This window comes from Nocardia sp. NPDC056000 (assembly GCF_042269265.1).
In the GTDB taxonomy this organism is placed as follows: domain Bacteria; phylum Actinomycetota; class Actinomycetes; order Mycobacteriales; family Mycobacteriaceae; genus Nocardia.
This window is the reverse complement of sequence record NZ_JBHJXS010000008.1, coordinates 396412-485796: the sequence shown is the minus strand read 5'-3', so window position 1 is coordinate 485796 and position 89385 is coordinate 396412. Positions and strand designations below refer to the sequence as shown.

At 68.0% G+C, this 89385-nt stretch carries 78 protein-coding genes (1 of these 78 only partly in view); 38 read left to right on the top strand and 40 right to left on the bottom strand.

Features of this window, described 5'->3' with window-relative positions:
* Window positions 1–70: 70 nt before the first annotated feature.
* From ACFC4D_RS25245 to ACFC4D_RS25215, 7 genes are all read right to left on the bottom strand, one after another.
* Window positions 71–748, bottom strand: coding sequence for an MspA family porin (locus tag ACFC4D_RS25245; protein ID WP_364642358.1), 678 nt, complete (start codon window positions 746–748; stop codon window positions 71–73).
* Between the two features lie 61 nt (window positions 749–809).
* Complete coding sequence (locus ACFC4D_RS25240; protein WP_364642362.1) at window positions 810–1490, bottom strand: MspA family porin; 681 nt, start codon at window positions 1488–1490, stop codon at window positions 810–812.
* Between the two features lie 317 nt (window positions 1491–1807).
* Window positions 1808–2050 (bottom strand): hypothetical protein, encoded by a 243-nt coding sequence (locus tag ACFC4D_RS25235; protein WP_375964694.1) that lies wholly within the window; start codon window positions 2048–2050, stop codon window positions 1808–1810.
* On the bottom strand, window positions 2047–2541 hold the full coding sequence (locus tag ACFC4D_RS25230; RefSeq protein WP_364642969.1) for a MogA/MoaB family molybdenum cofactor biosynthesis protein: 495 nt from the start codon (window positions 2539–2541) through the stop codon (window positions 2047–2049). Before ACFC4D_RS25230 ends, ACFC4D_RS25235 begins: the two co-directional genes overlap by 4 nt.
* A 140-nt stretch (window positions 2542–2681) precedes the next feature.
* A complete protein-coding gene (locus ACFC4D_RS25225; protein ID WP_376066980.1) occupies window positions 2682–3911 on the bottom strand; it encodes a S1C family serine protease in 1230 nt (409 codons plus the stop codon).
* A gap of 721 nt (window positions 3912–4632) precedes the next feature.
* Window positions 4633–6018, bottom strand: coding sequence for a HAMP domain-containing sensor histidine kinase (locus ACFC4D_RS25220; protein ID WP_364642973.1), 1386 nt, complete (start codon window positions 6016–6018; stop codon window positions 4633–4635).
* Between the two features lie 74 nt (window positions 6019–6092).
* Window positions 6093–6785, bottom strand: a complete 693-nt coding sequence (locus tag ACFC4D_RS25215) for a response regulator transcription factor (protein WP_364642975.1) — start codon at window positions 6783–6785, stop codon at window positions 6093–6095.
* A 302-nt stretch (window positions 6786–7087) separates the two neighbouring features.
* On the opposite strand from ACFC4D_RS25215, the gene ACFC4D_RS25210 reads away from it, so the two are divergent.
* From ACFC4D_RS25210 to ACFC4D_RS25190, 5 genes are read left to right on the top strand one after another with little or no spacing between them, the layout of a single operon-like run.
* Window positions 7088–10108: an ATP-binding protein gene (locus ACFC4D_RS25210; protein ID WP_376066950.1), complete on the top strand. Its 3021-nt coding sequence runs from the start codon at window positions 7088–7090 to the stop codon at window positions 10106–10108.
* On the top strand, window positions 10105–10512 hold the full coding sequence (locus ACFC4D_RS25205; RefSeq protein ID WP_364642372.1) for a roadblock/LC7 domain-containing protein: 408 nt from the start codon (window positions 10105–10107) through the stop codon (window positions 10510–10512). Before ACFC4D_RS25210 ends, ACFC4D_RS25205 begins: the two co-directional genes overlap by 4 nt.
* Before the next feature lie 10 nt (window positions 10513–10522).
* Window positions 10523–10900 carry a DUF742 domain-containing protein gene (locus ACFC4D_RS25200; protein WP_364642375.1) on the top strand — a complete coding sequence of 126 codons (378 nt, stop codon included), beginning with the start codon at window positions 10523–10525 and terminating at the stop codon, window positions 10898–10900.
* Window positions 10881–11597, top strand: coding sequence for an ATP/GTP-binding protein (locus ACFC4D_RS25195; protein ID WP_364642378.1), 717 nt, complete (start codon window positions 10881–10883; stop codon window positions 11595–11597). The genes ACFC4D_RS25200 and ACFC4D_RS25195 overlap by 20 nt, the downstream gene beginning before the upstream one ends.
* Before the next feature lie 48 nt (window positions 11598–11645).
* Complete coding sequence (locus tag ACFC4D_RS25190; protein WP_364642381.1) at window positions 11646–12464, top strand: hypothetical protein; 819 nt, start codon at window positions 11646–11648, stop codon at window positions 12462–12464.
* Window positions 12465–12563: 99 nt separating this feature from the next.
* Here the strand turns inward: ACFC4D_RS25190 and ACFC4D_RS25185 are convergent, their stop codons facing one another.
* On the bottom strand, window positions 12564–13370 hold the full coding sequence (locus ACFC4D_RS25185; RefSeq protein WP_376066947.1) for a VOC family protein: 807 nt from the start codon (window positions 13368–13370) through the stop codon (window positions 12564–12566).
* A gap of 180 nt (window positions 13371–13550) precedes the next feature.
* Here ACFC4D_RS25185 and ACFC4D_RS25180 point away from each other — a divergent pair, with 180 nt between their 5' ends.
* Window positions 13551–14552, top strand: a complete 1002-nt coding sequence (locus ACFC4D_RS25180) for a DUF1906 domain-containing protein (RefSeq protein WP_364642387.1) — start codon at window positions 13551–13553, stop codon at window positions 14550–14552.
* 210 nt (window positions 14553–14762) lie between these two features.
* On the opposite strand, the gene rpmF is transcribed toward ACFC4D_RS25180, so the two are convergent.
* The 3 genes from rpmF to mrf are packed head-to-tail and all read right to left on the bottom strand — an operon-like array spanning window position 14763 to window position 16543.
* On the bottom strand, window positions 14763–14936 hold the full coding sequence (gene rpmF, locus ACFC4D_RS25175; RefSeq protein ID WP_364642390.1) for a 50S ribosomal protein L32: 174 nt from the start codon (window positions 14934–14936) through the stop codon (window positions 14763–14765).
* Between the two features lies 1 nt (window position 14937).
* A complete protein-coding gene (locus ACFC4D_RS25170) occupies window positions 14938–15216 on the bottom strand; it encodes a type B 50S ribosomal protein L31 (RefSeq protein WP_364642393.1) in 279 nt (92 codons plus the stop codon).
* Between the two features lie 4 nt (window positions 15217–15220).
* Window positions 15221–16543 (bottom strand): ribosome hibernation factor-recruiting GTPase MRF, encoded by a 1323-nt coding sequence (mrf, locus tag ACFC4D_RS25165; RefSeq protein ID WP_376066945.1) that lies wholly within the window; start codon window positions 16541–16543, stop codon window positions 15221–15223.
* A gap of 101 nt (window positions 16544–16644) precedes the next feature.
* Here mrf and rpmB point away from each other — a divergent pair, with 101 nt between their 5' ends.
* Genes rpmB through rpsR form a run of 4 tightly spaced genes read left to right on the top strand, consistent with a single transcriptional unit; the run spans window position 16645 to window position 17658 of the window.
* Window positions 16645–16881, top strand: a complete 237-nt coding sequence (rpmB, locus tag ACFC4D_RS25160; RefSeq protein ID WP_364642400.1) for a 50S ribosomal protein L28 — start codon at window positions 16645–16647, stop codon at window positions 16879–16881.
* 10 nt (window positions 16882–16891) lie between these two features.
* On the top strand, window positions 16892–17062 hold the full coding sequence (gene rpmG / locus ACFC4D_RS25155) for a 50S ribosomal protein L33 (protein WP_364642403.1): 171 nt from the start codon (window positions 16892–16894) through the stop codon (window positions 17060–17062).
* Window position 17063: 1 nt separating this feature from the next.
* Complete coding sequence (gene rpsN, locus ACFC4D_RS25150; RefSeq protein ID WP_375964677.1) at window positions 17064–17369, top strand: 30S ribosomal protein S14; 306 nt, start codon at window positions 17064–17066, stop codon at window positions 17367–17369.
* Window positions 17370–17403: 34 nt separating this feature from the next.
* On the top strand, window positions 17404–17658 hold the full coding sequence (gene rpsR / locus ACFC4D_RS25145) for a 30S ribosomal protein S18 (RefSeq protein WP_354985278.1): 255 nt from the start codon (window positions 17404–17406) through the stop codon (window positions 17656–17658).
* A 164-nt stretch (window positions 17659–17822) separates the two neighbouring features.
* Here the strand turns inward: rpsR and ACFC4D_RS25140 are convergent, their stop codons facing one another.
* On the bottom strand, window positions 17823–18386 hold the full coding sequence (locus tag ACFC4D_RS25140) for a LysM peptidoglycan-binding domain-containing protein (RefSeq protein ID WP_375964674.1): 564 nt from the start codon (window positions 18384–18386) through the stop codon (window positions 17823–17825).
* Window positions 18387–18591: 205 nt separating this feature from the next.
* Between ACFC4D_RS25140 and ACFC4D_RS25135 the strand changes: the two genes are divergently transcribed.
* Window positions 18592–19053 carry a hypothetical protein gene (locus ACFC4D_RS25135; RefSeq protein WP_375964671.1) on the top strand — a complete coding sequence of 154 codons (462 nt, stop codon included), beginning with the start codon at window positions 18592–18594 and terminating at the stop codon, window positions 19051–19053.
* 97 nt (window positions 19054–19150) lie between these two features.
* Here ACFC4D_RS25135 and purH read toward each other — a convergent pair whose 3' ends face one another.
* From purH to sucC, 6 genes are all read right to left on the bottom strand, one after another.
* Complete coding sequence (gene purH / locus ACFC4D_RS25130; RefSeq protein ID WP_376066942.1) at window positions 19151–20737, bottom strand: bifunctional phosphoribosylaminoimidazolecarboxamide formyltransferase/IMP cyclohydrolase; 1587 nt, start codon at window positions 20735–20737, stop codon at window positions 19151–19153.
* Window positions 20734–21387, bottom strand: coding sequence for a phosphoribosylglycinamide formyltransferase (gene purN, locus ACFC4D_RS25125; RefSeq protein ID WP_364642977.1), 654 nt, complete (start codon window positions 21385–21387; stop codon window positions 20734–20736). The genes purH and purN overlap by 4 nt, the downstream gene beginning before the upstream one ends.
* Before the next feature lie 64 nt (window positions 21388–21451).
* Window positions 21452–22933: a DUF6350 family protein gene (locus tag ACFC4D_RS25120; protein WP_376066939.1), complete on the bottom strand. Its 1482-nt coding sequence runs from the start codon at window positions 22931–22933 to the stop codon at window positions 21452–21454.
* A 213-nt stretch (window positions 22934–23146) separates the two neighbouring features.
* Entirely contained in the window at window positions 23147–24100 is a 954-nt protein-coding gene (locus ACFC4D_RS25115) for a DUF5336 domain-containing protein (protein WP_375964662.1), read from the bottom strand.
* Between the two features lie 195 nt (window positions 24101–24295).
* Window positions 24296–25210 carry a succinate--CoA ligase subunit alpha gene (gene sucD / locus ACFC4D_RS25110; protein ID WP_364642425.1) on the bottom strand — a complete coding sequence of 305 codons (915 nt, stop codon included), beginning with the start codon at window positions 25208–25210 and terminating at the stop codon, window positions 24296–24298.
* Window positions 25211–25224: 14 nt separating this feature from the next.
* Window positions 25225–26391: an ADP-forming succinate--CoA ligase subunit beta gene (gene sucC / locus ACFC4D_RS25105; RefSeq protein WP_364642428.1), complete on the bottom strand. Its 1167-nt coding sequence runs from the start codon at window positions 26389–26391 to the stop codon at window positions 25225–25227.
* Between the two features lie 1080 nt (window positions 26392–27471).
* Here sucC and ACFC4D_RS25100 point away from each other — a divergent pair.
* The gene (locus tag ACFC4D_RS25100; RefSeq protein ID WP_375966380.1) at window positions 27472–28260 is read left to right on the top strand and encodes a M23 family metallopeptidase; all 789 of its coding nucleotides are present in this window, start codon (window positions 27472–27474) and stop codon (window positions 28258–28260) included.
* Between the two features lie 66 nt (window positions 28261–28326).
* On the opposite strand, the gene pcrA is transcribed toward ACFC4D_RS25100, so the two are convergent.
* Window positions 28327–30801 (bottom strand): DNA helicase PcrA, encoded by a 2475-nt coding sequence (gene pcrA / locus ACFC4D_RS25095; RefSeq protein WP_376066937.1) that lies wholly within the window; start codon window positions 30799–30801, stop codon window positions 28327–28329.
* A gap of 323 nt (window positions 30802–31124) precedes the next feature.
* Between pcrA and ACFC4D_RS25090 the strand changes: the two genes are divergently transcribed.
* Window positions 31125–31451 (top strand): chorismate mutase, encoded by a 327-nt coding sequence (locus ACFC4D_RS25090; RefSeq protein ID WP_364642437.1) that lies wholly within the window; start codon window positions 31125–31127, stop codon window positions 31449–31451.
* A gap of 248 nt (window positions 31452–31699) precedes the next feature.
* Here the strand turns inward: ACFC4D_RS25090 and ACFC4D_RS25085 are convergent, their stop codons facing one another.
* A complete protein-coding gene (locus ACFC4D_RS25085) occupies window positions 31700–33151 on the bottom strand; it encodes an NAD-dependent succinate-semialdehyde dehydrogenase (RefSeq protein ID WP_376066934.1) in 1452 nt (483 codons plus the stop codon).
* 146 nt (window positions 33152–33297) lie between these two features.
* Between ACFC4D_RS25085 and pgi the strand changes: the two genes are divergently transcribed.
* Window positions 33298–34938, top strand: a complete 1641-nt coding sequence (gene pgi, locus ACFC4D_RS25080) for a glucose-6-phosphate isomerase (protein WP_376066931.1) — start codon at window positions 33298–33300, stop codon at window positions 34936–34938.
* On the opposite strand, the gene ACFC4D_RS25075 is transcribed toward pgi, so the two are convergent.
* Entirely contained in the window at window positions 34935–37631 is a 2697-nt protein-coding gene (locus ACFC4D_RS25075) for a LuxR C-terminal-related transcriptional regulator (RefSeq protein ID WP_375964647.1), read from the bottom strand. The two genes, pgi and ACFC4D_RS25075, sit on opposite strands and share 4 nt — an antisense overlap.
* A 549-nt stretch (window positions 37632–38180) precedes the next feature.
* Between ACFC4D_RS25075 and ACFC4D_RS25070 the strand changes: the two genes are divergently transcribed.
* Entirely contained in the window at window positions 38181–40859 is a 2679-nt protein-coding gene (locus tag ACFC4D_RS25070; protein ID WP_375964644.1) for a LuxR C-terminal-related transcriptional regulator, read from the top strand.
* Between the two features lie 8 nt (window positions 40860–40867).
* Here ACFC4D_RS25070 and ACFC4D_RS25065 read toward each other — a convergent pair whose 3' ends face one another.
* From ACFC4D_RS25065 to ACFC4D_RS25055, 3 genes are all read right to left on the bottom strand, one after another.
* On the bottom strand, window positions 40868–42076 hold the full coding sequence (locus ACFC4D_RS25065; protein WP_376066929.1) for an NAD(P)/FAD-dependent oxidoreductase: 1209 nt from the start codon (window positions 42074–42076) through the stop codon (window positions 40868–40870).
* Between the two features lie 33 nt (window positions 42077–42109).
* On the bottom strand, window positions 42110–43621 hold the full coding sequence (locus ACFC4D_RS25060; RefSeq protein ID WP_376066927.1) for an MFS transporter: 1512 nt from the start codon (window positions 43619–43621) through the stop codon (window positions 42110–42112).
* Window positions 43622–43932: 311 nt separating this feature from the next.
* Window positions 43933–45324, bottom strand: coding sequence for a DUF1731 domain-containing protein (locus tag ACFC4D_RS25055; protein WP_376066926.1), 1392 nt, complete (start codon window positions 45322–45324; stop codon window positions 43933–43935).
* 98 nt (window positions 45325–45422) lie between these two features.
* Here ACFC4D_RS25055 and ACFC4D_RS25050 point away from each other — a divergent pair, with 98 nt between their 5' ends.
* Entirely contained in the window at window positions 45423–45614 is a 192-nt protein-coding gene (locus tag ACFC4D_RS25050; RefSeq protein ID WP_375964634.1) for a DNA-binding protein, read from the top strand.
* Between the two features lie 9 nt (window positions 45615–45623).
* On the opposite strand, the gene ACFC4D_RS25045 is transcribed toward ACFC4D_RS25050, so the two are convergent.
* Window positions 45624–47249, bottom strand: a complete 1626-nt coding sequence (locus ACFC4D_RS25045) for an isovaleryl-CoA dehydrogenase (RefSeq protein ID WP_376066924.1) — start codon at window positions 47247–47249, stop codon at window positions 45624–45626.
* Between the two features lie 11 nt (window positions 47250–47260).
* Window positions 47261–47932, bottom strand: a complete 672-nt coding sequence (locus ACFC4D_RS25040; protein ID WP_376066921.1) for a TetR/AcrR family transcriptional regulator — start codon at window positions 47930–47932, stop codon at window positions 47261–47263.
* A 65-nt stretch (window positions 47933–47997) separates the two neighbouring features.
* Between ACFC4D_RS25040 and ACFC4D_RS25035 the strand changes: the two genes are divergently transcribed.
* Both ACFC4D_RS25035 and ACFC4D_RS25030 read left to right on the top strand, forming a co-directional pair.
* Window positions 47998–48771: a crotonase/enoyl-CoA hydratase family protein gene (locus ACFC4D_RS25035; RefSeq protein WP_376066920.1), complete on the top strand. Its 774-nt coding sequence runs from the start codon at window positions 47998–48000 to the stop codon at window positions 48769–48771.
* A 105-nt stretch (window positions 48772–48876) separates the two neighbouring features.
* Window positions 48877–50112 (top strand): hypothetical protein, encoded by a 1236-nt coding sequence (locus ACFC4D_RS25030; RefSeq protein WP_376066917.1) that lies wholly within the window; start codon window positions 48877–48879, stop codon window positions 50110–50112.
* Between the two features lie 80 nt (window positions 50113–50192).
* Here ACFC4D_RS25030 and ACFC4D_RS25025 read toward each other — a convergent pair whose 3' ends face one another.
* A complete protein-coding gene (locus ACFC4D_RS25025; protein ID WP_364642475.1) occupies window positions 50193–50882 on the bottom strand; it encodes a pyridoxamine 5'-phosphate oxidase family protein in 690 nt (229 codons plus the stop codon).
* Window positions 50883–50965: 83 nt separating this feature from the next.
* On the opposite strand from ACFC4D_RS25025, the gene ACFC4D_RS25020 reads away from it, so the two are divergent.
* From ACFC4D_RS25020 to ACFC4D_RS25005, 4 genes are all read left to right on the top strand, one after another.
* Entirely contained in the window at window positions 50966–51700 is a 735-nt protein-coding gene (locus tag ACFC4D_RS25020) for a DUF4184 family protein (protein ID WP_376066914.1), read from the top strand.
* A gap of 219 nt (window positions 51701–51919) precedes the next feature.
* Window positions 51920–53332 carry a PLP-dependent aminotransferase family protein gene (locus ACFC4D_RS25015; RefSeq protein WP_376066912.1) on the top strand — a complete coding sequence of 471 codons (1413 nt, stop codon included), beginning with the start codon at window positions 51920–51922 and terminating at the stop codon, window positions 53330–53332.
* Window positions 53329–53574 (top strand): DUF2630 family protein, encoded by a 246-nt coding sequence (locus ACFC4D_RS25010; RefSeq protein WP_364642484.1) that lies wholly within the window; start codon window positions 53329–53331, stop codon window positions 53572–53574. The genes ACFC4D_RS25015 and ACFC4D_RS25010 overlap by 4 nt, the downstream gene beginning before the upstream one ends.
* Before the next feature lie 65 nt (window positions 53575–53639).
* A complete protein-coding gene (locus ACFC4D_RS25005) occupies window positions 53640–55151 on the top strand; it encodes a carboxylesterase/lipase family protein (protein WP_375964616.1) in 1512 nt (503 codons plus the stop codon).
* Window positions 55152–55214: 63 nt separating this feature from the next.
* Here ACFC4D_RS25005 and ACFC4D_RS25000 read toward each other — a convergent pair whose 3' ends face one another.
* Window positions 55215–56081, bottom strand: a complete 867-nt coding sequence (locus ACFC4D_RS25000; protein WP_376066910.1) for an Fpg/Nei family DNA glycosylase — start codon at window positions 56079–56081, stop codon at window positions 55215–55217.
* A 101-nt stretch (window positions 56082–56182) separates the two neighbouring features.
* Between ACFC4D_RS25000 and ligA the strand changes: the two genes are divergently transcribed.
* A complete protein-coding gene (gene ligA, locus ACFC4D_RS24995; protein ID WP_375964613.1) occupies window positions 56183–58174 on the top strand; it encodes an NAD-dependent DNA ligase LigA in 1992 nt (663 codons plus the stop codon).
* Here ligA and ACFC4D_RS24990 read toward each other — a convergent pair.
* The 3 genes from ACFC4D_RS24990 to ACFC4D_RS24980 all read right to left on the bottom strand — a co-directional run bounded on the left by ACFC4D_RS24990 (window position 58171) and on the right by ACFC4D_RS24980 (window position 59882).
* Complete coding sequence (locus tag ACFC4D_RS24990) at window positions 58171–59064, bottom strand: RNA polymerase sigma-70 factor (protein ID WP_376066908.1); 894 nt, start codon at window positions 59062–59064, stop codon at window positions 58171–58173. The genes ligA and ACFC4D_RS24990 overlap by 4 nt on opposite strands.
* Before the next feature lie 24 nt (window positions 59065–59088).
* Window positions 59089–59466 carry a DoxX family protein gene (locus ACFC4D_RS24985; RefSeq protein WP_375964609.1) on the bottom strand — a complete coding sequence of 126 codons (378 nt, stop codon included), beginning with the start codon at window positions 59464–59466 and terminating at the stop codon, window positions 59089–59091.
* A 101-nt stretch (window positions 59467–59567) separates the two neighbouring features.
* Entirely contained in the window at window positions 59568–59882 is a 315-nt protein-coding gene (locus ACFC4D_RS24980; protein ID WP_364642502.1) for a helix-turn-helix transcriptional regulator, read from the bottom strand.
* An 81-nt stretch (window positions 59883–59963) separates the two neighbouring features.
* Here ACFC4D_RS24980 and ACFC4D_RS24975 point away from each other — a divergent pair, with 81 nt between their 5' ends.
* Window positions 59964–60734, top strand: coding sequence for a glucose 1-dehydrogenase (locus tag ACFC4D_RS24975; RefSeq protein WP_376066906.1), 771 nt, complete (start codon window positions 59964–59966; stop codon window positions 60732–60734).
* Between the two features lie 45 nt (window positions 60735–60779).
* Here ACFC4D_RS24975 and cobF read toward each other — a convergent pair whose 3' ends face one another.
* On the bottom strand, window positions 60780–61544 hold the full coding sequence (cobF, locus tag ACFC4D_RS24970; protein ID WP_376066904.1) for a precorrin-6A synthase (deacetylating): 765 nt from the start codon (window positions 61542–61544) through the stop codon (window positions 60780–60782).
* Between the two features lie 98 nt (window positions 61545–61642).
* Here cobF and ACFC4D_RS24965 point away from each other — a divergent pair, with 98 nt between their 5' ends.
* The 7 genes from ACFC4D_RS24965 (at window position 61643) to ACFC4D_RS24935 (ending at window position 66384) form a co-directional block, all read left to right on the top strand.
* Complete coding sequence (locus ACFC4D_RS24965) at window positions 61643–62446, top strand: thymidylate synthase (protein WP_364642979.1); 804 nt, start codon at window positions 61643–61645, stop codon at window positions 62444–62446.
* A complete protein-coding gene (locus ACFC4D_RS24960; RefSeq protein ID WP_376066901.1) occupies window positions 62443–62928 on the top strand; it encodes a dihydrofolate reductase in 486 nt (161 codons plus the stop codon). Before ACFC4D_RS24965 ends, ACFC4D_RS24960 begins: the two co-directional genes overlap by 4 nt.
* 105 nt (window positions 62929–63033) lie before the next feature.
* The gene (locus ACFC4D_RS24955; protein ID WP_364642514.1) at window positions 63034–63360 is read left to right on the top strand and encodes a cupin domain-containing protein; all 327 of its coding nucleotides are present in this window, start codon (window positions 63034–63036) and stop codon (window positions 63358–63360) included.
* Between the two features lie 125 nt (window positions 63361–63485).
* Window positions 63486–64496, top strand: coding sequence for a Dyp-type peroxidase (locus ACFC4D_RS24950; protein ID WP_376066899.1), 1011 nt, complete (start codon window positions 63486–63488; stop codon window positions 64494–64496).
* A gap of 3 nt (window positions 64497–64499) precedes the next feature.
* The gene (locus ACFC4D_RS24945) at window positions 64500–65297 is read left to right on the top strand and encodes a family 1 encapsulin nanocompartment shell protein (protein ID WP_375964596.1); all 798 of its coding nucleotides are present in this window, start codon (window positions 64500–64502) and stop codon (window positions 65295–65297) included.
* A 132-nt stretch (window positions 65298–65429) separates the two neighbouring features.
* Window positions 65430–65960, top strand: coding sequence for a hypothetical protein (locus tag ACFC4D_RS24940; protein WP_364642522.1), 531 nt, complete (start codon window positions 65430–65432; stop codon window positions 65958–65960).
* Window positions 65961–65985: 25 nt separating this feature from the next.
* Window positions 65986–66384, top strand: a complete 399-nt coding sequence (locus ACFC4D_RS24935) for an NUDIX domain-containing protein (RefSeq protein WP_376066897.1) — start codon at window positions 65986–65988, stop codon at window positions 66382–66384.
* Here the strand turns inward: ACFC4D_RS24935 and ACFC4D_RS24930 are convergent.
* The gene (locus ACFC4D_RS24930; RefSeq protein ID WP_376066895.1) at window positions 66334–68010 is read right to left on the bottom strand and encodes an MFS transporter; all 1677 of its coding nucleotides are present in this window, start codon (window positions 68008–68010) and stop codon (window positions 66334–66336) included. The two genes, ACFC4D_RS24935 and ACFC4D_RS24930, sit on opposite strands and share 51 nt — an antisense overlap.
* Window positions 68011–68361: 351 nt before the next feature.
* Here ACFC4D_RS24930 and ACFC4D_RS24925 point away from each other — a divergent pair, with 351 nt between their 5' ends.
* Entirely contained in the window at window positions 68362–70182 is a 1821-nt protein-coding gene (locus ACFC4D_RS24925; protein ID WP_376066977.1) for a TerD family protein, read from the top strand.
* A gap of 97 nt (window positions 70183–70279) precedes the next feature.
* Here the strand turns inward: ACFC4D_RS24925 and ACFC4D_RS24920 are convergent, their stop codons facing one another.
* Window positions 70280–70930: a TetR/AcrR family transcriptional regulator gene (locus ACFC4D_RS24920; protein WP_376066894.1), complete on the bottom strand. Its 651-nt coding sequence runs from the start codon at window positions 70928–70930 to the stop codon at window positions 70280–70282.
* 171 nt (window positions 70931–71101) lie between these two features.
* Here ACFC4D_RS24920 and ACFC4D_RS24915 point away from each other — a divergent pair, with 171 nt between their 5' ends.
* The 5 genes from ACFC4D_RS24915 (at window position 71102) to atzF (ending at window position 77798) form a co-directional block, all read left to right on the top strand.
* Window positions 71102–72664: an amino acid permease gene (locus tag ACFC4D_RS24915; protein WP_376066893.1), complete on the top strand. Its 1563-nt coding sequence runs from the start codon at window positions 71102–71104 to the stop codon at window positions 72662–72664.
* A 58-nt stretch (window positions 72665–72722) separates the two neighbouring features.
* The gene (locus ACFC4D_RS24910; protein WP_376066891.1) at window positions 72723–73472 is read left to right on the top strand and encodes a DUF1989 domain-containing protein; all 750 of its coding nucleotides are present in this window, start codon (window positions 72723–72725) and stop codon (window positions 73470–73472) included.
* Window positions 73469–74104 (top strand): urea amidolyase associated protein UAAP2, encoded by a 636-nt coding sequence (locus ACFC4D_RS24905; protein ID WP_376066888.1) that lies wholly within the window; start codon window positions 73469–73471, stop codon window positions 74102–74104. Before ACFC4D_RS24910 ends, ACFC4D_RS24905 begins: the two co-directional genes overlap by 4 nt.
* 68 nt (window positions 74105–74172) lie before the next feature.
* Complete coding sequence (locus ACFC4D_RS24900; protein WP_376066974.1) at window positions 74173–76152, top strand: 5-oxoprolinase/urea amidolyase family protein; 1980 nt, start codon at window positions 74173–74175, stop codon at window positions 76150–76152.
* Window positions 76153–76178: 26 nt separating this feature from the next.
* Window positions 76179–77798 carry an allophanate hydrolase gene (atzF, locus tag ACFC4D_RS24895; RefSeq protein ID WP_376066886.1) on the top strand — a complete coding sequence of 540 codons (1620 nt, stop codon included), beginning with the start codon at window positions 76179–76181 and terminating at the stop codon, window positions 77796–77798.
* Between the two features lie 19 nt (window positions 77799–77817).
* Here atzF and ACFC4D_RS24890 read toward each other — a convergent pair whose 3' ends face one another.
* Complete coding sequence (locus ACFC4D_RS24890; RefSeq protein ID WP_376066885.1) at window positions 77818–78432, bottom strand: class I SAM-dependent methyltransferase; 615 nt, start codon at window positions 78430–78432, stop codon at window positions 77818–77820.
* Between the two features lie 36 nt (window positions 78433–78468).
* Window positions 78469–78942 (bottom strand): MarR family transcriptional regulator, encoded by a 474-nt coding sequence (locus tag ACFC4D_RS24885; protein WP_364642547.1) that lies wholly within the window; start codon window positions 78940–78942, stop codon window positions 78469–78471.
* 110 nt (window positions 78943–79052) lie between these two features.
* Between ACFC4D_RS24885 and ACFC4D_RS24880 the strand changes: the two genes are divergently transcribed.
* Window positions 79053–80180, top strand: coding sequence for a GDSL-type esterase/lipase family protein (locus tag ACFC4D_RS24880; RefSeq protein WP_376066883.1), 1128 nt, complete (start codon window positions 79053–79055; stop codon window positions 80178–80180).
* A gap of 62 nt (window positions 80181–80242) precedes the next feature.
* Here ACFC4D_RS24880 and ACFC4D_RS24875 read toward each other — a convergent pair whose 3' ends face one another.
* The 4 genes from ACFC4D_RS24875 to ACFC4D_RS24860 form a co-directional block, all read right to left on the bottom strand.
* Window positions 80243–81661: a hypothetical protein gene (locus tag ACFC4D_RS24875; RefSeq protein ID WP_376066880.1), complete on the bottom strand. Its 1419-nt coding sequence runs from the start codon at window positions 81659–81661 to the stop codon at window positions 80243–80245.
* Window positions 81662–81837: 176 nt separating this feature from the next.
* Window positions 81838–83406 (bottom strand): hypothetical protein, encoded by a 1569-nt coding sequence (locus ACFC4D_RS24870; protein WP_376066877.1) that lies wholly within the window; start codon window positions 83404–83406, stop codon window positions 81838–81840.
* Window positions 83391–84161 carry an ABC transporter ATP-binding protein gene (locus ACFC4D_RS24865; protein WP_364642559.1) on the bottom strand — a complete coding sequence of 257 codons (771 nt, stop codon included), beginning with the start codon at window positions 84159–84161 and terminating at the stop codon, window positions 83391–83393. Before ACFC4D_RS24865 ends, ACFC4D_RS24870 begins: the two co-directional genes overlap by 16 nt.
* Before the next feature lie 157 nt (window positions 84162–84318).
* On the bottom strand, window positions 84319–89385 hold the 3' end of the coding sequence (locus ACFC4D_RS24860; RefSeq protein WP_376066874.1) for a non-ribosomal peptide synthase/polyketide synthase. It continues 39399 nt past the right edge of the window; only the last 5067 of its 44466 coding nucleotides appear in the window; its start codon lies beyond the right edge, outside the window; it ends in the stop codon at window positions 84319–84321.

The window sequence follows — 89385 nt, the reverse complement described above, 5'->3', positions numbered from 1 at the left end:
GCTAGGGATAGCAAAAGGGGCCCGGCGCTAAAAGCGCCGGGCCCCTTAGGTTTCCGCAGGGCGGAACGAATCAGCCGAGGCTGAAGGGCTGACCCCACAGGGTCACCCAGGTGATCACATTGTCGGTCTCGACCTCGACGCTCACGAAGGAGCGGGCCTGGGCGTAACCGCCGCAACCGGTCAGGCCGATGGTCTCGTCGGCCCAGGTGACCGAACCGTTGGAACCCTTGAACGCATTGCGAACCTTGTGCTGTTCGCTGCCGAAATCATCGGCCTGCTCCAGGTCCAGCACGTAGAACGACCGGGTCTGGCCGGGGCCGAGGGTCAGGTTGCCGCCGCTGGTGACGCCGGTGCCGCCCTGGTCGATATTGCCGGAGAAGTCGGCGCCGCCGGTCGCGCCACCGGTGGCGCCGCCACCGGAGATGTCGACCTGGCAACCCACCACGTAACCGGGGAAGATCTTGCCGCCGACGGCGGTGGTGTCACCCGACAGCTGCACCTGCGCACTGCCCGAAACCCAGGCGTTGCGGTGCACCGGGGTGCTGCCCATGGACGGGCTGATATTGGCCGATTCGCCGACCATGCGCACGGTCACGACAGTGCCATCGGACAGGGTCTTGGTGAGTTCGCCACCCGGCAGCGGAACGAAGGTGTCGGCATTGGCCGCGCCGGTGGAGAACAGGCCGAGCGCGGCGGTGGCGACGGCGCCGATACCGGCCGCCCGTGCCAAAGTCTTGCGGATGTTCATCGCATTATCCCTCTAGGGTCGAATTCGCTTACGCGAGTAATGAATTGGATGTCCGGGCGGCTCAGCCGAGGCTGAACGGCTGCCCGTAGAGGGTGGTCTTGGAGTAGTGGTCACCGATGACCTCGACCACGGTGTACGCCCGCGCCTGGGCATAGCCCGCGCAGCCGTTGACCTGGATCTGGGCGTCCTGGTACTCGACCGAGTAGTGGCCGGCCTTCAGGATGTCCTTGCTGTCGATCTCGACGAACTTGACCTCGCCGGGGCCGAGGTTCAGGCCGACCGAGGCGCCGAGGCTGCCACCGCTGAGGTTGACCCCGCCCGAAACGCCCGCGGAGATCGCATTGCTCGCGATATCGACCTGGCAGCCGACGATGTAGCCGGTGGCCAGGTGCGAGGCACCATGGGTGGAGGAGTTGTTCGAGCCCGGCAGATTGGCCGCGCCGTTGTTCGGGCCGACGGTGCCTTCCGGCGTCTCGGCCACATCGGCGACGGCATTGCCCGACACCCAGACCACGCGGCCCGCGCCATTGGCGGCCAGCGACGGTGAGATGACGGCATGCTCACCCGTGCGGGTGATGGTGACTGCTCCACCGGGAGCGACCTTCTGACCGTCCGGCAACGGTACGAAGGTATCGGCATTGGCGGCGCCGGTCGACATCAGACCGAGCGCCACCGAGGCGGCTGCGCCGATGCCCGCGAAGCGGACGGCGCGACGGATACCGCTGGTGCGGTTCTCGCTCATTCGTTCCCTCATCAGGTTGTCTCGCGTTCAGCTCCGACCACCGGAGCCGATGTGGTCGCCGCCGCATCCAACTCCCAGTGAGCAAATTTCAAGCAGTCTGCTCAAACCCTTTGGACACGTATCGATATCGACCCGAGCGAGACGATAGCCACATCTGCAACTATTTGGCAACAGTGTGATGAACATGCGAATACAGCGATGAATAGGCATGAATGTGAGATCCGCCGCCGAGCGGGGGGAATGCCGCGAACCTGACACGCGGCTGCGATGGTGACCACACTCGAGAGTGAGCGCGCTCAGTGAATTCGGCCGGGAATTCAGCCGTGATGCGGAGGCACCTGGGAACGCAACCAGTCATCGCCGGACCGATTCGAATCCGGTTCGGGGGTGCGCTCATCGGAGGTGGTGGCGGGCAATGTCTCGCCGAAGATGGCCGCGAGTTTGGCCGCGTCCGCGGCCGATAAACGGCGAGACCCCGCCCGGCGCGCGGCCGGGCGGGGTTCGTCCGAGGAATCCTGTGTGGAATCCGAAGGGGTGGAATCCGGGGATTCGGAAATCATTCCGACAGACCGGACAATTCATCGATAACCCGGCTCGCGAGCGGACCGAGCGTGGCCATACCGTCGCGAATCGCGGCCCGCGAACCCGGCAGATTCACCACCAGGGTCGAACCCGAAACGCCCGCCAGCCCGCGGGACAGGCCCGCGTCCAGTGAACCCGAGGCCAGACCGGACGCGCGCAGCGCCTCGCTGATACCGGGGAGCACCCGGTCCAGCACCTCCTCGGTGGCCTCGGGGGTGACATCGCGCGGGGACATACCGGTGCCGCCGACCGAGATCACCAGATCGACGCCGCCGATGACCGCGGTATTGAGCGCATTGCGGATCTCGACCTCATCGGCCTGCACCGAGATCGAGGCGTCCACCAGGAAGCCCGCCTCGGTGAGCAGTTCGGTGACCAGCGGCCCGAAGGAGTCCACGCCGCCATGAGCGGTTCGGTCGTCGACGACCACGACAAGAGCACGGCCCGCCACAGCGGCATCGATTTCCATGGTGCTAACCGTAGCGCCTGGACCCGACAGCCCGGCGGCTGCGCCCGGGAACACAGTGCCGTTGTCCGACAACAGCTCCCAGCCGCCGTCCGCGGTCACCCGGATCTCCGGCATCGGAGTTCCGCTACTGTCCTGTCGCATCATCGACCGCCTTCCGCCGCCGCCTCGCCGAGGGTCACCTCGACGGTTTTCGCATTGTTGCCCTGGTCATCGGTGAAGGTCACCTTGACCTTGTCGCCCGGACGGTGCGAGCGCACCGCGGCGATCAGGGCGTTGCCCGAATCGATCACCTGGTCATCGAGTTTGGTGACGACCGCGTTGTTCGGCAGTCCCGCCTTGGCGGCCGGGCCGTCCGGGGTCACCTCCAGTACGCGCGCCCCGTTGACGTCGTCCTGTGCGCGCACCTTCACGCCGATCTGGGCGTAGGTGGCCTTGCCGTTCTTGATCAGCTCATCGGCCACCCGGCGGGCCTGATCCACCGGAATCGCGAAACCGAGCCCGATGGAACCGCTCTGCCCACCCGCGGCCTCGGACACCCCGAGCGTGGCGATGGCGGTGTTGATGCCGATCAGCTTGCCGTTCATATCCACCAGCGCACCACCGGAATTGCCCGGGTTGATGGCCGCATCGGTCTGAATGGCGTCGATGACGGTGCCCTGCGAATTGGCCTCACCGCTGGTCGACACCGGCCGGTTCAGCGAGGAGACGATGCCGGTGGTCACCGTGCCCGCCAGGCCGAGCGGTGAACCGATCGCCACCACCGACTCACCGACCTGCAGATTGCCCGAGGCGCCGAGTTCGATCGGCTTGAGCCCCTGCTTGTTCGGCACCCGGACGACCGCGAGATCCGAGACCGGATCCGCGCCCACCAGCTGCGCCGGGGCGGTGCTGCCGTCGCTGAACGCCACATCCATCTTGGCGTTCGGGCCCGCACCGCTGACCACGTGATTGTTGGTGAGGATCAAACCGTCGGTGGATAGCACCACGCCGGAGCCCTCGCCCTCGGCCTTGGCGCCCGCGACCCGGATCATGACCACGCTAGGCAGCACCTTCTGCGCCACCGCCTGCACCGAACCGGCCGGGGCGTTGGCCACCGTGCTCACATTCGGCTTGGGTGCGTCCAGCGCGTTGGTGAGCGAGGTACCGCCATTGTTGTCGCGGGTGGCCAGCGCGCCGACCGTACCGCCGATACCGCCGCTCACCAGTGCGAGCACCACCGCGCCCGCCACCAGTCCGGCGCGACCGGACCGCTTGGGCGCGGGCGCGCCCGGATCACCCGGGTAGCCCGGGCCGTGCGGCGGCTGGCCCGGACCACCGGGACCGCCGGGGCCACCGAACATCGGCTCGGTGTGCTGCGGCGCGCCGCTCATGCCCTGGGCGTACCCGGCCCCCGACGCCGCGTACGCCCGGCCGTACGGCCCGACCGGCAACTGCTCGGTCCCGGCGGCCGGAAGCTGTTCCGTCGCGCCGTACGAATGCGCGCCGGTGCCCGGGCCGGACTGTCCGGGAGCCGAACCCTGCTGTCCCGCAGGACCGTAGCCCGCGGGAGCGCCGTACGGATTGCTCTGACCCTGGCCGTGCTGCCACGAACCCTGCTGTGCCGCATTGCCTTCCAGGATCTGCCCGGTCGGACCACCGCCGCCGAAGCCGTCGAACGCCTCGGTGCGCGGGCCCTGCGGCGGCGTGCCGCCGGACGCGGGAGTCGCTGCGGCACCGGCGGATTGGCTCCACGGGCTCGAATAGCCGGGCGCGGGTTGTGCGGGACGATCGGTCCCCGCGGCGGGCGCGCTACCGCCCGCGGGCGTCGAATCGACACCGAAGTCGGGATGGGCGCCGGGAGCGGCGCCGGGTGTTGCACCATGAGCCGGGGTCGCGGGGACGCCGGAGGTGGCGGGCGACTGCGCGGCAGCGCCGGTATCGGGCTGCGCGGCTGCGGGGCCGGAAGTGGCTTCGGGCTCCCGCTTCGAATCCTCGGTCATGTTTCTCGTTTCTCCTCGAGTCTCGTAGCCAAGCGTGGCGGTGACGACTGAGAGCGGACTGAGATCGCGCTGGCTTTTTCCGGAGCTTTCGGTGCGAAGTAGCTCGAGACGGTCAGGTGCCCGCGAAGGGCGTGCCCTCACCGGGTAGAACGATACGGATCAACGCGCCGCCGCGGTCGGAACTGTCGATCGTGATGGTGCCGCCGTGCTTGGTCACCACCTGTTTCACGATGGCCAGGCCCAGGCCGGAGCCGGGCATGGACCGCGAGGCGGTGGTGCGGTAGAAGCGCTCGAACACCAGATCGCGTTCATTGGGCGGAATGCCCGGTCCGGCGTCGTCCACGGTGAGTTCGAGCAGTCCGCGCCCGTTCTCGTGCATGGACACCCGCACCGCACCGCCCGCCGGACTCCATTTGGCCGCATTGTCGAGCACATTGAGAATGGCGCGTTCGAGTCCGGCCTCATAGCCGTAGACGAACCAGGGGCGCAGCGACGCCTCGAATTCGATACCGCTGCGGCGGCGGCGCACCCGTTCCAGCGCGCGGCCCACCACATCGCCGATATCGACCTGTTCGTAGACCGTTTCCGGGGCGTCCTCGCGAGCGAGATCGACCAGATCGCCGACCAGCGTGGACAATTCCTCGATCTGCGCCATCACATCCGAGCGCAACTCGGCCATGTCCTCATCCGGAATGCGCGGTGCGCCCGGACGCGAGGAGGCGATCAGCAATTCCATATTGGTGCGCAAAGACGTCAGTGGCGTTTTCAGCTCATGTCCGGCGTCGGCCACCAATCTGCGCTGCCGTTCCCGGGATTCGGTGAGTGCGCGCAGCATTGTGTTGAAACTCTCGGTGAGCCTGGCGAGTTCATCATCACCGGTTACCGGAATCGGCGTGAGATCGTCGGTTCTGGCGACGCGTTCGGTGGCCGCGGTCAAACGCGCGATGGGCCGCAAACCGGTGCGCCCCACCGCGGTTCCGGCCGCCGCCGCCAGCATGACGCCGCAGCCGCCGACCACGAACAGCAGCCAGGCCAGTCGATCGAGCACCTCGCGGGTCGGTTGCAGGCGCTGCGAAACCACCAGCGTGGAACCGGAATGCGTGCGCCGCGCCAGTACCCGCTGATTGTCGACGGTGCGCAGCGAGAAGGCGATCTCCCCGCGCGCGACGGCCAATTCCTGTTTGCCCACAGGCGGATTGGTGGTCTGCGGCGGCACGTACGGCGACAGATCCGGGAAGATCAGCGCCACCCCGACGTCGTTGGAGTACAGCCCGGCCAGCACGATCGACTGGAATCCGAGCGAATCGAAGTTGTTGTCGATCATCAGCGAGGCGCGCGCCTTGAGCTGCGAATCCACATCCGCGTACAGCGAACGGGCCACCATGGCGTAGGCCGCGATGGAGGTGAAGGCCACCGCGACCGCCACCACCGAGGCGGCCAGCAGCGTCACCCGCCAGCGCAGTGACACCGAACGCGTGAGCGGCATCGGCGGACGCATATCGGGTTCCGGCGACTTCGCGAGCCCGGCGACCACCGGCCGCCTGGGAACAGTTCTACCCACGACCCGATCCCCTACGGCGGGGTCTCGCGCAGTACGTAGCCGACGCCACGCACGGTGTGGATGAGTCGCGGCTCACCTTCGGCCTCGGTTTTACGGCGCAGATATCCGATGTACACCTCGAGCGCGTTCCCGGAGGTGGGAAAGTCGTAACCCCATACCTCTTCGAGAATGCGACTGCGGGTGAGCACCCGGCGCGGATTCGCCATCAACATTTCCAGCAGTGAGAATTCGGTGCGGGTCAGGCTGATAGGGCGTTCTCCGCGCAGTACTTCGCGGGTGACCGGATCCAGCGACAGATCGGCGAAGGTCATGGTCTCGGAGACCTCGCCCTGATCGACCGTGGTGCGCCGCAGCAGTGCGCGTAGTCGCGCCAGCAACTCTTCCAGCGCGAACGGTTTGGGCAGATAGTCGTCGGCGCCCGCGTCCAGTCCGGCCACCCGCTCGGAGACCGAATCCCGTGCCGTGAGTACCAGAATGGGCAGATCGTCGCCGGTGCTGCGCAGTCGGCGGCAGACCTCGAGCCCGTCCATGCGGGGCATCATCACGTCCAGGACCAGGGCGTCCGGCCGCTGGCTGGTGGTCTTCTCCAGTGCGTCGAGACCGTCGACGGCGAGGTCGACGGTGTACCCGTTGAAGGTCAGCGAGCGGCGCAGCGATTCCCGGACCGCGCGGTCGTCGTCGACTACCAGAATGCGCATGAACACCAGTCTGCCCACAGCGACTGAGAGGCGACTGAGAAGGGCCACTTCGACACGCCGGGCGGGATCGCCTGGTGACCAGCGCGTTTTAATTGCCTCGGGGTAAAGGTATTCGAAAGGCGTTGCGCGCGGCTGTATTCGGAGTCGTGTATGGCGAGTTCCTCGAATTGCCGTTACACAGCCCGCGCGGTATGTTGCAGGCCGGAAAAGAAGACCTCTAGTTGGTTCCGCGCGGGGTTCGACCCCTACGCCATACAACCGCATACGACCTGGGGGTCACTCGTGAAAGCGGAGGCGACGGAAGCGGGATGGAAGCGACACCCCGGTCCTGGCAATTGAGCCTGTCCAACTGGCCCGTCACACGCAAGGTCGGCATCGTTCTGGTGCTCCCGGTGTTGCTCGCGTCGACCTTCGCGGTCCTGCGCATCAACTCCGAGCTGCAAACGATCAACAACCTCAGCGCCGGTACGGAACAGGCCGCCGTAATGGGCCCATCAACCAAATTCGAGTCCGCCACACAGGAACTCGCCGTCCAGGCCATCGCGGGCTGGGGCAACCCCGACGCGAACCCGGTGCTGGACAATGCCATCGGCCGGTTCGATCAGGCGGTCGCCGATCTGGAGACACTGCTCCGCTCCTCGAAGGTGGAGGCCAATGTCACCCAGGGGCTGACCGATTCGATCAGCGCCGCCAAGAATATGCGCAACAGCCTGCACACCAGCTCGCCACAGTCGGTGGCGGATCAGTCGCAGGCCGTCTCCAACAAGGTGCAGGCCGCGCTCACCACCTCGCAGACGCTCTCGGATCTGCGTGTGCAGCAACTCTTCCTGATGCAGGGCACGGTCATGACCGCCAGCCGCCTGCTCACCCAGGAACGCCTCATGCTGGCCACGCCGGGTATCGGCACCAATGAGGCCATGAAGGTCCGGCTGCTCACCGCGATCGGCGCCGAGATCACCATGGTCGAGGTCTACAAGGGCCTGGTCCCGGACGCGGCGGAGAACTACAACGGGCTCAAGGACGCCGCCGGTATGCGTATCGGCATCCTGTCCTCGGGGGCGCCCGATCCGGCCGCCATCCCGGCCATGGTCGACTCCATCAAGACCAGCCAGGACCTGTACACCCGTGAGGGCCAGGGCATCGGCGCGAAGCTGGACGCCAAGCTGGGCCAGCTCACCACCGACGCGCGCAATACCGTGCTCCGCGATACCTCGATCGTTATCGGCATGCTGCTGGCGGGCCTCGCGCTCGCGCTGATCGTGGCGCGCTCGCTGGTCGTGCCGGTCCGCCGCCTGCGGCGAGACGCGTTGCAGGTGGCGCACATCGACCTGCCGCAGGAACTCGAGGTGGTGCGCGCCGGTGGCGTCACCCCCGAGATCACCCCGGTCGATGTCAACACCACCGAGGAGATCGGACAGCTCGCCCGAGCCGTCGACGATATCCACACCCAGGCGCTGCACCTGGCCGCCGAACAGGCGCGTTTGCGCCTGCAGATCGGCAATATGTTCGAGACCCTGTCCCGCCGTAGCCAATCCCTCGTGGAACAGCAGCTCACGCTGATCGAGGAATTGGAACGCGACGAGGACGACTCCGAACGCCTGCAATCGCTGTTCCGCCTCGATCACCTCGCCACCCGCATGCGCCGTAACGGCGACAACCTGCTGGTGCTGGCCGGAACCGCGCTGCGCCGTGGCCATCTCGCGCCGGTGCCGCTGTCCGACATGCTGTGGTCCTCGGTCTCGCAGGTGGAGGATTACCAGCGCGCCGAGATCGGCACCGTGCCCGACGGCATCGTCGCCGGTGAGCCCGCGGTCGATATCGAGCATCTGCTGGCCGAGTTGATCGACAACGCGCTGCGCTATTCACCGCCGTCCACTCCGGTGGCGGTGTCGGTGGCGCGCGCCGTGGACGGGGGCTACCTCATCGAGATCACCGACCGGGGCCTGGGCATGAATGCCGAGGACCTGCAGTCCATCAACGACCGGCTCGCCTCCGGTGGTGAGGTCAATGTCGAGACCGCGCGCCGCATGGGCCTGTTCGTCGTCGGCCGACTGGCCAAGCGGCACAACATCACCGTGAGCCTGCGCCGCACCTCGGCCATGGTGCAGCAGCCGGGCATCACCGCCAGCGTGCACCTGCCGGGCACGCTGGTCTCGCCCGCGCCCGAACGCAATGACAACAGCACCGGGCAGTTCCCGGCGACCGGCGCGATGCCGGTGGCTCCGGCCGCGATCGCCGCGGTACCCCCGCTGGCGCACGCACCCGCGTCCGCGCCGCAACCGGTGGTCACCCCGCCGCGGCTGATGCCGGTGCCCAATCCGCCGGAGGTCGTCACCACCGGCCGCTTCGGGGTCACCAGTTCCGGTCTGCCGCAACGCAAGACACCGGGTTCCGATACCGGTGAACAGCCCGTTTACACCGGCGATCAGCCGTTCACCGATAACTTCGTCGACGCGTTCGCCGATGCCGCCGGTGCGCCGACCGCCGCCTACAGCGTCGTGGGGCCGAACACCCCGCCGCCGGTGGACTTCTGGGGCGATACCGGACAGCACGAGATACAGCGGCCGCAGGAACAGCGGTCACCCGAACCGCTCCCGCCGGTCAGCGCGGGCAACGGGTACGGGTACGGCGCGGACAACAGCGGCGATACCGGGAGTTTCTTCGCGAACGGTTACAGCGCCTTCGGGAACGACGAGGGCGCATCCGGTGACAACGCGCCGAGCACACCCGCGAACGGCTTCCCGAATCCGGTCGGTGCCAATGGCCTGACCGGCGACGACGCTCGCGGTAACAGCGGTAACGGAAACGGCAACGCCGCCAACGGCAATGGCGGAGCACCCGCCGACGGCGACGGTAACGGCCCGGGCGACAACGGTTTCGGCACCGGCGATACCGGCTTCAACGGCGGATTCGGCAGCGGCAACGGCGCCGCTCCCGCTTCGCTGCCGCAGCGTGGTGCCGCACCCGCGCCCGCACCCCAGCAGCGCGAGAACGCCATGTCCGGTAGCCCGATCTACCAGCGCATGGTGTCCGAGTGGCTGGTGGAACCGGCGGGCGGCGGCCAGGATGCGGCCGCGGAATGGTCCTCCAGTTCGGACGCAGGCTGGGCCGCGGCCGAGGAGGCCGCCAATCCGACCAGCAGCTCCCGCACCCAGGGCGGACTGCCCATCCGCCGGCCCGGCGCACAACTGGTGCCCGGTGCGGTGGCGCAGGAGGACGAGGCGGGCGCGCGCAATCCGGAGGAGATCCGTTCCAGCTTGACCCGGCACCTCAGCGGCGTCCGTTCGGGACGCGCAGACTCGCAGTACACAGACGGAGGGCATGTATGACCGACTCCCAGCGCACCACCACCGATGAGAACCTGAACTGGTTGGTCACCCGTTTCACCCGGGAGGTGCCGGGCGTCTCGCACGCCGTCCTGGTCTCCGCCGACGGCCTGCTGCAGGCGACCAGCCCGCACCTGCCGAGCGATCGGGGCGAACAGCTGGCCGCGGTCACCGCCGGTCTGGCGAGCCTGTCGGCCGGTGCCGCACAGCTTTTCGACGGCGGCAAGGTGATGCAGTCCATCGTGGAGATGCAACGCGGCTATCTACTCGTGATGAGCGTCGGCAATGGTTCGCACCTGGCGGTGCTGGCCAATAAGCAGCACGACATCGGCCGCATCGGCTACGAGATGGCGCTGCTGGTCGACCGGGTCGGGTCGGTGGTGCAGGCCACTGCCCGAACTGCCTGATGAGCCGCCGATGACAACTTCAAACGGGGGCGTGGGCGGGTCTCGTCCGACCAGCAGGGTCCGCCCGTACGCGCTGACCTCCGGCCGCACCGAACCGGCAGTGGACCTGCCGCTCGAGGCGGTCGTCGAAACACTTTCCTACACCGCCCATTTCGACTGGCCCGCCGGTGACATCCGCACCGAGATCCTGCGTATGGGTACCGCACGCCTGTCGGTCGCCGAGATCGCGGCGCACCTGCAGCGGCCACTGGGCATGATCCGGGTCGTGATCGGTGATCTCGTCGTCGCCGGGACCCTGCGCGTGCATTCGACCCTGAGCGACCAGGCGACCTACGACGAGCGCCGTTCTTTGATGGAGAGGACACTGCATGGACTCCGCGCCCTTTGACGGCGGGAGCTACAACGGGGGCGCACCGCAGTACCCCAGCGGTGGGCCCCAGTATCCGGGTCAGCAGTACGCGAATCCGGCTGTAGCGCAGCAGTACCCGCCTCGCCCGGGCGAGGAGTACCGGACCGTGGCCTCCACCAAGATCGTGGTGGCCGGCGGCTTCGGCGCGGGCAAGACCACCTTCGTCGGCGCGGTCTCGGAAATCGTTCCGCTCCGCACCGAGGCGATGGTGACCGGCATGTCCGACGGGGTCGACGACCTCGCCGCCACGCCCGGTAAGGAAACCACCACGGTGGCCATGGATTTCGGGCGCATCATCCTGCCCGGCAATCTGGTGCTGTACCTGTTCGGTACGCCCGGCCAGCGCCGCTTCTGGTTCATGTGGGACGACCTCATCAAGGGCGCCATCGGCGCGGTGGTGCTGGTCGACACCCGCCGCATCGAGGACAGTTTCGCCGCCGTCGACTTCTTCGAGGCCAAGAAGCTGCCCTTCCTGATCGCCGTCAACCGCTTCCCGGACGCACCGCGCTTCCCGGTCGCCGAATTGCGCGAGGCGCTCAGCGTGCGCGAGGGCGTGCCGATCGTCGATATCGACGCCCGCGATCCGGGCGAGGTGCGGCGGTCGCTGGCGGCGGTCACCGAGTACGCCATCGAACGACTCATGAACGCACAGCGCGAAACCGCCCGGCGCGGCTAGACATTCGCCGCACGCACGGGAGATACGAAGGCAGGCAGGGGTTTCTGGGTGATCTACTTCTCGATGGGCTACTGGGTGATCGGCCTGGCGCTGATCGTGTCTCTTGCCGGGGTGTCATGCGGTCTCGCGTGCATCCGGCAATCCACCAAATCGGTGACGACCCGCTTCCGGCTGCTCTGGCTGTTCGTGGCCGCCAGCTCCATCGGCGGTGTCGGCGTTGCCCTTTCGGTCTTCGTCTCGATGCTCGGGTTCGGGGTCAAGGGCACCACGCTGCGCTACGACACCACCATGACCACGCTGTTCTCGGCGCTGTCCGGGCTGACCGTCTTCGTCGGCCTGGTGGTCGCCGGTAAGAACCTGAACTGGCTGCGGCTGGTGGCCGGCGCGCTGATCATGGCGGGCGGGCTCGGCACCGTGCACCTGCTGCTGCTCTCGGCCATCCGGGTGCAGGGCACCACCGAGCGCAGCCTGGTGTCGGTCGTCGCGGTGTACGTGATCGCCGGGGTGCTGTCCGCGCTGATGATGTGGTTCAGCCTGTGGGCCCGCACGGTTCCGGTGCTGATGGCCGGATCGCTGGCCTACGCGGTCATGGTGACCGGTATGCACTACGCCGGGCTCACCGGACTCCAGGTGCACGTGGACCCCACGGCGGCGATTCCCGAGGGTGACGAGCTGTTCAACTTCTTCGTGCCGTTCTTCATCATCGGCTCACTGTCCCTGGCGATTCCGATCACCGCGATCCTGGTCGCGCCCGATCGCCGCGAGGCCCGGCAGGCGCCCGCACCGGCCGAACCCGACCTCACGCACAGCGCGTCGCTGGCGGTGTCGTCACGGAAGTCCGGGCGCGTCAAGACATCCGTGCGCTGATTCACCGAAAACGTCTCGGGGCCGGTACCGCAGTCGCGGTACCGGCCCCGATGTCTTTCGGACCGTTGCCGATTCGGCTCGGCTATCGGCCGGTTCGGCTCAGTTCTTGATCGCGGGCGGTTCCCCCGTCATCCGGCTCGGATCGAGCAGGGCGAACAGCTCGCCCTGCGGTGCGGCCAGCACCGCCATGCGGCCGAACGGGCCGTCCTGGGCGGGCATCAGCACCGTCGCGCCCAATTCCGCAGCACGCCGCAGGCCGTCGTCCAGGCCGTCGAACTGGAACCAGGTGAGCCAGTAGGGCTGTTCGGGCGCGGCGCCGTTGGCGGTGTCGTCGTTGATGCCGCCCACCGGATCGGTGCGGCCCGGCGGCACCAGCGTCGCGTAACGCATGGTGGCATCGTCGAATTCGGCGCAGGTGAATCCGAAGACGCTGGCGTAGAACGCCTTCGCCGCGTCGTAGTCGCCGGTGTGCAGATCGTTCCAGGTGTACGCACCGTGTTCGCTGTGCACGGCCGCGCCGTTGTGCGCCCGCGCCTCCCACACCGCGAACGGTGCGCCCGCGTTATCCGCGGCGACGAACATGCGGCCGAACTCCATCACATCGAAGGGCGGCACCAGCATGCGCCCGCCCGCCGCGGTGACCGCCTCGGCACTGGCATCGGCGTCCAGTACCGCGAAATAGGTGGTCCACACCGAGGGCACGCCCGCTTCGGGTTTGGGTCCGATGCCCGTGACGGGCTGCCCGTCGCGGAATGCCATCAGATATCCCCCGGTGTCCTCCCCGCCGCCCTGAACGTCCCAGTCGAACAGCGCCGCGTAGAACTCACCGGCCTTGGCCGGATCGTCGACCTGGCAGTCGACCCAGCACGGCGTGCCCGGGGGCCACGCCTCCTCGCGTACAGGCATCGGTCATCTCCGTTTCTGAAGTACTGCAAAGTAATCAATAGCGGTTGTAGTGACGCCGATCACACAGCCGGGTCCAGTCAACCACCGCAGGGCGACAAATTCACGGAGTTCACCAGGTCGGACAGATCGACTTCGGGAATGCCGCGCGGTCCGCGCGCACGGCGAATTACAGTGGGTGTCATGCGTTTCGGGCTGGATTACGCCGCAGGCCGCCCCGCCGCGAGCGCGATCCGGGCGGCCGGTTTCGACTTCGTGGTCCGCTACCTCTCCGAGGGCGGGCCATCCCTGCCCGGCAAGATCCTCACCCCCGCCGAAGCGGACGATCTACGCGCGCACGGTGTTTCGATCGTGTCCAACTGGGAGACCACGGCGGCCCGCATGCTGGACGGCTACGGCGCGGGCGTCACCGACGCGCGCGCGGCGCTGGCGCGGGTGCTGCGCTGCGGCGGGCGGCCGGACCGGCCCATCTACTTCTCCGCAGATTTCGACGCCACGCCGCCGCAGCAGGAGCCGATCAACGCCTATCTCGACGGCGCGGCCTCGGTGCTCGGGCGCGCGAATGTCGGTATCTACGGCGGCTATTGGCCGGTGAGCCGGGCGCTGGACGCGGGCATCGCGACCTGGGCCTGGCAGACCATCGCCTGGTCCGGAAGCAATCGCGAGCCGCGCGCCCAGCTGTTCCAGACCGGCAGGCAGGTCGTGGTGGACGGCGTCGAATGCGATGTGAACGAAACCGACTACGCGGATTTCGGCCAATGGGATTTCGAATCGGAGGAACAGGACTTGACTCCCGAACAGGACGAAATACTCCGGGACATCCAGACCCAGCTGCGCGGTCCGGGTCTCGCGGGCTGGCCGCAGCTCGGCGACGATGCCGCGGGCAACCATCGCACCGTGGTGGACGGACTCGCCGCCGCGCTGACGAAGATCGACGAACTGCGCACGGAGGTCAGCGATCTGGAGGCCACCACCGCGGAGCTGGCCGCCGAGGTGGCCCGGCTCTCCGGACATCACTGGCCGTTCCCGTTCTCGCTCATCGAAGGACCCGCGACGGTACTGGCCGACGGACTGGGGCGGCTCGAGCAGTTACTGCCGGATCTGCCGCTACCCGGATGGGGCGATTCGCCCAAGAACGGACAATCCACCGAATCGGCGAGTCCCATTGCCGCAGTGGACAAGTGAATTGGCTGATTTGTCGGAATTTATCCGGTGCGCAATGCGGGTAAACACCCCCGAAAGTGGCGATGAGCGGGTTCTTCTGTAGTCAGAAGAACCCGCCCTCGGCCCCGAGAATACCGTCGCCAGGCCACGGATTCACAACTTTGAGAAGACTTTTTGGAACACGCCGATAAGGTCCGGCGTCGGCGACACCGCCCCGATCCGCAACCTCGATCAGAGATCGGCCGGATCCAGCAGGCCGAGCTGCACCGCACGCGCCAGCCTGCGCGGAATCCGATACTCCACACCGCCCACCGTGACCGGAATCAGATCCGGCGCGGTCGCTTTCCACTGCGAACGCCGACTGCGGGTATTCGATCGCGACATCCGCCGCTTCGGAACCGCCATGTCAATTCTCCTCTTGCACGATGGAATTGCCGCGCACGCGTTTGCCATAGCGGCGTTCGAACTTCTCCACGCGGCCCGCGGTATCGAGGACTCGATGTGAACCCGTCCAGAACGGATGCGAATCCGAGGTCACGTCGACCACCATGAGCGGATAGGAATTGCCGTCCTCCCATTCGATGGTGCGTGCCGACGTCGCGGTCGAGCGGGTCAGGAAACGCTTTCCGGTACCGGCGTCCTCGAAGACCACCGGATGGTAATCGGGATGGATTCCCGCTTTCATCGCCTCACCTTTCGTTCGTGCGGGAACCGGCGTCACCGGTGCCCGGCGTGGATACGGTTGTGTCGCAGGGATCCTCGTGCTGATCACCGAACGGGTCGTGCCACAGCGCCACCCGCTCGGGAGCGAAACGCACCTGCCGCAGTTCGTCCTCGTCGACCAGCGCCCAGTGCAGTGCATGCCGGATCTCCTCGGCATCGGCGTCGTGCACCAGGATCACCAGCGACGAATGCCGATCGCCGAAATGCTCGTCCCAGCGCAGCGAGGCCATCATGTGCCGCTCCGGATCGGCCTGCGCGAGCTCGTCCAACTCCGCGGAAGTCATTGCGGCCAGCCATTTTCCGGCCCCGCCGATGCGCAGGCCGCCACCGGCGGACTCCAGCCACACCACCTCGTCGGGCTGGGTGGCGAGCCACACCCGGCCGCGCGCGCTCACCACTCCCTCGAGCAGTGCGTCGATCGCCGAATGCAGGCGGTCCGGATGGAAGGGGCGGTCGGTGTCGAATTCCAGCAGTGCCACACCGCAATCCGGCTCCAGCGGAGGTTCACCACGCAGCAGGCTCGCGTGCGGATCGAAGGGCGCGCCGCGCCGGGCATCGGATGGAATCCGGTCCAGCAGGCCGAAAAGCGCGTCGGCGCGCAGCATTTCGGACGGCGCGTGCTGCCCGAGCGAGGCGGGTTCGTCCAGCCAGGCGATCGGCGCGCGCGGGGCCAGCCGGGCCAGCACCGCGGCGGTGCGCATGCGCTCGTCCGGATCCGCGCCGCCGTCGAAACCCAGTAGCGCGTCGGCGAATTCGACCTGGCCCACGGCCAGCTGGGCCATGGTGCGATCGTCCTCGGCGGTGGCGTGACCGCGTTCGGCGAGGGTGTCGTCACCGGTGGCATCGGTCAGCCAGTCGCGGGCGTCCAGGCAGGTGAGCACCGCCTCGATGCGCACGCTGTGCCCCGCCGGACCGTCCACCCGGCCCGGCACTCCGCTCACCACCACATCGCGAATGGCCTGGCAGACCGCCTCCGCCTCGAAGGCCGGATCCAGGGCGAGCACGATGCGGCGCACCGAATCCCGTTGTGCCAGTAGGCACAGATACGGCAGCAGATCCGCGCGCAGCGTGCAGGAGACGCAGCCGTGCGCGAGTTCGAGCACGGTCGCGTCCACGCGGCCGTTCAGATACGCGGTGCGGCGCACCACGCCCTCGTGGAGTTCGGACAGGTCGTGCCGGACCACGACGGTGCCGGGTTCGGCGCCCAGCCGCCGCGCGGCGCGCTGTACGCCCTCGGCCGCGCGGCCGGGCAGGCCCGCAATGACCAGCACGGGTGTTCGGTCGTCCACCGGAACCCCTTTCGACAACGATTTTCATTTACAGATGCCTCAGCGTACATTGGAATAAACCCGTTGTCGAAAACGATTGTCATCTGCAGGAAGGGGTGCTCATGTCGGCAATCTGCCAGGTCACCGGACGCAAGCCCGGATTCGGCAAGTCCGTATCGCACTCGCACACCCGGACCAACCGGCGCTGGAACCCCAATATCCAGCGCAAGACCTACTACCTGCCCAGCGAGGACCGGCGCATCACGCTGAACGTCTCCGCCAAGGGCATCAAGACCATCGACCGCGACGGCATCGAAGCGGTCGTCGCCCGGCTGCGCGCCGGCGGCCAGAAGATCTGAGGAGCAGCAGATGGCATCGAAATCGACCGAACTCCGGCCGATCATCAAACTCGTATCCACCGCCGGAACCGGGTACACCTACGTCACCCGCAAGAACCGGCGCAATAACCCGGACCGCATGACCCTGCGCAAATACGATCCCGTCGTACGCAGGCACGTCGACTTCAAGGAAGGCCGCTGATATGGCCAAGAAGTCGAAAATCATGAAAAACGAAGAGCGCAAACGGATTGTCGCGCGCTACGCGGAACGGCGCGCGGAACTCAAGGAGCTCATCCGCAAACCCACCACGTCAGCGGAGAATCGGGCCGCCGCGCAGACCGCCCTCGCGCGGCTGCCCCGCGATGCCAGTCCGGTACGATTGCGCAATCGGGACGCCGCGGACGGACGCCCGCGTGGTCATCTTCGAAAGTTCGGCCTCTCGCGAATACGTGTCCGCGAGATGGCTCACCGCGGAGAATTACCCGGTGTACACAAATCGAGCTGGTAGGCACCCACAGATCTCGTGAGAAGGAACCGCTGACATGGCAGTGAAGCGAGCACCGTCGAAGAAGGTCCGCGCCGAGCAGGGCCGCAAGCCCAAGAAGAACCCACTCATCGCAGCCGGCGTCGAATACGTCGACTACAAGGACGTGAACCTGCTCCGCACCTTCATCTCCGACCGCGGCAAGATCCGCAGCCGCCGCGTAACCGGCCTGACCCCGCAACAGCAGCGCCAGGTCGCCATCGCCGTGAAGAACGCCCGCGAAATGGCCCTGCTGCCTTTCACGAGCCGCTGACGCAGCTCGCACCGAGGGACGAAAACTCCTGTGCCCCCGATGCTTACGCATCGGGGGCACATTTGTCTCGGAACGGCTCGGAACGGCTCAGAATGGCTCGGAGAATGACGAGGCCCCCGAGTGCAAGCACTCGGGGGCCTCTGACAGTTCTGGGTGTCCCGGAGTTACGGGATGGTCAGGACCTGGCCGACGTTGATGGCGTCGGGGTTGGGGATGCCGTTGGCGTCGGCGATCTGCTGGTAGCGGTTGCCGTCGCCGTAGAAGCGCTCGGCGATCGCCCACAGGGTGTCACCGGACTCGACCGTGTAGGTCTGGGCGGCCGGCGGCGGCGGGGGCACCTCTTCGACGGCCGCGGCCTGGGTGACGACCTCTTCGACCGGAGCGGCGATCGGGTTGTCGGTGTTGGTCTCGGTGGACCACACGGGGCCGCCGTCGCCGTAGATGACCACGTTGCGGTCCGGCTGAACCACGAGACGGTCCACGGACTTGCCGTTGGTCTCGGTGGACCAGGCGGCGCTGCCGTCACCCTTGTAGAGCACGAAATTGCCGTCCGCCTGCAGCGCCGCGCGCGTGACGTCCTGGCCATTGGTGGCGGAGGCCCATTCGACCTTGCCGCTCGGATCGGTCAACACGAGGTTGCCGTCATTCTGCAGAGTCAGAGAATATGCGCCGCCCTTGAGCGAGTCTCCGAGACCAAGTTCTTCGCCAACCTTCAATGCGTCGCCCACGGTGCGTCCTTTCCGGAGGGGGAGAGCTACAGATAATTCGATGGCGCGTAAGTGCATTCGCACATCTCCTACCGAGGTTACTGCTCCCGCCCCGGTCCGGGTGCGGATTACGCGCCGAGTCCCCGGATAATTTGGCTCACTGTCGCTAGGAGTTCGCTATGGCGTCATATCCGCCCCGACCGGTCGGACCGTTAGGGTGGTCCGCATGTACGGGACCCGAGGCCGCCGCCTCACCGCCACCGCTCTCGCCGCGCTGCTCAGCCTGGCCGTCGCCGCCTGCGGCGATACCGAAAAGACCGGCGACCGAACGCAAGTCAGCAGCACCACCACCAGTGCGGATCCCGCCCCCACCGAAGCGCCGCAGGGTCAACTAGGCCGTGCCTTCACCGCCGATCCCGGCATCGTGAACCCGCATCCGCTGTCCTTCGACAGCTGGACCCGCGTCGCCCCCGACCGGATCGCGGTCAACTTCACCACCGGCTCCCCCGAATGCTACGGCGTCGACGCCACCGTCACCGAGACGGATAAGACGGTGAGCATCGCGCTGCGTTCGGGCACCCGGCCGGACGCGGTGGGCCGCATGTGCACCATGATCGCCGTCTTCGGCAGCCTGGAACTTCCGTTGAAGTCCCCGATCGGTGATCGAAACGTGGTCAGCGCCAAGTAGTTACACACCGATACCGCCAAAAGTACGGAGCCGGTTGCGAATCGCTCTCACGATCCGCAACCGGCTCCGAAATTCCTTACTCCCGCAGGGCTTTCGCTCAGTGCGCGAAGTGACGCGAACCCGTGAGGTACAGCGTGACACCGGCCTCGCGGCACAGCTCGATGGTGTCCTTGTCGCGGATGGACCCACCCGGGTGCACGATGGCGCGCACGCCCGCCTCCACCAGGATCTGCGGACCGTCCGAGAACGGGAAGAACGCGTCGGACGCGGCCACCGCACCCTGCGCGCGCTCACCGGCACGATCCACGGCCAGCTTGCAGGAGTCGACCCGGTTGACCTGACCCATGCCCACACCGACGGCCGCACCGTCGTGCGCCAGCAGGATCGCGTTCGACTTCACCGAACGGCAAGCCCGCCAAGCGAATTCGAGATCGGCGAGGGTCGCGGCATCGGCGGCCTCACCGGCGGCGAGCGTCCAGTTGGCCGCGCTGTCGCCCTCGGCGTCGAGGATATCGCGGTCCTGCAGCAGCAGTCCGCCGCTGACCGGACGCAATTCCACACCCTTGCGCTGGGCGGGGGTGGCGACGAGCACGCGCACATTCTTCTTGCGCTGCAACACTTCCACCGCGCCGTTGGCGTACCCGGGCGCGACGATGACCTCGGTGAAGATCTCCGCGACCTGCTCGGCCATCTCCACGCTCACCTCGCGGTTGGCCGCGATGACGCCGCCGTACGCGCTGACCGGATCGGTGGCATGTGCCTTGCGATGCGCCTCGGCGATATCCGAAGCCACCGCCACGCCACAGGGATTGGCGTGCTTGATGACCGCGACCGCGGGCAGTTCGAAGTCGTACGCGGCCCGCCAGGCGGCATCGGCATCGGTGTAGTTGTTGTACGACATCTCCTTGCCGTGCAACTGCGTCGCCTGCGCCAGCCCCCGCGCACCGGCTTCGCTGGTGTACAGCGCGGCACCCTGATGCGGGTTCTCGCCGTAACGCAGCACCGAATCACGAGTCCAGGTCGCGCCGACCCAGGCCGGGAAGCGCTGCGACGCATCGGTTTCCACGCCGTCGGCGGCCTCGGCGGCCGGAACCGCGACGCTGGTCATCCAGCCGGCCACGGCCACATCGTAGGTGGCGGTGTGCTGGAAAGCCTTGGCGGCCAGCGCGGTTCGCTCGGCGAAGGTGAAACCGCCGCCCTGCACGGCCTTGAGCACGCTGTCGTACTCGCCGGTGTCCACGACCACCGCGACGGACGGATGGTTCTTGGCGGCGGCGCGCACCATGGACGGCCCGCCGATATCGATCTGCTCGACCGATTCGTCGATGCTCGCGCCACTGGCCACGGTCTGAGTGAACGGGTACAGGTTCACCACGACCAGCTGGAACGCCTCGACACCGAGTTCGACGAGCTGATCGAGGTGCTCATCCTTGCGGGTGTCGGCCAGGATGCCCGCGTGCACGCGCGGGTGCAGGGTCTTGACGCGACCGTCCAGGGTCTCCGGAAAACCGGTCAGGTCTTCGACTTTGGTGACCGGGATGCCCGCGTCGGCGATCTTGCTCGCGGTCGAACCGGTCGACACCAGCTCCACGCCCGCGGCGTGCAGGCCGGTGGCCAGTTCGATCAGGCCGGTCTTGTCGTAGACGCTGACCAGGGCCCGCTGAATCGGCTTACGTTCACTCACCGGAGAACCTCATCTGGGATAACTGCCTTTCGTCCATCGGAGACAATGCCTCGGATCGCGACGGCGGCGACGGTCTCCGCCAGCAGCCGTCGCTCCACAACCTTGATGCGCTCGTGCAGGGTCGCCTCATCGTCATCCGGCAGCACCGCGACCGCCTCCTGCGCGAGAATCGGCCCGGTGTCCACACCCGAATCGACCAGGTGCACGGTCGAACCGGTGACCTTGACCCCGTAGGCCAGCGCGTCCCGCACCCCGTGCGCGCCCGGGAAAGCGGGCAGCAGCGCGGGATGGGTATTGATGATCCGGCCGGCGAAGCGCGCCATGAACTGCGGGCCCAGGATCTTCATGAACCCCGCGGACACCACCAGATCCGGCTGGAACGCGTCGACGATCTGGGTCAGCGCGAAATCCCAGGCGGCACGATCGGGAAAATCGGCGAGCTCCACCGCGAAGGCCGAGATGTCGAACTCCTCGGCGTGGTCGGTGGCGGCGCAATCGCGATCCACGCCGACGGCCACGACCCGGGCCGGATAGCCCGGCTCCCGAGTGGCTTCGAGCAGCGAACGCAGCAGTGAACCGGTGCCGGAGGCGAGCACGACGACGGTCGCGGGCGCGGTCGGCGGTAGCAGCTGGGCGGGCGTGGAACTCAGCGCACTACTCCCTGGGGTATCGGGCGGAAAGGGAAAGGCGGAATGCGCTCCGCCGCCTTAGAGCCTAACGACCGTCCACTCCCGGGTGGTCCGGCAGGTCTCCCTCTACCACTTCGGCGTCGACGATGTCGGAGTTCTCGTCCGATTCGCGCGGCGATTCCTCGTCGAGCGCGAAGGGTTCGTCGAGCAGTTCGCCGTCGACCTCGACCACGTGACCCGGATCGTCATCGTCGTAGTAGTCGTCCTCGTACTCGTCGTCCGCGTAGTAGTCGTCGGCGTAGCCGTAGTCCGCGTCCTCGTATCGGACGTCGTATTCCGTATCGTCGTAGTCGTATTCGACCGCCGGGGCGGGCGCGAACCAGCGCGCCGCGAGCATGCCGATATACCCGGCGAGGGCGAACCAGACGAAGGCCAGGATCGCCGCGATCCACACATTGGGGCCGATCCAGCCGAAGGTGCCCAGCTCACCGCCCGCGATACCGCCGAGCAGCGTGAGCAGCAGCGCCGCCACACCCGCGGAGGTGAGGGTCGCCCAGGGCGCGGTGGGGCGATCACCGGTGGTGCGGCCGCAATCCAGGCCACCGAGCACGCCGACGGCGGCCGGAGCGATGAGGAAGACCAGCCACCAGGCCGCCACCGGACCCGACGGCACGGCCGCCATCAGCGGCACCGCCGGAACCGGCGCGCCCTCGATGCCGAACAGGCTCAGCGAACCCGCACCGATGTGCACCTCACCGCCGAGCAGCACGCTCACCGCGTCCACCAGCGCGTTCGGCAGATACGCCAGCGATACCAGCGTCAAACCCAGTGCGCCCGCGATATTTCCGGCCGTGTGATAGGTATCGCCGATCCGCGACCAGTGCAGCAGGAACGACAGCACCGTGAGCGCGGCGGCCACCAGCAGCAGCCGCCAGACCGCGCGCATTCCGGCCCGCACGCCCGGAACCAGCCACTGCGGCAGGGGAATCGGCAGCAGTTCGGCGAAATCACGCCAGTGCCGCACCCCCACTCCGGCGACCGCGGCCAGCAGGTGCAGGGCGATCACCCAGGCGAACGCGACCAGCGTATGCGGCGGCTGCAATGCCACCACCGCGGACGCGTCATCGGCGACCGCCAGACAGACCGCGGTCACCAGCAGCGGCCCGCCCACCGCTGCACCCGCGATCCAGGCCAGATCCACCGGCGTGCAATCCCCCTCGGCCGCACAGTGATCGGCCGCCTTCGCGCAATCGCGGGCCACCAGCCACAGGATCAGCCCGGTCGGCAGCAGCGGCCACAGTCCGATCGTGGTGCGGCCGATGGTCAGCGGAACCTGATGCACCGCAAGCCAGCTCGCCGAAATCGCCCCCGAAGCCCCCGACAGCCCGCTCCCCGCGGCCAGCAGCGTCCCGAACACCAGCGCGAAAATAATCAGCAGTGTGATGCCGGACGCGCGCGCCGCCACCATGAACAACACCCGGGCCCGCTCCGGTGTGAGCGACCCGAATCCGCCCCCGCCCACCGAGACCGGACCCCGCGGCATTTTCCGCACATCCTCATCGGTCACCCGAGCCAGGGTAGTTCTCGGCGCACTCATGGAAAACCAGCCTGTCAGTTCGCTCCGGCCGGAAGGGACAGGCGCGCCGGACAATTCCCGGCGTAATGCCAGGTAGAGCCCTCGTCAACCCCGGCGCGCTGCCGGCCGGGATGGCGGGAGTGGGCCCGAATAGCGAACGGCCCCCGGTGAATACCGGGGGCCGTTCCTTCGAACTGGGTGTCGCTACTGCTTGTCGTCCTGGCCCGGACGGAACGCGCGGGTCGCGTCGGCGGCCGGATCGGCGGCCTGTTCGCCACCGAACGGCTGGGCCGGGCGCGGCGGCTGCGCGCCGAAGTGCTGGGTGGCGTTCTCATTACCGGCGGGCTGGCCGTAGGACGGCTGCTGCTGGCTGTATCCACCCGGCTGCGGCTGACCGTACGACTGCTGACCGTAACTCGGCTGCGGCTGCGACCCGGTGCCGTATCCCGCGGGCTGCTGACCGTAGGACGGCTGCTGCGGGTACTGACCACCGGTGCCGTACCCGGACGGCTGGCCCTGCTGCTGCGGCGGCTGCCCGAAGGACGGCTGCTGCTGCCCGAAACCACCCTGCTGACCGAAGCCCGGCTGCTGGTAACCGCCGCTGCTCTGACCGAACGGCTGCTGCTGTCCGAAGCCCTGCGGCGCGGCCGGTTTCGGAGCGGGCGGCTTGACGATGCCCACCTCGAACAGCACCGCGATCACCGCGACCGCGGCCTGCACCAGCGACAGGAACACCAGCACCCAGCCGCCCCACTTGGTGGCGAGGTCACCGGTGAACGAGTTGAACAGGATCGACAGGAAACCCGTCACCGCGGCGGCCGCCGCCACCCCGGTCCAATTCTGCTTGGGCAGCAACGAAAGTCCGGCGAGCAGACCCGAGAAGAGCAGAATCCCGACCAGCGACGGATTCGACTCGAAGAGGTTGTACGTGAGGCTGAGTTCCTTGCTGCCCTTGTACGGCGCGAAACCCAGCAGGAAGTTGATCACACCGAGCGCGGCGACGCCCACGGTGAGAAGGAACGGAAGGCCCTTGCCCGCCACGCCCGTCGTACTCGACCCTGCTGCGGGAGCACCCGCGGGCTGCGAGCCATAGCCAGGTGCGTTGGAAGGCGTCGGCGCGGGCCCGTTGTATCCCGAGCCCCCGGTCGGGTATGACATGTCGTCGTCTCCTATCGAGTCGTTCACGAACTCCCACCGACGCTACTGCACGAATCCCCCAGCGGCACCACCTACCACCCGCCGTGCCCATTCCGCAATAGGGCCAATTCGCCACGCCGCCAGCCCAAATCAACCCCCCGAAACGACGAGGGCCGCCTCCCACGAGTGGGAGGCGGCCCTGCGTGTTCTCGCGTATCAGGCGGTGATGCTGGCCTTTTCGAGGATTTCGCGCGCCAGGGCGGCGGTCTCGGACGGGGTCTTGCCGACCTTCACGCCCGCGGCCTCGAGGGCCTCCTTCTTGCCCTGCGCGGTGCCCGCACCGTCGGAGACGATGGCGCCGGCGTGGCCCATGGTCTTGCCCTCGGGGGCGGTGAAGCCCGCGACGTAGCCGACGACCGGCTTGGTGACGTTGGCCTTGATGTAGGCCGCGGCCCGCTCCTCGGCGTCGCCGCCGATCTCACCGATCATGACGATGAGCTTGGTCTCGGGATCCTTCTCGAACGCCTCGATGGCGTCGATGTGGGTGGTGCCGATGACCGGGTCGCCGCCGATGCCGATGGCGGTCGAGAAGCCGAAGTCGCGCAGCTCGAACATCATCTGGTAGGTCAGGGTGCCCGACTTGGAGACCAGGCCGATCGGGCCCTTGCCCGCGATGGTGGCCGGGGTGATGCCGACCAGCGACTCACCCGGGGTGATGATGCCGGGGCAGTTCGGGCCGATGATCCGGGTCTTGTTGCCCTTCTCCACGTTGTAGGCCCACGCGTACGCGGTGTCCTGCACCGGGATGCCCTCGGTGATGACCACGAGCAGCGGGATCTCCGCGTCGATGGCCTCGATGATGGCGTCCTTGGAGAACGCCGGCGGCACGAACGCGATCGAGGTGTCGGCCCCGGTCTTCTCGATGGCCTCGGCGACCGAAGCGAACACCGGCAGCTCGACGGTGTTGCCGTCCTTGTCGGTGTGGGTCACGGTGGTGCCCGCCTTGCGAGCGTTCACACCGCCGACCACATTGGTGCCCGCCTTCAGCATCAGCGCGGTGTGCTTGGTGCCCTCGCCGCCGGTGATGCCCTGGACGATGACCTTGTTGTCCTTGTTCAGGAAGATAGACATATTGGTTCGTGTCCTTACTTGGCCGCAGCCAGCTCGGCGGCCTTGTCGGCGCCTTCGTCCATGGTCTGGGCGAGAGTCACCAGCGGGTGGTTGAAGTCGGCGAGGATCTTGCGACCCTCCTCGACCTTGTTGCCGTCGAGGCGCACGACCAGCGGCTTGTTGGCCTCGGCGCCCAGGGTCTCCAGCGCGCCGACAATGCCGTTCGCGACCGCGTCACAGGCGGTGATGCCGCCGAAGACGTTCACGAACACACTCTTGACCTGGGCATCACCCAGGATGACATCCAGGCCCGCGGCCATGACGGCCGCCGAGGCGCCGCCACCGATGTCGAGGAAGTTGGCCGGCTTCACGCCGTTGTGGTTCTCACCGGCGTACGCGACCACGTCCAGGGTCGACATGACCAGACCGGCGCCGTTGCCGATGATGCCGACCTCACCGTCGAGCTTGACGTAGTTGAGGTCGTTCTCCTTGGCCTTGAGCTCCAGCGGATCGGTCGCGTCGATATCCGCGAACTCCGCGTGGTCGGGGTGGCGGAACTCGGCGTTCGCGTCCAGGGTGACCTTGCCGTCGAGGGCGAGGATTTCGTCATTGGGGGTGCGAACCAGCGGGTTGACCTCGACCAGGGTGGCGTCCTCCTTGACGAACACCTCCCACAGCTTCTGGATGGTCACGGCCGCGGCGTCGAGCACCTCGGCGGGCAGGTGGCCCTGCTCGGCGATGGAACGGGCGAAGGCCAGGTCGACACCCTTGACCGCGTCGACCGGAACCTTGGCCAGACGCTCGGGGGACTTGACCGCGACTTCCTCGATCTCCATACCGCCCTCGACCGAGCACATCGCCAGGTAGGTGCGGTTGGAGCGGTCCAGCAGGAAGGAGATGTAGTACTCCTCGGCGATGTCCTTCGCCTCGGCGACCAGGATCTTCTTGGTGATGTGGCCCTTGATGTCCAGGCCCAGGATGTTCTGGGCGTGGGTGAAGGCGTCGTCCGGGGTGGCGGCGTACTTCACGCCACCGGCCTTGCCGCGGCCACCGACCTTGACCTGCGACTTGATCATTACCGGCTTGCCGATTTCTTCGGCGATCGCCCGCGCGTCCTCGGCCGTGTCGGTGACGCGACCCTCCGACGAAGGCACTCCGTGCTTCACGAAGAGTTCCTTCGCCTGATATTCGAAGAGATCCATGTACTCACCGTCTCGTCTGCGTTGTTGTGACAACGTCTGGGTTGGCGGCCCGTTGTCGGCCCCGTAGCGACTGCGTGCAGATCGCTCGAAAGCCAGCGGGTCGGGTCGGACTCTAATCAGTCACATGGAGCCGAAATCAGCCGCATACAGCCTAAGTGGCGCAGGTCACGGTACTGTCTCTACGCTTGCAAAACGCATGGTCAATGCTACTCGCGAGTAGCTTGTTGACGGCGCGCCAGGTGGGACACACGAATCCCGGAGAGTGACACGGGGTACTACGTGTCGTCGTTGACAATGCTCACTCGGTTACCCAAAGCACAGTGAGGAAATGTTGGCTCGCAACGTGATGAATGTCACACGTGCGCGTCGAACCACTCCCATCGCTTGCTGACCCGCAATCGTTTCGTTACCGTCGATGCGGTCGATGTCACAACCCGGTCACGACAGGAGGACGGCAGGCTTGACGCAGCACAGCGCTCCGCAGGTAGAGCTCCGCTCCGCAGGCACTCCGTCAGCACCGCGGCAGTCTCCGGACCAGCTCCGATGAGCGAAGGTCCGTTCCCAGCTCGCAGTCGCGCCAAACACGGCCATCGCTATCGCGATGAGGCCGGAAACGGTGGCGGCGCAACTCACTTCGATGCCCACGCGCCGCGTTCGCAGGTGTCGCACGGTGATTGGTCCGGTTCGCAGAACTGGGACGCACCGGCACCCGCCGCGCCCAACTGGGTGGCCGCCCCCACACAGCAGTGGGAGGCTCCGGCCGAGAACTGGCAGAGCGCCCCGGCCGACAGCTGGCCGGCATCCGCCACCGAATGGCAGCCCGAACCCCGCTGGGAAGCGCAGCCGCAGTGGGAGAACACCGCGAACTGGAATGACCAGGGCGCGTGGAACTCTCCCGCGACGCAGGTCGCACCCGCCGCCGACGGCTGGGCCGCGCCGAGCTCCGACGAATGGGCCGGGCAGTCACACGCCGATTGGGACGGGCCCGCCGATCCCGAACCCTCGGGCGAGTACCGCCCGGTCTACAGCTTCCGCACCGCCTCCGGCGCGAGTCTCCAGTTCTCCGGTGACGGCGCCCGCGTGGATCAGCATGCGGACGACGCGGATTCGGCCGCGGACCGTCCCACGCGTGCCGGCGGACGCCGCCGCGCCGGTGGCACGCACCGCATTCCGACCCCGCCGAACTCGCTCAAAGGCCGCGCCGCCGTGGTGGCCGTGGCCGCGGGTGCGGTGGTCGCCGCCGGGCAGACCGGTATGGAAACCAGTACGCACACCGACAACGTCGAGTACCAGGCCGCCGCCCAGGTGCGCGAGGTGTCCGCCAACGAGACCATCGGCGATACCTCCGGTTCCCCGCAGGTATTGAATTCCGGTGCCCCCGTTGATCTGACCCAGTTCAACGACATCCTGCAGAAGGGCCAGAAGTACGCGTCGGATCTGGCTGCCGCCGAGGCCGCCAAACTGCGCCCGCTCTTCACCAAGTTCGCCGCCGGAAACTTCACCTCGGGTTTCGGCATCCGCTGGGGCGTCCAGCATCTCGGCGTGGACGTGGCAGCCCCCATCGGCACCCCCATTTACGCCGTAGCCGACGCAACGGTCCTCGAGGCCGGTCCCGCTTCGGGTTTCGGTATGTGGGTCCGTCTGCTGCACGATGACGGCACCGTCACCATCTACGGCCACATCGACACCGCGACCGTCTCCGCGGGCCAGCGCGTCCTCGCGGGCGATCAGATCGCCACCGTCGGCAACCGCGGCTTCTCCACCGGCCCGCACTGCCATTTCGAAGTCTGGCTCAACGGCGTCGACAAGATCGACCCGCTGCCCTGGCTCGCCTCCCGAGGCATCTCGCTCGGCATCCAGCGCGACTGAGCGATAAGCGAATACCTTCGAAGTGCCCACCCGATCGACAATCGGGTGGGCACTTCGCTTTTCAGGTCAGAGTTTGACGAGGGTGCGGCTGTAGGACGGGATGAGGCGGATCTTGCCCGCGGTGCCGAAGTCGATGGTGACCGTGGCGAGGGTGCCGAAGCCCTCGGCGGCGACCACCCGGCCGAGGCCGTATTTGTCATCGCTGACGCGGTCGCCCACGGCGAGGACCAGGCCGGTGTTGTTGCGTTTGCCCGCACCGCTGCCGGAGGAGGCGGACGGGGAGGGACGGCGCTCACCACCGCCGCGCAGACCCGGCCGGGTTTCGGACCAGCCGTCGCCGCGGGTCCAATCGCGTTCGAAGCCATCGTCTTCGCCGCGGCGGCGCATGCTCCGGCCGGTTTGCGAGACGGTGGGTTCGAGGCGGCGCCAGTCCATCAGGTGGCCCGGGATTTCCTGCAGGAAGCGGGATTCGGGGTTGGAGACGGGCTGACCCCAGCCGGAGCGCACCACCGCGCGGGTGAGGTAGAGGCGCTGGCGGGCGCGGGTGATGCCGACGTAGGCGAGGCGGCGTTCCTCGGCCAGTTCGGTGGGATCGCCAAGGGCGCGCATATGCGGGAACTGCCCGTCCTCCCAGCCGGTGACGAAGACGACCGGGAATTCCAGGCCCTTGGCGGTGTGCAGGGTCATCATGGTGACCACGCCGGTGCCCTCATCGGGAATCTGATCGCTGTCCGCCACCAGCGACACGCGTTCCAGGAACGCGGCGAGCGATCCGGGTTCGGGTTCGCCCTCGGCCTGTTCGGGCAGCAGGCCCTCGGCGCGGGCGGCTTCGACATTGTTGCGCGCCTCGGAACTGAATTCGCGGGCGACGCTGACCAATTCGTTGAGGTTGTCCAGCCGCGCACCGTCCTGCGGATCGTCCGACGCCTCGAGTTCGCGGCGGTAGCCGGTGCGGTCGAGCACCGCCTCGACCACATTGCCGACATCCGGGAAGTCCTGATCCTCCTGTACGCCCGCCGCGCGGATCTCGCCGAGCAGTTCCACGAATCCGGCGATGGCGCGCACGGCACGGGTGTTCAGCAGCGCCACCTTGCCGTCGGCGGCATCCCGGAGCGCCTGTGCGAAGCCGATATTGCGCTGTTCGGCGTGCACGGCCACGCAGGCTTCGGCGCGATCGCCGATACCGCGGCGCGGGGTGTTGAGGATCCGGCGCAGGCTCACCGCGTCATCCGGGTTCTCCAGCACGCGCAGGTACGCGACGATATCGCGGACCTCCTTGCGCTCGTAGAAGCGCACGCCGCCGACGACCTTGTACGGCAACCCCATTCGAATGAAGATCTCTTCGAGGGCGCGCGAATTGTTGTTGGTGCGGTAGAAGACCGCGACGTCGTTGTAGTTGGCATCGCCCTGATCGACCAGTTTGTCGATCTCCTTCGCCACGAAGGAGGCCTCGTCGTGTTCGTTGTCCGCGACGTAGCCGACGATCAGTTCACCGTCGCCGGAGTCGGTCCACAGCTTCTTCTCGCGCCGGTTCTCATTGCGCGCGATGACGGCGTTGGCGGCGGCCAGGATGTGCTGGGTGGAACGGTAATTCTGTTCCAGCAGAATGGTTTCCGCATCGGGGAAGTCGCGCTCGAACTCTTCGATATTGCGGATGGTCGCGCCGCGGAAGGCATAGATGGACTGGTCCGCGTCACCGACGACGCAGAGTTCGCTGGGCGGTACCCGATCATCGGAGGCCGGTTCCAGCGTGTCGTCGTCACCCCACGAACTCCGATGATGCCCGACCAATTCGCGCACCAGCGTGTACTGCGCGTGGTTGGTGTCCTGGTATTCGTCGACCAGCACGTGCCGGAAGCGCCGCCGGTAGTACTCGGCCACCTGCGGATGCCGCTGCAGCATGGCGACCGTCTCGCCGATGAGGTCGTCGAAGTCCATGGCGTTGGCCGCGCGCAGCCGCCGCTGGTACTCGTCGTAGACCTTGGCGACCAGGCGCGGCAGTTCGGCCTCTTCGGTCTCGGCGTCGGCGGCGGCCTGGGCCGGATCGATGAGTTCGTTCTTGAGGTTGGAGATGGCGGTGGCGAGCAGGCGCGGCGTGTACTTCTTGGCGTCGATGTCGAAATCGCGGCTCACCATGGCGAGCAGGCGGCGTGAGTCGTCGGCGTCGTAGATGGAGAAGTTGGAGTTGAGCCCGGCCACCAGATTGGCCTGGGTGCGAAGAATGCGAACACAGCTGGAGTGGAAGGTGGAGACCCACATGCCCGCCGCGCGCGGGCCGACCAGTCCGGCCACCCGCTCGCGCATTTCGGCGGCGGCCTTATTGGTGAAGGTGATGGCCAGGATCTCGCCGGGGCGGACCCCGCGCGCGTCCAATAGATAGGCGATGCGCCGGGTGAGCACGGCGGTCTTTCCCGACCCCGCGCCCGCCACGATCAGCAGCGGAGTCCCGGTGTGCACCACCGCCGCGCGCTGTTGCGGATTCAACCCCTCGAGCAGTGTCTGCCCGGCCTTGTGCTCATCCTGTGCCACCGTCGTCTTCATCGCCCATCCACGCTACCGGCGGCCACCGACAGGTGTGCAGTCCGGCGGCAGAAGGTGTCCGATAAGTGCCGGTCTCGCGAACCGGGAGTGAACGCCGCGGCACGACAAACTCAGCAGATTCACAAACGAAGACGTTTTGGTTTGCCTACCCCGCATGGCACACTTGGCCCCATGACCGGCGCTTTGGCTACTGAATACACCTGAGCGCTCCGTACGGGGGACAATGTAGGGCGCAAGAGGTCTGATTCTTGGTGAAGAACCGATCGGTAACGGGTCGGGACCGCCTGCCGATCGACGTTCTGGGACCACGAGGAGTTGAAAGTATGAGCATCTCGACGACGGGGCAATCCGAGCCTGCTACCGGAGCGGACTCCGCCATGCCCGCCGAGGCGGCGCCGCTGCCCTCGGAGGCGGAGATCGACAAGCTGCGCAAGGAAATCGACAAGCTCGACGCCGAGATTCTGGCGGCCATCAAGCGCCGGACCGAAGTATCGCGCATTATCGGCCGCACCCGAATGGCCAATGGCGGCACCAAGCTCGTGCACTCGCGCGAGATGAAGGTGCTGGAGCGTTTCAGCGAGCTGGGCCAGGAGGGTCACACCCTCGCCATGCTGTTGCTGCGCCTGGGCCGTGGCCGCCTCGGCCACTGATAAAGGACTAATCGGGCACGAGCAGTACCGCAGATCGATTCATCGGCACCGAGTGTTCGCCGGTCATCCACCTCTTTGAGGAAAGTTGATAACGCGGGAGACCGTTCCCGCCGATACAACGTGCGGTGTGCCGAGAGGCTGCCACACAGACCACGCGACACTCGTGCGAGCGAGTAGCGCTTTCCAGAGGCCGCCCCGGGTGTCTTACCCCGGGGCGGTTCTTCATTTCCGGAGGAGCCGAGCCCGGATCAGGGCAGGGCGATGTACTTGGTGTTGAGGTATTCCTCGATGCCCTCGAAACCGCCCTCGCGGCCGAAGCCGGATTCCTTGACGCCACCGAAGGGCGCGGCGGGATCGGAGATGACGCCGCGATTGACGCCGACCATGCCGGTTTCCAAGCCTTCGGCGATACGTAGCGCGCGGTCCAGATTCTGCGTGTAAACGTATGCGACCAGGCCGAATTCGGTGTTGTTGGCGGCGGCCAGGCCCTCCTCCTCGGTCTCGAAACCGACAATCGGGGCAACCGGGCCGAAGACCTCCTCGCGCAGGATGCGGGACTGCGGGGGCAGATCGGTGAGCACGGTGGCCGGGTAGAACCAGCCGGGTCCGCCGGGCGCTTTACCGCCCAATTCGACTCGGGCACCGGCGGATACGGCGTCTTCCACCAGTTCGGTGACGGTGTCCAGCTGGTCCTCGTTGATGAGCGGGCCGAGCGTGGAGTCGGGATCGGTGCCCGGGCCGAGCTTGTATTCGGCCATGGCGGACACCAGTTTCCGGGTGAACTCCTCCCGGACCGAGTTCTGGACGTGGAAGCGATTGGCAGCCGTGCACGCTTCGCCGCCATTGCGAAGTTTCGCGAGCACCGCGCCCTGGACCGCCGCGTCGATATCGGCATCGTCGAACACCACGAAGGGCGCGTTGCCGCCGAGTTCCATGGAGGTGCGCAGCAGACCGTGCGCGGACGCCTCGACGAGCTTCTTACCGACCGGGGTGGATCCGGTGAAGGTGAGCTTGCGCAGGCGCGGATCGTTCAGCAGCGGGGCCGTGACGGCACCGGAATGACTGGTGGTGATCACCGACAGCACACCGTCCGGCAGTCCGGCGTCGCGGCAGAGCTGTGCCAGCAGCAGCATGGTCAGCGGCGTCTCGCTGGCGGGCTTGACGATCATGGTGCAACCGGCGGCCAGCGCGGGGCCGATCTTGCGGGTGCCCATGGCGAGCGGGAAGTTCCACGGGGTGATGGCCAGGCACGGCCCGACCGGCTGTTTGTGCACGAGAATGCGGCCGACACCGGCGGGCGCGGGCTGATACCGGCCGTGCACCCGGACAGCTTCCTCGCTGAACCACCGGAAGAACTCCGCCCCGTAGCGGACCTCATTGCGGCTCTCGGGCAGCGCCTTGCCCATTTCCAGGGTCATGAGGAGGGCGAATTCCTCGGACCGCGCGGTGATCGCCTCGAACACCGCGCGCAGGATCTCCCCGCGCTGCCGGGCCGGGGTGGCAGCCCATTCGGCCTGCACCGCGACGGCCGCGTCGAGCGCGCGGACGGCGTCTTCCGGAGTGGCATCGGCGATTTCGACCAGGGTCTCCCCCGTCGCCGGATTGCGCACCGGGAAGGTGCCTCCCCCGGTGGCATCGACGGGTCCGCCGATCCACAACTTCGTAGGTACGGATTCCAGTAGTTCGCGTTCCGAAGCCATGCGATCCACCCTAGGCTGTGCGATTTTGCCTACGCTGCGCTTCGGCGGGTTCGCGGCCCTGTCAGGCTCGTACTCTTCGCTTGGTTTGGCCACTTGTTGCCGGTGTTACCTGCGCGTAGCGAAGGGTGGTTGTAACCTCGGCGAGCGTGAGCAGCGACATCACCGCATCGGCGGCCTGGCGGAAACTGCACGACCATCATGCGTCCCTGGCCGGACGTCACCTGCGCGAGTTCTTCGCGGAGGATCCGGGCCGCGGGCGTGAGTTGACCGTGGGTGTCGCGGACCTGCACATCGACTACTCCAAGCATCGCGTGACCCGCGAAACCCTGGATCTGCTGGTCGAATTGGCGGAAACCGCGGGGGTCGCGGCGCGTCGTGACGCCATGTTCGCGGGTGAGCACATCAATACCTCGGAGGATCGCGCGGTAGAGCATGTGGCGCTGCGGGTTCCGGCCGGGCAGGTCGTCATGGTCGACGGGGTCGACGCGGGCGAGCAGGTGCACGAAGTGCTGCGCCGCATGGGCGATTTCACCGATGCGGTGCGTTCGGGCGAGTGGCGCGGCGCGACCGGGGAACGCATCACCGCGGTGGTGAACATCGGTATCGGCGGTTCGGATCTGGGTCCGGCCATGGTGTATCTGGCGCTGCGGCACTACGCCGATGCGGGCATTTCGGCGCGGTTCGTCTCGAATGTCGATCCGGCGGACCTGATTTCGAAGCTGGACGGCCTCGATCCGGCGACGACGCTGTTCATCGTGGCGTCCAAGACCTTCTCCACGCTGGAGACGCTCACCAACGCCACCGCCGCCCGGCGCTGGCTGGTGGCCGCGCTCGGCGAGGACGCGGTGGCCAAGCATTTCGTCGCGGTGTCCACGCATGCGCAGCGGGTCGCCGATTTCGGTATCGACACCGCGAATATGTTCGGCTTCTGGGATTGGGTGGGCGGCCGCTATTCGGTGGATTCGGCCATCGGCCTGTCGGTGATGACGGTCATCGGTAAGGAGGGGTTCGCCGAATTCCTCGATGGCATGCACCGGGTGGACGAGCATTTCCGCACCGCGCCGCTGAGCGAGAATGCGCCGGTGCTGTTGGGCCTGCTCGGGGTCTGGTACTCGAACTTCTTCGGCGCGCAATCGCGTGCGGTGCTGCCGTATTCGAATGATCTGGCGCGTTTCCCGGCGTATCTGCAGCAGTTGACCATGGAGTCGAACGGTAAATCGGTGCGCTCGGACGGCACGCCGGTGACCACCTCGACCGGTGAGATCTTCTGGGGCGAACCGGGAACCAATGGCCAGCACGCGTTCTATCAACTGCTGCACCAGGGTACGCGGCTGGTACCGGCTGATTTCATCGGATTCGCCCGTCCCACCGACGATCTGCCGACCCTCGACGGCACCGGCAGCATGCACGACATCCTGATGAGCAATCTGTTCGCGCAGACCAAGGTGCTGGCGTTCGGCAAGACCGCCGAGGAGATCACCGCCGAGGGCACCGATCCGAATCTGGTGCCGCACAAGGTGATGCCGGGCAATCGCCCGTCCACGGCGATTCTCGCGCCGAAGCTGACGCCGTCGGTGCTGGGTCAGCTCATCGCACTGTACGAGCACCAGGTGTTCGTGGAGGGCGCGATCTGGGGTATCGACAGCTTCGATCAGTGGGGCGTCGAACTCGGCAAGCAGCAGGCCCTCGCATTGGAGCCGCTGCTCACTTCCGCCGAAGATCCCGCACCGCAGTCCGATTCATCCACCGACGCGCTCATCCGCTGGTACCGGGAGCGCCGCGCCTAGCCGATGGGCAGGCGGGCAAGTTCCACCCGGTTGCTGACGCCGAGCTTGGGGAAAGCTCGGTAGAGGTGGTGGCCAACGGTTTTGGGGCTGAGGAACAGTTGGGCGGCGATCTCCTTGTTGGTGGCGCCGCCCGCGGCGAGCCGGACCACCTGGAGTTCCTGCGGGGTGAGCCGGGCGGCCATATCGTTCTCCGGTTCGGGCACCGAACCCTCTCCGGCGGCACGCAATTCGATGCGCGCGTGCTCGGCCCACGGTGCCGCGCCGAGCCGGTCGAAGGTTTCCAGGGCCTGCCGCAGGTGGATGCGGGCCTCGTTCATGCGCCGCTCACGGCGCAGCCATTCGCCGTAGACCAGGGCGGTGCGCGCGTGGTCGTAGCGCCGGTCGGCGGCCAGATGCAATTCCAATGCCTGTGCGAGTAATTCGCCGTCGCCGCGCAGCATGCCCTGGCAGCTGAGCATGATCCCGGATGCCCACGGGGTGTCCAATGCCGCTGCCCAGGCTTCGATTTCGGCCATGGCGGCCGCGCCGCGTTCGGGTCTGCGCAGTCGCACGGCGGCCTCGATCAGATCCCGCAGCAGGTCGGTCCAGTGGCCGCGAGCCTGCGCGGGTGCGCGGTGCAGGGCATCCAGTCGACCGAGCGCCTGTTCGTACCGTCCCTGGCCCAGATCCAGTAGGGCGAGCGCCCATTCGCAGTGCGTGGCGTCGACGGCATTGTGGTCGCCGGGCGCGTTGCGCAGATTGCGGTCGGCGAGTTCGCGGCAGCGGTCGGCGTCGCCCTGGATGGCGGCGATCATGGCGAGCACCGATTCGGCGCCCGCGACGCGGGAGGGCTGGCCGATATCGGCGGCGATGCGGGCGGTGGCGGTGGCCATGAGCTCGGCTTCGCGCAGTCGCCCGAGAATGAGTTCGGAGGTGGCCAGGGTGGTGCCGATGGCCGGGAACCAGCCGATCATGCCGCGCGCGCGGGCGAGGTCGGCGAGTTCGGTCAATTGTTCGCGCGCGACCTGCATATCGCCGATGAGGGCGGCCTGCAGCGCGAAAGCCAGTCGCAGCGAGGTCATTTCGAGTGGCACGCTGCGGCTGAAGGCGACATTGGCGCGGATCAGGGAAATGCCCTCCGCCAGTTCACCTTCCAGGATGGCGAGCCCGCCGCGCAGTGCGGCCTGCAGCGGTGCGCTCACTTCCTCCGGCAGCGCGGTGAGTCGTTTGTGTCCGGCGTACACGCCGTCGATATCGCCTGCGGTCCAGGCGATTCGACCCGCTTCGACCAGTAGCCAGGCGGCCCGTTCGGGTTCGATGTCGGCGACTTCGACGGCGGCGGCGATCATCAGCTGATGTGCCCGGTGCAGTGAGCCGTGCTCGAATTCCAGTAGCGCCCTGGTACTTCCGACGCGGGCGCGTTCGACGGCGTCGAGCGGCAGTTGTTCGGCGTCGTCGGCGAGTTGCCGGGCGCGTTCGGTATGCCCGGCGTCGGCGGCGGTTTCCACGGCCAGCACCAGTCGCCGGGCCCGGGTGGCCGGGTCGGGGGTGAGGTTGGCGGCGCGTTCGAGGGCGACGGCGGCCGAGGCGTGCCCGGTGCGTTCGCGGGCGCGTTCGGCGGCGGATTCCAGTGCGGCGGCGACGTTTTCGTCGGGTCCGGTGCTGGCGGCGGCGAGATGCCAGGCGCTGCGGCTGGGATCGTCGGCGAGTGCCTCGGCGATGGCGGCGTGCACGGCGAGCCGCTGGGTGAACGACGCGCCGTGGTAGGCGGCCGAGCGTTTGAGCGGATGCCGGAAGCTCACCGTGTGTTCGGTGACGGCGACCATGCCGGACTGTTCCGCCTCGTCCAGCGCGGCGGGTGGGTGGCCGAGCAGCTCCAGCGCACGCAGTACGACGCCGAGGTCACCGGTTTCCTCGGCGGCCACGACGAGCAGTGCGGTGCGCGCGCCGATGGTCCATTCGGCGATCTGGCGTTCGTAGCCGCTGCGCAGTCGCAGCGGCAGCGGCAGGGGCGCGGCGGGTGAGGCGTCGCGGTTCATGCGCGGGAATTCGAGCAGGGCGAGCGGGTTTCCGGCGGCCTCGGCCAGTACGCGGTCGCGCTGGTCGGGGCTGAGTCCGGGACTGCATTCGGCGAGCATGGCGGCCGCGGAGGCGGCGTCGAGCGGTCCGAGCCGCAGTGCGGGCAGACCGCTGAGCTCGAATTCCTTGCGTCCGGCGAAGAGCATGACGATGCCTTCGGCGCCGAGTCGCCGGGCGGCGAAGCGCAGCACGTCGGCCGACGGCCGGTCCAGCCAGTGCGCGTCGTCGATGAGGCAGAGCACGGGTCCGTCGGCCGAGAGTTCGGCGAGCAGGGTCAGGGTGGCGACGCCGATGAGGAAGCGGTCGGCGCCGTCGGAGGGGCCGAGTCCGAGTGCGCCGCCGAGTGCCTTGCGCTGTGGTTCGGGCAGCGTATCGAGGCGATCGAGGGCGGTGCCGAGCAGTAGGTGCAGTCCGGCAAAGGGCAGTTCGGATTCGCTCTCGATGCCGGAGCAGCGCAGGATTCGCCACTCGGCGGCCTGCGCGGCGGCGTACTGCAGCAGGGCGGATTTGCCTTCGCCCGCCTCGGCGGACAGGGCCAGCGCGCCGCTGCGGCCCTTTCGCGCGGCGGCGAGCAGCGTTCCGATCTGCTGCACTTCGGGGAAGCGACCGTACAGCACATGCGACAACCTATGCATCGTGTGACGATTCGGCAAACCCGATACGTCCGGAAATCGGACGGTTGCGCTGCGGTTCGCGGCGACCGCGACCCGGCCGAATACCCGCCTGACCCGCTGCGCGCGGCGCGGCGCGCACTGGATGACGACCGGCACAACGGCTTTCACCCCCGGGCCGCGAGTCGGATCCGACTCGCCGGGGCGACCCGCTCGGGGGTCACCGGCGTCGCACATCACACGGGTGCCGTGGCACCCCGTCCACGGCCGATATGAGAGACCGGACACTCTCCCGCCGCACGGTCATCACCTCGCGAGGTCCTGAGCTGGACGCGCACCGGACGGCCCCGCGACCAGGGCGCGATAACTGCTCGCGCCGAATCGTGAACGGCGTTAACGAGTTACCGCGCCGACCGCGATAACCGAGGGGCCCCGTGGTCGCGAATACGGCCACATCGGGCCGCGATGAGAGTGCTTCGAGACTTCGGTGATCGACCGGCGCGGTAGGCAGCCGCGGCGGCCGGCCGGAGCCTCGCGGCGAATGGTGTCGGGCCGAGCGGATAGGTTTTCTGGGTGCTGTACGGCCGGATGGGGGAAGAACAGCGGATCGGAGCGGTGCTTTCGGAGGCCGGGCGGGGGCGGAGCGGGGTGCTGGCGTTGATCGCCGGTCCCGGGGAAGGTAAGTCGGCGCTGCTGGCGCGGGCGCGGGAGCTGGTGGACCCGCAGTGGCGGATTCTGCGCTGCACCGGGATGGAGACCGAGGCGGAATTGGCGTTCTCGGGCTTGCGGCAGTTGCTCGAGCCCGCGCTGCATCTGCGGGATCTGCTGCCGGAGCCGCAGCGGCTGGCGCTGGGCGGTGCGCTGGGTCTGGAGGACGCGGCGCATCCGGAGCGGTTCCTGGTCGGTCTGGCGACGCTGTCGCTGCTGGCGGAGTTGTCGGCGCTGGGACCGGTGCTGGTGCTGGTGGATGACGCGCAGTGGGTGGATCAGCCATCCATCGACGCGCTGATGTTCACCGCGCGGCGGCTCGGAAACGAGGGTGTGGCCATACTTTTCGCGGGTCGCCCGGATTTCTCCGCGCCCGCGCTGCCGCTGTTGACGCTCTCGCCCCTGGACACCGAGGCGGCCCGGGCGCTGCTGGCGGATCGAATGCCGCAGTTGCCCATGGAGATTCGGGATCGGGTGGTGGAGGAGTCGGCGGGTAATCCGCTGGCGCTGCTGGAATTGCCCGGTATGAACCTGGATTCGGTGCCGGTGGGTCCGCCTGCGCTGTCCGAACGGCTGCTGTCCGGCTATCAGGGTCATATCGCGCATCTGTCGGCGCGGGCACGGCTGGCGCTGCTGGTGGCGGCCGCCGATGCCGGGGGTGAACTCGGCGTGGTGCTGCGCGTGCTTTCCGCCCTGGGTATCGGCCCGGAGCCGCTGGCCGAGGCGGAGCACAGCACCATGCTGACGGTGACCGGGCAGTCCGTGGCCTTCCGGCATCCGCTGTTGCGGGCCGCGGCCTATCGCTCGGCGACCGAATCCGATCGGGTCACCGTGCACGCGGCCCTGGCCGTCGCGCTGGCGGCGGATCCGGATCGGCATGCCTGGCATCTGGCCGCCGCGACCACCGGACCGGTGGAATCCGTTGCGGCGCTGTTGGAAGCCGCTGCCGAGCGGGCCTGTGTGCGGACCGGGCACGGTGCGGCGGCGACCGCGTGGGAGCGGGCGGCGCGGCTCACCCCCGATCCGGCCGATCGCGCCCGCAGATTGGTGCGGGCGGTGGAGACCGCCGCGGATGCCGGGCAGTTCGCCCGGGCGCGGCGGCTGGCCGGGCAGGCCCGGGAGCTGACCGGGGATCCGGTGCATCACGCCCGGCTGTACTCGGTGCTCGCGCATATCGAATTCGAGCACGGCTCCCCCGCCACCGCGCTGCGGCTGTTGCAGGAGGGTGCGGCGGAAACCGCTGTGGCCGAACCATTGCGGGCCGCGGCCATGCTGTTGGACGCGGGCCGGGTGGCCTGGACGAACGGTGATATCGCGGGGATGCGGGTGTCGCGGGGCATGCTCGCGGGTTTGCCGCCGAGTCCGGACCGGGACAAGTTCCTGGGCGCCTATGACGGCACGCTGGCCCTGCTGGAACCCGATCCGTCGGCGGGTATCGCCCTGCTGCGCGGCAATAGCCTGCTGCCGGAGCAGATTCGGCATCATGAACCGGCGGTGCGTTTCGTGCTGGCCACCCAGGCGATCGTGATCGGCGACGTCGAGGTCGCGCGCGGGATTCTGGTGGAGTTGAGCGAATTGTGCCGTGCGCAGGGCAGATTGGGCTGGCTGGCCCCGGTCGAATTGATGCTGGGGCAGGTGGAATTCCTGGCGGGCCGGTTCCGCGATTCGGAATTGCTCTCCGCGGAGGGCAGGCGGATCGCCGAGAACACCGATCAGCCCATTCGAATGGTGCACGCCGATATGAACCTGGCCATGCTCGCGGCGGTGTCCGGTGCCGAGCAGCGCTGCCGGGAGCTGGCCGATTCGGCGTTCGCGCGCACCGATCTGGCCTCCACCCATCGCGCCCACTTCGATTGGGCGCTGGCGCTTTCGGATATGGGCGCGGGCCGCTGGGCCGAGGCGCTGGACCGGCTGGACGCACTGCTCGAGGTGCCCACCAGTCAGCCCGCGCAGTGGCTGGTGGTGCGGGCCGATCGCATCGAATGCGCGGTTCGCCTCAATCAGCCGGAGCGAGTGACGGATTCGCTCGATGAGCTGCGGCTGTGGGCGAAGGCGCTGGAGGCGCCGTGGGCGGAGGCGCTGCTGCGGCGCAGTATCGGGCTGCTGCACAATGACGCCGAATCCTTCGCGCGCGCAATGGATCTGCACGATATCGGCACCCGATGGTTCGATCGCGCGCGCTCGGGTCTGCTCTACGGTGAATGGCTGCGGCGGGAACGGCGCAATGACGCCGCGCGCACCGAACTCCGCGAGGCGCTCGATATCTTCGAGCGGCTGGGGACGCAGCCGTGGGCGCAGCGGGCCCGGCAGGAATTGCGGGCCGCGGGCGCGAGCGCGATTCCGGAGGGTTCGCGCGGTCCGGTCGCCGATCTGACCCCGCAGGAGTTGCAGGTGGCGCGGTTGGCGGCCACCGGCGCGACCAATAAGGAAATCGGCGCGGGACTGTTCCTGTCGCCCAAGACCGTCGGTCATCATCTGTCCAGGACGTTCCGCAAGCTCGGCGTCACCAGCCGGGTGGAATTGGCCCGGTTGCGCCTGGACTGAATATTGCATCACCGGCCGCCGGCGGGCTTGCGGGTGGCCCGGCCGCCCTTGGTCGCCCCCGTGGGTCGGAGCAGGCCGAAAAGCCCCGTGGTGTGCGCGAACACCCGGGGCGGCCGGGCGCTGACCAGCTCCTTGTAGCGCACCCCCGACTCACCGGTGAGCACCCGGCGGCGGGGTGCGCCGTCGGCGCGCACGAATCCGACGACGCCGTCGCCGCGGCCGAGGCTGACCGCTCGATACCGGTAGCCGAAGCGAAACGGCTTGGGCTCCTTGCCATTCAGTTGCCGGGCGATCGAATCCGCCACGTGCGCACCGGAAGGCACCGCACTCTGCGCGGTCGCGTGCACCTGCCCCCAGTTCTGCCGGATGGCGGCGGCATCGCCCGCGGCGTAGATATCGGGATGCGTCCGCGCGCGCAGACTGGGATCGGTGACGATGAGTCCCGCCGCGTCCGTGCCGATTCCGGACTCCGCCGCGAGCGCGTGCGCGCGCACCCCGGTGGTCCAGAGCGTGAGGTCCGAGGACAGCAGGTCGGTCGTTTCCCCCGCGCTCAGTTCGACGGCGTCGGGCAGCACCTTGGTCACCATGCCGCGCCGCACCCGTACGCCGAGCCGGTCGAAGCGGTCGTACACGTGCGCGCGGGCCGCGGGGCTCAGCGCGGCGGCGGGCTCGCCATTGCTGATCAGTGAAACCCGCAGTCCGGGATGGGCTTCCGCGATCTCGGCGGCGGTCTCGACACCGGTGAGCCCGCCGCCGCAGACGGTGACCGCGGCATCGGCGGGCAGGTCGGCGAGCCGCCGAGCCACCGTAGCGGCCTGTCGCACCGTATCGAGCGGATAGGCGTGCTGATCGGCGCCGGGCACCGCGTTCACCTCGGTGATGCCGCCGAGCGCGTAGACCAGGGTGTCGTAGTCGAGCACGCGCACCCGGCCGAGGGTTTCCACGCGCACCTGCCGGATCTCGGTGTCGATGACCGTCGCGGTGCCGCAGATGAATTCGATGCCGGTGCCGTCGACGAGGTGTTCGATCCGCAGGTCGTACAGGGTGTGCCCGGCGGCGAGCTGATGCAGGCGCAGGCGTTCGGTGAAGCGCGGGGACGGGTTGACCAGCGTGATGTGCACATCGCCGCGATGCCGCATCCGGCGGGACAGCCGCAGCGCGCTCATCATGCCCGCGTATCCGGCGCCCAGCACCACGACGTGGTGGTTGATGCTCATGGTCTCTCCCCTCTCGGCGGTCGTGTGTGCGGTTCAGCCCGCTAGGTGCGCCGCCCGTGGCACGCCGGCGTTCTCGAAATCGCACTGGCTCTGCGGTTTCCGTTCGCGCAGCACGGTGAGCACGACGATGGCGGCGACCGCGATTCCGGCGGCGGCGGTCAGGAAGGTGCTGTGCACGGCCGCGCCGTAGGCCCGGTGCGCGAGGGCGGTCAGGCCGGTGTCCTCGGTGCGCGCGGCCTCGGAGAGTGCGCCGATGAGCGAGTGCCGCACGGCTTCCGGGGCGTTCTCGGGCATGCGCGCGCTGAAGCGGTCGGCGAGCAGGCTGCCGAGCAGGGCCACGCCGAGGGCCGCGCCCGCCTGCTGCACGCTGTCGTTGAGCGTGGCGTCGGCGGGCGGGAGGGTGCCCGCGAGCATGGCGACCGCCGCCGGTACGGCCAGTCCGCTGCCCGCGCCGAGTACGCACAGCGCCAGCACGGTGAAGCCGGGTCCGTGTTCGGGGAGTTCGGCCAGCAGCGCCGATCCGGCCGCCATGGCCAGCATTCCGGCGCCGATGAGCGTGCCGCCGCCGATCCGCGCGCCCAGCCGGACCGCGATGCCGTTGCACAGCAGGGAGGCCAGGGCCATGGGCAGGAAGGTCAGCCCGACCTCGGCGGGCGAGTAGTTCCGCACGAATTGCAGATATTGGGTGAGCACCAGCAGCAGTCCGCCATTGCCGAGCTGCACCAGCAGCAGCGAGATCCCGCCGCCGGTGAAGTTCCGCTCGTGGAACAGGCGCGGCGAGATCATGGGCGCGGTGGTGTGCTGCTCCCAGGCGATGAAGCCGATCGCACCGGCGAACGCGGTGACCAGCAGCAGTGCGGTGTGGCCGTCGAAACCGTGCCGCGGCCAGGCGATGACGGCGGCGACGAAGGTGACGGTGGTGAGCACGGACAGCACCGCGCCGATCGGATCGGGCGTACGCCACGGCCCCCGGGATTCGGGCAGCAGCGCCAGCGCCCCGATGCCCGCCACCACGGTGATCGGCACATTGATCAGAAAGACCGCGCCCCATCCGAATTGCGTGATGAGCGCACCCGCCAGGATGGGTCCGCCGATGAGCCCGAGCATCGAGACACCGCCCCAGACCGCCATGGCGCGACAGCGTTCGTCCGCGGCGAAGACGGTGGTCAGGATGGATACCGTGCCCGGCATGATGATCGCCGCGCCGATGCCCATGCCGACCCGCGCCGCGATCAGCTGTTCCGGATTCGCGGCCAGGGCGGCGGCCAGTGAGGCCGCGCCGAACAGCAGCAGGCCGATGATCATGACCCGGCGCCGCCCGTAGCGATCGCCCAGGCTGCCCGCTGTGAGCAGTAGACCCGCGAAGACCAGCGTGTACGCGTCCAGCACCCACTGGATCAGCGCCGCGTCCGCGTCCAGCTCGCGCGCGATGGCCGGGACCGCCACGGTTAGCGACATGGTGTCGATGACCAGCACCATGGTGCTCAGGCACAGCACGATCAGGATGAGCCAGCGGCGCGGATCACGCTGGGCGGCGATGTCCATCGGCCAAACCCTTTCTCTCACAACAGCGGCACGATGGGCCCGATCGGGGCGGTGTACCGCACCGTGAACGCTAGGGGCGCGCGGGCCGGGGCGGTATCGGACGAATGCCTTAATCTGGCAGGTCACTGCCCTCGGAAGCAGTCCGATCGGGTGTCAATCCCGGCGAAACCCTCCGATCCGGTTCGCCATAGCCGATAGTTATGGAGGCGGCAGCGGTCGAATCCCGCTCGGGTGCCTGGGATTCCGGCCGCCTTCCCCGAAACCGGAACGCCCCCGGACATCTCGATGTCCGGGGGCGTTCTGGTTCGCCGCTATTTCGTGCGGGCGGGCAGCAGATCGCTCAGCGCTTCGTCCAGGGTCGGATAGCGGAAGCGGAATCCGCTGTGCCGCAGCACCTCCGAGGTGGCGTGCCGTCCGGTCAGGCCCAGCGCCGGATCGGTGCGCAGGAAGATCGCGCCGATGGTGAGCGCCGCCGCCGGGGTGGGCGGTGACCAGGGGCGGCGCAATTGCCGCCGCAGCGCTGTCATCAGCTCTTTATTGCGCACCGGGAAGTCGGTGGCGGCCACCACGATTCCATCGGGCAGGGTCACGGTCGGATCCAGGCCCAGGGCGGCGCGCACGATGCCCAGCCAATCGTCGAGGTGGATCCAGCTGAACCACTGGGTGCCGGGGCCGACGCTGCCGCCGAGTCCGGCCTTGGTGAGGGCCACCAGTCGCTTCATGGCGGGTGCGTCCGGATCGAGCACGATGGAGGTGCGCAGGACGGTGCGGTGTTCGGCGTTCGCGCCTTCGAAGGCTTCCTCCCACGGTTGTGCGACGCCGGTCATCTGCGGCAGTCCCGGGTCCGGCAGCGGAGTGCTTTCGGTGCAGCGGATTTCACCGGCATCGGACCAGATGGCGGTGGTGCTCGCCTGCACCCAGTAGGCGATCGGCCGTTCCAGGGTTTTCGACGCCTCCACCAGTACCGCGGTGGAATCGACTCGGCTGCGCCGCAATTCGGCGATATTGCGTTCGGTGGGACGGCAGTCCACCAGCTTGCCCGCCAGGTTGATGATCGCGGTCGGCCCCGGATTGCGCAGTGCCGCAGCCCATTCCCCGATCGAGCGGCCATCCCATTCGAACTGCGCGTACGGCAGTTCGGCGACCGCGCGCCGGGTCAGGATGCGCACCCGCTGGCCACGGCAGGTGAGGTCGGCGGCCAGGGTGCGGCCGAGCGCGCCGGTGCCGCCCGCGATCACCACGGTGAGCGCGTCCGCGGCGGGGCGCAATCCGGCCAGGCGGGCCAGCCGGGCGAAACAGGTGTGCGCGTCGGTCTCGAGTAGCCCGCCGACCACCTTCCGTGCGACCGCCGCCGACGCTCCGCTGAACGTGAGCTGCTGCGTGACCTCGGTGCCGCCGTCGCGCGGGGTCAGCGTCCAGCGCAATCGCATGGTGCCCGCGGGTTCGGGCTGTTCCAGCGTCAGTTCCCGCTCGGGCACGAAGGTGGCGATGGTGAACGGTTTGGCGAATCGGCCGTGCACCGCCTCGTTCGCACGACCCCGCGGCAGATAGTCGCCCGTACTCCCGGCACCCGGCGCGGCGTGCAGGGTCACCGAGGTGACGGCCGGATTCCATTCGGGCCAGCGAGCCGGATCACCCAGTACGGCCCAGATCCGCTCGGGCGGAAGGGCGACCCACTGGCTGTACATCGTTGTACGAGGCATACACCGACGCTATAACCGCTGGGGCCGGGCCGGAAGCGTGGGCTTGGTCGCATTGGGAACCGAACGCGTATCGGGTCCCCCGGCCTACACTGCGGGCCATGAGCGATTCGCCCCTGCCGCGCGGCATCGGTGCGCCGGCGACCCGAGCCCTCACCGCCGCGGGCTATTCGCGGCTCGAACAACTCGCGGGAGTGCCCGAGGCCGAACTGCTGGCCCTGCACGGCGTCGGACCCAAGGCGATTCGCCTGCTGGGTGCGGCGCTCGCGGAGCAGGGCCTGGCATTCGGCTGATCCCGCGAATCAGGCGACGAAGCCGCGTTCGATAATGGCCGCGGTGTCCACGCCGGTGGGCAGGGTGCCGAAGGCGATGCCCCAGTCGCCGCCGAATCGGGTGGCGCAGAAGGCATCCGCCACGGCGGGGTTGCCGTGCCGGACGAGCTGGGAGCCCTGCAGCACCAGCGCCATCTGCTCGACGACGCGGCGCGCGCGGTATTCGATATCGGCGAGATCGGTGAGTTCCTTGCCGATGCGGTCGATGGCGGTATCCAGGGCGGCGTTCGCACCGCGCGCCAGCGACACCTCGTCGAAGTACGCCTGCACGCTCTCGGGCTGACGGGCCATGGCGCGCAACGCGTCCAGGGCCGCAACATTGCCCGAACCCTCCCAGATGGACATGAGCGGGGCTTCGCGGTAGAGGCGGGGCAGGCCCGACTCCTCCACATATCCATTGCCGCCCAGGCATTCCAGCGCTTCGGCGGCGTGCGCGGGGGCGCGCTTGCACACCCAGTACTTGGTGATGGCCAAGGCGATGCGCCGGAACGCGGCCTCGGACTCGTCACCGGCGGCGGCGCGATCGGTGGCACCGGCTAGCCGCATCATGACGGTGGTGGCGGCATCGGATTCGATCACCAGATCGGACAGCACATTACGCATGGCGGGCTGATCGATCAGGTTGGCCCCGAACGCCTTTCGATGCCGGGCATGGTGCACCGCGAAAGCCACGCCCGCGCGCATACCGGTGGCGGAGCCGATCACGCAGTCCAGGCGCGTCATATTGACCATTTCGATAATGGTCTTCACGCCCGCGCCCTCCGCGCCGACCAGCCAGCCGATGGCGTTCTCGTATTCGATCTCCGAGGACGCGTTGGACTTATTGCCCAGCTTGTCCTTGAGGCGTTGCAGCCGAAGGGTATTGCGCGAACCGTCCGGCAGCACGCGCGGCAGCAGGAAACAGGAGAGCCCGCCCGGCGCCTGCGCGAGGGTCAGGAACATATCCGACATGGGCGCGGAGGTGAACCACTTGTGGCCCACGATGCGGTACGTGCCGTCGGAAAGCGGTGTGGCCGTGGTGGTATTGGCGCGGACGTCGGAGCCGCCCTGCTTCTCGGTCATCGACATACCGGCGATCAGACCGGCTTTCGAGGACGGCTCACGCAGCCCGTAGTCGTATTCGCGCGAAGCCAGCAGCGGTTCGAAGCGCGCGGACAATTCCGGATTGTGCCGCAGCGCGGGCACCACCGCGTAGGTCATGGAGATCGGGCACATATGCCCGGCGTCGGCCACACCCCAGGTGTAGAACTTGGCCGCGCGCGCCACATGCGCGCCGGACCGCTCGTCCTGCCACGGTGAGCCGTGCAGGCCATGCGCCACAGCGACTTTCATCAGATCGTGCCAGTGCGGGTGGAATTCCACCTCGTCCACGCGATTGCCGAACCGGTCGTGGGTGTGCAGCACGGGCGGGTACGCGTTGGCGAGCCGTCCCCACTCCTGCGCCTCGACACCGCCTGCGAGCGCGCCGAGTTCGCGCACTTCGGCCTCGGCCCAGCCCGCGCCCTCGCGATGCAGCCCCTCGATGAGCGCGGGGTTGCGCGAATTGTCGAACGGCACGATGTCCGGGGCCTGGTTGAACACATCATGCGTATGCATGCGAGGACTCCTTATTCCTGGGGCACGCCGAGCGCGCGCAGCGCGAAGGCGACGAGTTCGGGCACCACCGATTCACTCTCCAACTGTTCGGCGAGCGGTCCGACCAGCACTTCACCGATCGCGCCGACCAGCGCGGTGGCGCTGGTGCGCGGATCCTGCGGCGGCAGTTGACCACTGGCCACGCCCTCGGCCACTGCGGCTTCGAAGGTCTCCGCGAAGGCACGGCGGAAGCGCAACCGCTCCGCGTCGACGGCGGCGTCCACCGGCTCCGCGAGGAGTACGTAGGCCAATTTGGGGTTCTTCAGCGCGCGTCCGGCGAAGGTTTCGACGGCGGCGATGACCCGCTGCCGAGCCGACCTGAGGTCGGGATCAGCGGCGACGGTGGTGATCGACCCGCCGTCCGCGCTATCGGCATCGGCTCGGGTGCTGCTCGCACCACCCGCCGCGGCCACTTCCGCGACCTCCCGGGTGACCACCTCGCGGAAGACGGCGGTGACCAATTCGGCTTTGCCGCTGAAGGTTTTGTAGACGGTGCCGGTGGCGACACCCGCTTCGCCGGCGACCGCCGCCATGGACAGTCCGGCGAAGCCGTCGCGGGAGAGCACCGTCATGGCGGCCCGCACGATCGATCCGGCCTGGGCATCGAGGCGGGCCTGTACGGCGGGGGTTCTGCGGTAGGCCACGCAAGAAGTGAACCACTGATTCATTTCTTTGCGCAAGACCTGTTCGCCGCCCGTATTTACGGCGTATGGTCGAGCCCGTGAGCGTACGAGTCGAACGCAATGGCCCCGTGACCACCGTGATCCTGCACCGCCCCGAGGCCCGCAATGCCGTCGACGGACCCACCGCCCGGGCGCTGGCCGACGCCTTCCGCGACTTCGACGCCGATCCCGACGCGGCCGTCGCGGTGCTCTGGGGCGACGGCGGCACCTTCTGCGCCGGAGCCGACCTGAAGGGGCTCGGCACCGAACGCTCCAATGTCGTCACCGAGGACGGCGACGGCCCCATGGGCCCCACCCGCATGATCCTGTCCAAGCCGGTCATCGCCGCCGTCTCCGGCTACGCGGTCGCGGGCGGACTGGAACTCGCGCTCTGGTGCGATCTGCGAATCGCGGAGCAGGACAGTACTTTCGGCGTTTTCTGCCGACGCTGGGGCGTCCCGCTCATCGACGGCGGCACTGTCCGGCTGCCCCGCATCATCGGCCACGGCCGCGCCATGGACCTGATCCTCACCGGCCGCGCCGTCTCCGCCACCGAGGCGCTGCAGATCGGCCTGGCCACCCGGGTCGTCCCGAACGGCGAATCCCGCCGCGCCGCAGAGGAACTCGCCCTGCAACTCGCCGCCCTCCCGCAAACCTGCCTCCGCTCGGACCGCATGTCCGCGCTGGAACAGGACGGCCTGGACGAGCCGACCGCCATCACCAACGAACTCCGCCACGGCCTCAAAGCCCTGGCCGACGGCGCGCTGGAGGGTGCGCAGCGCTTCGCCTCCGGCGCGGGACGGCACGGTCAGCCCAGCTGACTTCCCGGCGCGCGAAGCGCGTCCGAATCGGCTCACCGATACCGGCGAGCCGCCGATGGCCGCGGGCGGGCGGATCCGCGGCCCGGACCGGTACGCTGCGCTGCGATGGATCGGCTGAGCGTGGTGGACGAGATGTTCCTGCGCGCGCATCGGGGCATGGGTACCCCGATCGCGTTGCAGGGCCTTTGGCGTACCGCCGATCCGGTCGATCGGGAATTGCTGGAGCGGATTCACGCGGCCCTGCGGACCGGACCGCTGGGGCGGCGGGTGATCCGATCCCGGGTGCCGGGGGCGCGGCCGCGCTGGCAGACCACCGAGTGGGCGCATCCGCCCGCACTCACGGAGACTGCGATTCCCGCTGCGGCACTGCTGGATTGGGCCGACGCACAGGGCGACGACCTCGATCCGGAGATAGGTCCGGGCTGGCGGGTGTCCGCGACCGAACTGCTCGAGGGCGGCTGCGTGATGTCGCTGACCTGCTCGCACGCCCTCGCCGACGGCCGCGCACTGACCCTGGCCATCGACCACGCACTGGCGGGCACCCCGCTGGCCGCACCCGTTGCGGGACATACGGATTGGGCCGACGCCCGCCGACAGTGGACCACCGTCATCGGCGGCACCGCCCGCGCCCTGCGCCGCGGTTTGCCGAAACGCCCGGAGCCGCCGCGCGATCGGACCGCACCGTGGTCCGATGGTCGTTCCGTGCCGGTCACCCGCAGTGCGATCACGCAGGTATCCGCGCGCGACTGGAATCGGGTCGCGGTCGCCCATGACGGCACCGCGAATAGCCTCTTCGTACACGTCATCGCGAATATGCTGTGGGACAGCGGTTTCCAGGAATCCACCATCACCGCCAGCCTCCCCGTCGACACCCGTGACGAACCGCGCGTCGACAATGACATGGCCATGACGGAAATCGTCATCACCCGCGATGACACCCCCGCCACCCTGCGCCACAAGGCCCGCACCGCCTACGAGCACCGCATGACCAGCCCCGGCGGCATCCCCGAGGAACTCCTCCAGGTAATCCCCGACCGCTGGGCCTACGCCCTGGCCAAGGGCGCGGGCGAACGAGACATCCTGTGCTCCAACATCGGAACCCTCCCCGACTCACTGCTGTCCCTCGGCCCGCACCCCTGCACCGGCGTCGCCGCCCGCGCCATCCACCCCGGCCTGCGCCCAGACCGCCTCCCCCGCACCCGCCTCTCCGGCTACCTCACCCGCATAGCCGACAGCTACACCCTCTCGGTCGTAAGCCTCGACCCCGACGCCGCCCACTCCCCCGCCGCCCTGGCGGACAAGGCTTTGGCAGACCTCGGCCTCACCGGAACTCGCTGGTAGCTCCCCAAATCCACCGACCCCCCCGTCATCCCGGCATGCTTTTGGCCGGGATCCACACCCGCGAATGACGCCCGCTCGCGTCAGAATCCCGCGCTCACGCTCTCCGCCGAACGCGCCCGAACATATTCCGGCACTTCGATTCCCGCCGCGAGATCGGCCGAATCGACCGGCGCATCCCACACCTGACGCAGCGGCAGCACACCCGCCCAGGCCGCACCCGCGGCGATATCGGATTCCTCATCGCGCGGTCCGCCGGTGCGCATTTTCACCGACGCCTCGGTGAGGTCGAGGGCGAGCACCATGGTGGCGGCCATTTCCTTCTTGTTGGGTGAGCGCACCGCATCCCACGCGCCGGGAGCCACGTGTTCCACGATCACCCGTAGTCCGTGCATGCGCTCCTCCGGATCGGTGAGTTCGACCGGGCGGGCGTGGATTACGGCCGACCGGTAGTTCATCGAGAAGTGCATGGCCGACCGCGCGTAGACCACGCCGTCGAGGTGCGTGACGGCCACGGATACGTCCCCGGTCATGGCGGCGCGCAGGTTGCCCGCACCGGTGGAGCCGTGCAGATACAGCGTGTCCCCTTCGCGCCCATAGGTAGTGGGAATCACGACGGGGCTGCCGCCCAGTACCACGCCGAGGTGGCAGAGCAGTCCGGCGTCGAGCACCGCGTCGAGTTCGGCGCGGTCGGTGGCTCCGCGCTCCCTGGAGCGGTTGAGCGCACTGCGCGGGGTGGGTGACAATGGCGTCCGGGTGGCTGGCTCGGTCATACGTCCAGCATCGCGCGCGCATTGGCATTACTGAATAGCCAATTCGAAGCAAGAATGAAAGACCACTTTTCGGGGGAGCACTCGTGCCGTTCACACTCGCGCATCCGGCCGCGGTGCTGCCGCTGGCCCGCAGGCTCTGGCTCCCAGGCCTGGTGGCGGGCAGTCTCGCTCCCGATATGCCGTATTACCTCCCGATCGGCGTGGATGGCGAGCTGACCCATTCACCCGTCGGGCTCCCGATCGATCTGCTGCTCGGAGTGGCCCTGCTCGCACTGGGCCGGATACTCCGCCGCCCGGTCCTGTCCCTGCTCGGCCGGTCGGCCGCGCCGAGCCGAACCAGCTGGTGGCGCGCCTGCGCCGCGATCTTGGTCGGCGCGCTGACTCATCTCGCCTGGGACGCGTTCACCCATACGGACGGTGTGGTGGTCCAGCACTGGGAGCCGATGCGCGAGTCCGTTATCGGCCCGCATCGCGTGTACAACGTCTTCGGCTACCTGTCCTCCGTCGGCGGACTGCTCATACTCACCTGGTTCACCCTGCGCTGGTTCCGCCGCGCCGAGCCCGGACCGACAGCAGCGCAACGGAAGTGGGTAGTCACGGGAATCGCGACGGCCGCGGCGATAGGTGCCGCCATCGCCGCCACCGACCCGGTCGTGGACATCAGCCTCTACGACTGCGTCCGGCACCTGCTGGTCGGCGCAATGCAAGGCGCGGCAATGCTTTTCATCTCCTTGGTAGCGCTTGTCACCGTAAGCGACTGGCGCAAGCGGCGTTTCGCGACTCGGCCCGATCGAAACACCGTCACCGCGCCGGAGTGAACCAACTCGGTTCCGTAAACACCTGCACACCAGAAGATTCCACAGTTATCCACAGCCGCCGTTCGGCACCCCAATGGATTTCGTTGTACACACCCGCTGTGGATCGCGCGGCGGCACCGCGCTCGAACCGCGAAACACCACCCCGCGCTCGAACCAGACCACCCTCGGCAGTGGCAAGCTGAACCCGACTGGATTCCGGACAACGGGGAGACCACTTTCATGACGGAGGCGGGCAAAAACCGTGCGGTGGTGGTCGACGACCTACCGCTGGTTGTCGACCGCGATTCGAGCGTGCCGCTCGCGGTGCAGGTCGCGGACGGTTTACGCGGTGCGGCGACCACCGGTGCGCTGCGCGGCGGAGATCGGCTGCCGTCCTCACGCGAGCTGGCCGCCCGCCTGGGCGTGAGCCGAACCGTGGTCACCGCCGCCTACGACCAGTTGCACGCCGAGGGCTGGCTGAGCGGCCGGCACGGCTCCGGGACATATCTGACGGCCGCACCGGAACCGGTGGCGGCGCAGGCCGCCACCGCCGAGCGGGCCGATCCGACCGTCGGACTCCTCGATCTGGGCGCTGGCGCACCCTGCGTGGAGGTGATCGATCCGGCTGCCTGGCGACGGGCCTGGCGCGCGGTCGCGGATCGAAATCCCTTGGTGCGCAGGGACCGTGCCGGGGAACCGGACTACCTCGCGGCGGTCGCGGAGCATCTGCTCCGGCATCGCGGACTGGTGGCCGGGAGCGGCAGCGTGGTACTGGCGACGGCCGGAACCAGTACGGCGGTGGGCGAACTGGCGGCCGCCCTGCTGCGTCCCGGCGATGTGGCCGCCATCGAGGATCCCGGATATTCGCGGGCCGCGGGGGCCTTCCAGGCCGCGGGCATTCGCCTGGTACCGGTCCCGGTGGATGCCGACGGATTGCGGGTCGATCAACTGCCGCTGGATGCCAAAATGGTGTATTGCACTCCGGCACACCAGTTTCCGATGGGCGCGCGCATGCCCGCAGCCCGCCGCATCGAACTCGTCGAATTCGCCCGGCGCACCGGCGCTCTCATTATCGAGGACGACTACGACGGCGAATTGCGCTATGACACCTCACCTTTGCCGCTGCTGGCGGCCCTGGCCCCGGAACTGGTCGTACACCTGGGCACCACCAGCAAGATCCTCACCCCGACCCTCGGCGTGGGCTGGCTGGTGGCGGCCCCGGCCGTGACCGACGCGATCCGCGCGCATCGCGAACTCACCGGCACCGGCCCCTCCCCCGCCGGTCAGCAGGTGGTGGCGGAATTCGCCCGAAATGGCGACCTGGCCCGGCATCTGCGCCGGTTGCGCCGCGAGATGCCGCCGCGCCGCGCACTCGTCGCCGAGGAATTGCGCCGCCGCGGCCTGGAGGTGCGCGGTGACGACGCGGGCTCCCATCTGCTGGTGCCGCTGGCTACGGCCGCCCAGGAGGAGGCCGTCGTGGCCGCGGCGGCGCAGGCGGGGGTCTACCTCGACGGGCTGGGCCGCTACACCCGCGGCCCGCGCCAGAACTTCGGCATCGCGCTCGGCTATGCCGCCCTGTCCCGGGCCGAACTCCCGGTCGCGGTGCGGTTGGCCGGGGATGCGCTGGCGCACGTCGTACAGTGGAGCCCATGAGCGAACAGGACATCCTCGCGCGCATCAAAACCCTGGTTGACCAGGAACACGAGCTCCGCACCAAGAACACGCAGGGCGAGATCGACCCGGAGACCGAACGCCGTCAGCTCGCCGAGCTCGAAGTCGCCCTCGATCAGTGCTGGGACCTGCTGCGGCAGCGCCGCGCCCGCCTCGACCAGGGCCGCAATCCGGAGGAGGCGCAGTCCAACTCCGCCCGCCAGGTAGAGGGCTATCTGCAGTAGCCCCGAGGGTGGAGCTGGCCGAATTTCGCGGTCGGCGCACCCGCGCACCCCGCTACCATCGGTTGATGGTGGCAACAGTCGATATCAAGACCGCGGACGGCGTCGTGCGCGGTTCCCAGGGCCGCCGCGTGTCACGCTGGCGGTCCATTCCTTTCGCGGCTCCCCCGGTGGGCGAACTCCGTTTCCGGGCGCCGCAGCCCGTGCAACCGTGGAGCGGGGTGCGGGACGCCACCCAATTCGGTTTCGCCGCAATGCAACACCGGCGCGGTGCGCAGATCGGGGCGCGGCAGCAGCAGCCGACGGGTGAGGACTGCCTGACGCTCAATGTCACCGCGCCCAACGCGCCTTCGTCCACACCGCGCCCGGTCATGGTGTTCATTCACGGCGGCGGCTATTTCATCGGCACCTCCGCGCTGGGCCTGTATTCGGGTGCGCGGCTGGCGGTGCGCGGTGATGTGATCGTGGTGTCGATGAACTATCGGCTGGGCGCGTTCGGGTATGTCGATTTCAGCGAATACTCCACTGCCACCGCACAATTCGACACCAACCTGGGCCTGCGGGATCAGGTGGCGGCGCTGGAATGGGTGCGGCGCAATATCGCCGCGTTCGGCGGCGATCCGGGCAATGTCACCATTTTCGGTGAATCCGCCGGGGCGCACGCGGTGCTCGCACTGATGGCCGCGCCCGCCGCCGCGGGACTGTTCCATCGGGGCATCGCGCAGAGTCCGCCCGCGGACTGGGGGCCGTCGCAGGCCGATGCCAAGCTGTTCGCACAGCGCTGTCTGGCCAAACTCGGCGCTGATTCCGGCACGGCCGCCGAAGCGCTGCTCAGCGCGCGGCCCAATGACATTCGCCGCGCGGTGGATCGCGCGGTCAACGAGGTGATGCGGAATCAGCCCGGCATCTTCCCGGCCGCACCCGAGATCGACGGCGATTTCCTCCCGCAATCCATTCCGGATGCTTTCACCAGCGGAAACGCGCATCGGGTGCCGCTGATCATCGGCACCAACCGCGATGAGGGCACGCTCTTCGTACGCTTCGACGACACCCTGCCCACCACGCCCGAACGCCTGCACTGGGTGCTGAAGCAGGTGGGCGGCGATGCCGAATCCCGGGTCACCGCGGCCTATCCGGGCTTCCCGGACCGCAAGACGACGGTGCGCATGGGCGGCGATTTCACCTTCTGGCGGCCGTCGCTCGAGGTCATGGCGGGTCACAGCCGATTCGCGCCGACGTACGCCTATCGCTACGACTTCGCCCCGCGCACCATGCAACTCGCGGGTTTCGGCGCGACGCACGCGCTGGATCTGATCCCGGTCTTCGGTGCGACGACCACGCCGGTCGGCCGGGCGCTCACCGCCGCCGGTGGCGGCCGCGGCTTCCGCGCGGTTTCCCGTCAGTTCCAAGACAATTGGCTGTCCTTCGCCCGCACCGGCGCACCCCTGCCGAACTGGCCCGCCTATACCGAGGACCGTCGCGCCACCATGATCATCGACTACCCGTCGCGAGTCGAGAACGACCCCGAACGCGCGAAACGCCTTGCCTGGCAGGGAGTTCACCTGCCCGCGCTGGTTTAGCCGACCTTCGATACCGCCGAATCATCCGGGTGATTCGGCGGTGTCACTCGACCGGCCGCGAATCTACTTGAGCAGCCGTGACATTCGCCGGTCGGCGAGAATCTTGCCGCCGGTCTGACAGGTGGCACAGTACTGAAAAGACTTGTCCGCGAACGCGACTTCGCGCACGATATCGCCGCAGACCGGACAGGGCAGACCGGTGCGCCCGTGCACCTGCATCCCGGATCGCTTCTCCCCCTTGAGGCGTGCGGCATCCTGCCCAACCGAGCGTGCGATGGCATCGGCCAGAATCTCGCGCATGGTGGCGTACAACCGCGCCACCTGCTCCTGATCCAGCGTCGACGAATTGGCGAACGGCGAGAGCTTGGCGGTGTGCAGGATCTCGTCCGAATAGGCATTGCCGATTCCGGCGATCAGGGTCTGATCGGTGAGCGCGTTCTTGATCCGCTGCGTCGTGCTCTTCAGGATCTCCGCGAATTCCGGCTCCCCCACCACCATGGCATCGGGTCCGAGCCGGGCGATACTCGGCACCAGCAGCGGATCCGGCACGATCCACACCGCCAGCCGCTTCTTGGTCCCCGCCTCGGTGAGATCGAACGCGGGCGTATCCCCCTCCGGAGTGAAGAAATGCACCCGCAGCGCGAGCGGCCCTTTCCCCGGTTTGGGCGGTGTCGCGGACGGATCGTCGAGCCACCGCAACCAACCCCCGCGCGACAGATGCGTGATCAACCACAGCCCATCGCAGTCGAGCCCGAGATGTTTGCCCCAGTGTCCCGCCCCGGTGACATCCCGCCCCGATAGCGCGGTCGCCGGTGGATCGAAGGTCTTCAGCACGCTCAGCGCCGCGATATCGACCCGTCCCACGACCGCACCCACCGCATGCGCGCTCAAAAACTGCTCGAGCGCCACAATCTCTGGTAGCTCAGGCACCCCCGCAGCCTACCGACCTCCACCGACACCCGCAGTGGTCACACGCGCGACCGCAGCGATGCGGCGGCGAAACGTCGGTGGGTATCGGTAACGTCCGGTCTGTGGAAATTGGGGAACGTATCGAAGAGCTCGCGGGCCGGATTGTGGCGCTGCGCGATTCCTACTATCAGGGCTCGCCGCTGGTCGCGGACGCCGAATACGACGCGATCGAGGATGAGCTACGGGGGCTGATCGCGGCGCATCCGGAGCTGACGCCCGATCCGAATCCGCTGGATCAGGTGGGCGCGCCGTCGGTGCTGCACGCCCCGGTACGGCATGCGCGGCCGATGCTGTCGCTGGAGAAGGCGACCAAGCCGGAGCAGGTGGTGGCGTTCTTCGATCGCTTCCCCGGGCAGTCCGTGGTGGTGATGCCCAAGCTCGACGGGCTGTCGCTGTCCCTGGTTTACGAAGACGGCCGGCTGGCGCGGGCGGTGACCCGCGGTGACGGCACCACCGGTGACGATGTGACCCCGCTGGTGCGCGCCCTGGTCGACGGCGTTCCCGAGAAGATCGACGCGCAGGGACGGGTGGAGGTGCGCGGTGAGGCGGTCATGCTGCGTTCGACCTTCACCGCCTACAACGTGGCGCATCCGGACAAGCCGCTGATCAATCCGCGCAACGCCGCCGCCGGCACGCTGCGGGCGAAGGACCCCGCGACCGTGGCCGAGCGACGCCTGCAATTCTTCGGCTTCGACCTCGATACCGAAACCGATGACGCCGCGGTCGATCTGGAGGAGGGCCTGCGCGCGCTCGGCATCGCCGGTGCGCAGATGCGGCATTGCGATGACGCCGAACAGGCGCAGGCCGCGATCACCGCGATCGAGCAGGGCCGCAATGATCTGGACTACGACCTGGACGGCGCGGTGCTGCGACTGGCCGATCGAGATGCTTACGCGGCGGCCGGAACCCGATCGAATTCGCCGCGCGGCGCGCTCGCGTTCAAGTTCGCCGCCGAGGAGAAGACCACCCTGCTGCGCGAGGTCATCTGGGATGTCGGCAAGACCGGCAAGATCGTCCCGGTGGCCTGGCTGGAGCCGGTTTTCGTGGGTGGCACCACGGTCACCAAAGCGACGCTCGCCAATCAGGAGGTGATCCGCGCCCGCGATATCAAGGTCGGTGACACGGTGCTGGTGCGCCGCGCGGGCGATGTCATCCCGTTCGTCGCGGGCGTGCTCGACGCCGCCAAGCGCACGGGTGCGGAGATCGAGATCGTTCCCCCGACCGTCTGCCCGTCCTGCGGGCAACCGGTCACCGAACAGGGCAATAGCCGAGAACTGTTCTGCACCAACGTTTCCTGCCCCGCGCAGACCGTGCGGCGACTCATCCACTGGGCCTCGCGCGCGGCCGCGGATATCGATGCCATCGGCGGGGTGTGGATCGAACGCCTCGCGGAGGCGGGCGATCTGGAGAACCCGTCGGATTTCTACACCCTGACCAAGGAGCGCCTGCTCGAATTCGACCGCGTCGGTGAGGTTTCCGCGCAGCGCATGATCGATTCCATCGATGCCAGCCGCGAGGTCGGCCTGCGCCGCGCCCTGATCGGCCTGGCCATTCCCATGGCCTCGGACGGCACCGCCGCCCGCCTGGCCCGATCCGGATTCGGCTCCCTGGAGGAGGTCGCCGACTCCGATGAGGAACGCCTGGTGGCGGTCGAGGATATCGGCCCCAAGGTCGCGGCCTCGCTGGTCGCCCACCTCACCCGACTGCGCCCGGAACTGGATCGCCTGCGCGGACTCGGCGTCAATCTCGATGTGCGCGAAGAGGATCTGCCCCCGGTCGTCGCCGCGGGCGCACCCCTGGCGGGCAAGACCGTGGTGATCACCGGCGCGATCGCCGACCCCCGCTCCGGCGAGAAGGTCGCCCGCCCGACCTTCCAGCGCCTCTGCGAAAAGGCCGGTGCCACAGCCGCTTCCTCGGTCTCGGCGAACACCGACATGCTCATCACCGGCGCGGGCGTCGGTGACAGCAAACTGGCCAAGGCCGAGAAACTCGGCGTGGAAGTCGTCGACCAGGGCGAGATCTGGAACCTGCTGATCGAGGCCAAGGTCGTCTAGCGGCGCAGCGTGGTCGCATGCCGCATGCCGGAAAGCTTCTCCGGATTGCGCATGTAGTAGAGGCCGACCACGCGGTCACCGTCGACGCGCAGTGACATGACACCGTCGAGCTCACCGTCCAGGTGCAATGCCAGCGCCGGATTGCCATTGGCCACAATGGGTTCGACGGTGAGCACGGCGGTGGATTTGCCGATACCGCCGACGATGAACCGGGACACGTTCTCGAAGCCGATGACGGGCCGCAGCGCCGCCTGCTTGAAGCCGCCGCCATCGCTCAACAGCACCACGTCCGGTGCGAGCACCTCGAGCAGACCCTGCGGGTTCCCGGTTTCCAGCGCCTGACGGAACGATTCCAGCGCCGCCCGGGTCTGACTCGGGGACGCGACAGCCCGCGGGCGGCGGGCCTGCACATGTTCCCGGGCGCGATGCGCGATCTGCCGCACGGCGGCGGGGGTCTTGCCGACCGCCTCCGCGATTTCGTCATGCCCGATATCGAAGACCTCGCGCAGTACGAAGACCACGCGCTCGGTGGGCGACAGGGTTTCCAGAACCAGCAGCAGCGCGGTCGAAACACTCTCGGCGAGTTCGACATCCAGCGCCACATCCGGTGTGGTCAACAGTGGCTCGGGCAGCCACGGCCCGACATAGGACTCCCGGCGGCGGCTCAGGGTGCGCAGCCGGTTGAGCGCCTGCCTGGTGGTGATGCGCACCAGGTAGGCGCGTTGATCGAGCACCTGCCCCAGATCCACCTCGGCCCAGCGGAGCCAGGTCTCCTGCACGATGTCCTCGGCGTCGGCGGCCGAACCGAGCATTTCGTAGGCGACGGTGAAGAGCAGATTGCGGTGCGCGACGAAGGCCGCGGTGGCCGGATCGGTGACGGGGTCGCGCACAGCGGAGTCCTTCTTCGAGGTCGATCAGAAGGGCGCGATACCGAAGCGCCCCACCACAATGAACACGGCGAGCGCGAGGTAGATCAAGTTCAGCACCACCACGGGCCCGTCGTGGTGCCGCTGGTGGGTGATGATCGCGCCGATCATGAGCGCGATCCAGCAGACCGCGGTCACCGGCACCATTACCGGTGCGATATCGAGCACCGCGGGCAGGATCAGTCCGACGGCGGCGAGAATCTCGACCAGTCCGAGCGCCTTGACCGCCCCGGCGCTGACGCCCGCGGTCCATTCCCCGCCCGGGGCTTCGGCCAGTTTCGCCTGCGGCATGACGGTTTTGATCGTGCCGCTCATCAGGGCGACGAAGGCCAGCAGGCCGGTGGCGATCCACAGTGCGACGTTCATGGCGTTTCTCCTCTTTCGGGGTGTTCGGGCACAAGACACCGCGTCGCTGAGCGCTGTGACAGCGGGTGAGCCAGATCACTCGGATCGGGAGAAACGGCAGTTCAGACCTCGGCGTCGCGGCGGGCGGCGTCCAGGAGGGTGTCGAGCAGCCCGGGGAAGCGGGCGTCGAGGTCGTCGCGGCGCAGGGATTGGAAGGTTTCGCGGCCGCACGGGCGTTGCCAGATGAGACCAGCATCGCGCAGCACGCGGTAGTGGTGGGTCAGATTGGACTTGGGAACCCCGTCGATGATCGAACCGCAGGTGTGTTCGCCGCCGTCCTGCAACGCCTGCACGATTTGCAGCCGGAGCGGATTCCCCACGGCGGCAAGGACGTTCGCGAGTTGGATCTGCGATCGTTCCGGATGTGCCGTCATCATGGCCCCAGAATACCTCCACTGTTGACAAACAGTTGAACTGTACGTAAGTCTTTGAACAATTCAACAGTAGGAGGATTCGCCATGTCAGCCAACGGTTCCCGGTTCGACGGCAAGATCGCGCTCATTACCGGCGGCAGCAGCGGAATGGGCCTGGCCACCGCGCGGCGGCTACTGGACGAGGGCGCGAGCGTGGTCGTCACGGGGCGGGACAAGGCGCGGCTCGATGCCGCCGTCGAGCAGTTGAATGCCGGGGATCGAGTGCTGGCGGTACCGGGTGACGCCGCGAACATCGCCGATCTGGAGCTGCTCGCCGATGCGATCGCCGACCGCTTCGGCCACCTCGACGTGGTCTTCGCGAACGCGGGAATCGGTGCGTTCCAAGCGTTCGCCGATGTCACCGAGGCCGAATACCACCGCGTGCTGGACATCAATTTCAAGAGCGTCTTCTTCACCATTCAGAAGACGCTGCCGCTGCTCGCCGACAACGCCTCGATCGTGATCAACGCGTCCTTCGCACTGCACCGCGGCAGTCCGGGCGCGGCGCTCTACTCGGCGACCAAGGCCGCCGTGCACAATCTGGCCCGGACCCTGGCATCGGAGCTGTCCCCGCGCGGTATCCGGGTCAATTCGGTGAGCCCCGGCTACACCGCCACCCCGGCCTTCTTCGCCGAGGCGTCGCCCGAGATCCAGGCATCGGTCACGGTGGGAGTGCCCGCCGCGCGCCTGGGCACCTCCGAGGATGTCGCGGCGGCGGTCGCCTTCCTGGCCTCGGCGGAAGCCTCCTACATCACCGCGCAGGATCTGCTCGTCGACGGCGGCCTGATCACCGCGACCTCGGCGGCGCAGATCTAGCCGCGAGACACAGCCTCGGTCGCGCCGCTCAACCGTCGCATCCGCTCAGCCGTTGCGCCGCAGTGCGTAGATATCCATGATCCAGCCCTTGGATTCGCGCAGCGCGGCGCGGCGGCGGGTGATGCGGCTCTCCACGATGCGCAGCGGGCCCTCGATGATCGCCTCATCCGGCATGCCCAGGTACGCGCCCCACCAGATGTAGATGTCATCACCGGGAATCTGCGTGAACGAGCAATCCCCGTCCAGCATCACCAGCGTGGATTGCCCTGCGGCCAAACCCTCTTCGCGCAATCGCCGCCCGGTGGTGATGTGCAGCGGTTCCCCGATCTCGTGCAACACCATGCGATGCGCGGCGGCCAGCGCCTGCACGCTGGTGATGCCCGGAATCACCTCGTAGTCGAAGCCGATCCGCCCGCGCTCGAGCACCCGTTCGACCACGCGCAGCGTGCTGTCGTACAGCGAGGGATCGCCCCACACCAGAATCGCGCCCACGCCTTCGGTTTCCGCGAAGGCCTGTTCCAGCAGTCCGGCTCGCGCCTCGTGCCAGTCCTCGACGACCCCGCGGTACGCGCTGTCCGCGCCGACCCCGGGCACGCTGCGATCGCGCGGCGGATCGAGCACCTGCACCACCCGGTGCGGCTGATCCGCGTATTCGGCCAGGATGGTCGCCCGGACATCCTCGAGTTCCCGCTTCTCGGCCCCTTTGCCGATCACGAAGAACACGTCCGTGCGGCGCATGGCCTTGACGGCCTGCACCGTCACCTGGTCCGGATCACCGGCGCCGATTCCGATCACATAGAGCTTGCGCACAGCGCCACAGCATGCCAGGCGGGAAGGGTGTCATACGCGAGGGCGGGGCGTGCGTAAGGTTGGCAAGCGTGGACAGCGCCTCTCGAGACCCCCAGAGCATCGCCCCGCATGACACCCAATACGAGGATCTGCTGCGGCTGGTGCTGGATTCCGGCACCCCGAAAGCGGATCGCACGGGTACCGGTACCCGCAGTATTTTCGGGCATCAGCTGCGCTATGACCTGTCCGAAAGCTTTCCGCTGATCACCACCAAGAAGGTGCATCTCAAATCCATCGTGTACGAGTTGCTGTGGTTCCTGCGCGGCGATTCGAATGTGAAGTGGTTGCAGGACCACGGGGTCAGCATCTGGGACGAATGGGCCGACGCCGATGGCGATCTGGGCCCGGTCTACGGCGTGCAGTGGCGGTCCTGGCCGACGCCGGACGGCACCCATATCGATCAGATCTCGCAGGTGCTGCAAACCCTGCGCACCGATCCGGATTCGCGGCGGATGATCGTATCGGCGTGGAACGTGGCCGATTTGGACAAAATGGCGCTGGCCCCGTGCCACGCGTTCTTCCAGTTCTACGTGGCCGACGGCAAACTCTCCTGCCAGCTCTATCAGCGCAGCGCGGACCTGTTCCTGGGTGTGCCGTTCAATATCGCGAGTTATGCGCTGCTGACCCTGATGGTGGCGCAGCAGACCGAATTGCAGCCCGGCGAATTCATCTGGACCGGCGGCGATGTGCACATCTACGACAATCACCTCACGCAGGTGCGGGAACAGCTGACCCGCGAACCGTATCCGTTCCCGGCCCTGCGTCTGCGCCCCGCGCCGACGCTGTTCGACTACGCCTACGAGGATGTGGAAATCCAGGGCTACCAACACCATCCGGCCATCAAGGCCGCGGTGGCGGTGTGAGCAGACGGGTCGGGCTGATCTGGGCCCAAACCCCGGACGGGGTAATCGGTTTGGACAACGCCATTCCCTGGCGGGTGCCCGAGGATATGGCGCATTTCAAGGAAGTCACCTGGGGTCATCCCGTGGTGATGGGGCGGCGCACCTGGGATTCGCTGCCCGAGCGTTTCCGCCCCCTGGACGGTCGCCGCAATATCGTGGTGACCCGGCAAACGGATTGGGCCGCATCGGGAGCCGAGCGCGCGGGTTCCCTCGAGGAGGCCCTGGAAGCGAGCGGCGACGGTCCGGTGTGGGTGATGGGCGGCGGCGAGATCTACCGTGCCGCAATGCCTTTCGCCACCGAACTGATGGTCACCGAGGTGGACGCGACGATCGAGGGCGATTGCTACGCCCCCGCCATCGGCCCGGAATGGTCCGCAGCACCGGAGCCGTGGCGCGAATCGGCGAAGGGTCCACGTTTCCGCTTCCGGCGGTATCACCGATAACGCACGCATTCCACCTCTGCCAATTCCTGCAACGAACGGCCCAATCTGCCGGTCGCTCCGGAAGTAGTCCGGCATACTCACGGATACTCCGGCGAAAGGCAGTCCATGGACAAGAAGTCGCTGACCGCGGTGGCACGTCAGCAGCTCAAGCTGGCCGCGACCGCATCGAGCGGACGCAGTTCGCTCACCATCTACGGCGGGCACGCGCACAGCCTGCGCCAGACGGTGATCGCCATGACCGCCGGGCAGAGCCTGGCGGAGCACGAGAACCCGGGTGAGGCCACCATGGTGGTGCTCAGCGGGGTGCTGTCGTTGATCAGCGGTACGAACGAATGGAAGGGTTCGGCCGGCGATCTGCTGGTGATCCCGAACGCGCGGCACAGCGTGAAGGCCATCGACGATGTGGCGTTCCTGCTCACGGTGGCCAAGTGACCGACGGCACCCGGCCCCGCCACTGATGCCGCGACCTGGCGGTACCGTGCGGGTTTGCGGCTATCGGGCAGACACGGGGCAACCGGGCGGGCGGTCCGTCGGCCCGGCGCTCTAGGCTTGAGCGCATGGGTGAGCCGCAGCCAATCCTCGACCCGCTTACGCCCGCCGCTATCTTTCTCGTCGCCACGATCGACGAGGGTGGCGAGGCGGCGGTACGCGACCTGCTCGCAGATCTGCCCGGATTGCGCCGATCCATCGGCTTCCGGGTGCCGGGTTCCGGACTGGCCTGCAATACCAGTATCGGTTCGGATGCCTGGGATCGTCTTTTCGCCGGTGCGAAACCGGCTGAGCTGCACGAGTTTCCGGGGTACGTGGGCGATAAGCATCAGGCCCCCGTCACCCCGGGTGATCTGCTGTTCCACATCAAGGCCGAAAACCAGGACGCCTGTTTCGAATTGGCGATGGCCATCGGCGACCGGCTGGCCGGTGCGGGGGCGATCGTCGATCAGACGGTCGGCTTCCGGTATTTCGAACAGCGCGATCTGCTCGGATTCGTGGACGGCACAGAGAATCCCGAGGGTCAGCTGGCCGTGGCCTCCGCGCTGGTGGGTGACGAGGATGCCGAATTCGCCGGTGGCAGTTATGTGATCGTGCAGAAGTACCTGCACAATCTCGACGATTGGAAGGCGCTCTCGGTCGAGGAGCAGGAGCGGGTGATCGGCCGCACCAAACTCGACGACTATGAGCTCTCCGACACCGACAAGCCCGCGAATTCGCATGTGGCCGTGAACGATCAGGATGACAACGGCACCGTCATGCGCGCCAATATGCCGTTCGGCAGCGTCAAGGACGGCGAGTTCGGCACCTATTACATCGCGTATTCGGCCACGCCCGCGGTCACCGAGTTGATGCTCGAGCGCATGTTCCTGGGCACCGATGAGGCCGCCTATGACCGCATCCTCGATTTCTCCACGGCAATAACGGGTACCTCGTTCTTCGCGCCACCCCTGGCGTTCTTCGACGCGCTGCCGGACGCACCCGCGCCCGCGGCCGTGGCAGACCGGGAATCACCGGCAACCAATGGTGTTGTCTCCCACGATGGTTCCCTTGGAATCGGCACGTTGAAAAGGAGCTGAAGCATGAACAACCTCCACCGGGAACTCGCGCCGATAACCTCTTCCGCCTGGACGGCGATCGAAGAGGAAGCGACGCGAACCTTCAAGCGGCATATCGCCGGTCGGCGCGTGGTCGATGTATCCGGCCCGCACGGCCCGGATTACTCCGCGGTCGGCGTGGGCCGCACCGCCGAGATCACCGCCCCCGCCGACGGGGTGCAGGCGCGCCAGCGTGTGGTGGTGCCGCTGGTGGAGCTGCGGGTGCCGTTCACGCTGTCCCGCGATGAGCTCGACAATGTGGAGCGCGGGGCCAAGGACACCGATCTGGACGCGGTGAAGGAGGCGGCCAAGCGCATCGCCTTCGCCGAGGACCGGGCGCTGTTCGAGGGCTATCCGGCCGCCGGGATCGTCGGTATCCGGGCCAGCACCTCGTGCGAGCCGGTGAAACTGCCCGGTGATCCGAAGCTGGCTCCCGAGGCGGTCACCCAGGCGCTGAGCAAGCTGCGGCTGGCGGGCGTGGACGGGCCGTATTCGGTGCTGCTGTCGGCCGATCTGTACACGGCGGTCAGCGAGACCTCCGATCACGGTCATCCGATCCGCACCCATATCGAGCGGCTCATCGACGGTGAGATCATCTGGGCCCCGGCCATCGACGGCGCGTTCGTACTCTCCACCCGCGGTGGCGATTTCGATCTCCAGATCGGCCAGGACCTGTCCATCGGCTACCTCTCGCACGATGCGGAATCGGTACAGCTCTACTTCCAGGAGAGCCTGACCTTCCTGGTCTACACGGCCGAAGCGGCAGTCGCCCTGGAGGCGTGAGCAAGAAAGACGAAGGGCCCCGTGCGCGAAACGCGCACGGGGCCGACCGCTTTTTGCGGCAGGTAGCTCGGGGAGGCCCGACCGCGCTATTCCGGGTACCGTGACGCGCAGCACATGAGGTGGAGGCGCGGGATGACGATGGTGCGGGCCGGGGTGGTGCCGGGGCGGCGGGCCGCCTGGTACGGGGTGGCCGGGGTGCTGGTCACCGCCGGGATCTGCGGGATCGTGGTCGGGTTGTTCGGGGTGAATCGGGTGTTCACCGGTTTGCTGCTGGGCGTCGCGGCGGGGATTTCGCTGCTGTTCCTGTTGTTCGGGCGCGACGGCGTGGTGCTGACCGATCAGTCGATCGTGCGGCGCACGCCGTGGAGCGCCTCGACGCTGGCCTGGGATCGGGTGGTGGCGGGCCGGTTCGCGCTCGATGAGAACGCGCGCTGGTCGCTGGCCCTAGACCTCAATGACGGTGACGAGCCGCATCACGAACTGGTGCTGCTGTCCATCCCGCCGGTGGTGAAGCCCGTCGGCAGCGCCTATGACATGCGTAAACGCGAGCAGGTCAATGAGATTCGCGGCATGCTACGCAGCAAGCGCATTCCGATCACCGTGCTGCCGGAGATCGCGGACGCGCTCACCGTGCACTGGCGTTTGGCCCCGCCGACGCGCTGAATCGCGCCTCGGTAGGGTCGATGCCGTGATTCGCACAGCGGCACTGGCCTATATCCGGGATCGTCGTCTGCTGCAGACCAGGTCCACCGGTAAGGACGTCTTCTACATGGCGGGCGGCAAGATCGATCCGGGCGAGACCCCGGAGTCGGCGCTGCACCGCGAGATTCGCGAGGAACTGGGCGTCGGCGCGATCCAGGTCGCCGAACTCGGCATCTTCGAGGCGGAGGCGTACGGGCACGCGCCCGGCACCCGCCTGCATATGACCTGTTTCCTCGGTGAGCTCACCGAGGAGCCGCGGCCGTCCGGGGAGATCGCGGAGCTGCGCTATTTCACCGTCGCCGAATACCGCGCGATGGATCATGTCGCGCCGGGTTCACTCCTGGTCTTTCAGCGGCTGCACGCCCTCGGCCTGATCGACGCCTGATTCGGCACTGTCGGTGTTGCTGTCGGTCAGCGCGTCCGGCGAGCGGTAGGGAATGCGGGTGGCCGCGGCCAGGCCGATCAACAGGAACAGCGCCGCCGCAAGCAGAGTGGTGCGGGTGGCGTCGGTGAAGCCGCGTTCCAGCGCGTCCAGCACCGCGGCCGCCCCGTCGTGATCGCGCACCCCGGAGATCGCGCCGCCCGCGGATTCCCGGGTGGCGGTGGCGAGGGTGTCGGCGGCGCTCGCGGGCAGATCCTTGACGTCGTCGAGGCGTTTCGGCAGATCGTTGCCCAGCGCCACCGAGAGCAGTGCGCCGATCACCGCGATGCCGAAGGCGGAGCCGACCTGCCGCACGGTGCTCTGCGTCGCCGAGCCCTGACCGGAATTCTCGGGCGGCACATCGGCGAGCACGATTCCGGTCAATTGCGCCGAGGCCATACCCAATCCGATGCCGTAGCCGATCAGCAGCACCGCCAGCCACCAGCCGGAGATGTGCGGGGTGACGAACAGCGCCGCCAGCGCGATCGCGATCGCCTCGAAAGCCAGGCCGAGCCGCACCACCCGCACCGGCCCGACCTTGCGCACGATGCCCTCGGCGATGCCCGCCGCCAGGAAGGCGCCGACCGCCATCGCCGCGAGTACGAAACCCGTACCGAGCGTGGAGAATCCGAGCACGTTCACCATGAAAAGCGGTAGTACGAACAGCAATCCGAATTCGCCGAGCGACACCGCGAACGCGGTGAGGTTGCCCCATCGAAAACTGGGGATCAGGAACAACTTCGGATCCAGCAGCGCCGAACGCCCGATCAGATTGCGATGCTGCTCCCAGCGAATGAACAGCACCAGCGCCAGCACCCCGAGCGCGATGAACACCGGAATCGGTGAGATCCACGCGGTCTCGGACCAGTGGAAACCGGGCATCGGGAACTCGCGCAGCGGTTTCCACCAGCCGTAGGTCTGGCCTTCGATGAGCGCGAACACCAGCAGCGCGAAACCGGCCGCGCTGAGCAGGAATCCGTCCACATCGAGTCCGGGCGCGGCCTTACCCATGCGCGTCTCGGGCACGAACAGGAACAGTCCGATGAGCACCACCGCGCCGAGCGGGATATTGACCAGGAAGATCCACGGCCAGGTGAACGAGGTGGTGAGCCAACCGCCGAGCAGCGGTCCGATGGCCGCCACACCGGAGATGACCGAACCCCACACCGCGAAGGCGATGACCCGGTCGCGGCCGCGGAACAGGGCGTTCATGGTGGCCAGGGTGCCCGGCATGACACCGGCCGCGCCGATGCCCTGTACGACACGTCCCCAGAGCAGCGGCCAGGCACTGGTCGCCGACGCCGAGAGCACGCTGCCGATCAGGAAGATCAGCACGCCGAGGGCGAACATATTGCGCCGCCCGAAGCGGTCGCCGAGTCGCCCGGCGGTGATCAGCAGTGCGGCCAGCACCACCGCGTAGATGCTGGTAACCCATTGCGCCTGGGTGAAATTCAAACTCAGCTGGTCGATGATGACCGGCAGTGAGACCGAGACGATGGTGCCGTCCAGCACCACCATGGAGAGCCCGAGCGCCAGTACACCGAGCGTGATCCATTTCTTGCGACCCAGGTCCAGCTGCATTTCCGTCATCCGTCGCTCCCGCCGCGCATGGGACAGCCGTCCGAAAAATCGGTATCTCGCAGTAGCCATCGAGGTGCCGCATGGCCGTTGATAAGTGTATGTGCAACCCGTTGGACAGCGGCCCAAGGTGACGAGACGGTTACCTGTTTCCGGAAAATAGCCAGTTCAGAGCACTGTCAATGACCGAAGTAGGACGGGTAACTGCGGCGCGGCGAGCAACGAGACGATCGATGCCGAATATTTGCCACTGCGTTCAGGGGGCTGACGCCGGGCAGGGCGGACACCCGCGTCGCCGACCGGATCACCAGGACCGAACCGGGACAGCGCATGTCCGAATCGGATACGTTTGAGGGCGTGTCGATGATGAAGGGTTCCAACGTTCCGGTGGCGGCGTCCGCGGTTCGGGTCGAGCTGGGGTGGCAGTCGGGTCCAGGCGTTCCGGACGCCGATGCTTCGGCGCTTTTGCTATCCGGCGGCCGGGTCCGCTCGGACAGTGATTTCGTCTTCTACAACCAGCCGCAGCACGGGTCCGGCGCGGTCCGGCACGAGGGTAAGCGGCAGGGGCCGCAGATCGTCGACGCGCTGTCGGTGAATCTGGGGCAGGTGGAGCCGCAGATCGAGACCATCGTCATCGCCGCCTCCGCCGACGGCGGCACCTTCGCCCAATTGCCCGGCCTGCACGTGCGTTTGGTGGATGCGAGCAGCGGTGCCGAGGTGGCGCGCTTCGATCCCACCGACGCCTCCTCCGAGACCGCCTATGTGCTCGGCGAGCTGTACCGCCGCCAGGGCGCCTGGAAGTTCCGCGCGGTCGGTCAGGGCTACGCGACCGGATTGGCCGGGCTGGCAACCGATTTCGGCATCTCCGTCGATGACGCGCCCGCGCAGTCGTCCGCACCGCAGCCGTCCTTCGGCACGCCCCCGCCCGCCGCGCCGTCGCAGGCGACTCCGCCGCCGCCGGTGCCGCCGCAGACTCCCCCGCCGCCCTATGGCGCACCGCCGCAGCAGACCGGCGCACCCCAGCCGAATTATGCTGCGCCGGGCCAGAATCCGCCGCCGTACGGCGCACCCACCCCGGATCAGCAGCCGTATGGCGCACCGGGTCAGAATCAGCAGTTCGGCGCACCGGGTCAGTACCCGCCGCCGCCCGGGCAGTACCCGCCGCCCGGTGGCTATGCCCCGCAGCCGGGCCAGTACCCGGACCCGGCCGGACAGTACCCACCCGGCGGTCAGCAGCAGGGTTATCCGCCCGCCGGTCAGTACCCGCCGCAGCCGGGCCAGTATCCGGATCCGGCCGGGCAGTACCCGCCCGGTGGCCAGTACCCGCCGCCCGGCGGATATCAGCCGCCGCAGCAGCCGCCGTATCCCGCGCCGCCGAATCCGTATCAGTCCGGTGGGAACCAGATTCCGCCGTATCAGCAGGGTGGCGCGCCGGTGCCGCCGTTCCCGCCGGGCGGGAATCAGCCGCCGCCCCCGCCGTATCAGGGCGCGAATCCGGTTCCGCCGCAGCAGTTCCAGCAGGGGCCGGGCAGCGCGGAGCCCAAGGTGAATCTGGGCAAGATCTCACTGACCAAGGAGGCCCCGGCGGTCTCGCTGACCAAACAGGGCGCGACCGGCGGCATCATGCGGGTCAATCTGAATTGGTCGGTGCCGGGTGCGTCGAGCGGGCTGTTCGGCCGCAAGCGCGGCGGCAATGGCGGCCTGGACCTGGATCTGTGCTGCTTCTGGGAGCTCACCGACGGTTCCAAGGGCTGCATCAGCCCGCTGGACACCATGGGCAATCTGCATCGCGCGCCGTTCATCGAACTGGATCAGGACGATCGCACGGGCGCGAGCCAGGGCGGCGAGAACCTGTCCATCAATCTGGACAACACCGCGCAGTTCCGCCGGATCCTGGTCTTCGCCTCGCTGTACGAGGGCGCGGAGGATTTCCGGGGCGTGCACGCCACCGCGACGCTCTACCCGCGCAATTCCCCGCCCATCGAGATGGAGGTCAGCGGCTGTGTCGACGACTCCCGCGAAATGGTGCTGGCGCTGATCGAGAATGTGAACGGCGAGTTGGTGGTTCGCCGCGAGGGCGTCTTCGTGCGCCCGCCGGACGGCCACCGCTTCTGGGGCAAGCTCGCGGTGGATCAGGCGTACCGCTGGGAACTCAAGTGGGGCACCTCGAAGGGCAAGTCCTGAATCAGGACCACCACTTCGTCATCCCGGCGCGCTTTTGGCCGGGATCCACACCGGTCCGATGGATCCCGGCCAAAAACATGCCGGGATGACGGAGAGCTCAGCCGAGTTCGATTGCAGCTGAGCGGGTCTCACCTAAATCGCCCGAGAAACCGAGTAGCCGGAGCATGGCGTCGGGGATGAGCCGCTCGGCGTACTCCGGCGGCGCGCCCTCGTCGGATCGGATATTGATGACCGATTCGACGAGCCGGAACGGCAGCAGGTCCGCGCCGGGCACCGTCTGGTTCCCGGCCTCGGAAATGACCGCGGCGGCCAGGATTTCGTAGTGCCGGCGCAGTTCGTCGCGCCGTGCCCGGAAGGCGGCGAAGCGTTCGCTGCGCAATTCCGGCAGCAGGTACAGCGCCCCCAGATTCCAGCGTGCGGCGCACAGCTGGTCCACGTCGAATCGAGCCAGCGCGTAGAGCCGCACGGCGGCCGGTGCGTCCGTGATGGCCAGGCGTTCGGCGAGTTCCAGCGGTCCGGTGATGGTTTCGCCGAGCAGCGCGTCGAGGATGTCGTCCTTGGACGCGAAGTGGTGGTACAGCGATGCCTGCCGGATGCCGACGGCATCGGCGATGGCGCGGGTCGAGGTGCTGCCGTAACCGTTGCCGGTGAACAGTTCGGCTGCCGCGTCGAGGATCTCGGCGCGCGGCGTCTGCCCTGCCCTGCGGCGGGGTTCCAGGCGGGGACGTCCAGGTCCGAGTTGGGTCACGCGGTTCATTCTGTCCTACCGCGCCGATGTGAGGTTTCTGTCACTCGATAGAAATACCGGCAATGCAGAAGTTACGGCGGGCCATCCGCCGGATACATCGGCGTCACCGGGCGAGCGATCGGGATTGGAAAACTTTCAATCGATAGATATTCGCCGCCCGAAGGATTCGCCATGGTTGCCTCCGCCGATTCCATCGTTCCCACCCACCCGCCGAACAACGCCGCCACCAGCGCCGATAGCGCCGATCTGGCCAGCTTCGGCTATCAGCCCGTGCTGCATCGCAAGCTCGGGCGCTATGCCTCGTTCGCCGCGGGGTTCTCCTTCGTCTCCATCCTGACCACGATTTTCCAGTTCTTCGGACTGGGCTATTCGTTCGGCGGCGCGGCCTTCTTCTGGACCTGGCCGATCGTGTTCGCGGGTCAGCTGCTGGTGGCGCTGAACTTCGCGGAGTTGGCGGCGCGCTATCCGCTGTCGGGCTGCATCTACCAGTGGTCGCGGCATCTGGCCGGCGAGCTGGTCGGCTGGTTCGCGGGCTGGATGATGATCATCGCGCAGATCGTCACCGCCGCGGCGGCGGCCATCGCGCTGCAGGTGGTGCTGCCCACGATCTGGAGCGGTTTCCAGCTGATCGGCACCGACAGCGCGCTCACCTCGCATGACGGTGCGGTGAATGCCGTTGTGCTGGGCAGCATCCTGCTGGTGGTCACCACCTTCATCAATGTGGTTGGCATCGATTGGATGGCGCGGATCAATTCGCTCGGCGTCACCATCGAGATCGTCGGCGTGCTCGCGGTGATCGCGGTGTTCTTCACGCACGCCGATCGCGGGCCGAGCGTGGTCACCCAGACCGATCAGGCCGCACCGGGGCCGTACTGGGCCGCGTTCCTGGTGTCCGGTCTGATGGCCGCCTACGTCATGGTCGGATTCGATTCCGCCGGTGAGCTTTCCGAGGAGACCAAGAATCCGCGCCAGGTCGCGCCGCGCACCATTCTGACGGCATTGACGGTGTCCGGTATCGGCGGCGGGCTCATTCTGCTCGGCGCGCTGATGGCGGCCCCGAGCCTCACCGACGGATCGCTGAGCACCGGCGGCCTGGCGTACGTGATCGAGGCCAAGCTGGACAGCCCGGCGGGCAAGGTCGTGCTCGCCTGTGTGGCGTGCGCCATCACGGTGTGCACCTTGGCGATTCAGACCGCGGGCTCGCGTCTGATGTTCTCCATGGCGCGGGACGGCAAGCTGCCGTTCGCCGCGAAGCTCGCCGCCGTGCACCCGCGTTTCGGCACCCCGGTGCTGCCCGCCGTGGTGATCGGTGTGCTCGGCATCGGCCTGCTGGTGCTGAATCTGGGCAACGCCGCCATCTTCGCGACCCTGGCCAGTGTCTGCATCGTCACCCTCTACCTGGCGTACCTGCTGGTCACGGTGCCGCTGCTGGTGCGGCGGATCAAGGGCTGGCCCGCCGATGACGCCACCACCGAGAACGGCAAACCGCTGTTCGGGCTGGGCCGCTACGGGATTCCGATCAACGCGCTGGCCGTGGTGTGGGGCATCGCCATGGCGGTGAATCTGGCCTGGCCGCGCGCCGAGGTCTACATCCCGACCGGCGGCAGCTGGTGGATGCAGTGGGCCGCACCGCTTTTCGTGATCGTGACGGTCGCGGTGGGCGTGCTGGTGTATCGACTGGTGACGGCCACGCGTACGGCCACCGCTACCGAGCCGATCATCCAACCCGCCTGAGCGACACCCGGCAGAGCATCGCACCGGCCGCCCGCGGCGGCCGACGGAAGGAGTACCGATGACAACCACCGCAGACACCTCGGGAGCGCGAGCGCATGCGAGGTCGCAGGCCGCCGCCGCCGCGATAGCCGGTCCGGCAGCGCCGGAAGGCGTCGAAACAGCGAAAATCACCTTCGCACAGCGGATTCCGTCCGGTGGCTACGCCAATATGGTGCTCGGCCGGGGCACCCGGGTGCGGATCTCGGATCCGGCGGGTTCGGGCTGCGCGCATCTGCTGCTGGTGCGTGCCGAATCACCTTGGGAGCGAATGAATGTCGCCGACACGGTGAAGGTGCCGTGGCAGGCGTACCTGGGGGCCGGGCATCCGCTGCTGTCGGATCAGGGGCGGGTGCTGGCCACGGTGGTCGCGGATTCCTCCGGACACCACGACACCCTGTGCGGAACGTCCGCGCACGCCCGGGACCGGTTGCGGATGGCCGGGGTCAAACAGGGACTGGAGCCGCGCGATATCGCGCAGACCATTTCGTTCTTCCGGGGTGTCCGGGTGGAATCCGATGGCGGGCTGACAGCCACCGGCAGCGCCGGTGCGGGTGCGGCGGTGGAATTGCTCATTCACCTGCCGGTGACGCTGCTGCTCGCCAATGCCGAGCATCCGCTCGACCCCACCCCGACCACGGACATCGATCTGGTGGCCTGGGCGGCCCCGGAAGACCTTGCCGGCCAATTCAATTCCGATCCCGAGTATCTGCGCGCGGTGGAGAACACCGAACTGGATTGGCACGCACGCACGCTGGAGGCAATCGCATGACCATCTCTTCGGACACCATCGCCGCCGCCCGCACCGTCGTGCTCGATGAGACCGTGCCCGCCCGCGCCCCCTGGTCGACCGTGGTGCGCGCCGGGGACCTGCTGGAGATCATCGATCTGCACGGCAATCAGGCGGTGGACTGCCTGCTCTACGCGGCGGACGATCACACCGAGCGGTACAGCGCGCAGGCCACCGTCACCGCGCAGCGCAATATCTTCCTGAGCACCGGCAGCGTTCTGCTCACCGACGGCGGCACCGCGCTCATGACGGTGGTCGCCGATGAGGTCGGCAATCACGACACCGTCGCCGGGGCGTGCTCGCAGGAATCCAATACGCTGCGCTACGGCCATCACACCCGGCATCAGCACGCGTGTGTGGAGAACTTCCTCGCCGAGGGCATGAAATGGGGCCTCGGCAAGCGTGATCTGGTCTCGAATATCAACTGGTTCATGAATGTTCCGGTGGAGGCCGACGGCACGCTCGGCATCGTGGACGGGCTCTCCGCGCCGGGTAAGAAGATCACGCTGCGCGCGGAGGTCGACACCCTGGTGCTGGTCTCGAACTGCCCGCAGATCAACAACCCCTGCAATGGTTTCGATCCCACCCCGGTGCGCATGGTGGTGACCCGATGACCGCCCTGCTGCCCGAACCGCACGCCATCGCCCTCGATACCGAACTGCCCGCTGTCACAACCGCTTCCATGCATGTGGTGCGGCCGGGTATGCAGACCACGGTGCAGGATTGGCCCGCGCGGATCGGCTACTGGCACGTGGGTGTGCCGCCGTCCGGGCCGATGGATGATCTGTCGTTCCGGCTCGGCAATCGGGCGCTCGGCAATCCGGAGGGTGCGGCGGGGCTCGAATGCACGCTGGGCGGACCGGCTCTGCGGTTCGATGCGCCCACCTGGGTGTGTGTGACGGGTGCGCCGGTACCGGTCACGGTGAACGGTGAGCCGGTACGGCAGTGGCGCAGCGTGCTCGTGCCCGCCGGTGGCGTGCTGGACGTGGGTATGGTGCGCGGTCCGGGTATGCGGTCGTACATTCTGATCGCCGGTGGTATCGAAGTGCCCGAATACCTGGGCAGCCGTTCGACTTTCACGCTCGGCAAGTTCGGCGGCGGCACCGGGCGGGCCTTGGCCGCCGGTGACGCCCTCGCGCTCGGCGTTCACGATGTACCCATGCCCGGCGGAACCGGGCGGGTCACGGCCGGGGTGCCCGGTGACGATCAGCCGGTGTTCACCCGGCGCTGGGAACTGGCGGTTACCGAGGGGCCGCACGGTGCCCCGGAGTTCTTCACGCGCGGCGATTTCGACACGATCATCGGCACCGATTACGAGGTGCATTTCAATTCCGATCGCACCGGGGTGCGGTTGATCGGGCCGAAGCCGCAGTGGGCCCGCCAGGACGGCGGCGAGGCCGGACTGCACCCGTCGAACATTCACGACACCGCGTATTCCATCGGTGCCCTGGACTTCACCGGCGATACCCCGATTCTGCTCGGCCCGGACGGTCCGAGCCTGGGCGGTTTCGTCTGCCCGGTGACCGTGGTGGCGGCCGATCGCTGGAAGCTGGGTCAGCTCACGCCGGGCGATAAGGTGCGGTTCGTGCCGGTGCGCGCGGATCGCGCGGCCTCGCTGCGTGAACTGGGGGCCGAGCGGCGCGCGGCCTGGCCGGTGGTGCTCTCCGCCGGAGGTGACGGCGATGACGGGGTGCTGGCGCGCCGCGAAGGCTCCGAGACCGCGGTCACCTACCGCCGGGCGGGCAATGACGGCATGCTCATCGAATACGGTGATATGACACTGGATCTGGAGTTGCGCGCCCGCGTGCACGCACTGCACCAGGCATTGCTCGAGCGTGCCGAACCGGGGGTCACCGAGCTGACCCCGGGCGTGCGCTCATTGCAGGTGCGCACCGATCCGGATCGCCTGCCGACCGGCAAGCTGCTGGATCTGCTCGGTGAGGTGGAGGCCGAACTGCCGTCCGCCGATCAGCTGGTGGTGCCGAGCCGCACCGTCTCGCTGCCGCTGTCCTGGGACGATCCCTCGACCCGGGAGGCGATCACCCGCTATATACACGGTGTGCGCGCCGATGCGCCGTGGTGCCCGTGGAATATCGAGTTCATCCGCCGGATGAATGGATTGGCCACGGTGGACGAGGTTTTCGATACCGTCTTCGCGGCCGAGTACCTGGTGCTCGGACTCGGCGATGTGTACCTGGGCGCGCCGGTCGCCACCCCGACCGATCCGCGGCATCGGCTGGTCACCACCAAGTACAACCCGGCCCGCACCTGGACGCCGGAGAACGCGGTCGGCATCGGCGGGGCGTACCTGTGCATCTACGGGATGGAGGGGCCGGGCGGCTATCAGTTCGTCGGCCGCACCACCCAGGTGTGGAATCACCGCTCCACCGGTATCGGCGAAGATCCTTGGCTGCTGCGGTATTTCGATCGCATCAGCTGGTATCCGGTGAGCGGTGAAGAGCTGCTGGACCTGCGCGCCGATGTGGCCGCCGGGCGCGGTGAACTGCGGGCCGAGGACGGCGAGTTCAAGATCGCCGACTATCGCCGCTTCCTCGCCGACAATGCCGCGTCCATCGATTCGTTCCGCGCAATGCAGGCCGAAGCCTTTACGGCGGAACGCAATTCGTGGCGCGAAGCGGGCGAGCTCACCGAAACGCCCTGAACTCGAAGCATAAGAGGAGATCGAGCATGTCCGTATGGATCCAGCGCCGCCCCGACTCCGAGGTTGCGGCCGAAATCGCTTCCGCCACCGGAACATTGGCCGGTTTACGGTTGGCCGTCAAGGACAATGTGGATGTGGCGGGGCTCGCGACGACCGCCGGGTGCCCCGACTACGCCTATACGCCGGAACAGGATTCGGCGGTGGTCGCCGCGCTGCGCGCCGCCGGTGCGGTGGTGGTCGGCAAGACCAATCTCGATCAATTCGCCACCGGTCTGGTCGGCACCCGCTCGCCCTACGGTGCGGTGGAGAACGCGTCGCGCCCCGGATACGTCTCGGGCGGTTCGAGTTCGGGCTCCGCGGTGGCGGTGGCGCGCGGTGCGGCCGATATCGCCATCGGCACCGATACGGCCGGTTCCGGCCGGGTACCGGCGGCGCTGCACGGCCTGGTGGGCATCAAGCCGACGATCGGCACCGTCGCCACCGACGGCGTGGTCCCGGCGTGCCGCTCCTACGACTGCGTGACCATCTTCGCCGCCACCCTGGAACTCGCGAACCGCGCCATGGGCGTCATGGCATCGGGCGCACCCCACCGCCCCTGGCCCGCCGATGTCCGCCTGGCCGCTCCGCCCAACCCGGTGGTGGCGATCTTCAGCGAACTGCCCGATCTGGATCCGGAGTGGCACAGTGCTTTCGAACGCACCGTCGCCGAGCTGCGCGAGCGCGGCGCACGCATCATCGAAATCGACCCGGAACCCTTCCTCGCCGCCGCCAAACTCCTCTACAACGGCGCACTGGTGGCCGAAAGGTACTCCGCCGTAGGCGAATTCGTGGACGCTCACCCCGACTCCATCGATCCCACCGTCGCCTCGATCGTCCAGGCGGCGCGGGATATCCCCGCCCACCAATTGGTTTCGGACCTGGCCGAATTGGAGCGCCTGCGCACCCGGGCCATGGCGAGCCTCGCGGGCGCGGACGCCCTGCTCACCCCCACCGTCCCCGGCCACCCCACCATCGCCGAGGTCGCCGCCGACCCGATAGCCGTGAATTCCCGCCTCGGCACCTACACCAATTTCTGCAACCTCTTCGACCTCTGCGCGGTGGCGGTCCCCGCGGGCACCGCCGGAGACGCCCACTTCGGCGTCACGATCCTGGCCCGCCCCTTCGAAGACGCCGTAGCCTACGACATCGCCACTCTCATTACGGCCCACCAGGATTCCCTGCCCGCCCCCGCCTGGCCCCTCACGGTGGCCCCCGTCCGAGACCTGATCGTCTTCGGCGCACACCTGCGCGGCCAGCCCCTGGAACACCAACTCACCACCCTCGGAGCCCGCTGGGCAGGTCCCGTCCGCACCTCCCCCAACTACCGCCTCGCCGCCCTCGACACCACGCCACCCAAACCCGCCGTAACCCGAGTCCCCGAAGGCGAACAGGGCATCGCGGTAGCCGCCGAACGCTGGCTCCTCTCCCCCGCCGCCCTCGGCACCTTCCTCACCACCCTCCCCACCCCCATGCAACTGGGCGCGGTAGAACTCGAAGACACCACCTGGACAACAGGCTTCAGCTGCACCGGCGCAGCCGCCACCACCGCCAAGGACATCAGCGAATACGGCGGCTGGAAAGCCGCCCTCACCGCCGGCGCGCTCTGATCCGCGAGAGCGCCTGGCGCTACTGCGGTTTGGTCCAGGTGAGGGAGTAGCGCCAGTAGAGGTGGCGGCGGTAGGTGGCGGCGGGGAGGAGGGAGTGGGCGAGGGTGCGGATTTCGGTGTAGGTGTGGGGTGGGGGCCAGACTATGGGGGAAGGGTGTTCCCAGCGGGGTTTGGTGAAGCGGTACCAGTTGTAGGCGATGCCTGCTGCCAGTTCTCGGGGGAGGTCGGCGGGCCAGTTGGGTTTGGCGAGGCCGGTCAGGGCGAGAGTGCCTCCGGGCCTCAGTAGTTCGGCCATTCGGGTCAGAGCCGCGGTGGGGTCCATGTGGTGGAGGGTGGCCACCGAGACTATGCCGTCGAAGGATTCGGGGGTGAAGGGGTGGGTCAGGAAATCGGCGTGGATGTAGGTGATGTCCGCCGGGGGTTGGGTGCGGGCCAGGGTGATGCTGGGCTCGTGCAGGTCGATGCCGGTGACGTGTGGGATGTGTTGGCGCAGACGGCGACTGAGCATGCCTTCGCCGCAGCCCACGTCCAGGACCGTGTCGGATCCGGCGACCGCGTCGACCAGTAGGCCGTGGTACTGGATATTGGTGTTCCAACGGTCGGCGTCCGGGGTGTCGATCGACCTGTTGATCATGCCGAAAAGCCTAGCGACGGCCGGTGATGCGCGCCGCTAGTCCGAGGTGTGGGTGGCTTCGGGGTTGGTGGTGTCGCGGATGACCCGCAACGCCGCGGTGAGGGCGTCGAGCTGTTCGGGTTCGAAGAGTCCGGTGAACCACTGCTCGACGCCTGCCAGATACGCGGGCAGCACCCGTGCGACGCGGGTGGCTCCGGCGGCGGTGAGCACGGCGTACGAGCTGCGGCGGTCGCCCGGATCCGCTTCGCGGCGGACGAAGCCATTGCGTTCGAGCCGGTCCACCAGGCGGGTGACACCGCTGGTCGAGAGATTGGTCTGCACGGCGAGATCGGTCATGCGCAGTTTGCGGCCGGGCGAACGACTCAGCCGCATCAGGGCATTCAGGTCCAGTCCGGAGAGCCCATTGCCCTTCCAGGTGGGTTCGAGCCGAGCGAGCAGACCGTCGTGCGCCTCGTACAGCAGGCCGACCGCGGTGAGACGGGGGTCGTCGAACAGATGCTTGGGATCCACGCTGAGCAGCGTAAACCACATGACTGCAATGCGGATAGTTGACACGCGGAACAAATCCGGTATGTTGTTGCCAACGCAATATTCCGCACCGCAACAAAATGGAGAAGACGATGAGCACACAGCGCTGGGTGGCCGGATTCCGTGCACCGCTGGTGAATCCGGCCGAACAGATCCGGCTCGCGGAGCCCCGCGAATTCGCCGCGGAGTCCCTGCGCCAGGTGGTGCGGGTGGCCGGGGCCGGATCGCAACTGCGGGTGCGCCTCACCAACCGGTACTCCGACCGGGCATTGGTCATCGGAGCCGCCCGCATCGCGCTGAGCAAGAGCGGCGGGGAGATCGCTGCCGAGACCGATATCGAACTGCGCTTCGACGGATCCCCCGAGGCACGCGTTCTGGCGGGCGCGGATCTGGTCAGCGACCCCATCCATCTGCCGGTCACCGCCGGTGATGAACTGGCACTGAGCCTCTACCTGCCCGAGCCGACCGGCTTCGCCGCCTACGCGCACCTGCCCGCCCAGCCCGGCTGGATCGTCCCCGGCGATCGGACCGGCGAAACCGCTTGGCCCGACGCCCAGGAGACCGTCTCCCGTTTCTTCCTCACCGGCATCGACGTGCTGACCGACGCCGTCGCCCCGGTGCTGGTGGCCTTCGGCGACTCCTGGTTCGAAGGCGTCGGTTCCACCCCGGGCGCAAACCGGCGCTCGGTGGACGTGGTCGATGAGAAGCTGGCCACCGGCTGGGCCGTGAACCAGGGCATCGGCGGAAACCGTTTGGTCACAGCGGAAGTCGGCGAATCCGGGCTGGATCGCTTCGAGCGGGATGTGCTCTCGGTGCCCGGCGTGGCGGGCGTGTGGGCGAACTTCGGCATCAATGATCTGATCGTCGGCGGCACCACCCCGGCCGAAGAACTCATCGCCGGATACGTCGAACTGGCGCGGCTCGCGCATGCGGCGGGCCTGCCCATCTACGCCAATACCATCGGCCCGTTCGCGGGCGTGATCTACCCGGATCTCAGTGTCGCAGAGGGCATCCGGGTCCGCCGCGAGGTGAACGACTGGCTGCGGAATACCGATGTCTTCGACGCCGTCTTCGATATCGCCGCGGCGGTGCAGGATTCGGAGACCGGCGATTTCATTCGCGCCGAATTCGACAGCGGCGACGGCCTGCACCTCAATGACGACGGACACCGCGCCATGGCCGGGGCCGTGGATATCTCGGCGCTGACGGCACATCGCTGATCGGCGCACACGGAGCCACGCGCCATTGCGTGGCCGAGTGCCCTGGCGGGCAACCCCGCAGGTCAGGACAGACGCGCGGCCGCGGCGCGATCCTGTTTCAGGCCGTTCGCCCACACATTGTCGGCCACCTCGCGGCCGAGCCGGACGCCGCCGATATTCCGGGTCAGATCCATCCCGCCCCGGGCATCGGCGGCGTAGGCATCGAAAGACCAGTGCACGCCCAGGAATACCCGACTGCGGGCATTCTCCCGCATCATCTGCCAGAGCCCGCCCGGGAAGCAGCGCACATGCCGGGTGCGCACCACGCCGCGATTGTCGGCGGCCAGCCCGTCGAGTTCATCGGAGACGAATCCCATTCCGTTGGTGAGAGTGTCGGGCCCGTCGGCGTCGAAACCGTAGAAACGCCTGAGGATTTGGAATGCGGTACCACCGAGCGTCGCATGCCCGGATGGGTAGGACGGGTACGGCGGCGTGAAATTCGGGGCGATCTCATTGCTGCGCGGTGAGCCGTGCGGCTGCCAGAACGGATCGCAATCCGGATCGAGATCATGTCCGGGCACGGCATCGGGACCGGTGGCCGGATCGTATTCGCGGATGCCGAGAATCGGCCGCCACAGATTGTGCCGGTACTTCTCATCCCAGCACAGGATGGCCGCATCCGCGATCCCCGCATTGATCAGGGCGAACAGCCGGGCGTTCTGTTCCACGGTATTGGGTTGCGCCAGTGCGAGTTCGCGGGCGATCTGGTTGTAGAGCCGGGGCGCGGTGCCGATGTGTTTCGCGCCGTCGTACGCCCAGAATACCGCGGTGAGGTTCTCATCGGGGGTGCGGGCGGCGGATCGAGCCGGTTGTGCCGCAATGGATTCCACGGTGATGCCCTTGGCGCGCACCTCGCGCAGCGCCGCGAGATAGGCGGCGTCATTGGCCTTGGGCGGCGCGTCCAGCGTGTAGCGGTCGGTCACCGCGAAACACCGTGAGCGCGACCCGTAATGCGGTGCGTAATACCCCTGTCGCGGTTGCGCCGGATCGGGCCGGTGACCGGTCGGCGCGACCTCCGGCTGATAGTCGTGGTCCCCGAGCCCGGGATCCCCCATACGCGCCCGCAGCACCGCACCGCCGATGGCCTGCCCGTGCGCCCCGCCCCGCCCGATGCCGGGTCCGTGTAATCCGGCCTCGCGCAACGCCTTGTCCAATCGTGCGGTCTGCGCCGGATAGAGCGCGGTGAGCGTGCTGTGCGCGGCGACCGCGATGGCCGCCTGATAGGACGAGCCGTTGGCCGCCACCGGCGGGGACGCCAGCCAGGTCCCGTGTGCCGCGCCGATAATGCTGAAGTAGGCGTCGTGCATGGCCAGGTGCACCATGGCGAGCGCCCGGGAACTGCCTACCGGACCGCGTGACCCGCGTTCTACGGGTTTGATTTCGGTGTGCGCCACGCGGTCCGATTCCAGCGCCACCGAATTCCAATACAGGATCTGATCCACTTCCGCTGTCTCCCAGTACTGTCCGAGCGAGCGCGGCCGAGTCCACCGCTCGCCGTTTTCAGCGTGCGGGTTCGCCGCCCGAATTGCGGCAGTAGTGCGCTACCCGAATACCGCGCGGTGCGCGCACTTCGGGCAAGTAGCGCCGAATCATCGGTCTGTTCAAGGGAAATGGCTGCTCAGCGCGGCTTTACCTCGGCCAGCAGTTCGGGGCCGCGGGCCTCCAGCCGGGTGGTGGCGAGGCGGATTCCGGCGGTCGCGGCTAACCCGCCGATGATCAGACCGACCGGTAGTGCCGCCCACTGCACGAATGGATTGTCCAGGGCCGTACCCACTCCCAGAATCACCAGCACCGGGACCGATATCAGCAACTGACCGAGCCCCGCGGTCAACTGTATGAGTACCTTCGCGCACCCCGGATTCCCATTGCCCGCGAACGGATTACCGCGCTGCGGCGGCAGTGCGAAGGCGGCGTGCGTGGACAGGAACACCACCACCGCGACGCCGACGCCGAGCAGTACCGGCAGGGTGCACAGCACCCACGGGTACAGCCGCGGCTGACCGAGCACACCCGGCAGGATGACCGCGGCCAGCAGCGCGACCGGGGCGACCAGCATCGTCCAGGCGATGGCCCGCCCGCGCACATCGGCGCGCGCCGCGCCCGGGGTGACGATGGTCTGCCAGACCGAGGTGCCGTCGAAGCCGTACAGATTCGCCGAGCCCATGGTTGCCATCCACACCACGAAACCGCCCGAGAACGCGATGGTCCCGGTGCCATTGTTCTGGAAGGACAGGAACGCGGGCAGCGCGAAACCGATGAGCAGGAGCGGCAGCAGCGCGGCGCGGCGGCGACCGTCCCGCCACCAGCTGCGCAGTTCCTTGGCGACCACCGCGCCGACGGGCGTGGCGGGCAGATAGCGGTCCAGCAGTCCGGTGGAACTGTCGAGCACCTGCCCCGCCGGTGCGGGCGGCAGGGTGAGCCGTCGATGCAGCAGCACCGCCCACGCCTGCCACAGCGCCAGGCAGAGCGCGGCCAGCCCGAGCAGCGGCAGCACCGCCCACAGCGCATCGCCGCGCACGGCGGATTCCACCGCGTACGGCGCCCAGCCCGACGGTGCGGCGCGCAGCGCGGTGGGCAGCCCGCCTTCCGAATTCTCCAGTGCCGGGCCGAGATTGGTGATCAAGAGATTGAGCGGGTAGTAGGCGAGGCCGAGCAGCGCCGCCAGCAGCACCCCCAGATCCCGTCCGCGCCGCGATCGCATGGCCGCGCCGAGCCAGGCCACCATCACCCGGGACAGCAGCACCACGAAGATCAATTGCAGCACCGCGCCGATGAGCGCGATCAGCACCGGCACAATGCCTTTCGGCCCGGCCAGGATCGCGAGCCCGAGAAACGCGAGCAGATTGACGACCGCGGCCGGACCCGCGAACGCGGCGGCCGCCAGCCCGTATGCCAATTGCCGATCGGTCAGCGGCAGCAACCGGAACTGCTCCGGTTGCAGGGTCTCGTCACTGCTTCCGGTGAGCACCGGCCCGCAGATCCAACCCAGCGTCCAGCCCGCGAAAAGCGCTGCGGCGATGGTGATTCCGCCGTGAAAGCTCTCATGCGCGAACCCGATCAACGCCGCGGTGACCAGTGCGGCGGCGAGCCCGAACAGGCTCCCCACCCAGAAATTCACGGCCGCTCGCCCCTCGCGCATGGCTCTGGCCGTGAGCCGCAACCGCATCCGGATCAGGACGCCAACCACGACAGCCCCTCCTCCCCGCCCACATGCCCGCCGACCAGCCGCACGAACGCCTCCTCCAGCGTCCCCTCCCCGCGCACCTCGGCCACGGTTCCGCCTGCGACCACCTGCCCGCGATTGATCACCGCCACCCGATCGCACAGGTTCTCCACCAGCGCCATCACATGACTCGACAGCACCACCGCCCCACCGGCCGCCACGAATCGCTGCAGGATGGTCCGAATGGTCCCCGCCGACACCGGATCCACGGCCTCGAACGGCTCATCCAGCACCAGCAGTTTGGGTGCGTGCAACAGCGCGGTGGCCAGCCCGATCTTCTTCCGCATACCGGCCGAATAATCAACGACGACGGTATTCTCCGCGCCGGTCAACTCCAGCACCGCGAGCAGCTCGGACGCCCGCTCCCCCACGGTCGCCTTATCCATCCCGCGCAGTAATCCGGTGTAGGTCAGCAACTCTCGCCCGGTCAGCCGTTCCGGCAGGGCCAGCCCATCGGGCAGCACCCCGACCACGGTCTTCGCCGCCACCGGATCCGCCCAGACGTCATTTCCGAAGATTCGAGCCGTCCCGCGATCCGGTCGCAACAACCCGACAGCCATGGACAACGTGGTCGTCTTCCCGGCCCCGTTCGGCCCGACCAGCCCGAAGAACGAGCCGGGCGGCACCGCGAGGCTGACCCCCTCCACCACCCAGGGTCCCCCGAAAGCCTTGAACAACCCGCCCAGCTCGAGCGCCCACTCAGTGCCCGCTGCGGTCATAACCCCTCCAAGCCCGCCGAAGCCAAAGTTCTCGCTTCACGATACGGACCGGCCCCGCGCCGGGTTCGATCCCGATTCACCCGGATATGGCGAACGCCGGGCGGAGGCGGTCCGTGCGGACCGTCCTCCTCCCAGCGTCGTCGTTTCGGCTACCCGGCTAGGGGGCCGGGATGATGCGCACTTCTTCCGGAGCCTCGTCGGTGGAGTCGGCGGCCGTGGTGAACCAGTGCGTGACTTCACCTTCGTCGAGATCGGCCGCCAGGTCCTCGGTGGGCAGGACCGACAGCGCGCCCGCCGTCGCGGAGGTGAGGAATTCGTCTATCGCGGGCAGGCCGACGGTCGCGGTCGTGAATGTGGTCGATTCGTAGTCGATCTCATTCTCGGTGCGCAGCGCGGTGGCGCGGTCGAGGGCTTCGGCCTGGGTGAGGGTGGCCCAGGTGTCGGAGGCGTCGCGGTAGATGAAGGCCGGATCGGATTCGGTGAGGGGACGGACCCGGTCGGTGTAGGTGACCGGGTGGGCGGGACGGGTGGCGAGATCGGCCTGGACCTTGGGGTCGGCCGGGACCAGCCAGCGCACCGAGCTGGCCGCCGGGTCCTGCGCGATGCCGAAGTTCGCACCCGCGGCGAGGATATCGCCGAAGGACAGACCCTCGGCGAACAGCGTTGCCGCGCCGGCCTTCTGGATGGCCCAGACCGCCACGACCGCATCGGCGGAGCGCGGCAGGGCGACGGCGACGATATCGCCGGGGCCCGCACCGCGATCGATGAGCAGTCGCGCGAGCTGGGAGGAGCGGCGGTCCAGGACGTGGTAGGCGAGTTCCTGGCCGTTATCGAGCAGGGCCGGGGCCTGGGGGTCCTCTTCCACCACTTCGGCGAGCACGTTGGCCACGGTGCGAGCACCGACGCGGGCCGGTTCCGCCGCCGAATCCGCCGGGGTGACGGCACTTTCGGCGAGGATGCGGGCGCGTTCGGTGGCATCGAGGATATCGATATCGCCGACCAGTGCGGACGGTTCACCCAGCAGCGATTCCAGCACCCGGTTCAGGCGCGCGGCGAGGGTTTCGACCTCGTCGGCGGTGAAGCGGGTGTCCAGGTAGCGCATGGAGATCTCGATGGTCTCGCCCGCCATGACCACCAGCGTCATCGGGTAGTGGGTGTCATCGTTGATGCCGACGCCGTTCACCGACATACCGTCGATGGAGCTGGCGGCGGCGATGGCGTCCTTGTCGACCGGGTAGGACTCGAACACCACGAGGGTGTCGAATTCCGCTGCGGCGCCGGCGAGTTGCTGGATCTCGGCCAGGCCGATGTAGTGGTGATCCAGCAGATCCGCCTGCTCGTGCTGCACCCGCTCCAGCATGCCGCCCACGGTGAGGCGGTCGTCGATGCGAATGCGCACGGGCACGGTGTTGATGAACAGGCCCACCATGGATTCCACGCCCGCCAGATCGGCGGGGCGGCCCGAGACGGTCGCGCCGAACACGACATCGCCACGGCCGGTGAGCCTTCCGACCAGGATGGCCCACGCGGTCTGCACCAGTGTGTTCACCGTGACGCTGAGTTCGGCGGCCCGCTTGCTGAGCTGACGGGTGCGCTCGGCGTCGATTTCGAGCACGTGCCGCCCGACCTCGTACTGCTCGTCCGCGCGTCCGGCGGGTGCGAGCTGGGTCGGCTCGGATACACCGGTGAGCGCACGCGCCCACGCCCGCAACGATTCCTGGCGGTCCCGCCCGGCCAGCCAGGCCAGGTAGTTCCGGTAGGACACCGCGCGCGGCAGGGCGGACAGATCACCGCGCACCGCGTACAGCACCAGCAGATCGCGCATGAGCAGCGGCATGGACCAGCCGTCCACCAGGATGTGGTGGGTGGTGATCACCAGGTTGTACTGCTCCGGCGAGGTGCGGAACAGCGTGAACCGCATGAGCGGTGCGGCCGCCATGTCGAAGTGCCGTGCCCGGTCGACGTCGATGAGTTCGCGCATGCGCGGAACCCGTTCGCCCTCGGGCAGATCGGTGAGATCGACGATGCTCCACGGCGCTTCGACGCGATCCAGTACGACCTGGTGCGCCTGGCCCGCGGCATCGGTGACGAACGCGGTGCGCAGGCTCGCGTACCGGTCGACGATGGCCTGCGCGGCCGCGTGCAGCCGATCGGTGTCCACGGTGCCGTGCAGGTCCAGGACGGCCTGCATGGTGTAGACGTCGATCGCCTCCCGGCTCTGCGACATGAGCGCCTGGAACAGCAGACCGGACTGCAGCGGCGACAGCGGCCACACCTCGGTCATGGCCGGATAGGCCCGCTCCCAGACCTCGATATCGCCCTGGGTCACCTTGACCAGCGCCATATCCGACGGCGTATAGCCGCCCGCGTCCGGCCGCCTGGCGTGTTCGGCCAGCGCGGTCAGCGCCGCCACGAACAGATCGGCGAACTCCTGCACCCGCTCGCGCGAGAGCAGCCCGGTCGGGAAGGCGAAGGCCGCGCCCAGCTGCGGGCCGTCCTCGCCATCGGTGACGATGGCGTTGATGTCCAGGGTGGCGTTGGCGGGCATATCGAGATCCATGTCCGCGTCCAGCTGCCCGAGATCGGCGACCGGCACCCAGCCCAGCTCCGAAAGCTGTTCCGGCACTTCACCGGTCGATACGCGACCGAGGTAGTTGAAGCTGATCTGCCCGACACTGCGCAACTGCGGCGCGGTCTCGGCGTTCAGGTAGCGCAGCAGACCGAAGCCCAGACCCTTGTCGGGTACCGAGAGCAGCTGCTCCTTCACCGATTTCACGATGTGGCCCAGAGCTTTTCCGCCCGCGAACGCATCGTCGAGATCGGCCCCGGCCAGATCCAGCCGCACCGGGTAGGCACTGGTGAACCAGCCGACGGTGCGCGAAAGATCCGCGCCCGGAACGACTTCCTCTTCACGACCGTGACCCTCGAGCTTGATGAGGGCGGCATCGCTGCCGTCGCCGCGCCAGCGCGCGACCGCCATGGCCAGCGCCGACAGCAGACCGTCGTTCACGCCGCCGCGGTAGCGCCCCGGAATCGAGGTGAGCACCGCGTCGGTGACCGCGGCCGGAACCGTGACCTCGACGCGTTCGACCGTGGCGAAGGTATCCACCGCCGGATCGAAGGCCCGCGAGCCCAGCAGCGGATCGGCGGTGCCGACCACGCCCTGCCAGAACGGCAGTTCCGCAACGCGTTCCGGTGCGGACGCCGCGTCGACGAGGGCGTGCGCCCACCGCCGCATGGAGGTGCCGTTGGCCGGGAGCGCGACCGGCTGACCGAAGGCCAGCTGCGACCACGCCACCGCGAAGTCCGGAATCAGGATGCGCCAGGACACGCCGTCCACCACGAAGTGGTGCGCGGCCAGCAGCAGCACATCCGGGCGGCCCGCGCCGAAGGCGAACCATACGAACTGGATCATCGAGGCATTGGCCGGATCGAGTCGGCCCAGGGCCGCGTCGAGCTGAGCGCTCGCGACCCGCGACAGCTCCTCGTCGGAGATATCGGCCGCGACCTCGACGCGATGCACGAGCGCGTCCACATCGACACCGCCGCGCGGCAGTGCCTCGAATTCCCAACCCGCCGTGGCATTTCCGCGCAGGCGCGAACGCAGCACATCGTGGTGGTCGAAGACCGCCGAGAGCGTGCCGATCAGCAGTGCCCGGTCGATATTGTCCGGCAGGCGCAATGCCATGGACTGCGAGAACCGCTGGTACGTCGAACCACTCGACAGAATCGCCGTCATGATCGGCGTCAGCGGAATATCGCCGACCCCGCCACCGGGCAGTTCCGCCAGCCGCTCCTGCTCGTTATCTCCGCCAAGCACAGCGATTTCGGCCAGTCCGGCCACGCTGCGCTTCTCGAAGACCTCGCGCGGGCTGAACAGGATGCCGCGTGCCTTGGCCCGCGACACCAGCTGGATCGACAGAATCGAGTCGCCGCCGAGCGCGAAGAACGAATCGTCCAGGCCGACCTGCTCGACACCGAGCACCTCGGCGAAGACCTCGGCGATGGCGGCTTCGATATCGCTGACCGGAGCCCGGAATTCGCGTGGTGCGAGCACCGGTTCGGGCAGTGCGCGCCGATCCAGCTTGCCCGCCGGGGTCAGCGGAATCTGGTCCAGCACCGTGATGGCGGTGGGCACCATGTATTCCGGCAGTCGCGCGGCGGCGTGCTCGGTGAGCGCGGCGATATCGATGACGGCACCGGCGACGGGCAGTACGTAGGCCGCCAGCATGGTGGTGCCGACTTCGGTCTTATGACCCACGGTGACCGCGAAGTCCACGGTCTCGTGCGCCATCAGCGCCGCGTCGATCTCGCCGAGTTCGATGCGGAAACCGCGCACCTTGACCTGGAAGTCATTGCGGCCCACGTATTCCACGGCCGGAGCGCCCTTGGCGTCGCGCGTCCAGCGCACCACGTCACCGGTGCGGTACAGGCGTGAGCCCGGTTCACCGTACGGGTTGGCGACGAAGCGCTCGGAGGTCAGACCCGGACGCGCGTGGTAACCGCGCGCCAGCTGCTGACCGGCCACGTAGAGCTCACCGGCGACGCCTTCGGCGACCGGCTGCAACCGCGCGTCGAGGACGAGCGCCCGCATACCGCGCACCGGACCGCCGATGACGACCTTGTCGCCCGGATTCAGCGCATCGCTGATATTGGTCGCGATGGTGGCCTCGGTCGGACCGTAGGCGTTGTGGAAACGGCGCGGCCCAGCCGGATTCACCGACCACTTGGCGACGAGGTCGGCCGAGACCGCCTCACCACCGGCGATGATGACCTCCATGCCCGCCAACTGCGACGGTTCCAGCGAGGCCAGCACGGACGGCGTGATGAGACCGGCGGTGACCCGCTCGCGGGCGATCAGCTCACCCAGTTCATCGCCACCGTAGGTGCCCGGCGGCACCACCACGAGCGTGCCGCCCGCGCCGAGCGCGAGCAGCAGCTCCAGGATGGAGGCGTCGAACGACGGCGAGGCGAAATGCAGTGCGCGCGAGGAGGAGTCGAGACGGTAGCGCTCGACCTGCTCGCGGGCGAAGTTCGCCAGACCCGCGTGGGTGACGACGACGCCCTTGGGCAGGCCCGTCGAACCCGAGGTGTAGATGACGTAGGCGGCGTGCGCGGCCCGGATGGCACCCCACCGCTCGGTATCGGAAACCGCCGCGGGCGAATGCGATTCGATCTCCGCGATGACCATCGGGTCGTCGAGGGAGATCCAGCCGGCCAGGCT

Excerpts from the sequence above, each read along its gene's own strand:
- ACFC4D_RS25245 (WP_364642358.1), bottom strand. The coding sequence starts at position 748 with ATGAACATCCGCAAGACTTTGGCACGGGCGGCCGGTATCGGCGCCGTC.
- ACFC4D_RS25240 (WP_364642362.1), bottom strand. The coding sequence starts at position 1,490 with ATGAGCGAGAACCGCACCAGCGGTATCCGTCGCGCCGTCCGCTTCGCG.
- ACFC4D_RS25235 (WP_375964694.1), bottom strand. The coding sequence starts at position 2,050 with ATGATTTCCGAATCCCCGGATTCCACCCCTTCGGATTCCACACAGGAT.
- ACFC4D_RS25230 (WP_364642969.1), bottom strand. The coding sequence starts at position 2,541 with ATGGAAATCGATGCCGCTGTGGCGGGCCGTGCTCTTGTCGTGGTCGTC.
- ACFC4D_RS25225 (WP_376066980.1), bottom strand. The coding sequence starts at position 3,911 with ATGAGCGGCGCGCCGCAGCACACCGAGCCGATGTTCGGTGGCCCCGGC.
- ACFC4D_RS25220 (WP_364642973.1), bottom strand. The coding sequence starts at position 6,018 with ATGCGTCCGCCGATGCCGCTCACGCGTTCGGTGTCACTGCGCTGGCGG.
- ACFC4D_RS25210 (WP_376066950.1), top strand. The coding sequence starts at position 7,088 with ATGGAAGCGACACCCCGGTCCTGGCAATTGAGCCTGTCCAACTGGCCC.
- ACFC4D_RS25205 (WP_364642372.1), top strand. The coding sequence starts at position 10,105 with ATGACCGACTCCCAGCGCACCACCACCGATGAGAACCTGAACTGGTTG.
- ACFC4D_RS25200 (WP_364642375.1), top strand. The coding sequence starts at position 10,523 with ATGACAACTTCAAACGGGGGCGTGGGCGGGTCTCGTCCGACCAGCAGG.
- ACFC4D_RS25195 (WP_364642378.1), top strand. The coding sequence starts at position 10,881 with ATGGACTCCGCGCCCTTTGACGGCGGGAGCTACAACGGGGGCGCACCG.
- ACFC4D_RS25185 (WP_376066947.1), bottom strand. The coding sequence starts at position 13,370 with ATGCCTGTACGCGAGGAGGCGTGGCCCCCGGGCACGCCGTGCTGGGTC.
- ACFC4D_RS25180 (WP_364642387.1), top strand. The coding sequence starts at position 13,551 with ATGCGTTTCGGGCTGGATTACGCCGCAGGCCGCCCCGCCGCGAGCGCG.
- rpmF (WP_364642390.1), bottom strand. The coding sequence starts at position 14,936 with ATGGCGGTTCCGAAGCGGCGGATGTCGCGATCGAATACCCGCAGTCGG.
- ACFC4D_RS25170 (WP_364642393.1), bottom strand. The coding sequence starts at position 15,216 with ATGAAAGCGGGAATCCATCCCGATTACCATCCGGTGGTCTTCGAGGAC.
- rpmB (WP_364642400.1), top strand. The coding sequence starts at position 16,645 with ATGTCGGCAATCTGCCAGGTCACCGGACGCAAGCCCGGATTCGGCAAG.
- rpmG (WP_364642403.1), top strand. The coding sequence starts at position 16,892 with ATGGCATCGAAATCGACCGAACTCCGGCCGATCATCAAACTCGTATCC.
- rpsN (WP_375964677.1), top strand. The coding sequence starts at position 17,064 with ATGGCCAAGAAGTCGAAAATCATGAAAAACGAAGAGCGCAAACGGATT.
- rpsR (WP_354985278.1), top strand. The coding sequence starts at position 17,404 with ATGGCAGTGAAGCGAGCACCGTCGAAGAAGGTCCGCGCCGAGCAGGGC.
- ACFC4D_RS25135 (WP_375964671.1), top strand. The coding sequence starts at position 18,592 with ATGTACGGGACCCGAGGCCGCCGCCTCACCGCCACCGCTCTCGCCGCG.
- ACFC4D_RS25115 (WP_375964662.1), bottom strand. The coding sequence starts at position 24,100 with ATGTCATACCCGACCGGGGGCTCGGGATACAACGGGCCCGCGCCGACG.
- sucD (WP_364642425.1), bottom strand. The coding sequence starts at position 25,210 with ATGTCTATCTTCCTGAACAAGGACAACAAGGTCATCGTCCAGGGCATC.
- sucC (WP_364642428.1), bottom strand. The coding sequence starts at position 26,391 with ATGGATCTCTTCGAATATCAGGCGAAGGAACTCTTCGTGAAGCACGGA.
- pcrA (WP_376066937.1), bottom strand. The coding sequence starts at position 30,801 with ATGAAGACGACGGTGGCACAGGATGAGCACAAGGCCGGGCAGACACTG.
- ACFC4D_RS25090 (WP_364642437.1), top strand. The coding sequence starts at position 31,125 with ATGAGCATCTCGACGACGGGGCAATCCGAGCCTGCTACCGGAGCGGAC.
- ACFC4D_RS25085 (WP_376066934.1), bottom strand. The coding sequence starts at position 33,151 with ATGGCTTCGGAACGCGAACTACTGGAATCCGTACCTACGAAGTTGTGG.
- ACFC4D_RS25075 (WP_375964647.1), bottom strand. The coding sequence starts at position 37,631 with ATGCATAGGTTGTCGCATGTGCTGTACGGTCGCTTCCCCGAAGTGCAG.
- ACFC4D_RS25065 (WP_376066929.1), bottom strand. The coding sequence starts at position 42,076 with ATGAGCATCAACCACCACGTCGTGGTGCTGGGCGCCGGATACGCGGGC.
- ACFC4D_RS25060 (WP_376066927.1), bottom strand. The coding sequence starts at position 43,621 with ATGGACATCGCCGCCCAGCGTGATCCGCGCCGCTGGCTCATCCTGATC.
- ACFC4D_RS25055 (WP_376066926.1), bottom strand. The coding sequence starts at position 45,324 with ATGCCTCGTACAACGATGTACAGCCAGTGGGTCGCCCTTCCGCCCGAG.
- ACFC4D_RS25050 (WP_375964634.1), top strand. The coding sequence starts at position 45,423 with ATGAGCGATTCGCCCCTGCCGCGCGGCATCGGTGCGCCGGCGACCCGA.
- ACFC4D_RS25045 (WP_376066924.1), bottom strand. The coding sequence starts at position 47,249 with ATGCATACGCATGATGTGTTCAACCAGGCCCCGGACATCGTGCCGTTC.
- ACFC4D_RS25035 (WP_376066920.1), top strand. The coding sequence starts at position 47,998 with ATGGTCGAGCCCGTGAGCGTACGAGTCGAACGCAATGGCCCCGTGACC.
- ACFC4D_RS25030 (WP_376066917.1), top strand. The coding sequence starts at position 48,877 with ATGGATCGGCTGAGCGTGGTGGACGAGATGTTCCTGCGCGCGCATCGG.
- ACFC4D_RS25025 (WP_364642475.1), bottom strand. The coding sequence starts at position 50,882 with ATGACCGAGCCAGCCACCCGGACGCCATTGTCACCCACCCCGCGCAGT.
- ACFC4D_RS25015 (WP_376066912.1), top strand. The coding sequence starts at position 51,920 with ATGACGGAGGCGGGCAAAAACCGTGCGGTGGTGGTCGACGACCTACCG.
- ACFC4D_RS25010 (WP_364642484.1), top strand. The coding sequence starts at position 53,329 with ATGAGCGAACAGGACATCCTCGCGCGCATCAAAACCCTGGTTGACCAG.
- ACFC4D_RS25005 (WP_375964616.1), top strand. The coding sequence starts at position 53,640 with ATGGTGGCAACAGTCGATATCAAGACCGCGGACGGCGTCGTGCGCGGT.
- ACFC4D_RS24985 (WP_375964609.1), bottom strand. The coding sequence starts at position 59,466 with ATGAACGTCGCACTGTGGATCGCCACCGGCCTGCTGGCCTTCGTCGCC.
- ACFC4D_RS24980 (WP_364642502.1), bottom strand. The coding sequence starts at position 59,882 with ATGATGACGGCACATCCGGAACGATCGCAGATCCAACTCGCGAACGTC.
- ACFC4D_RS24975 (WP_376066906.1), top strand. The coding sequence starts at position 59,964 with ATGTCAGCCAACGGTTCCCGGTTCGACGGCAAGATCGCGCTCATTACC.
- ACFC4D_RS24955 (WP_364642514.1), top strand. The coding sequence starts at position 63,034 with ATGGACAAGAAGTCGCTGACCGCGGTGGCACGTCAGCAGCTCAAGCTG.
- ACFC4D_RS24950 (WP_376066899.1), top strand. The coding sequence starts at position 63,486 with ATGGGTGAGCCGCAGCCAATCCTCGACCCGCTTACGCCCGCCGCTATC.
- ACFC4D_RS24945 (WP_375964596.1), top strand. The coding sequence starts at position 64,500 with ATGAACAACCTCCACCGGGAACTCGCGCCGATAACCTCTTCCGCCTGG.
- ACFC4D_RS24940 (WP_364642522.1), top strand. The coding sequence starts at position 65,430 with ATGACGATGGTGCGGGCCGGGGTGGTGCCGGGGCGGCGGGCCGCCTGG.
- ACFC4D_RS24930 (WP_376066895.1), bottom strand. The coding sequence starts at position 68,010 with ATGACGGAAATGCAGCTGGACCTGGGTCGCAAGAAATGGATCACGCTC.
- ACFC4D_RS24925 (WP_376066977.1), top strand. The coding sequence starts at position 68,362 with ATGATGAAGGGTTCCAACGTTCCGGTGGCGGCGTCCGCGGTTCGGGTC.
- ACFC4D_RS24915 (WP_376066893.1), top strand. The coding sequence starts at position 71,102 with ATGGTTGCCTCCGCCGATTCCATCGTTCCCACCCACCCGCCGAACAAC.
- ACFC4D_RS24910 (WP_376066891.1), top strand. The coding sequence starts at position 72,723 with ATGACAACCACCGCAGACACCTCGGGAGCGCGAGCGCATGCGAGGTCG.
- ACFC4D_RS24905 (WP_376066888.1), top strand. The coding sequence starts at position 73,469 with ATGACCATCTCTTCGGACACCATCGCCGCCGCCCGCACCGTCGTGCTC.
- ACFC4D_RS24900 (WP_376066974.1), top strand. The coding sequence starts at position 74,173 with ATGCATGTGGTGCGGCCGGGTATGCAGACCACGGTGCAGGATTGGCCC.
- atzF (WP_376066886.1), top strand. The coding sequence starts at position 76,179 with ATGTCCGTATGGATCCAGCGCCGCCCCGACTCCGAGGTTGCGGCCGAA.
- ACFC4D_RS24890 (WP_376066885.1), bottom strand. The coding sequence starts at position 78,432 with ATGATCAACAGGTCGATCGACACCCCGGACGCCGACCGTTGGAACACC.
- ACFC4D_RS24880 (WP_376066883.1), top strand. The coding sequence starts at position 79,053 with ATGAGCACACAGCGCTGGGTGGCCGGATTCCGTGCACCGCTGGTGAAT.
- ACFC4D_RS24865 (WP_364642559.1), bottom strand. The coding sequence starts at position 84,161 with ATGACCGCAGCGGGCACTGAGTGGGCGCTCGAGCTGGGCGGGTTGTTC.